Raw genomic sequence first — 110,931 nt, 5'->3', positions numbered from 1 at the left:
TACCCACACCGAAGCAGCGGCGGTGCCGGAAAACTACTTCACCGTCTGGCATAATGTCTTTGAGCGCGGCGGCCTGAAGAGCGGCGAGACGCTGCTCGTCCATGGTGGCTCGTCCGGGATCGGCACTACGGCGATCCAACTCGCCTCGGCCTTCGGCGCCTATGTCATCACCACCGCCGGCAACCAGGAGAAGTGCGACGCCTGTCTGAAACTCGGCGCCGACCGGGCGATCAACTACGGCGAGGAGGATTTCGTCGCGGCGGTCAAGGACGCGACCGGCGGCAAGGGTGCCAACGTTATCCTCGACATGGTCGGCGGCGACTATGTGGCGCGAAACTACGAGGCCGCGGCGGTGGAAGGCCGCATCGTCCAGATCGCCACGCAGGGCGGGGCGGTGGCAAGCACCGACTTCTCGAAGATGATGGTCAAGCGGCTCACCCACACCGGCTCGACGCTGCGGCCACGCACCGTCGAATTCAAGGCGGCGATCGCCGCAGCGCTGGAGGCGCAGGTGTGGCCGCTGCTCGGCACCCGCAAAGTAGCACCCGTCATGGACATGATCTTCCCGCTCAAGGAGGCGTGGCGGGCGCATGAGCGGATGGAGGATGGCGACCACATCGGCAAGATCGTGCTCGATGTCGGCTGACGGTCGGCAAACACGCTGAAGAAATCCTTAATTGTGCAATGCAACAAACGCATTGCGGCCATGCAAAAGCGTCTGTCCAACTTTTCATCAACGATGCCTATTTGAGCGGCATCGAAACGATGGAGGACTACCATGAACCCGATCCGTGCTTTCCGTAACTGGCGCATGTACAATGAAACCGTGCGCGAACTGAACCGCCTGAACGCCCGTCAGCTCAACGACCTCGGCATCAACCGTGGTGACATCGAGAGGATCGCCCGCAAGGCGCTTTGATCTCAAGTGTGATCTCGCCTGAAAGCATCAAGCTGCTTTTCGCGACGTGGTGCTTCGGTCCGAGATCATGCTTTAGAAGCCAGAGCCGCAGCAGACGGATTTCCCGTCGCCGGTTCCGAGCCCGCTGGACCCTGTCCGGCGGGTTTTGTCGTTTTGAGGTCCGTGCAGCAGCAGCTGCGATGATCGATCGGTGCCACGAAGGCGCCGCCGGCAAGATGCTGCAAAAAGCTCCACGCCCCCAGCGGCGCAACACTCCCACAAACTTCTGCATTCTCCGGTCCTGTAGCCATGCTGCCCGCTTCATCCCCAGCCTCCGTTTGCTGGTGATCAAACCGGACAACTCATCTGCTACCTAATCCGGACAACTCATCTGCTTACGACAGTACCTTCCAAAACCGTTGCGAAACGGCAACGGAGTGGTTATATACGCAGCGAATTTCCCATTTTGGTGGCTCTAAAACCACCGCCCGCGCGGGAACGCGGGCGAACGAGAAGGATATCTCATAATGGCCAACACGCTGCTGATGCCCAAGGCGACCGCCGTCTGGCTGGTCGACAACACCGCGCTGTCCTTCGAGCAGATCGCGCAGTTCTGCGGGCTGCATCCGCTCGAGGTCAAGGCGATCGCCGATGGCGAGTCGGCGCAAGGCATCAAGGGCATGGACCCGATAATGACCGGCCAGCTGACCCGCGACGAGATCGCACGCGCCGAGAAGGACCCGAACCATCGGCTGAAGTTGTCGGACCCCAAAGTGCGGGTGCCGGAATCCAAGCGCAAGGGTCCGCGCTACACGCCGCTGTCGAAGCGCCAGGACCGGCCCAACGCCATCCTCTGGCTGGTGCGCAACCATCCCGAGCTGAAGGACGCGCAGATCGCGCGCCTTGTCGGCACCACCAAGTCGACGATCGATCAGATCCGCGACAGAAAGCACTGGAACTCGGCCAATCTGCAGCCGATGGATCCCGTGACGCTGGGTCTCGCCTCGCAGATCGACCTCGACATGGAAGTCAATCGCGCCTCGCGTGGCCGCGAACAGGCACAACCAGCTGGCGACACCCTGCTGCCGGCGGCATTGACCGAGCGGCTGGTGCCGGCGCCTGAGAAGCCGAAGGACGAGGATGCGGAGCTCGACGCCAACGCCGTCTTCGCCAAGCTTTCGGCGTTGAAGTCGAAGGACGAGGATACGGACGACGAGAAATAGGTGAGGCGCCCCTCCTTCTCCCCTTGTGGGAGAAGGTGGATCGGCGCGCAGCGCCAAGACGGAAGAGGGGTGTTGGAAGAAATGAGGGGTCGGCGTTCCCTGGAACACCCCTCATCCGGCCGGCTTCGCCGCCACCTTCTCCCACAAGGGAGAAGGAAAGGAACGCCGCACCTAGCTTCGTGCGGCCCGGTCCGGCGCCATGCCGTAGTCCTCGCTGCGCTCCACCGCACGGTAGAAATCGGCGAGCTGCTTGCCGCGCTCCGGCTTGAAAACGCGGCCGGCGATGACCACCGAAGCGATGCGGTCGATGCGGAAAGCGCGAAAATCGTCGCGCATCTCGCACCAGGCGACCAGCGTCCACACCTTGCCCCAGAACCACAGGCCCAATGGCCGGATGTCGCGCGCGGTGCTGCGGCCCGCTTCGTCGGAGTAGTCGATGGTCAGCACCTGGCGTTTTTCCACCGCGCGCTCGATCAGGTCGATTGCTTCGCGGGCGGCGTCGCTCACCACCCACATCGGCGTGTGGATCTCGGTGCGGGCGATGCGGTCCTTTTCGGCATCGGGCAGCACGGCGCCGATCTTGACCAGCGCCTCGTCGGCGGCCCGCGCCATGGCAGCACCGCCAAACGCGCGCACCATGCGGGCGCCGGCGACCAGCGCGACGATCTCGTCACGCGTGAACATCAGCGGCGGAAGGTCGAAACCCTCCCTCATCATGTAGCCGACGCCGGCCTCGCCGTCGATCGGCACACCAGTCGACTGCAGGTCGGCGATGTCGCGGTAGATGGTTCGCTCGGAAACCTCGAGCCACGTGCCCAGCTTCTGGGCGGTGACCAGACGGCCACCGCGCAGATGCTGCACGATCTGGAAGAGCCTGTCGGCGCGGCGCATCGTATGGTCCCTCGATGTTGTTGTTATGCATGTCGTTGTCCCAAAACCGGTCCCCACTTTTGGGCGACATGCATTATGGTTCGAGCCCTTCGCGCTTGCGCTGCGCGGCGACGAATGCCGCGCCGAAGGACAATTTCCCTGTTGTCGGCGTCTTTGCATCCAGCACCCGCCAGAACGGCGCGATGTAGCTCAGCGTCACGCCGCGTTCCAGATCCTCATTGGCGGCCTCGGCGACAGTGCGCAGATGATAGCCGATGGTGACCGGACATGTCACTTCGGCACCGTGCTCGATGGCGAGCGCGGTGCGCAATGCGCGGATGTCCATGTCCACGCCCTCTGGGATGGAGCGGATGAAATCATCGACCTGCCGTGCCGTCGGGACCAGCATCGGCTGGCCCTCGACGACGTCGCCAACAGTGCGCGGCGTCGGCTTGATACCGTTGGTGCCCGGCGTGTTCAGCCTGTCGTTCCAGCTTGTTGCCATGCGGCACCTAGACGAAGAGCCCGAAGCTGTTGCCGTCCGGGTCGAGGCAATAGGCGAATGTGCCGGCCGGAATGGAGATCGCCAGCGAGACGACCTGGCCGCCGTTCTGCCTCACCCGTTCCATGGCGTCCTCGATCGGTGCGGCAACCGACAGATGGATGGTCGGGCCGGTTCCCGGTGCCGCGGGTTTTCCGGGGTAGACGTGCCCGGATGCCATTCGGTCCTGCGCGGCGAACATGGCCAGAGGGTTCGGGCCGCTCTCCTCCAGGATGAGATCGTTCTGGAGCACCGACCCATAAAAGGCGCGCGCCCGATCCATGTCGGTGACGGGGATCTCGAACCATGCCGAGGCTTTTGCAGGGGTGAAGGCCATGTCTGTCTCCTGATAGTATCGCACTATTGCATGCCGCTCCTGACACCGTAGTGTCAGGAGGCTTCAGCATATTCCCCTTCAGCATACTCCTTGGCGAACAGCGTACGCATCTCAGCGAGGTCGCTGCTTCTCTGGGGATAGAGCGTCTTCAAATAGGCAAGAGCGAACGTGCCGGGAGCCGAACCCGGCGCGGACACGATGCGACCGTCTGCGACCGCATAGGGCACGTCCTGATAGTTCTGGGCGCCCGGGTAACCCGGTTCCTTTTCGTTGATCCAGTCACGACCATTGCTGGTGTGTTTTGCCTTGTCGAACAGGCCGGCACGCGCCAGAGCCAGCGTACCGGCGCAGATGCCGCCGACCACGCCGCCACGCGCTGCGACCGCTGTCAGCAGTCCGGAGATATCAGGCGGGGCATCGACCCACTGGTCAGAGCCGATAACTGCGACAGCGTCGAGATCGGTGTTTTCATCTACCCCGGCGGAGCGGTCGGGCGTCAGCATAAATCCGCTGGCCGAAGTCACCGGCTTGCCGTTTGGCGTCAGCGATACCGCGCGTGCGCCGAACCATTCGACTGCCGAAGCCGCAAGTAGGCCGTATTCCCAGTCGGCGAAGCGATCGATGAAAAGGACGCCGATGGTTTTCTGTTCGGACATTTCCTGCTCCGTCTTTTCGGCCCGCCGGACCTATTTATCTGGGGCGCCGTGGCGTCCGCATCCAGCCGCTGCCGCGAACAAACCGCCTCAATGGCCGCGGCCGTGGCGGCCTTCGTAATTATCCGGCCAACCGATGTCCTTGCGGATGCTCTGCGGCAACCCGTTCATGAAACGCCGGGTGCGAATCTCGTTGCGCATCGTCCTGATCTTGCCGACATAGTGCTGCACGCTGCGCAGAATGGTAAAACCGTTCATAGCTGGTCTCCTCTCTTTCGATGGAGACACTATCGCACACCCCTCCTGACAACAGTCTGTCAGGAGGCTTGATGGCCTTGGTGATGCTGCCGGTTGTCTTCCCGATCTCGCCGGTGCGAGGCACGCCGGCCTGTTCATCGCATGTCCCTGTCAGAGTTGAGATCGTTCAGCTTGCAGCGACGGACTGTCGGAATTCGCATCCTTCTGCGATAGGGTTGGCGTTCTGATATTGAAGGAGAAAAATTTTCCAGAGATCAGGGAGACGACCATGGGCCTGCAACTGACGGGAATCCACCATCTGACCGCTATCACGGCGAATGCGCCGGGAAACCTTCGTTTCTACACCGGCACCTTGGGGCTGCGGCTGGTCAAGAAGACGGTCAATCAGGACGACACGTCAGCCTATCACCTTTTCTATGCCGACGCCGCGGCGACGCCTGGCACCGACATCACCTTCTTCGATTGGCCGGTCGGACGCGAACGGCGCGGCACCAACAGTATCGTGCGGACCAGCCTGAGGGTCGCCAGCGCTGAAAGCCTTGCCTGGTGGAAGGAGCGCCTGGCCGGCGAGACCGTCGCGACGGGAGAGATCGGCGATGTTGGCGGCTACCCGTCGCTGGATTTCGAAGACCCAGAAGGCCAGCGCCTGCGTCTCGTCAGCGATGGCGGCAAGGGCGACAGTCATCCCTGGGCTCAAAGCCCGGTCCCGATCGAGCACCAGATACGCGGGCTCGGGCCTATCGTCATCAGTGTTCCCGACATCACCAACACCGAAGCCGTGCTGACCAGGGTGATGAACATGCGCAAGGCGCGGGATTATGCCTCGCCGGATGGTCAGGGTCAGGTTCATGTCTTCGAAATCGGCGAAGGCGGGCCGGCGGCGGAGCTTCATGTCGCGGTGCAGCCGGGCCTTGCGCCGGCATGGCAAGGCGCCGGTGCGGTCCACCACGTCGCCTTCAGGGCGCCGGACCAGGAGACCTTGCACCAATGGACGGCGCGATTGGCCGAGTTTCGTCTGCCGTCGAGCGGCGAGGTCGAACGATATTACTTCCGTTCGCTCTATTTCCGTGAGCCGAACGGCATATTGTTCGAGATCGCCACCGACGGCCCCGGGTTCACGGCCGACGAGCCGCTGGAAACTCTGGGCGAGAGGCTGGCCTTGCCACCGTTCCTCGAACCGAACCGGGCTGCGATCGAGGCCGGTCTCAAGCCGCTGGCATAGCGCTCTCGTGAGCGAGCGAAAGGAGCACTTTGACAGCCGACCGTGATGCTGGTCAAAAGCGGCATGTCGAAACTCCTCGCACTCGTCATCATCGCCATGATGGTCATCCAGCTGATCAAGCCGCTCGGCTGGCCGGGGCTGAAGCGGCGCAGCGATTTTTGGAAGCTGGCGGTATTGGCGATGGCGGCAATTTCGATAACAGCGGCGCTGGGCCATTGGACGTAAGGCTGGCGGCCGCTACGCGAAGCGTGGTTCGTTGGCCAGCACCAAATCGACCAGATGTTCCGCCCAGGCCCGGTAGCCGGCTTCCGAGGCATGAAATCCGTCGGAGGCAAAACCGGCTTCGGCATCGGTGATCGGCAGGCGCGGTGCCGGCACCGCGCCGCGTTCGAGGCAAAGGCGCTCGCCCATCCGGTTCATCTCGGCGGCGCGGATTTCCAGGATCTTTCCGAGCAGCGGCGGCATTGCCGGTGCCCGGGTGAATTCCAGCACCGGCGACCACACCACGCGCGCCTCCGGCCATTTGGCGCGCAACGCGTAGAGCAGGCCGCCAAAATCGCTTTTGAAGCGTGGCACCGAGTGAAAGTTCTTGGTGTCGTTGGTGCCGATGGCGAGCACGATATGCGTCCAAGGGTCGGCCGACAGATTGGGCAGCACGTGGTCGCGGATCTGGCCTGAGGTCGCCGAGTTAAAGCCGGCTGCCCGCCAGCGCACCGCACGGCCAGTGCGTTTCGAGATCAGCTCGGCCAGTTGCGCGGCCAGCCCGTACTCGGAATTGCCGATGCCGACCGAGGCCGCGGAAGAATCGCCAAGCATCAGAAGCGAGAGCGCTGGCGCCTGGCCTGATATCTCGTGCATGACCGGACCTTGCGCCGGCAGCATGCGGGTGGTGCGGCGGCGCACGCCGAAACCCTGCCAGACATAGACCGGAAAGGCGAGCCAGGTGAGGAGGGCAAGAAAGCGCTGCATCGCAAACCGTTAATGGGGCAGGTCCGTTAAAGGGCATAGCGAGCAGCACTTAGCGCATATCGGCCTAAAGGCGAAAGACATTGCGTCGACTGCCCGTCGTCAATGACAACAGGCGTCCTGCATCTCGGGCCTGTGTGCATATTCGTCGTGCAGCCGCACCCAATCCATCAGGCTGTGGTGGGGACCGGTCTCGTTGCGGCCCTTCGGCGTCAGGTCAAGATAGTGATAAGCGCCGATCAGCGGATCACCGCCCCTGGAGCGCGACATGAAGGTCAGGAACATGTCGCCGTTCCCATCCCTGTAGAACACGCTGATGCCGGGAAGGTCCTTCGATTTCAGCGCGCGCTGCTCGAAATTGTAGGTCGTGCCGCCGGATGCGATCTGCTTGTCGGTGAAGGAAACCTGCATGTCGAAGTTGAAGTCCGAGGCGTAGGACGATACCCAGTCGAATTTCCAGCCCATGCGCTGTTTGTAGGGCAGAAATTCGGCCAACGGCGCCCGCGAGATCACGACCAAAGACACATCGTGGTGCTTGAGGTGCTGGTTGGCGCCGTCGATATGGTCGGCAAGGAAGGAACAGCCTTCGCAACGATAATCGGCGCCCGGCCCGAACATAAAGTGGTAGACGATCAGCTGGCTTGCGCCGGCGAATAGGTCGGCCAGGTTCTTCGGGCCCTGTTCGGTCTCGAAGACATAGTCCTTCCGCATCTTCAACCAAGGCAATTCCCGCCGTTCGGCAGCGATGCGGTCGCGAAATCGCGTCAGTTCCTTTTCGCGCGCCAGATGCGCCTTGTGCGCCTGGAACCAGTCTTCCTGTGAAACGATCTTGTTGTTTGGCATCAGCCTGCTCCTCTTTGAGCCCAAAGGACGTTTGGGCTCAACGCAGGCCGACAGGGCCGTCGCGTTTTTTGGAGCATTTTGGAGCAGATCGAACCCAGGCCATATGGCCCGGGTTTGGACGAAGGTAGAAAAAACCAGTCAGGCGGCCTGTTCCAGCTCCGGCTGCCATTTTCCAAGCGCGGCCAGATGGTTCATGTGGGCGCGGTGGGCGAAGGCGGCCTGGGCAGCGGCGACGTTGGCCGCCTTGCCGCTCCACGCCTTCTGTGGCGCCGCCTGCAAGGCGCGGCCGTAGGAGAAGGTCAATTTCCATGGATGCGGGCCGATGGCATTGATGGCATTGAGGTTGGCGGTCGCCTCCTCGTCCGATTGCCCGCCGGAGAGAAAGGCGATGCCCCCAATCGCGGCCGGCACCGTTTCGCGGAACAGTTTTATGGTCCTTGCGGCGACTTCCTCGGGCCTGCTGGTCTTGCCCGACTTCTTGCCGGCCAGGACCATGTTCGGCTTCAGGATAGTGCCTTCGAGGACGACGCGGGCCGCGTAGAGCTCGGTGTAGAGTTTTGTCAGCGTTGCCTTGCTGATCTCGTAGCAGGTGCCGATATCATGGGCGCCGTCCATCAGCACCTCCGGCTCGACGATCGGCACGATGCCGGCCTCCTGGCAAAGCGCCGCATAGCGGGCGAGCGCATGCGCGTTCGAGCCGATCGACGTGGCGGAAGGCACGCCCTTGACGACATCGATGTCGATCACCGCACGCCATTTGGCGAAACGGGCGCCGAGTTTGTAATAGTCGGCGAGCCGCTCGCGCAGGCCGTCGAGGCCCTCGGTGATCGTGTCGCCAGGGAACCCGGCGAGAGGCTTGGCGCCGGCATCGACCTTGATGCCTGGAATGGCGCCGGTCGCCTTGATGATGTCGACCAGCGGTGTGCCGTCGGCGGCCTTCTGGCGGATGGTCTCGTCATAGAGGATGACGCCGGAGATGTATCTGGTCATCGCCTCCTTGGCGCGGAACATCATCTCGCGATAGTCGCGGCGGCTGTCGGCGGTCGATTCGACGCCGATCACGTCGAAGCGCTTCTTGATGGTGCCGGAGCTCTCGTCGGCGGCCAAAAGACCTTTGCCGTCGGCCACCATCGCGGCGGCAATCTCCTCAAGACGTTCGCTCATTGTGCATCCTCCTGAAACGGTTGTTCCAACAGCGTGAAATATCCGGGCTAGCAGACCACTAGAGCAAGGCAGGTTCAAGTCGAACCATTCCAAGCGGAAAACTCGAATCGATTGAAACGCGCAAACGCTGTCGTTCGCCTCAGAGACTGTTTCGAAATTCGCTCTGGCGAGTCATATGGTGGTGGTTTCGAGAACCGGAGCGCAGCGGACATTTGGTCCGTGAGCACCGGGAGCGCAGAAAACGCCATCAGATGGCCGCCAGAGTAGAGTTTCCAAACAGGCTCTCAGCGCTTCAGCACATCGACACCGGGCAGCGGCTTGCCCTCCATCCATTCCAGGAAGGCGCCGCCGGCGGTCGAGACATAGGTGAAGTCGTCGGCGACGCCGGCATGGTTGAGTGCCGCCACCGTGTCGCCGCCGCCGGCGACCGAGATCAATTTGCCGGCGCTGGTGCGGGCCGCGGCGTGCCGGGCTACCGCCACCGTCGCCCGATCGAACGGCTCGATCTCGAAGGCGCCAAGCGGACCGTTCCAGACCAGTGTCGCGGCGCGGTCGATCCAGTCGGCAACGGTCTTCACCGTCTTTTCGCCGACATCGAGGATCATGGCGTCAGCCGGCACCTCTGATATGGCTACCGGTTCGCTCGCTGCGCCCGCCTTGAATTCCCTGGCGACGACACCGTCGACCGGCAGGATGACGGCGCAGCCGGCTTCGGCCGCCTCGATCATGATCTGCTTGGCGGTGTTGGCGAGGTCGTGCTCGCACAGCGATTTTCCGACATCGGTGCCGCGCGCCGCGAGGAATGTGTTGGCCATGCCGCCGCCGATGACCAGCGCGTCGACCTTCTTCACCAAATTCATCAGCAGGTCGATCTTGCTCGACACCTTGGCGCCCCCGACGATGGCAACGACAGGGCGGGCGGGATTGCCGAGGCCCTTTTCCAGCGCGTCGAGTTCGGCCTGCATGGTACGGCCGGCGAAGGCCGGCAGCAGGTGCGCAAGACCTTCCGTCGACGAATGGGCACGGTGGGCGGCGGAAAAGGCGTCGTTGACGAAGATGTCGCCATTGGCGGCGAGCTTTTCGGTGAAGGCCGCGTCGTTCTTCTCCTCGCCCTTGTAGAAGCGGGTGTTTTCGAGCAGCAGCACGTCGCCGTTGTTCGTGGCGGCGACGGCGCTCTCCGCTGCGTCGCCGATGCAATCCGGCGCGAAGCCGACAGGGCGGCCAAGCACCTCCGCGGCCGCCTTAGCGATCGGCTCAAGCGAGAATTCGGGCGAGGGTCCATCCTTGGGCCGGCCAAAATGGGCCAGCAGGATGACCTTGGCGCCCTTGCCGGAAAGCTCGGCGATGGTCGGCGCGATGCGCTCGATGCGGGTAGCGTCGGTGACCTTGCCGTCGGCGACGGGAACGTTGAGGTCGACGCGCACCAGCAAGCGCTTGCCGTCGATGTTGCCAATGTCGTCCAGTGTCTTGAAGCCGGCCATGCTGTTCCCTTTCGCAAAAAACGCCGGGACCTTAACCCGCACCAACGACGATGCAAGACCTGCAATGGTGCTACCCGGAAAATATGACCACGGCCTGTGTCGGGGGCAGTCAGCCCCCGTCGGTTGCCTTTTCCACCACCGGCTGTGGAGCGGGTTCCGCGTCCGCCGGCGTCTCGGAGCTCTGCTTTTTGATCCGCTTGCGCCAATTGCGCACAAAGGCAACGATCCGGTCGGCGATCTCGCCGGCACTCAGGAACACCGGCACCCGTGCCACCGGCGCGGTCGGCTCGAGGGAAAGACCGAGGCCAGTGATCTTGCCTTTGTCGTCGACGTCGCGGACGATCAGCTCGATCGGGCCAATCAGCACGCGGTCGGCATATTCGGCATGGCCGCCGAGCCGCTCCGTCACCAGGTCGCCGACGGTCAGCTTGCGTTCCTCCTCGGTCAGGCCCGGCGCGTATGCGGCTTCCAGTTCCGCGGCGGAGCGCGCTGGATCGACGGCGAAGGCGCCGAAGAAGTCCGCATCCTCGGGATCGACCACGGCGCGGCTGGCGAACAGCTTGTCGAGCAGGGCCGGATAGCGATCCGGCACGAAGATGTAGACATGGTCGCCGGCGGCGAGCCTGCCCATGTCCTGGAAGCGCATCGAGCGCCCGTCGCGCAGCACCAGCGACGGCCTCGCCCAGCGCGGAATGCGCTCACCGCGCGCCACCGGGCTGCCAGGTGCTACGCGGTAGGCGAGAAGCTCGTGATGGGCCGAGCCGGGCAATTCGAGTTCGACCTTGTCCAATGGCCCCAAGCGGGCCGGCACGATCAGGCCGAGGCGGCGCGCCAGCGGTCCGACAGTCCATCCCTGGATGATCAGCGACACCAATACGACGATGAAGGCGGTGTTGAAGATGAGGCGGCCATTCTCAAGGCCGCCAAGCAGCGGCGTGATGGCGAGCAGGATTGACACGGCGCCACGCAGGCCTACCCATGAGACGAAGGCGACTTCCGGGCGCGGCAGACGGAACGGCATCAGGCAAAGCCAGACGGCGATCGGCCGCGCCACGAATATCAGGAACAGTCCCAGCAGCACCGCCGGCAGCAGGATCGCCGGAAATTGCGAGGGCGTCGCGAACAGGCCGAGGACCAGGAACATGATGATCTGTGCCAGCCACGACATGCCGTCCTGGAAGCGCTTGAGGATGGTGACGGCGCGAATGTCGGAATTGCCGGCAATGAGGCCGGCAATATAGACCGCCAGAAAACCGGAGCCGCCAATGGCGCCGGCGGCGGCGAACACCATCAGCGACAGCGTCAGCACGAAGATCGGCAGCAGCCCGTGGTCGAGATTGAGCCGGTCGACAAGGCGCACGATGGCGAGGCCGCCGAAAATGCCGACGATGGCGCCAAGCCCCATATTGAGAAGGAAGCCGAGGACGAGATCCGTAACCAGCACCCTGGCCTCGGGACTGGCGTTGGCGGCGATGATCTCGACCAGGCTGATGGTCAGGAAGATGGCGATTGGATCATTGGTGCCGGATTCCACCTCGAGCGTCGAACGCACGCGTTCACGCAAATTGATCTCGCCGGCGCGCAACAGGAAGAACACCGCTGCCGCGTCGGTCGAGGCGACGGCAGCCCCGAGCAGGAAGGATTCCAGCCAGCTGAGATCGAGCAGATAGTGGGCGACGACGCCGAACAGGCCAGTGGTCAATAGGACGCCGATGGTCGCCAGCGACAGTGCCGGTCCGGCCGCCTGCCGCAAGGCGTTCAGCGGCGTGCCGAAACCGGAATCGAACAGGATGACCGCCAGCGCCAGTGAGCCGGCAAAATAAGCCAGTCGCGCATTGTCGAACTGGATGCCGAGGCCGTCGGTTCCCGTGGCCAGGCCAATGCAGAGAAACAGCAGCAAGAGAGGGGCGCCGAAGCGGAAGGCGATCAGGCTCGAAAACGCGGCGGCAACGACGAGTGCGGCGCCGACCAGCGTCACGAGATAGATCGCATGCTCCATCCGCCAATTGCCCCTCGAATTCGTGTTCCTCTCGCTTTACGGGAGAGTGAGGCGAAGACATGACCGGTGCAAGGCGTGAGGGTGGTTTTTTGCCCTATGCCGCTGATTATTGAGTGTTTTGGCGCTCAAGGCGCGGTCTTGCCAAACAAACCGTTAGAGCGTCGTTTGCGCATCCAAAAGGGTGCTAGGCGCTGTCATGAAAACGCCCGGACAGAGCCGGGCGTTTTCCAAGTCGCGAGAAGACGGTTCTGCGATCAGGCGATGGTCTTGCCGAAGGCGACGGCGGTGTCGGCCATGCGGTTGGAAAAACCCCATTCATTGTCGTACCAGGACAGCACCGAAACGAAGTTGCCGTCCATGACCTTGGTCTGGTCGAGCGCCATGATCGAGGAATGCGGATCGTGGTTGAAGTCGATCGACACGTTTGGATGATTGGTAACGGCGAGAATGCCCTTCAGCTTGCCGTTGGAGGCGGCGATCACCGCTTCGTTTATTTCCTGCACCGTGGTCGCACGCTTGGCAATGAATTTGAAATCGACGACCGAGACGTTTGGGGTCGGCACGCGGATGGAGATGCCGTCGAGCTTGCCCTTGAGGTCGGGCAGCACCAGGCCGATCGCCTTGGCCGCGCCGGTCGAGGTCGGGATCTGCGACAGGGCCGCGGCGCGGGCGCGGTAGAGATCCTTATGCATGGTGTCCAGCGTCGGCTGGTCGCCGGTGTAGGAGTGGATCGTCGTCATCATGCCCTTCTCGATGCCGACCGCCTCATGCAGCACGGCTGCCAGCGGCGCCAGGCAGTTGGTGGTGCAGGAGGCGTTCGAGATGACGATGTGGTCCTTGGTCAGCTTGTCATGGTTGATGCCATAGACGACGGTGAGATCGGCGCCCTCTGCAGGCGCCGAGACGAGGACCCGCTTGGCGCCAGCGGTCAAATGCGCCGCTGCTTTGTCGCGGGCGGTGAAGATGCCGGTGCATTCGAGCGCGATGTCGATGCCGAGATCCTTCCACGGCAACTGCGTCGGGTCCTTGATCGCGGTGACCTTGAATTTTTCGGTGCCGACGGTGATCTGGTCACCGTCAACCGTCACTTCATGCGGGAAGCGGCCATGCACGCTGTCGAAGCGCAGCAGATGCGCGTTGGTCTCGACCGGGCCGAGGTCGTTGACAGCGACGACGTCGATGTCCTTGCGGCCGGATTCGTGGATGGCGCGCAGGATGTTGCGGCCGATGCGGCCGAATCCGTTGATGGCAACTCTGACGGTCATTTTTCTCTCCCTGGGAGTTGGAGGCCGAAGATCAAGTCCGCAGCTTCATAACGGCGGGCTGGCAAAGAATCCAGCCGTCGATGGGTTGGATTTAAGTCCACTAGGTCGAGGCCGCCGGCGAAACCGCTATGTGCGGTTTCGCCGGATATCAGCACATTTTATTCGCCGTGCAGGCGGGCTTCCGCCGCCTTCACCGTCGCTTCGGCGGTGATGCCGAAATGCGGATAGAGCTGTTCGATCGTGCCAGAGGCGCCGAAGCCGGTCATGCCGATGAAGATGCCGTCGGTGCCGATGAAATGATCCCAGCCCTGGCGGATGCCGGCTTCGATGGCGATCTTGATCGGCGCGTTGCCGATCGTCTTCTTGCGATAGTCGGCGCTCTGCTTGTCGAACAATTCGAAGCAGGGGACAGACACGACGCGGGTCGGATGGCCGTGCTTTTCCAGTGCCTCGCGCGCCGCCAGCGCGATTTCGACCTCGGAGCCCGAAGCGAAGATCGTCACTGCCGCATCGCCATTAGCGCCGGCCAGCTCATAGGCGCCTTGGCGGCTGAGGTTTTCCGCAACGAAGTCGTTGCGCACGGTCGGCAGGTTCTGCCGGGTCAGCGCCAGTGTCGAAGGCGTCTTTTCCTGCTCGATGGCCAGTTGCCAGCATTCGGCGGTCTCGACCGCGTCGGCCGGACGGAAGACATTGTGGTTCGGGATGGCGCGCAGTGCGGCCAGATGCTCCACCGGCTGATGGGTCGGTCCGTCTTCGCCGAGACCGATGGAATCGTGGGTCATGACGAAGATCGAGCGGATGCCCATCAGCGAGGCAAGCCGCATCGCCGGACGGGCGTAGTCGGAAAAGCACATGAACGTGCCGCCATAGGCGATGATGCCGCCATGCAGCGTCAGTCCGTTGAGCGCGGCAGCCATGCCGTGCTCGCGGACGCCGTAGTGAACGTAGCGCTGGCCGTAATCGTCTGATGTGATGTTCTTGGTCTGACTGGTCTTGGTGTTGTTGGAGCCGGTCAGGTCGGCCGAGCCGCCGATCGTTTCCGGCACCGCGCCGTTGATGATTTCGAGCGCCATTTCGGACGATTTGCGTGTGGCGACCTTCGGCTTGTCCGTGCTGAGCTTCTTCTTGTAGTCGGTGATGACGGCGTCGAAATTCGCCGGCAGCGTGCCACTGATGCGACGCTCGAATTCGCTGCGCAATTGTGCATCGGCCTTGGCAAGGCGGCCTTCCCAGTCGGTGCGTGCCTCGACACCCGTCTTGCCGGCGTTGCGCCAGGCGTCGAGGATGTCGGCAGGAACTTCGAAGGGCGGATAGTCCCAGCCGAAGAACTTCCTGGCGCCGGCGATTTCCTCGGCGCCGAGCGGCGAGCCGTGTGCCTTGTTGGTGCCGGCCTTGGTCGGCGCGCCGAAGCCGATCGTCGTCTTGCAGGCGATCATCGTCGGCTTGTCGGAATGGCGCGCCGCCTCAATGGCATAGGCGATCGCTTCCGGATCCTGGCCGTCGATGTGGCTGGCGTTCCAGCCGGACGCCTGGAAGCGGGCCACCTGATCGGTGTTGTCGGCCAACGAAACCGGGCCGTCGATGGAGATGTTGTTGTTGTCCCAAAAGACGATCAGCTTGTTCAGCTTGAGATGTCCGGCAAGTGCGATGGCTTCCTGGGAAACACCCTCCATCAGGCACCCGTCGCCGGCCAGCACATAGGTGTAGTGGTCGACCAGGTCGTTGCCGAAGGCGGCATTCATGATGCGCTCGCCGAGTGCGAAGCCGACCGAATTGGCAAGCCCCTGGCCGAGCGGGCCGGTTGTCGTCTCGATGCCGGCGGCATGGCCGTATTCGGGATGGCCTGCCGTCCTCGATCCCAGCTGGCGGAAATGCTTGATCTGGTCGAGGGTGATGTCCTCGTAGCCAGTCAGATAGAGCAGCGAATAAAGCAGCATCGAGCCATGGCCGGCTGACAGGATGAAACGGTCGCGATCGGGCCAGTGCGGGTTCTTCGGATCGTATTTCAGGAAACGCGTGAACAGCACCGTGGCAATGTCGGCGCAGCCCATGGGCAGGCCGGGGTGGCCCGACTGGGCCTTCTCGACGGCGTCCATGGAAAGAAAACGGATCGCATTGGCCATCCGGTCATGTTGTTCACGCGAGGTCATGCTTCCTCCAGTGTGGCGTTCGGGGCTTGGAAGAGCCCTGGAAAGGGGTGCGCGACACATAGCAGGCGCGGCTTTTTAGTCAACAAACCGGCGCGCTTTTGCCGATCCTGTTAGTCAATAAACCGGCGCGCTTTTGCCGATCTGTTGATGGCGTCAGAAGGGCTTGGAGGCCCTAAATTAGCGTTAGCAGGGGACAGTCGCGAGAGCTTTATTGACGTTGGCTTCACACGGCGGGTAATGTTTCAGACATAACGCGTTCTGAACGTGGATGATTCGGTGATGGGCAGGGCGCAGGACGAAAGCCATGACCGGGGAAACGACACTCAAGGAAGTCATCGCCAGGCTGGGTAAGGCCATCGAGGGGCTGGAAAGTGCCGTCGCGGCCAAGCTCGAGCACGAGCGCGACTATACGGAAGCCGAGGCGGAGGTGCAGCGCATGAACGCCGACCGCTCGCGGCTGGCGCAGGAACTCGACAATTCCGAAGCGCGCGCCGAACGGCTGGAAGACGCCAACAAGGAAGTGTCGCGTCGGCTGGTGACCGCCATGGAAACCATCCGCGCCGTGTTGGATAGATAGGGGCTGGCCCAATGGCACAAGTCACGGTTTCCATCGACGGCAAGCAGTATCGCATGGCTTGCGACGAGGGCCAGGAAGAGCATCTGATCGACCTTGCCGAGCGCTTCGACCGCTATGTCTCGCATCTTAAGGATTCTTTCGGCGAGATCGGCGATCAGCGGCTGACCGTGATGGCCGGTATCATGGTCATGGACGAGCTTTCGGAACTGCAAAAACGCGTCAAGGGCATGGAAAGCGAAGTGCTGACGCTGCGCAAGACGCGTGACGACGCGCTGACCAAGGCCGACAAGAACGATACCGTGCTCACCCATGCACTTGGCGCGCTCGCCCAGCGCATGGAAGATCTGGCGACGACGCTGGCGGTGAACAAGGCTTAGACTTCCACTGCCATCGCGCCCAAACGACCATTGCGCCGCCATCAAATGCTCCATGTTGCGACAACAGGCGAAAAAGTTTTCGCCGCCGGCCTTGATACCGGCGCAACAGGCGTTTGAAGGATGACGCCGGAGTGGTAGAAAGGCAGAAGCAGCGCCGGCGGTGCCGGCTGCAATCTGCAATCAGGGTAGGGACACGTCATGGGCCTTCGTATCAACGACACCGCGCCGGATTTCACGGCCGAAACCACGCAAGGGACGATCAACTTCCACGAATGGATCGGTGATGGCTGGGCAGTGCTTTTCAGTCATCCGAAGAATTTCACCCCGGTCTGCACGACAGAACTCGGCACGATGGCCGGGCTGGAAGGCGAGTTCAAGAAGCGCAACGTCAAGATCATCGGCATTTCCGTCGATCCGGTCGAAAGCCACGGCAGATGGCAGGACGACATCAAGACGGCGACCGGCTATTCGGTGAACTATCCGCTGATCGGCGACAAGGATCTCAAGGTCGCCAAGCTTTACGACATGCTGCCGGCGGGTGCCGGCGAAACGTCGGAAGGGCGCACGCCCGCCGACAACGCGACGGTGCGTTCAGTTTATGTCATCGGCCCCGACAAGAAGATCAAGCTGGTTCTCACCTATCCGATGACGACCGGCCGCAACTTCGATGAGATCCTGCGTGCGATCGATTCCATGCAACTGACCGCCAAGCACCAGGTGGCGACGCCGGCGAACTGGAAGCAGGGTGAAGACGTCATTATCACCGCCGCCGTTTCCAATGAGGACGCGATCAAGCGTTTCGGCGCCTACGAGACGATCCTGCCGTATCTTCGGAAGACCAAGCAGCCCTCCGCTTGAGCGGCTAGTGCGGCACGGAAGGATTTTCGGCCTTTTTGCCTCGGCGAAGCATGCGGTGCTTGACGGCGTGGCGCTGGCGAATGACCATGCTCTTCTTTTACCCCGGCAGGGAAAACCATTCCTGCCGGGTGGGAGTTGAGGGAGCCGAGATTGGACGCGACATCGGCCAAGCTGCAAGTGGCAGGTTTTTACGACAAGCCGAGCGGGTCCATCCAGTATGTCGTCGCCGACCCGCAGACGCGACGATGCGCAATCATCGATCCGGTCCTCGATTTCGACGAGAAGTCCGGCGCCACTGCGACGAAAAATGCCGACGCCCTGCTCGACTTCATTAGAGATCAACGGCTGGTCGTCGAATGGATCCTCGACACGCATCCGCACGCCGACCATTTCTCGGCGGCGCACTATCTCAGGGAGAAGACAGGAGCGCCTACGGCAATCGGCGACAAGATTATCGACGTCCAGAAATTGTGGAAAGCGATCTACAACTGGCCGGATTTTCCTGCCGACGGGTCGCAATGGGATAAGCTATTCGCGGCCGGCGAGGTGTTTTCGGTTGGCGCCATTCCGGCCAAGGTGTTCTTTTCGCCGGGCCACACGCTGGCTTCGATCACCTATGTGATCGGCGACGCCGCTTTCATCCACGATACGCTGTTCATGCCGGACAGCGGCACGGCGAGAGCGGACTTTCCCGGCGGCAGTGCCGCGCAACTCTGGCGCTCGATCCAGGATATCCTCGCGCTGCCGGACGAGACACGCCTGTTCGTCGGTCATGACTACCAGACGGGAGGACGCGAACCCTTGTGGGAGAGCACGGTCGCGGAGCAGAAATCCAAAAACACCCATGTTGCCGCCTGCAAGACAGAGGCCGATTACGTGGCGTTGCGCGAGGCGCGCGACAGGACGCTGCCGATGCCGAGGCTGATCCTGCACGCGCTGCAGGTCAACATGAATGGCGGGCGCTTGCCGGAACCGGAATCCAACGGCCGCCGGTATTTGAAATTTCCGCTCGATTGCCTTTGATGAGATGGCGCCAGCTAGTCTACCTCCGGGGTTTTGTTCGGCGGGCCAAATGTTCATAGGTGATTTGCCAAGGGTCGCTCTCGGAAGGCTTTTCCTCGCCGATCCAATGGAAGCTGTTGGCAGTGATCTCAGTGAAACGCCATCGAGTTTTCAGACCGCGTGAGTCATTGCCGAGCTGGACAATGTCCTTACCCTCGGCCCGCCCGATCTGGCGTGAGTGATCGCGGTTGAGCGGGTCGTTCCATATGATGTGCCAGCCATCGATTCCAGGATCGAAGATGCGCAAAGTCGTGCCATACATTGTGGACGGCGCAGGGCGCTTGGGCCTGATCCAAACGTCCTGAATCGCGCGGCCTTCGAGCACCCAGCCAAAATGGCATTCTCCATTCCATTTCTGGATCGTGCCGTCGTCGCGATAGTGGACCGTGTCCATTTCCCAGCTTCCAATTAGCCATCCATACAGGTCCATGTCTTTCGCTCGGTCGGCTGGGGGACCTTCGGATCCGAGAGCAGTGAGAAACGGAGAAATGGTCATCGTCATACTGCCTTTGGTTCCAAATAGACGAGCTCAACTGGCCCAGCGCAGCCCCGACGGCCCATTGTCGCCCGCCCGCCGCAAGCGCCGCCTTGTGGAGTTTCGCGACAGAAGCGTGTCGGCGCCGGAACATTGCCGCCACAATTTGCAGCGTTGCGGTTTCCAGGGCTTGGGGAAAATTGCTATAGTGCCACTATGAGCCGGCCAGGCTGATCACATCGATGATTGAGCGGCTTAGGGCGACGGTTTGGGCGTTCGCGAAGGCGCGGCGGAACCGGCAATCCTAGCTAGAATATTGTACCGATGGACAGTTCTCCCGGCGTCGGAGGACCCATAAAAAAAGGCGGCGCCAATTTCCTGACGCCGCCGTTATTTGTTTCCGTCGGAAGCTTTATGCCGCCGGCTGCGCCTCGATGGTGCGCAGCGCCTGCATCTGGCGCTTGGCTGCGGCCTTGACCGCGTCCTGCACCTTCTCGAAAGCGCGCACCTCGATCTGGCGCACGCGCTCGCGGCTGATGTCGAACTCGGCCGACAGCTCTTCCAGCGTCAGCGGCTCCTCGGCCAGGCGCCGCGCCTCGAAGATGCGCCGCTCGCGCTCGTTGAGCACGGCAAGAGCGCCGGACAGCATGCCGCGCCGGTTTTCCAGCTCGTCCTGCTCGATCAGCGCCTCTTCCTGGCTTTCGTGGTCGTCGACCAGCCAGTCCTGCCATTCACCTGATTCACCTTCGCTCGCCCGGATCGGTGCGTTGAGCGAGGCGTCGCCCGACAGGCGGCGGTTCATCGACACCACCTCCGCTTCGGACACGTTGAGGCGGGTGGCGATCTCGGTGATCTGGTCGGGCTTCAAGTCGCCGTCGTCGAGCGCCTGGATCTTGCCCTTCACCTTGCGCAGGTTGAAGAACAGGCGCTTCTGGTTGGCGGTCGTGCCCATCTTGACCAGGCTCCACGAGCGCAGGATGTATTCCTGGATCGAGGCCTTGATCCACCACATGGCGTAGGTGGCGAGCCGGAAGCCGCGCTCCGGTTCGAATTTCTTGACGGCCTGCATCAGACCGACATTGCCTTCCGAGATCACCTCGCCGATCGGCAGGCCGTAGCCGCGATAGCCCATGGCGATCTTGGCGACGAGCCGAAGGTGGCTGGTGACGAGCTTGTGTGCAGCCGTGGTGTCCTCATGCTCAGCATAACGCTTGGCGAGCATGTACTCTTCCTGCGGCTGAAGCATCGGAAAGCGACGGATTTCTTCCAGGTAGCGGCTGAGGCCGCCTTCGCCGGAAACGATACTGGGTAGTGACTGGGCCATGACAGCGCCCCTCTCTCTTGGAGTGGTGCCCCCGAAACGCGGCGGGCATATATCGCGAACGCCAAAAGGCTCGTTCGCGACAGCGGATGTATATAGGAACAAAACCAGAAAGGACAGCATTGGTTCAACACGAAACAGTGTGTCACGCCAAAGTGAACAACGCGGGTCAGGTTTTTGCCGATCTGGTTTTGAATGGATGAAGCCGGTTCAGAGTCTGCGGAAGCCGTCCACAAGTTCCTCCATGTCCCTCGGTACAGGCGCCTCGAACCTCATCGTTAAATGGCTGGTCGGATGCCGAAATTCAAGGAGGCGGGCATGCAAAGCCTGTCGCGGAAAGGCCTTCACCCGGCCCGTCAGCGGCTCGGGCAGCCGGTTCGCCTTGCTGCGAAAGGCCTGGCCGTATTCGGGATCGCCGAGGACTGGATGGCCGATATGGGCCATGTGGACACGGATTTGATGGGTGCGGCCGGTCTCGAGCCGGCACTCGACCAGGCTTGCCGTGGCAAATTGCTTTTGCTGCTCGCCAAAGCGCTCGATCACGGTGAAATGGGTGACGGCATGGCGGGCATCGTCGCGGCCCTCCGGCACCACGGCACGGCGCACACGGTCGGCGGCGCGGCCGAGCGGCTCGTCGACCGTGCCTGTCGGCCTCATCGGTATGCCCCAGACCAGCGCCAGATAGGCGCGTTTGAGATCGCCGGTCAGGCCGTGGTCGGCAAAGGCCTCCGACAATGATTTGTGAGCGCGGTCGGTCTTGGCGACGACCATGACGCCGCTGGTCTCCTTGTCCAGGCGGTGGACGATGCCGGGCCGCCGCACGCCGCCGATGCCGGAAAGACTGTCGCCGCAATGGTGGATCAGCGCGTTGACCAGCGTGCCGGTCCAGTTGCCGGCACCGGGATGGACGACCAGCCCCGGGGGCTTGTTGATGACGATCAATTCGTTGTCTTCATAGAGGACGTCGAGCGGGATGTTCTCGCCTTGCGGCTCCGCCGGCTCCGGCTCCGGCATGTCGACCGACACGCGGTCACCGGCCGCCATCTTGCGCTTCGTCTCGTTGACCGGCTGGCCGCCGATCTTGACCGCGCCCTGCCTGATCAGCATCTGCACCCGGCTGCGCGACATGTCCGGGCCGAGCTTGCCGGCCAGCCATTGGTCGAGCCGCTGGCCGGCCGCATCGGGACCCGCTTCCAGCACGGTCGCTCCCCCGTTTGCCGATCCCCCAACTGGCGATCCATTCCCTATCAATCCATCCTCTATCAATATGGGGGCCTCTTCGTTATGAGCGCTCATCGAAAATCGTTCCGGAATGTTTTGCCATGGCTGCTGCCGACGAAGACGAGGAAAAGCCGCTCGACCCCGAAGTTGAAAAGGTGCGCAAGAAGCTCGTCCGCTTCGTCGCCATCAATCTCGGCCTGCTGTTCCTTGCCCTTATGGTGGTGATCGCGGCCCTTGTCTACAAAACGCGCACCGCGCCGCCAGCCAGCTCGCCGCCCAATAGTCCATCACTTGCCGGCGACATCCAGGTGCCATCAGGCGAGCCGCTGACCGGCGACATCGTGCTGCCGGTCGGCGCCAAGGTCATCAGCCAGTCGCTTTCCGGCAACCGCGTCGCCATCGATGCGGAGCTTGCCGACGGCAGCCGCGCCATTTTTGTCTACGATATCACTGAGCGCCGCATCATTGGTCGCTTTTCGATCCGCAACAAATGACTGATTTCGCCGAACATCGCCGCGTCGCCACCGTCGCGCTCGTGGTCAGAAACTATGACGAGGCGATCGCCTGGTATGTCGACAGGCTGGGCTTTTTGCTCACCGAAGACGTCGATCTTGGCGGCGGCAAGCGCTGGGTCACGGTGGCGCCGGCAGACGGACAGGGCGCGCGGCTGCTGCTGGCGGAAGCGTCGGATCAGGCGCAAGCAAGCTGCATCGGCAACCAGACCGGCGGCCGCGTCTTTTTGTTTCTTGAAACCGACGATTTTGTCCGCGACCACACGGCGATGCTCGAAAAGGGAATCGAATTCCGCGAGGCACCTCGCCACGAGGCCTACGGAACAGTGGCGGTTTTCGCCGATCTCCATGGAAATCTCTGGGACCTGATCGAGCCAAAACGGTAAGCTTGCAACGGATATTTTTCCGTCACCATCGACCTTCCGAAGCCCAGTTGCTTTTTCCCAGCCGTCAGCCTATATCGCCGGTTCTTGAACGCGCCCATCGTCTAGCGGTCAGGACACCGCCCTCTCACGGCGGGAACAGGGGTTCGATTCCCCTTGGGCGTACCACTTAACTACCTGAAATCGCTTTATCTTTTTCCGAATGGTCACGAACCGTTCCGATGGAACAAATATCCGACCAAATATCAATCGGGAACTCACTCGCCACTATCGCACCATCTATCCGGGTGTCCTCGACTATTTATCGTCGATTCCGTCACGACGTTTGGCGCGGCGAATGATCCCCTCGACCCAATACTCAAAATCTCGAACGCTGTCGGCCGACAAATTCTCCGGCCAATGCAGCACGACCTCGCCTTCATCGAGAGATGCCTTGTCCTCGCGCATGCCTTCCTGGGGCGGACGGTGCTTGTTTTTGCTTGGCGGTGGCGGCGGGAAGAGTGAATCGATGAAGCCCGATTCCCTCTTCGTTACGGCTTCTGCCAGAGCCGCCTTCGAAAGCGGTATCCATCCTTCGCTGCCCGCATCCTACACTGCGCACAATGTGGATATAACGAATGGCGAAGGCACCGGTGCGAGGCTGCGGAAGTCGGCGCCGGCGCCTCGCCTGACCGACGGCGGAGCCGGCATCATCGAAAACAACTAGATGTAGGGAGCGTCGCAGCAGTGGCCTACACCCTCAAGCACGCCCGACCGCCAAGGCATCGCGAAACGGATGTGGAGGAACGCCACATGCAACAACCGAACAACCCGCCGCACATCGTGCCGATGCGGAATCGTGCCATGAGCGTGGCCCTACTGATGCCGCGCGAGCCTGTCCATGGGTGCGTTTGCTTCGGCCAACCTAGCCAGCGCTTGCTCGACTTTTTGAGCCGAGGCGTCAGTGCGCTTGATGTGCCGGATCACCTGCTGCCTCAGCCGCGTGAGCTTTGCGGCGCGATAAACGTCGCCGTATCTCGCAGTTTCAAGGTGGAGGGTCGCGAGTCTCATGGCTACCAGCCCAAAGTGACTATCTGGGACAGCTCCGCGATGTCGCCATAGATCATCGAACCTTTGACGAGAAAACACTTGTCACCTAGCACTTCGAAGAGTGAGTTTGACGCGGTGCAAACCGGCAGGCTCTTCGAATTGGCGTACGTCCCGAGCGTCGCGGTTTCGACCTTGCGGTCCGCGGCTTCGGCATAGCCGACGCTGATCGCGAGGATAGCAATAGCAAGGTGGCTCGGGGGAAAGTAAGGTCGCGACATGCATCAAAATAGCACCGGCCCTTGATGGGCTTCGTCCATCGATTGGATGAAGCGGTCACCTATATTAGCAATCTCTTGACTAAGGCCCTGCCCACCCCAGACTCATGGAATGGCGCGGGGAATTGGGATTGGAGATCAGGTGGCGATCACGGCCACCGTCCGGAGGCGGGTCACTGAGGACCGCGTAAGCGTGTCCATCCCGAGCTATGGCTTCCCCCATTCGATCATCGATCATACCAAGGTGAAGAAGGGGCAGCAGACCGAGCTCGCCGGAGAGATCACGCGCATAGACGAGGAAGGCGGCAGGGTGACCATCGACATGGGACCGCTGGTGACGGTAGACATTGACAAGGTCAGGCTGGTCGAGAAGTACAGGCCGCCGAAGCGCAAAAAGTCGCTGCGTGACATGGTGGATTAAAGTTATCGTACCTCACCCTTCTTCATATGCGTTCTGAATTCTGCTTTCGGAACTGCTTGCTGTGGCGGCGCGTTAATATTCTGGAACGGGAGAGAGGACATGTCTGTGCAAAAAGAAGACTATCGAACAAACAGAGCGGACTACGCGATTGCCGCGAAGCATGGCCGCGCGACCGCTGAGGGCGATCGCGATGAGCTGCCGGCGAGAAAAAAGAAATCCCTGTTGGCAAGGGATCGGCGATCTGAAAAGTTGACTGAAAATCCGTCGGAAAGCGCGCCAGAACCGAAAGCCAGGACGCGCGGTTAGAGCTTTGAAAGCGCCGCCGACCGCATTCACTTCCCTACTCGTCATGACGAACAGTGTTCGTTCGAATGATGTTATTCCGTTGCCTTGAGCGCAAGTTTTTAGTCAGCCAGCACAGCGCCTCCTCTTAAGCTCGCTGGTGGTCAGGCCCGCGATGAAACGGCCAATCAAATACGACCTTAAGCGCCACGTGCGCTACGATCCGGACCTGCTCCCCCGCACGGGGCACAGGTACAAGCCAGCCAAACCGGCCCACGATGCCGTATGGCCCAATGTCATCTCGGCAATTGCTATTGCCGGTTTCTTCCTCGCGTTCATCTGGAGCTGACGATGCTACCTTTTGTGCAGGCAGATGGTCTCTCAGGCAGGCCGTTGCTCAGCCATTTGTGCAAGAAGTTCTGACCGCGGGTGCTCATTCCGTCACAAGCCGGCGGAGCGCATTAACTTCCTTCGTCCCAGAAATCCTGCAGCGAGGCGTGCCGAAGATCTTCCTCGCCCCTGAGGTGCTTCACCCGCGCTTTGATCCCCGGCTTAACCCACTGTGTTGCCGGCCGCTTCATGCCCTTCGGCGGCGGCCCGGCATGCTCCTGGACTCGCTTCCATAGCCGCTCGCGGATCGCTCGGCTTGAATTGATGAAAGCCGACCCGACATATTTGCGCGTGCCGATCTCCCCATGAGGGCGAATGCTGGCTTGCCAGCCTCACGCTCGACGCCCAGCAGTTCATATTCGTCGACGGTGTAGCACCTCACCTTCAGCCAGTTGATCGACCGCCCGCTGCGATACCTGCTGCCACAGCGCTTCGAGACCATCGCCTCCAGACCGGCTTGATCAACCAAATGGAAGATTGCTTTGGCTTCCCTCGGAAGAGACTGACTGAATTGGATGCGACTTCCCGCCGAAATCAAACCAGCAAGCAGCTCGCGCCGATGCTCCAGGGGCGTGTCGCGCAGGTCGTGGCCGTTAAGGTGAACTGGCTTGGTCTCAGTAGACGCCCCTCTCACGGCGGGAACAGGGGTTCGATTCCCCTTGGGCGTACCAAGGATTTCAAAACATTTGCGTCACGGATATCGCCGTCGGTCGTGGCCGGAGTCGCCGCTTCTGGCGCGGCACCCCCAATTGAATTAGCATCGCGTCATGTAACCAGGGGCTAAAGGTCCAGGACGGTGCGCAGAACGCCGCCGGGACGAATCTGTCGTGCAGCGAATAGATCAACGCTCGCCTCGGGGACGAGAAGATCGTAGAGAGGGCCAAATGCAGAAACTGCAATCGCAGGGTGTCCATCACATCACGCTGGTCGGTGCCGGGCGTCAGACCTCCATCGACTTCTGGGAAGGCGTGCTTGGCATGCCTTTCATCTTCGAGCAGCCCAATCTCGACAAAGCCAGCGAAAGCCATCTCTATTTCGATCCGGGTGACGGCCGGCTGATCACCATCTTCACCGACGAGAGCCGCACGCCGGTCAAGCGGCGCACGCCGACCGATACGGGCTGCGTCCATCACATCGCCTTTGCGGTGTCGCGGGTCACTTTCCTGCAGGCGGTCGCCCGGCTCGACGAGCGCGGCATCAAGCACAGCGGCGTCAAGGATCGCGGTTTTATGGATTCGATCTATTTCGAGGATCCGCTCGGCCTGCTGATCGAGCTCGCCTCCTACCGTTTCGAGCCGCCGGCGGGCTTCACCCATGCCGACGTGCTGATGCAGGCGCACAAGATCCGCGTCGCGCGCGGCGACTACGCAATAGCCGAAGTGCATCTTGCCGACGCGATCCAGGCGTTCGTCGAGCGCTCCCGCGCGACCTTGTCGGAGAACCGCGCGCCGAAAAATCCATACTGACGACAGGCCAAACAAGGGAGGACACAATGGCAAAGACGACAACGAGGAGTGCGAAGAAGCCGGCCGCCAAGGCCACTACGAAACCAGCTGCCAAGGCCGCGACAAAGCCTGCAGCCAAGGCGGCGAAAGCTTCCGCCGAGCCGGCAGCGAAAGCCGCCGCAAAGCCTTCAGGCAAGGCATCCGCGAAGTCAGCGCGGAAAGCCGTAGCGAAATCAGCGAAAAAACCCGCGCTGACGCTCAGCATGCTGAAGCCGAGCGTCAACAATATGAGCGTGCGGGTGTTCGCACGCGCGGCCGGGCTCGATCATTCCGAGACCGACGTATGGGGCCACACACGCTCGCCTGAATACATGGCGCGAAACCCGGCCCATCTGACGCCGATGATCGAGGACAAGGGCTTGCCGAGAGGCGTCCTGTGGGAAAGCTGCGCCATCATGCAGTATCTCGCCAACAAGCATGGGCTGGAGAAATTATATCCCAAGGCGCCGGCCAAGCGGGCAATGATCGACAGCGCCATGTTCTACCTGATCGGCACGCTCTACCCCTATGTGGCGCGCGCCACCTATCCTGCGCTGAACTTCCCGCAATATGCCGGCGAGATTGGTCACAGCGACGCCCACCCCGACAGAAAGTCGGAAGCCCAGAAGGCCGCGGCGACCGCAATTGCCGAGCCGCTGGAGGTCTTTCACAGCTTCTTCAGGAACGGCAAGCCATTTATCGGCGGCAACAACCCGTCGATCGCCGACATCCGCCTGGCGGCGACGCTCGAATTCCTGGCCGTCATCGACTACGCGCTGCCCCAATGGACAAAAGACTACATGGCGGCGATCGAGAAGAAGCTCGGCAAAGCCTATGCCGAGCCGGCCGCCGACGTGCGCGGCTACATCGCCTATGTGAAGTCGCAGGCCGGGGCGTGAGGCGCCTTGGCTGACCGCGTTGACCGCATCGGGCTTGCCCCTCAATGCAGCAGGGATGCTGTCATAGGCCGAGACACCGACCGGTCGCCGGATAGGCCAGAGGCATCGGCATGGCAGTTGCAAATCGGGTCGCCGGCGCGCTTGTTGCTCAGGGACCGAATATCACAAGCTCGGTGAACGTCAGATCTCCAAGCGAGGGTGGTCTGGGGCCCTTGAAGTACTTAAGTCCACTGTTGGGGCGGTACCACCCGAACAGACCTGCAATCGGCTCCTTGGCGTCGACGACGCAGAGCAGGATGCCGCTTCGCAAGAGAAAGCGCCCGATGGCACCGGCGCACCGGCTCAAATCCGCGAGAGAGCGGCAATACACGATCTGATAGGATGGGATAAGACTGCGCAATATGCGGCGCGGCATCAATACGAAAGGAAACGCTGCTCCGTCGCAAATGCAAATCAATGAAAGGCAGCCCAGTGCCGCGTGTTCCGAGAGTATGTATCTCTCACTGTCGGACAGCATCGCCATTTCCGCAAGATCGGGACGAGCTTCAAGCACGCGACATGACCGCTGCGCCGAACTAAAAGCCGGCAAGAAGGCAAACTGTCCGGTGGAGAAGGGGCGAAAGCCGAGCGCCCAGTTGGCTTTTAACGTTGCGGGCGCCGGCGAAATATTCGTGTAGGTCACGTCCCTTCGCCTGAGAATGGTCGTAACCAATTTGGCGCCATAGGGACGGCATTCCGCGTCGACGGACCAACTTGAAAGGTTGCAGCGGACTTCGTCGCCTTCCTGCCCGCGATAAAGGGTATAGAGGGTCAATACAACGCCGACGATCCGATCAGCCTTCTCCAAAGCCAGGCCGTATTGTGGGAAGTCGGCGACGGCAGGCCGCTGCGACAAACGGGTCAGGGCCTGTATCCAGTAACTGCGGTCACGCTTCGGAAAGCCCCGGCACAGGCAGTCGACCACTCCTTCCCAATCAGCTTCGCGAATTGGTCGACAGACAACGTCGGGAGGGAGGGCGCCGAGTACGGCCATAAATCGACTTCCAGAATACGATAGTTACTTAGATATATCTCGCGCACCAACATGTTGGTGCACAACGATTAATAGTCCGTGCTGCTTTTTAAGACGACTTTCCACACTCATCATGACGCAAATCAGATTGGCTATGCGCGTCGTCGAGCAGCTCCCCTTCTGTTAAGGACTCGTTAACCAAATCCCTATCTACTGATCGGCAATTCACCTCCAACTCGTGACCACGGATGTACTGGCGCGGTCGAGGTGGAAGGAAAGGTCGGCCATGTGCCGGCCTTTTTGTTTCAAGGGCGATTGTTCCCGGAACCGTGGCCTGACTAGGCGATTGGCCATCAGCCTTCCAACATCGGGGTGGCGCAGCAATAGCCGTTTAACGTCGAAGGCCGGTTAAAGGTTCAACGTGGCTGGCGGTAAGGCCGATCGGGCAGCCCGGCCAACTCATGCTCTCGGCAATCACGTGTGCGTCTGACCGAATCGCTGTGTCAGGCGCGCAGCAACGTTTGAGGACGGATATTTTGGCTACCGTCCTTTTCAATGCCGGCCGGCTATTCGCAGACCATGCGGACCCGTTTTCCGGGTTGGCTGACGTTCCTGCAGGTGAGCGGTTTTGCCGGCTGGGATGACGGCGTTGGCGGAACTTTGGAAATCCTGGTGATTTGCCTTCTCCGCGCCACGGGGGCGCTGATTCTGCGGACCGCCGCTCTTTCAGGCGTTTCGGGCGCCACAGGAAAGACATCGCTCTGCAGCAACTGCGGCTGTTCGGCTTGCGCCTGCTGCTGCGGCCTGTCCCAGAACCGCCGGACATCGAGCGGCCTTGGAATGACGACGGTGCCGTCGTAGCTACGCGAGCAGCCGCTCCCCAACAGCAGCATCGGGCATAGGAAAAAAGGCAGGATCCGTCCCAACATCGGCAATACCTTGCGGGATTTGTAACGCGGCTTCGGTTCTACCGACAACCGTCGGAATACACTGCGGGCAAGGCTAGCGTATGACCCGGAGAATCGGAATCGATTTCTCTGGGATCATGCGCAAAATCAAAGTGTGGCAGCCTCCCTGGCGCGACTGGAGGCGGGCATGGACCAACCTGCCCAAGCCCACTAGCCCCAGAAGGACCTTGCTCAAAAAAGTCGGCGCACGCAGAAATCCAGCGCAACGCGGGATAGGCCTGTCAGGCTGTAGGGTTCAGCCGATTCGGCGACGCATTGCGTCAAGACTATGGTGCGATCGCACCATACCAAAGCGTGCGTCCGGTTGGGACAATAAGCGCATTCGAGTTCCGCTCCTCCAGTTACGGGCGGGAGCAGCGACCGCCGGCAAGAAGCAGGGTCAGATTTACCCCAACGGACCTGTTTCGGCGATGGCGCGGCCATGACCTCCTTGGCCGCATGCAACGCGCTCCCGCCCGGATTTTCTTTTTGGCGCCATTGTCTCGCCTGTCGAGGACAAATGCCGGCTGCAAATCGTGCAAGCTGCTGATTCCAGCGACAAACCACGGCTGTGCCGGCGAGACCCGCGTCCCTTCCTTTTCGACATGGCTGTGCGGCGGTTACCGGGCTGACATCAAACTGTCATGTGACTGTAATAATCGGGGGCTATTGGCCTCAGCGGGCGCCGAAGGAATGGCGCCGAGAGACCATTTTCCGAACAGGAGCAGGCCACATGAAAAAATTCCTCCTTACGACGTCGGCCGCGGCGCTTGCGCTCGCCGCGTCGGCTGGTTATGCCGCCGCGCGCGACCAGATTCAAATCGTCGGTTCGTCCACAGTGTTCCCCTTCACGACGGCTGTCGCTGAAAAGCTGGGCCAGAGCGGAAAGATCAAGACCCCGGTCGTCGAGTCGACTGGCACCGGCGGCGGCATGAAGCTGTTTTGCCAGGGCGTCGGCGAAAATACCGCTGACTTCACCAACGCCTCGCGCGCCATCAAGGACAGCGAGCTTAAGACCTGCAAGGCAAACGGCGTGACGCCGGTCGAGATCAAGGTCGGCTTCGACGGCATCGTACTGGCCAACTCGAAGGCAGGGACTGTCGTTGATCTGACCAAGGAACAGATTTTCAAGGCACTCGCCAAGAACGTCGCTGTTGATGGCAAGATCGTCGCCAACCCCTACAAGAACTGGTCGGATGTCGATGCGTCGCTTCCCGCGACGAAGATCGAGGTGCTTGGCCCGCCGCCGACATCTGGCACGCGCGATGCGTTCGTTGAACTCGTCATGGATGCGGCCTGCCAGGAAGAAGTGAAGGCGGCTAATGAAAAGGGCTGCGGCGAAATCCGCGAAGACGGCGCCTTTGTCGAAGCCGGCGAAAACGACAATCTGATTGTCCAGAAGCTGGAAGCCAACCCGAATGCCTTCGGCGTCTTTGGCTTCTCGTTCCTTGACCAGAACGCTGACAAGCTGCAGGGCCACAAGGTCGACGGCGTCGAGCCGACCTTCGAGAACATCGCATCCGGCGATTACGGCGTTTCCCGCTCGCTCTATGTCTATGCCAAGAAAGAGCATGTTGGCGTCATCCCCGGCATGCAGGAGTTCATCGCCGAGTACACCTCGGAGGCTGCATGGGGTCCTGATGGTTATCTGGCCGACAAGGGCCTGATCCCGCTGCCGGACGCCGAGCGCGCCACATGGGCCGAAAACGCCAAGGCCCTGAAGGGCATGGGCTCCTGATGTTTCGGGGTCCGGGCGTATATTCGCTCTGACCCTCATGCTCTAAAGCCCAAAGCGCGGGACCAAGGTCCCGTGCTTTGAGCCGGTGAATGACCGGCGGTCGAGGGGACGTCCTGAATCATGGTCGGTTATCTCGTTGTTCTTCTGCTGGTTCTGGCAGCTGCGGCCTATTTGATCGGCCGGAGACGCGCCATTGCCAGTGTCAATGGCGACGTCGCGCGATTGCATTCGCTGCCTGGCCAACATGGCATGTTTCTGGCGCTTTTTGCTGCCGGTCCCGCGCTGCTTGCGATCTTGTTGTGGTCGCTGGTCACGCCGGGAATTGAATCGTCGATCATTGCCGACCGCTTCTCCACCGAATTGTCGGGAATGGGCATTCCGCAGGTCGAAGCTTTCATCCGCGACGCTCGCGCGATGGCCTTTGGCGGGCTTGTAGGCTTCGCCGATCCCACGAAAGAGGCGGCTGCCGCCGTCTACAAATCGATCCATACGACCAGCTCCTGGATCATCTGGGCCGTCGCGCTCGTGCTTTCCGCGTCCGGATTTTACTGGGCCAATTCGCGCATCGCACCGGCCTACCGGGCGCGCCACGTGGTCGAGCGCGTTCTTCGCGCATTCTTGATCGCCTGTTCGGTGGTCGCGATCCTGACGACGGTCGGCATCGTTCTCTCGCTCATCTTCGAATCCCTGCGGTTCTTCCAACAGGTGCCGTTCTACAAGTTCCTGTTCGGCACGCATTGGTCGCCGCAGAGCGCCTTCACCGGCGCCGGAGCGGAAGCCGGGGCGGTCAACGAGGACATTTTTGGCATGGTGCCGCTCTTTGCCGGCACGTTGCTCATCACCTTCATCGCCATGCTGGTGGCTGCGCCGATCGGGCTGATGGCTGCGATCTACCTTTCGGATTACGCCTCCAAAAGCGTCCGCGCGGTGGCAAAGCCGGTTCTGGAAATCCTCGCCGGCATTCCGACCGTCGTCTACGGCTTCTTCGCCGCGCTGACGGTTGCGCCCTACTTCCGCGGTATCGGCGAAAGCCTGGGCCTCAACGTCGCGTCCGAATCTGCGCTCGCCGCAGGCGTGGTCATGGGTATCATGATCATTCCCTTCGTTTCCTCGCTTTCCGATGATGTGATCAACGCCGTTCCGCAATCCCTGAGAGACGGTTCCGCCGGCCTCGGCGCGACCAAGTCGGAAACCATCCGCAAGGTGGTCCTTCCTGCTGCCCTTCCGGGCATCGTTTCGGCGATGCTGCTTGCCGTCAGCCGCGCAATCGGCGAAACAATGATCGTGGTCATGGCGGCGGGGCTGGCGGCAAACCTCACGGCCAACCCGCTCGAAGCGGTCACCACCGTGACCGTGCAGATCGTGACGCTGCTGGTGGGCGATCAGGAGTTCGACAGCGCCAAGACGCTTGCAGCCTTCGCACTCGGCCTGGTGCTGTTCTGCATCACGCTTACCCTCAACATCGTCGCTTTGCGCGTCGTCCAGAAATACCGAGAGCAATATGACTGATGCGATCTCGTCATTCGGCGCCGTCGGACGGCCGGTCAGCATTCATACCGACGATGCCGCGAAGGCGCGGCTGAAAGGTCGTTACCGCACCGAAACATGGTTCAAATGGCTCGGCGCCGCAGCCGTCGCGTTGGCCGGCTTATTCCTTGTGCTGCTCCTGTCGACGATCGTCACGCAGGCGATCCCGGCGTTGCGGCAGAATTATCTGACGCTGCCGATCGATCTCTCGGCGGCCAAGGTCGACCCCGCGAAACTCGATGCCGTCAACTACGATGCCATCGCTCAGCAAGCGCTTAGGGCGAGATTTCCGGATATTACGAGCCGTCAGGACAAGCGACTGCTGCGCGGGCTGATTTCCACCGGCACAGGCGTCTTCCTGCGCAAGGATATTGCGGCTGATCCGGGGATGCTCGGAGGAACGGTGGACTATGCCGTTCCACTTGACGATTTTGCCGACCTTTATCTCAAAGGTTTGCTTGCCGACGTCGGTTCGGACGAAGCGATTTCGACAAGCGTCACGCCTTCGGAAACCAGCGGCGACATCGATCTGACCTTCGGCGACGATGCCATGCTGGCGCTGGCGCGCGGCCATGGTGCGACCGAGGGCGAAAACGGCACGCTCACGCTGACGAGCGGCGCGTCGTCGCTGCTGGTCGCGTTCAATGGCGGCACGGTCAAACTCACCGCGCTGTCGCCTGGCGCCAACGGAACGGCGGTCGCAAAGGGCACGGTGATCGAGGCGCTGGACAGCACGGCGCCCGCCGCGAGCGGCCAGGCATTCCTGCGCGTCATCGATACGCCGGAAGCATCGCGAAAGATTTCCGACAAGGAGATCGTCTGGCTCGACACGCTGAAGAGCGCCGGCCAGATCGAAAGCCGGTTCAACTCGATCTTCTTCTTCACCGGCGCAAGCCGCGAGCCGGAACTGGCCGGTGTCTGGGGCGCGGTCGTCGGATCGTTCCTGACCATGATCGTTACGCTCGCCATCGCCTTTCCGATCGGCGTTTCGGCGGCGATCTATCTTGAGGAATTTGCGCCCAAGAACCGGCTGACGACGATCATCGAAGTGAATATCAACAATCTGGCGGCTGTGCCTTCGATCGTCTTCGGCCTGCTTGGACTTGCCGTATTCCTGAATTTCTTCGGCATGCCGCGCTCGGCCCCGGTGGTCGGCGGCATGGTGTTGGCGCTGATGACCCTGCCGATCATCATCATCGCCTCGCGCGCTTCGCTGCGCGCCGTGCCGCCGTCGATCCGCGAGGCGGCGCTCGGCATCGGAGCGTCCAAGGTCCAGACCGTATTCCATCACGTTCTTCCGCTGGCGATGCCGGGTATCATGACCGGCACCATCCTCGGAATGGCGCATGCGCTGGGCGAAACCGCGCCGTTGCTGATGATCGGCATGGTCGCCTTCATCGTCGACATTCCCGGCGGCTTTACCGATCCCGCGACGATCCTGCCGGTGCAGATATTCATGTGGGCCGATTTCCCGGAAGCTGGATTCCAGCAGAAGACTTCGGCGGCGATTTTGATTCTGCTGCTGTTTTTGGTCATCATGAACGCCATTGCGGTGATACTGCGTAGGCGCTTCGAGCGGCGCTGGTAAGGGGGTAGAGGATATGAACATCATGACGGAAGCCGGCGTCGAACAGAAACTGAGCAGCGGAACCAACGCCCCTTCGATCAAGATGAAGGGCGAAAAGGTCTCCGTTCATTACGGCGAGAAGCGGGCTCTGTTCGACGTGGATCTCGATGTCCGCGAGAACCAGGTGACAGCGTTGATCGGCCCATCGGGCTGTGGCAAGTCGACCTTCCTGCGTTGCCTGAACCGAATGAACGACACCATCGATATCGCGCGGGTGAGCGGCAAGATCACGCTCGACGGTGAGGATGTCTACGACCCGAAAATCGATGTCGTCGAGCTGCGAGCTCGCGTCGGCATGGTATTCCAGAAGCCGAACCCGTTTCCGAAGTCGATCTATGAAAACGTCGCCTACGGTCCGCGCATTCACGGCCTGGCCAGGAGCAAGGCCGAGTTGGACGGCATCGTCGAATCGAGCCTGAAGAAGGCCGGCCTGTTCAACGAGGTCAAGGATCGCCTGCTCGAGTCGGGCACCGGCCTCTCCGGCGGACAGCAGCAGCGCCTGTGCATCGCGCGCGCCATCGCCGTGTCGCCGGAAGTAATCCTGATGGACGAGCCCTGTTCGGCGTTGGATCCGATCGCCACCGCCCGCGTCGAGGAACTGATCGACGAACTGCGCCAGAACTACACGATCGTCATCGTCACCCATTCGATGCAGCAGGCCGCGCGCGTGTCGCAACGCACGGCGATGTTCCATCTCGGCTATCTGGTCGAGGAGGGCGCGACCGACAAGATGTTCACCAATCCCGACGACAAGCGCACCCAGGACTACATCACCGGCCGGTTCGGCTGAGCGGTCCGGCGGCGAATTTCGAACACGAGGACAGTATCATGGGTGAACACACCGTCGCATCTTTCGACGAGGAACTGGAGCACATCGACAGGCTGATCCGCGACATGGACGAGCTCGCCGCCGCGATGGTCGCAGCCTCGATCCGCGCGTTGCTTGCGTCAGACAATGCGATGGCGCAGCGCGTCGTCTCGGACGACGCCATCATGGATGCGCGGCAGCGCGAACTCGACGATAGTGCGATCACGCTGATCGCCAAGCGGCAGCCGATGGCGCAAGATCTGCGCGCCGTGGTTGGCGCAATCCGCATGGCCGGTGATCTCGAGCGCATCGGCGATTTGGCCAAGAACATAGCCAAGCGGGTCAGCGCAGTCGGGCAGAGCGCCACGCCGCGTAATCTGTCGCACGGTATCGACGCGATGGCGGATCTCGTTCTTGTGCAGCTCCGCGGCGTGGTCGAGCACTATGTGGCGCGCAATGCCGGCGCGTTGAAAGAACTGCGCGCCGACGACCAGAAGATCGACGTGAAATACACGGCGGTTTTTCGCGAACTCCTGACCTACATGATGGAGGATCCGCGCAACATCACCGCCTGCACGCATCTTCTGTTCTGCGCCAAGAATCTCGAGCGTATCGGCGATCATGTCACCAACATCGCCGAAAACGCCTACTATGTCGTGACCGGGCAGCAATTGCCGGCGGATCGCCCGAAGCTCGACGAAACGACCATGTCGGCGTCGGCGACATGACAGGAGTGACCGGCCGATGATCGCGCCGCGCATCATGGTGGTGGAGGACGAAGAGCCGCTGGGCGTCCTCCTTCGCTACAATCTGGAATCCGAAGGTTATCAGGTTGAGGTGGTGACGCGCGGCGACGAGGCCGAAATCCGGCTGCAGGAAAACGTGCCCGATCTGCTGGTGCTCGACTGGATGGTGCCGGCGGTTTCCGGCATCGAGCTTTGCCGGCGCCTTCGGGTGCGTCCCGAAACCGAGCGACTGCCGATCATCATGCTGACCGCGCGCGGCGAGGAGAGCGACCGGGTGCGCGGCCTTTCCACGGGAGCCGACGACTATCTGGTCAAGCCGTTCTCGACACCGGAATTCATGGCCAGGGTCAAGGCGCTGCTGCGCCGCGCCAAGCCCGAAGTGCTGTCCAGCGTGCTGAAGGTCGGCGACATCGTGCTCGATCGCGAGTCGCACAGGGTCTATCGCAAGAAGAGCGAGATCCGGCTCGGGCCAACCGAGTTCCGGCTGCTCGAATTCATGATGCGGCACCCGGGTCGGGTCTTCTCGCGCAGCCAGTTGCTCGACAATGTCTGGGGCGAGACGATCTACATTGACGAGCGCACGGTGGACGTCCATGTCGGACGGTTGCGCAAGGCGGTCAACAATGGTCGCATGCCCGATGTCATCCGCACCATCCGCGGCGCGGGCTATGCGATCAGGGAAGACTAGCTGATATTCAGGTGATGCCGGCCTGCGACCGGCGGCTTCCTGCGCTTACCTACAGCGCCGCGCGCCCCTGTTGGGCGCGCAAAGGACGCTGTAGAGCTTTGATTTTGCGCATGACCCTTCCGAAATCGATCTCGATTTCGGGGTCATGCGCGGGCTCACGTACCCAAAAGTACGCTCCGCTCCGGTTCTCGGAACCCACTGTTCTCGACTCGGCCTGACCTGAATCTCAACACATCCCCAAGTCGCGATCCGGCGATCCCTGCCTTCGAATTCAAGCCACGTTCTTTCCGACCGAGCCGGCTCGCGCCTGGATGCCCGGCGCGAAAATCTCCTGGTCGACGAAACTCAGCGCCCGCATGGCACAGCCTTCGCGGATCAGCGGCAGTTCGTTCGGCTCGGTGTCGAAGGAAATCGAACCCGAATGCTGGCCGCCGGCGGTCTGGGCGATGGCCTCGCGCAGGGCCGGCTCGATCAGGTCGAAGGCGGCAGCGCTGGCGCCGACCATGGCGACCGGCGCCGGATCGATCAGCGCGAATAGGCTGCCGAGCCCGAAGCCGAGTGCTTCGCCAGCCTTGCGGTAGGCTTCGCGCTCCGGTCCGTCCGTCTGGCGCGCCCGGGCCGCCAGTGCCCGCATCGCGGCGTCGCTGACATCGGCGACCGGCTCGGCGTTCTCGCTCAATTGCCTTGCGTTGCGCCAGATGGCGTAGTTGCCGGCATAGGCCTCGACGCAGCCACGCCGCCCGCAGCGGCAAAGCGCGCCGCCCGGCCGATGGATCATGTGGCCGAATTCACCGCCTGAGGAATGGGTGCCGGTGAACAGTTCGCTCTTCAGCACCAGCCCCATACCGATGCCATGCGAGAGCAGGATGGCGATGAAATCATCGCGGTAGCGATCCGGGTCGCGCCAACGCAGCGCCACGGCCATCATGTTGCAGTCGTTCTCCATGATGGCCGGGATGCCGAACTCGCGTTCCAGAATGTCGGCGAAGGCGATATTCGTCTGCGGCGTGATCGGCGACCACAACATGGCGCGCGCATGGGAATCGGTGATGCCCTGGATCGCCAGCGCGATGCGGGCGACGCTTTGGACATCGAGGTCGGGGTCTTCGAGCCGCCGCCGGACGATGGCGACACATTCGCCGATCAGCTCGTCGCGCGACATGGTCAGCGTGTCCAGCCGGCGTTGTTCCTCGGCGACCACCTGTCCGGCATAGTCGATGACGGCGACCGACAGGAAATTCAGCGACAACACGACCGCCAAGACCGCAGCGGCTTCCGGATTGAGGCTGAGGCCGACCTGCGGTCGGCCGCGTTTCATCGAAACGGTCTCGCTCGCCTTGATCTCGGTCAGGATGCCTTCCTGGATCAGGTCGGAAGAGATCGCCGATATGGTCGAATGGCTGAGGGCGGTGGTTGCGGCGATCTCGGTCCGCGACGGCTGGCCGGCCCGGCGCACGGCCGAAATCACCATGGCCCGGTTGCGCCGGCGCAAATCGTCATGACGGATTCCAACCGACATTCTTTGCTTCCTCCCTATTGCCGCGGCCGCTCATGGATCGGAAGCCGTCGGTAATGTCCGACAAATACTCGCAGAGGCAGCGGGCCCTGTCATTATTTATTCCGAGACTCGAAATAAGTCGGCAGGGACATCAAGATCGACCAGGTTTGATGTTGACAGCGCTTCGGCGTCGGACCAGTATTTTTTCGAGGCTCGAAAAAATAGAGCCTTTGTGCCGGCCTTCGGGCCAGTCTGGTCGTGCCGTACGCGGCGCAGGGAGGAATATCATGAAGAGATTCACAGCCGCCATTCTGGCGGGGGTCGCCATGTCGCTGACGCTCGCGTCGGTCGCACAGGCGAAGGACAAGGTCATTGGCGTTTCGTGGTCGAATTTCCAGGAAGAGCGCTGGAAGACCGACGAAGCCGCCATGAAGACGGCGATCGAGGCGGCCGGCGACAAGTATATTTCCGCCGATGCACAGTCCAATCCCGGCAAGCAGCTGACCGACGTCGAGAGCCTGATCTCGCAAGGCGCCAACGCGCTGATCATCCTTGCGCAGGATGCCTCGGCCATCGGGCCGGCGGTGCAGAAGGCGCTGGACGAAGGCATTCCCGTCGTCGGCTATGACCGGCTGATCGAGAACAAGGACGTCTTCTATCTGACCTTCGACAACCAGGAAGTCGGCCGCATGCAGGCCCGCGAAGTGTTCAAGGTGGCGCCGGAAGGCAATTACGTCTTCATCAAGGGCTCGGGCGCCGATCCGAATGCCGATTTCCTGTTCGCCGGCTCCATGGAAGTGCTCAAGGACGCCATCGACAGCGGCAAGATCAAGAATGTCGGCGAGGCCTATACGGACGGCTGGCTTCCCGCCAACGCCCAGAAGAATATGGAACAGTTCCTGACCGCCAACGACAACAAGGTCGATGCGGTGGTTGCCGCCAATGACGGCACCGCCGGTGGCGTCGTCGCGGCGCTGACGGCGCAAGGCTTGGCCGGATCCGTCCCGGTGTCGGGCCAGGACGGCGACCATGCCGCGCTGAACCGCATCGCGCTCGGCACGCAGACCGTATCGGTGTGGAAAGACGCGCGCGAGCTCGGCAAGAACGCTGCCGAGATCGCCTCGCAGCTTGCCGACGGCAAGCAGATGACCGACATTTCGGGCGTCAAGGACTTCACCACGCCGGGCGGCAATGTCGTCAAGTCGCTGTTCCTGACGCCGATTGCCATCACCAAGGACAATCTCAACGTCGTCATCGACGCGGGCTGGATCAAGAAGGAAGAGGTCTGCGCCGGCGTGGCGGCGGGCACTGTCCCGGTCTGCAACTGATCCGGCCTTCGCAAGAAGCCTGAAACGCCGCGGCTTCACGCCGCGGCGTTTTTTCAAAAAGAATTGTTTTTCCGCTTCTCGCGGGTAACTTCTAAGCTGCTTCCGGCATCCGCGGCAGACGGCAATCCGGTGCGAGGACATCATGACCGACACGACTTCCAACAGGCCGGCCGCCGATACAGCTGCCGATCGGGCGCGTGAATCCGAGCTCAGCCCCGTCGGCCGCTTCCTCAAGGCAACCGAGCTCGACATACGCATGCTCGGCATGGTCGGCGCGCTGCTGATCATCTGGGTTGGAATCCACATCCTGTCGGGTGGGCTTTTCCTCACGCCGCGCAATCTCTGGAACCTGTCGGTGCAGACCTCCTCGGTCGCGATCATGGCGACCGGCATGGTGCTGGTCATTGTGATGCGCAACATCGATCTTTCGGTCGGCTCCGTCGAAGGCGTGATCGGCATGGTGATGGGCGTCGCGCAGGCCGAATTCCTGATCAGCGTCATGGGGTTCCAGCTTGGAAATCCCTGGATATGGATTATCGCACTGGCTGCCGGCGTGGTGCTCGGCCTGATAATCGGCGCGCTCCAGGGCTTCATCATCGCCTATCTCGAGGTTCCGGCCTTCATCGTGACGCTGGGCGGCCTGCTGATCTGGCGCGGCATGGCGTGGCTGATGACGAGCGGGCGCACCGTCGCGCCGCTCGACGCCACATTCCAGCTCATGGGTGGCGGGCCGCGTGGCTCGATCGGGGCAACCGCAAGCTGGATCGTCGGCATTCTCGCCTGTGTGGCCGTCGCTTTCATGCTGCTCAACGGCCGGACGCAGCGCAAGCGGTTCAAGTTCCCGCTGCGGCCGGTCTGGGCGGAGACCTTGCTTGGCGTTGTCGCCTGCGCCGCCATCCTCGGCGCCGTCTGGATCACCAATTCCTATCCCTGGCCGATCGGCATCGTTCGCCAGTACGCCCAGCGGACCGGCATCACCGTTCCGGAAGGCGGGCTGTTCATCGCCCATGGCATCGCCATACCGGTGCTGATCGCGGTCACTGTCGGCATCGTCATGACCTTCATCACCAGGCGCACCCGTTTCGGCCGCTATGTCTTTGCCATCGGCGGCAATCCGGAAGCGGCGGAACTCGCCGGCATCAACACGCGCTGGGTGACCATGAAGGTGTTCATGATCATGGGCGTGCTGGCCGCGATCAGCGCGGCGATTGCGTCGGCCCGTCTCAATGCGTCGACCAATGCGCTAGGTACGCTGGACGAGTTGCTGGTCATCGCGGCCGCGGTCATCGGCGGTACGTCGCTGGCCGGCGGCTCCGGCACGGTGCTCGGCGCCATGCTGGGCGCGCTTCTGATGCAGTCGTTGCAGTCCGGCATGGTGTTGCTGGGCATCGATTCACCGCTTCAGAGCGTCGTCGTCGGCGCCGTCCTGGTCGTCGCCGTCTGGCTCGATACCGTCTACCGCAAGCGGGTCTGAGCATGATCCCGAGCCGAAGGTCCGCGTCAGTGAAAAGTGGATATCCGTTTTCGGTTCAACACCATGCTCCAGCAAAAACCATAGGGAGGAACGATCATGGCTGACACAACTGCTCCCACGCCGCTGATCGATATGCGCAATATTTCGATTGCCTTTGGCGGCATTCGCGCCGTCGACGATGCGTCGATCGACCTTTTCCCGGGCGAGGTCGTGGCGCTGCTTGGCCACAACGGCGCCGGCAAATCGACGCTGATCAAGATCCTGTCCGGCGCCTACAAGCGCGATTCTGGCCAGATCTTCGTCAATGGCGAGGAGGCTTCGATCTCCAATCCGCGCGACGCCAAGAAATACGGCATCGAGACGATCTACCAGACGCTGGCGCTCGCCGACAATGTCGACGCCGCCGCCAACCTCTTCCTTGGCCGCGAGCTGATGACGGGCTGGGGGACGCTCGACGATGGCGCCATGGAAGCCGAGGCGCGCAAGGTGATGGGCAGGCTCAATCCCCGTTTCCAACGCTTCAAGGAGCCGGTGGTCAAGCTTTCGGGCGGCCAGCGGCAGTCGGTGGCAATCGCGCGCGCCATCCTGTTCAACGCCCGAATCCTGATCATGGATGAGCCGACGGCGGCGCTGGGCCCGCAGGAAACGGCGCAGGTCGGCGAATTGGTCATGCAACTCAAGGCCGACGGTATCGGCATCTTCCTGATCAGCCACGACATCCACGATGTGTTCGAGCTTGCCGACCGCGTCTGCGTGATGAAGAATGGTCGGGTCGTCGGCACGGCGCGCACCAGCGACGTGACCCAGGACGAGGTGCTCGGCATGATCATCCTGGGCAAGTGCCCGCCCGGTGCCATTCCGGGGCCAGGTGCGCTGAAGATCGCCGCGTGAAGCTTCAATAAGCCGGCTAAGTACCTGTCATGTGATGTACCAGCGGTCATCATGGTTTGGCCGCGCCATTGTGTTGACGCGGGGACTTGCCCATAAGATGGGGAACCATGGGCCGTAGCAGCAATTTGAAGAAGTTCTTTCCGATCGTCGCTTTCATCGCCGTCGCGCTGATCAGCCTGACGATGGCGGGATTCGCCTATTTCGCCACGCAGGAAGCGGCGCGCATCAAGTTCGAGGCAACGGCGGACGATGCGCTCAACCGGATCGACAGCCGCATCGACCTGCATCTGTCGCTGCTGCGATCGACCCATGCACTGTTCGAGGCGCGCAATGGCGGCATTTCGCGGGGCGAATTCAGGGCGTTCTTCGAAGCGCTTGGTATCCACGACAATTTTACCGGCCTGCGCGGTATCGGCTTTCTCCGGCTGGTGAGAGCCGGCGACGAGGCAGCGGTCGAGCGTGCCATCCGGCACGACTATGGCGCCAGCCATGCGATCTATCCGGCTACGACAACGCTGCCATGGCGTACGCCCATCATGCTGTTCGAGCCGCTGGATCCTTCCAATCAATCCGGCATCGGCTACGACATGTTCACCGAACCGGTGCGGCGCGAGGCGATCGAACGGGCGATGGCCGACAACCAGCAGCACGCGAGCGGGCGCGTGCAGCTAGGCCAGGGAACAGGTGCTGCGCAGACCTTCACCGGCTTCCTCGTCTTCGTGCGGCTCAACGTCGAAACCGCCCAGGACGGCATCGATGCGTCCAGATCCTCGACAACAGGTTTTCTTTATGCGGCCTTCCGCTCCCGAGATCTGTTCCAGACCGCGCTCAGCCGGACGCCGCTGCTGCCGGTGAACATCGAAATCTATGACGGCAAGGTGGATGCCGACCATCTTTTGTTCCGGTCGGAAACGCCGCCGACGTCGACCTTCGGTGACAGGCTGGTGGTTTCTCGCGAGATCACCATCGCCGGACGTCCATGGACCGTCCTGTTCAGGCCGACAAGCGCCTTCTCGCAACCCTCCTCGCGCGCCATTCCGGTGATGCTCGGCCTGTTCGGACTGCTGCTCGCGGGAACCATCGCGCTGGTGGCACGCTATCAGGAGCGGGCCTATGACGCGGTCTCGCTGCTTCATGAGACGACGGAAAAGAGCCTGCTCGAAAAAGATCTGATGCTGCAGGAGATGAAGCACCGCATCAAGAACTCGATCACGCGGGTGCTGGCGATCGCGCGCCAGACGGCGTCGCACGCCACCGACGTCCACGAGTTCTCGTCCTCTTTTTCGGCCCGGTTGCAAGCGATGGCGGCTTCCCAGGACATGCTGACGCGCTCGCGCTGGCAGAAGGCCGATCTGGGCGATCTCTTGCGCATCGAGCTTGGCCAGGTGTTCGGCAAGGAGCTTCCCGAGGGGATATTGTCGGGGCCGGAGGTACTGCTCGACGAGACGACGACGCAAGCGCTCGGCCTGACCTTTCACGAACTGGCGACGAACGCGCTGAAATATGGCGAAGCCGGCAATCCGGCCAATACTCGAAAGGGCGACTGGTCGCTCAAGGTCGACTGGTCGGTCGAAGGCCGCTGGCGCGACCGGACGCTGGTTCTCAACTGGCGCGAAGTCGGCCAGAAGAAACTCGAACCACCTGTCAAAACCGGTTTTGGCACCAAGCTGATCGATCTGAACGTCACGCGCGAATTGCGCGGTACGATCAATCGCGATTTTCATGATGGCGGGTTGCGCGTGGAAATCAGGGTTCCACTGTCGGACTGAAACGCTGTCGCAAACGACCGTTTTCGAAGGCGCAAGTAAACAGAGACCGGCTCGTCCGGTCTCCGCGTCTATTGCCTCATGCGTTTGAAACGGATCAGCAGCGAGCCGTAAACAGACGGCCACGGTTGTCGCGGTACTGGCAATAGCCATTGCGCAGGTTGCGCACCAGCAGGCCGGAACCGGCACCGATGGCTGCGCCGACGAGCGCACCCTTGCCGCCGTCAATCAGGCCGCCGGCCAGAGCGCCGACACCGGCGCCGACGCCGACGTCCCGCTCGGTGGTGCTGCAACCGCTGACCGCAATCACGGCAACCATGGCAATAATCATCTTCCGCATAGAGTCACTCCTCGCTTTTGTCCTCACTTGTAGCTCCACCCCTCATTTATCATGCGAAAAAGCGTTTTGCCTGCTCGATTTCATTGTTGGCTAAGAGAATCTTGTTCGGGGCGCGCGCCGTTCGAGGCAACCTCAAAGTTGGAAATCTCCACGGAAGCGTCGAGCGTGCCGCCCGGACGCACATTCCAGACGATCCGGTCGTAATCATCCTCAAGTGCCGGATCGACGGAAAGGCATTTGGCAAGTATGCGCGGAGCCTGACCCTGCACATCACCCAAGACGAAAGAACGCTCGGCATTGCATTCCTGAGCGGTTTCGAAAACGCTCACCGACAAAGGCAGTTCGCGACACTCGGTCATCGTGTTCGAACAGCCGATAACCAGCAGCACTGCAGCGATATGTTCCATGGCGACGGTCCTCTCGCCATAAGAACGGGCCACATCCGCCAAAGTTCCGGCGATGCGGGCTGGCGGCTGATTGGAACAGGTCGACATGAGGCAAGCACAGCGCCGGCCACTTGCGTCCGACGCTCTAGACCAACTGGAACGCGGCGGCCAGGACGACCACTGCAGCCAGCCTGATTGCGGCGAGGCCGGGGGTCGGGAGGGAAGCACGAGGCGACGGCATCGCGGGTGCTTCGATATCTTGAAACCCGCCCATCGAAACGCGTGCGGCGTGTTCTAGCCTATTGATGTCGGCAACCGTCAAAGCCATTCCTCCCGTGCGCCGCAACTGCGATCGAAAACGTCATGCGGAGTGGTGCCCTGGAGAACAACATCGGACGTTATGGTGAACAGATGGTTAAGGTCGGCGGGGCCTAACTCTCTTGGGCTCGGCTGTTGTCCGGTCAATCCGTCTCGAAATTGCCACGAGGAACGACAAGACGGTATTCGAGGCGGTCCCCGGTGATTTCAAGTGTCGCCTTACCGTTCAACGACGCAGGCACGACGCGCTCGAGCGCTACACTGCCAAAACGCTTCTCATTAGGATGATTGTCATTGGCTCCGATGGCTTCGGCCCATGTCAGCGACAGGGCGGTCTCGCCAGCGGAAGCGGCCGTCAGATCGGCCGTCACCTCGACGAATCCGTCGGCTCGCGACAGAGCGCCGTAGCTGACCGAATTGACGGCAAGCTCGTGCATGGCCAAGCCGATATGCAGGGCGGCATTGGGGTTAAGGTACGGATTTGCACCCTGAAAACGCAGGCTGCGCACGGGGTCGGCTCCATAGCGGCCGACCTGGCCGGACACCAGTTCGCGCAGTGCCGCTCCCCGCCAGTTGGACGAGGTCACAAGGTCCTGCGATGAGGCAAGAGACTGCAGACGGCCGCGAAAGCGTGTCAGGAAATCGGTGAGCGTGTCCGAATAACGGCTGGTCTGGGTGGCGATGCTCTGGATAATTGCCAAAAGGTTCTTTGAGCGGTGGCTGACCTCTCGCAGCAGCGTCTTCAGGGTTTGCTCGCGACGTTTCTGCTCGGTTGTTTCGACCATGGTGGTGACAACGCCCTGCACCGCGCCGCCGTCGTCGCGATCCGCGTCTACCCATATTTGGAACCAGCGAACGCCATCGTCGGCGGGAATGCTGAGCTCAAGATGTTCCGGATTGCCGGATGCGACGACGTTGCGTTTGGCCGCACCGATACGCTCCGCCTGCGCCGGCGGCAGGAGGCCGTTATTGTCGGCCGTATCGGAAGCCCATGGCGGACGCATGTTGCGGGCCCAGACGGTTCTCATCTCGCGATCCTGATAGAGAACCGAAATGCCGGCATTGTGCAGCGCATGGAGAAGGGCCCGGCCAAGCTGCATTCCACTCTCACCGGATTGCAGAGCGATGATCTCATTGCTCCGTCCGCTGTCTTTCATGTCTCCGGCTCTGGATTGCATCGGTCGCTTCACCCACCCAATGCAGGCTGAACGGCTGACGGAAAAATGGGTTCCCAAAAGAGGTCCGCCGAACGACGTCCCGCTAAGGACACCGCTCGGCGGTAGCTGGAAACCGCTTGAGGGGTGCGGCTCCCAGTGTTCGATCGCAGTTCACGACGCGCGTTTGAACAAGCCCGCAATAAGCGAGATGATCAGGAAAGCGAGAAAGATGAAAAATAGTATCTGCGCTATACCAGCCGAGGTGCCGGCGATGCCGCCGAAACCAAGAGCGCCTGCAATGATCGCGACGACTAGAAATACGAGCGCCCAGTAAAGCATGATCCATCTCCTTCAAATGGTACGGCAAAAACGTCTTTCTCTGCCGTTTGTTCCACCATTTCCCGAAAAAGACGATCCCTGCAAATCTTTCCGGCCCGAATTGAATCGACATTGCTCAGGGGAAGTTCGAGGCGCAAGTGACGTTTGCCAGCCGCAAGAGGTCAGCATCATTCGATCAGTGGAAAACGGGCGATCTGTCGAACGGGCGGCGAGGGCCGGGCCTGCCCGGTCCTATGCAGCGGCTTTCGCGTGCCGGTCGAAGAACAGCGCCTGGCTGATTAGGGCCTTGACCATGTCCGGATTGAACGGCTTGGTGACGAGGAAGGCCGGCTCCGGCCGCTCGCCGGTTAGGAGGCGCTCGGGAAAGGCGGTGATAAAGATCACCGGCACCGGTGTAGACGACAGGATCTCGTTCACCGCGTCGATGCCCGAACTGCCGTCGGCAAGCTGGATGTCGGCGAGCACCATCTTCGGCCGCGTCTTTGTGAACATTGCCACCGCTTCGGCGTGGGTACGCGCGGTACCGACAACGCGATGGCCCAGACTTTCGACCATTTGCTCGATGTCCATGGCAATCAGCGGCTCGTCCTCGATGATCAGGACATCGGTTTGCACCTGGCGGGAAATCTCGTTGCTGGCCTCGGCAAGAAGGTCGGAAAACTCCTGATCGTCGACGTCGAGAATCTCTGCCGCCTCGTCTTCGCTGAAACCTTCGACGGCGACCAGCAGGAAGGCCTGCCGGGGACGGGGTGAGATGGCGTTCAAATTGGCGGCGGCGCGCTGTTCCCACGCCGACTGCGGGTGTTCTTGCGGAACGCGGATGGCGACCGAGGTGAACAGCCTGGCGAAGACCTTGTAGAGCGCGATGCGGTCGCTTGACGCGTTCGGAAAGATGTCAACGTCGGCGATGATGGCTTCGAGCATCGCGGCGACCAGCGCGTCGCCACTCTCCTGCGATCCGGAAACGGCCCGCGAGAAGCGGCGCAGGAACGGCAGGTGCGGAGCGATGGTTGCGGATAGGCTCATGATGGACGTCTCCCTCTGACGTAATTGCATAGATTGTGGGCCAAGCTGATTACAAGCCCCGAAATAGCCCTGAAAACATAAACGCCGGCTTTACGAAAAAGTTCCGATGCTTTTGGAACTAATGTAAGAGGACGGCGTTTGAGGTCGGGACGGGCAACCAGACAAGGGGACCGCCGGCTTTGCATCGTGTATTGAAGGGCGGCAGGGTGCTGGGAACAAAGGGCGAAATGAGGACATGAGGAAAGATAACACGGCTGGTGCTGCCAACAGGCGCCGGGCTGCTTCCGGCGACCCGCTCGGGCCAAACTCGGAAATCGGCCGCAAACTCAAACAATATTACGACGAGCTGGTCTCCGACAACGTGCCGGATCGCTTCGCCCAATTGCTCAGCCAGTTGGAGCAGGCGCAACCTGCACGGAAAAAGGACTGAGGCATGGCCGCCGTCTCCCAGAGCTTCAAGACGGATCTGCTCGGCTCGATTCCGAGCCTGCGGGCCTTTGCCGTGTCATTGACGCAAAACGCCGACAAGGCCGACGATCTGGTGCAGGAAACGCTGGTGAAGGCATGGGACAAGCATGAAAGCTTCGAGCCAGGCACCAATCTCAAGGCATGGCTGTTCACCATCCTGCGCAACGAATTCTATTCGCAGATGCGCAAGCGCGGCCGCGAGGTGCAGGACAGCGACGGCATCATGACGGCCAGGCTAGCCGTCCATCCGGCTCAGCACGGCCAGCTCGACCTCAAGGATTTTCGTAGCGCGCTCGAGCAATTGCCCGAGGACCAGCGCGAAGCCATCATCCTCATCGGTGCTTCGGGTTTTTCCTACGAGGAGGCCGCCGAGATCTGCGGCTGCGCGGTCGGAACGATCAAGAGCCGCGTCAGCCGCGCCCGCACGCGGCTGCAGGAAATCCTAAAGATTTCCGGCGATGACGAGTTTGGCCCGGATGCGATATCGGCTCAGGTGACGGGGTCGAACGCCGCCTGAATACGGACCATCAAACAAGAGTTCCGCGCCCGCACGCCGCCGCCACCGCCTGCACGAGATCGTCTCCCGAATAGGGCTTGGTGACCAATCTAACATCCGGAAAGGACACCTTGATTTCGTCCATGTCGGAATAGCCCGAGGCGAAGACGAAAGGCACGCCCGATTCGCGCAGCCGCGAAGCGAAATCGAGTGTCGAAGTGCCGCCCAGCATGAGGTCGACGATGGCTGCGTCGAATTGCGAGGCAACGCTCTTCCTATCGATCTCACCGAGATCGCGGGCGATGACCACATCGTCGGCGCCATGGTCGCGGCAAAGCTGCTCGACATCCATGGCGATCAGGAATTCATCCTCCAGAACAAGAATCCGCAATCCATCCAGCAATGGGGGCACGTGGCAATGTCTCCGTGGCGCGCAGGGAACAGGAAGCGCAAGGGATAGAGGAGTGATGTTCCCTATTTGGGTTCCTGTCATTTAATGTTATTTGGCATCCTGTCATTTAAAAAAGACATGCCCGTCGCCGATGGCGTAACCTCGACGCCTGCAGGGCGTTTGCTATCGCCCTCCGGAAAGGGCCCGCTTTCGAAGAGGGATTGAAATGTCTGGCCAGAACGGCCGTTCTTTGTCCACCCGCCGGTATTCATGTGAGAACTGCCCACTGCGGCCGTTGCCGGCGTTCCGGGCATTCGAGAAGCAGGAACTTGTTTTCGTCGACGCACACAAGAAGGGCGAACTGGCCTTCGACAAGGGGGCTACCGTTCTGGTGGAGGGAAGCCACAGCGCCCATCTCTATACGGTGCTGTCGGGTTGGGGTTTCCGCTACAAATTGCTGTCGGATGGCCGCCGCCAGATTCTGAACTATTCCATGCCAGGCGATCTCATCGGTTTGCAGGGCAGCCTGATGGGCGAAATGGAGCATTCCGTCGAAGCGCTGTCGCCGATGCTGCTCTGCGTCTTCGAGCGGGAATCCCTTCCCGAACTTTACCGCAACCATCCGGACCTCGCCTACGACATCACCTGGATCGCCTCGCGAGAGGAGCGCATGCTGGACGAGAGCCTGCTCAGTATCGGCAGACGCACCGCGCTCGAGCGTGCAGCCTATGTCATCGCATTCATCTCCAGCCGCGCCAGAGCGATCGGGCTGAACGGCAGGACGCCCGTGCAGATTCCGATCACGCAGCAGCACCTCGCCGATACGCTCGGCCTGTCGCTGGTCCACACCAACAAGACGATCCGCAAGCTGATGGACCGCAACCTTATCTTCTGGCGCGACGGCGGCTGCGAGGTGGTCGACACCGAAAGGCTCAAGGAACTCGCCCGCTGGGAAGGGTTGAGCGAAGATCGCCGACCGCTGATCTGAGCGGCTACCGGAGACGTGTCGGGCTGGACTCGCCTGCGGAAACACCCTTTCATGGAGTTGTTCCGATTTCGGAACCTTGGGGTTGGGTCGAACGTTTCGACCCGAGCAAACGCAAGGAGTTAAGCAATGGCGACTGCCGCAGGAAAGTCCCCGAACGAAAGCCAGCCGAATTCGGACCTTGAAGCCGACATCAGGCAGCTGAAAGTCGACATTCAGAAACTCACCGAACAGCTGGCCGAGACCGGCCAACATGGGTACGGGGCTGCTCGTCGCGTTGCTACGGAGGGAGTCGAGCAATTGCGCGCCCAAGGCGAAGCAGCGTTTGAAAATATGCGCAGCAACGCCAAGGATCTCGAAGCGCAAGTGGTGGCGAGCGTGCGCGAAAAGCCGGTGACGTCGCTGGCAATCGCGGCAGGCGTCGGCTTTCTGTTCGCGCTTCTCGCGCGCCGCTAAGCCTCAGCCCAGATGGGAATGCTGGCATCGCTGATCACGGGCCTCGCCTCGGGTGAAGCCCTTGTAGTCATGCGCCGCGCGCGCACGGCTGCAATCGTCTATGCGCTCGCAGCGCTTGCAGCACTTTGTGGCGTCGGGTTCCTCGTCGGAGCGGCCTATGTCTGGGTGGCGGGTCGCTTAGGGCCGATGGCAGCCTGCCTTGGTTTCGGCGTCGGCTTCCTGGTGATCGCAGGGCTTCTCCTGCTCTTCCATCAGCTGTCGGCCGGCGCGCGCGCCCGACGCCGGGCGCGGAGGCGCCAAGCCGATATGAAGGCGGTCGGCATCACGGCCGCGCTCGCCGTGCTGCCGGCGCTACTTAAGGGGAAAGGCGGCCTGGGCACCCTACTCGGCCCAGCGATTGCACTCGCCGCCTACGCCATCTACCGCGAGAACGTGAAGCCCGATGCCGACGATCCGGATGCCGGCGAAGCGAAATAGTTCGAAGCGATTCTTCTTGTTGTTTGACCACATCTTATCCGAAAACCGGGCTCCACTTTTCGCTGACGCGGACCTTCGGTTCGGGATCATGGTCGAGCCGTCACTTGGGCAGATCCTCCAGCGGCATCGATATTTCGGCGAACACGCCTTCCGGCCGGAATTCGTGGGTCACTTCGCTGGAGATGACCTTGGCCAGGCTGCGGCGGATCAGGATCGAGCCGAAGCCGTGGCGTTCGGGCGAGGCAACTTCTGGCCCGCCGCTTTCGCGCCAGGTCAGCACCAGGCGCCGTGCGCCTTTCCGGCCCTGTGCCCGCCAGTCGAGATCGACCTTGCCCGAAGCCGCCGATAGCGCTCCGTGTTGCAGCGCGTTGCTGGCCAGTTCATGCAAGATCAGGCCGAGCCCGACCGCCTGGTCGGGCGAAAGCAGCAGATCGGCGCCTGAGATCGTCATGCGCGGCTGTTCGGCGGTGTCGAACGGCTTCACCTCGATCTGCACGAGTTCGCGAATGCCGATACCGCGCCACTCGCGGTCGGACAGCAGGCTGTGGGCGGCGCCCAGCGCCTGAAGCCTGGCGCTGAAGGCTTCGAGGAACTCGCTCGGCTGGCGGGCATGGCGAACGGTCTGCGTCGCCAGCGCCTGCACTGTCGCCAGCGTGTTCTTGACGCGATGGTTCAGCTCGCGCAGCAAGAGCCGTTGCCGCTCGTCGCCCAGCTTGCGTTCGGTGATGTCGTAATTGACGCCGAAGATCAGCGTAGGCTTGCCGTCGCCGTCGCGCTCGATGACACGGCCGCGCGTCGCGAGCCAGCGCGGCGGAGTGAAGCCTTTGACGCGATATTCGCCAAAATAGTCGTCGCCGCCGGTCAGCGCGTCACGAAAGCGCGTCTCGGTTTGGTAGACATCACGCGGGTCGATGGCGGCAAGGATATCGCGCGCCCTCAGCCGGTTCGAGCTCGGCAGGCCGAACAGCTCGGATAACCGGACATCGCATTCGATCACATCTGTGTGGATATCCCATGCCCAGCTTGCGAGCGAGGCGGCATCGAGCGCTATGCCGCGCCGCTTTTCCTCGCGCGCCAGCGCTGCAGCGATGCTGGCGCCGTTGCGGGTGGCGTCCTTCAATGCGAACAGGCTGGCAGCGAGACTGGCGAGCGCCGTCAATTGTTCGAGCTGGGCGGCAGACGGGGACGCGCGCGGCTTCCGGTCGAGCACGCAGAGCGTGCCGATCCGGGCGCCTGCCACTACAATCGCCGCAGCCGCATAGAAACGGACATGGTGCTCGCCAGTGACCAGCGGGCTGGCGTTGAAACGTGGATCCGTGGTCGCATCGGTCACCACCATCGGCTCGTCGCCGGCGGCAATGGCATGGGCGCAGAAAGATGCATCGGTCGCGGCCTCGGCCTCATCTAGACCGACACCGGACTTGAACCATTGCCGCTCGACATCGACCAGCGTCACCAGCGCGATGGGCGCTTGCATGACCGCGGCGGCAAGACCGCTGATATGGTCGAAGTCAGGATCGGCCGCCGTGTCCATTGCATCGAGACCGTGCAGTACTGCAAGCCGATCCTGCGCCCTTACCACGTTAATGACATCGACCGGCAGATTCGGCGTTTTCTCTACCCCGCTATCCACAAGGCCCCCAAGAGCATCGGCTTGCAGCCATTCGCGCCAGGCCCAGTTGCCTGGCTCTGAAACCGGAACCTTCGCCTTGAGGAACCGTTACCCAACCACATTTTGCCAGCCGCGCCCGCCAGCGCCAATCGACATGGAGGCCGATCATGCCCAGGATCGTTCCTGAAGACAAAGCCCGCCAGGGACGCTGGGGATGGCACACTTTCCGTATCTTGATCGCCGCGCTGCTTTTGGCGTTTATCGCCTGGGGCATCGCGGAGATTTACGGCAACATGATAGACAAGACGTCGACAACCGAACAGGGCGAGATTCCCAAAGGCTGAAGCCTTCTGATCGACTGTGCCGGGCTGCATCAAGCTGCCTCCGCTTGGACGGCGCGCGCCGGGACGAGAACCTTTAGCGCGCCAGGATGAATTTCGACCGTGGTTTCGCGATCAAGCCCGACCAGTTCGCCGTCTATGACGGCGCGAAGTTTCTTTGCGGAGTGGACTTTCAAAATGACCCGGTCGGCTTGGTGGATTTCGACGCGCTCACTGTCGCGCCATTTACCGCGCGCCACGTCGAAGAGGAACCTGACCAGTTCACCACGCCGCCGCGCCACCGTGACATAGATGCCGAGGACGCCGCCGGCGGGATTGTCGGCATAGGGCAGATGACCCTCACCGAACAGATTGTTGGTGATGCCGATGCCGGTGGTGCGCGTAACGATCTCGGCTTCGCCGATGGTCAGCGTCACCTTCATTGCCGACGGGTTGTTGATCGCCGCCCAGGCAGCCTTCACCGAGGCCCGCATCTTTCCTAACCGCGAGCCAAACTCCATGGTCTGGCGAAGCTGAACCATCCTGGCATGCATGCCGATCGAGAACTGATGCACGAATGGCTTTCCGTTGGCGGTTGCCATATCGACTGCGATCACCTCGCCGTCGGCAAAAGATTTCACGGCCGCGTCAAGGGTTTGTGGAATGCCGAGCCCACGGGCGAACAGGTTCATCGTGCCAGCCGGTAAAATGGCAAGTGCTTTCTTCCTGCCCATCAACCGAGCCGCCGCAGCCGAAATAGTGCCGTCGCCGCCACCGGCCAGCACAATGTCGGCGCTGTGCTTCGAAGCGATGCGGTCCAGCGTCGCGACGATATCCTTGCCGGCAACGATGTCGATATCGATGGTATGACCTGCTGCCTCCAACGTCTGGCGCATCCGGTCCGTGAAGGCGGAAAGATCAATCGTGCGCAAAGTGCCGCCCTCCTGGTTCAGCACCGCCGCAAATCGCATCCCCCCGCTCCGTTTTTTCTTGGCAGCCATTGGATAATCATCGGCCAGAACACACCCAGCCATAGGCTGGAACGGGGCGGCTGAAAAAAAGTTCCGCAGCTCTGACGAATATACAGGAGCGAATCTCCACCCGCCGAACGCATGGTTGGGCGCGATTCGGGTGGTTTTTGCACGACACTCGCAATGGTGTCGGAACAACCGCGCGGTCACGACGTTGTGAATGTGTGACGCCGCGACCGATCTCCCATGCTCGCGGCCCCAACGAGATATACGCGAGGAGTATTACGATGATCCGCACCCTTTTGACCACCACCGCGCTCGCAGCGCTGATTGCGACCGGTGCATATGCGCAGACGGCCACAACCCCGGCCCCAACGCAAGACCCGGCAGTCCAGGATACCGCCCCGGCGACCCCTGTTGCCCGCGCCGAGGGTAGCCTAGTGACGAATATCATTGGGGAATCGGTCTATAATGGCACAGGCGACGATGCCGAGAATATCGGTGAGGTCAGTGATGTCGTCTTCGATGAAAACGGTCAGGCGAAATCCGTCGTCATCGGCGTCGGCGGCTTTCTTGGTGTTGGCGCCAAGAACGTGGCTTTCGACTACAACAAGCTGGAATGGGCCGAACGGAATGGCGACCGCTGGCTGATTGCCCAAACCACAAAGGATGAGTTGACGGCTCAGCCGGACTTCGACCGTGACGCTTACGATCCGGCTCCTGCGGCCAATGACACCACGGCTACGGCTCCTGCCGCCCCTTCCGGCTCGACGGATACCACCGCACAGAATGCTCCGGCTGCTCCCGCCGATAGCACCGCAGCTCCCGCCGAACCTGGGAAGCGTGCCGACGGTAATCTTGCCACCAATATCATCGGCGAAACCGTCTACAACGGCACCGGCGACGATGCTCAAAATATCGGCGACGTAAACGACATCGTCTTGGCCAAGGATGGCAAGGCCGAGTCGCTGATCATTGGCGTCGGCGGCTTCCTTGAGGTTGGCGAAAAGAATGTCGCCTTCGAGTTCGATAAGGCCAAGTGGGCGGAAAGGGACGGCGATCGCTGGCTGGTGGCCGAGACCACGAAGGAAGACTTGGAGGCGTTGCCGGAGTTCAACCGCGAACCCTATGATCCCGCCCCGGCGACAACCGCATCGAATGACGCTGCGGCGCCGGCGCCAGTGACAACCACCCCTGCTGTCGATGCGGCCCCAGCCCCGGCGGAGAAGACTGCGGAAGCCCCGGCGGCAACCCCTGACACCGCTGCTCCGGCTCCAATGGACAAGACAGCCGAGGCTCCGGCTCCAGCCCCGGCCGACAAGATGGCGCAGGCCCCGGCAACAACGCCTGACCCCGCTGCTCCAGCACCGGCGGACAAGACAGCCGAGGCTCCGGCTGCAGCAACGCCTGACGCAACCCCTGACCAGACGCAGACCGCGGCGATCGACAAATCGGCGCTGACCGAAATGCCGATCAACGAAATCCGGTCCGAAGATTTGGTTGGAACCACCGTCTACGGCGCCAATGATGTCAACGTCGGTGAGATTGGCGACGTCGTGCTGACGGGCGACAAGAAGGTCGACGCCGTCATCATAGATGTCGGCGGTTTCCTCGGCGTTGGCGAGAAGGAAGTGGCAATCGGCATGGACAATCTTAAGTTCATGACCGACAAGGATGGCAACCGCTATCTCTACACGAACTTCACCAAGGAGCAGCTCGAGGCGCAGGTCGCCTATGACAAGGGCACCTATACGCAAAAACGCGACGAACAGCGTATGATCATGCGCTAAGCCCTATTGATTGATCCCGAAAGGCCCGCGCCGGCGACGGCGCGGGCCTTTTTTATGACTGGAAAGTTGGCAGGCCTGCGACGTGGCCGGCAACGCCATGGTCGGTCAGTTCGGCAAGCGCCAGCGACTGATCGAGATGTTCGGCCCGCCAGGCAAGCAGCCTTTCGGCAAGCTCCAGCCGGACCGGCAGATAGGCCGGATCGGCCGCGACATTGGTTAGTTCGTCTCGATCCTGCTCCAGGTCGAACAGCAGCGGCGGCAGGCCGCCGCCGAAATGTACATATTTGAATTGTTTCGTGCGGATGACGGCCAAATTGCACTGGCGCGGACCGATGCCGAAATGGCGCTCGGCATCACCTTCGGCAATCGAGCGGAAATCGAATTCCCAATGCGCGGCCTCGCGCCAGTCCCCCGGCTCTCCGGCGTCCAGGAACGGCCTCAGCGATCGTCCGTCGAGATGCGGCGGGGTTTCCTCGCCAAGCAGGGCAAGCAATGTCGGCGCTATGTCCACCGCCTCAGTGAAGTGGTCGACGCTGGCGCCGGCCGCATTGCGGCGACGCGGGTCGCGGATGATCAGCGGAATATGATAACTGCCGTCGAAGAAGCCGCCCTTGCCCAGCATGTAATGGTCGCCCATCATCTCGGCATGATCGGAGGTCAGCACGACGATGGTGTCATCCCATGCACCCGCCGCCTTGACCGCCTGCCAGATGCGGCCAAGCTGTGCGTCAACCTCCGCGATCATGCCGTAATAGAGCGCGCGGATGCGGCCAAAATTGTCGTCGCCCCAGTCGCGCACCTTGCCCTCGGCGCCGGGGCGAAAATTCGAACGCTCCTGCAGGTCAAGGTTATAGGCAAGGTAGGGGTGGCTCCGCGCCTCGGCCTGCCAGCTCGCGGCGCGGCGGAAGGCCGGGCCCTCGGCGGGATCGTACATCCTGTTGTAAGGCTCCGGCACGATGAAGGGCGGATGCGGGCTGAGGAAGGAAAGATGCGCGAACCACGGTGTATCGCGCTCCTGTTCGTCAAGCCAGCGGGCGAATTCGCCGGTCAGGAAAGCGGTTGGGGTTTCGTCCTTCGCGTAGACGGGCGGTGCGCTTGTCACCGCGCCGTCGGTCCTGGCTCCAATCTCGTCCGCTGGGCGATGGATGTCGGGAAAACCGGCGCTGCTATCGATGCCGCGCGCCTTGAGCCACGACAGCCACGGTTTCTGGTGCTCCGGCAGGAGTTGGCGCACGGTGAAGCCCGGCAGCACGCCTTCGTAGCTTTTCAGCCGCGGGTCGCCCGGCGCCAGCGTGCGCGGATCGGGCGATACGTCGGTGTAGCCGAACAGCGTCGGATCATAGCCAAAACTGCGTGCCGAGAGCGCGATGTTGCCGTGGCGGGCGTCGAGCGGCGTGCCGTTGCGGCAGACGCGGTTGTTCATCTGGTAGAGGCCGGTGTAGAGGCAGGCGCGCGCCGGCGAGCAGGGCGCCGCCCCGCCATAATGCTGTCGAAACAGCACACCCTCGGCGGCAAGCGCGTCGGCATTCGGCGTCCGCACCACCTTGTGGCCTGCCGCCGACAGGCAGTCGCCCCGCCACTGGTCGCAGGTGATCAGGAGAACATTCGGGCGTCTGTCTTTTCTGACCAATGCTGTATCCTTCATCGAAAGCGTGCCGCTCATGGAGCCGAATTTTTGTGGCGACGCAAGCCTCAGGTGTTCGCCAAATGGTGAACAAAGGCCGCCATATTGTTCACTCATAGAGCACAGTCCATTCTGTGTTTGCGGCCTTTGCCGCCGGCTGGCGGGTTCTCATATTGGCGTGGACCGCGGCATGGGCCGCGCACGAGAAGGAAAGGAGCAGGAAAAATGCTCGACCAGATCAAAGGCCTGCATCACGTCACCTCGATGGCCAGGGACGCGCGCCAGAACAATGAGTTCTTCACCAAAAAGCTCGGCCTGCGCCGGGTCAAGAAAACCGTCAATTTCGACGCGCCGGATGTCTACCATCTCTACTATGCCGACGAGCTCGGCACGCCCGGTTCGGTGATGACCTATTTTCCGTTCCCCAACATCGGCAAGAGCCGCCACGGCGTTGGCGAAGTAGGCACCACGGTCTATTCGGTGCCCCAGGGCACGCTCGCCTATTGGGAAGAGCGTTTTGCCGATGAGGGCGTCACGGGGCTGTCGCACGAAGAGAGCTTCGGCGAGAAGCGCCTTGGCTTCGCCGGTCCCGATGATGACGGGTTTGCGCTGGTCGAGAACAAGGCCGACACCCGTACGCCGTGGGCTAAGGGCGATGTTCCCTCCGACAAGGCGATCCGCGGCTTTCACTCGGTGTCGCTCAGGCTGAAGGATGGCGGCGCCACAGAAGAGCTGCTAAAATTCATGGGCTATGAGGAAGTCGACACGTCCGGCACTGTAAAAAGGCTGGCGCTGAAGAACGGCAACGGCGCCAATATCATCGATATCGAATCGCTGCCGGGCGCCGCTTTTGCCGATCTCGGCGCCGGCTCCGTCCACCACGTCGCCTTCGCTGTCGAAAACCGCGCCAAGCAGCTCGAAGTGCGCAAGGCGCTGATGGACACCGGTTACCAGGTGACGCCGGTGATCGACCGCGATTATTTCTGGGCGGTCTATTTCCGCACGCCGGGCGGCGTGCTGTTCGAAGTCGCCACCAACGAGCCGGGCTTCGCCCGCGACGAGGACACCGCCCATCTCGGCGAGGCGCTGAAGCTGCCGTCGCAGCACCAGCATCTGAGGCCCTATGTTGAGCAACATTTGCAAAAGCTGGAAGACTGAGGACACGGCCATGAGCAAGGACGCTTACATCTACAAAGCACTGCCCGGTTCGCCCGATGGATCGCTGTTCTTCGTCTTCCACGGCACGGGGGCCGACGAGAGTCAGCTTCTGTCGCTCGGGCGCGATCTCGCGCCGCAGGCGACTATCGTCTCGCCGCGCGGCGATGTCTCGGAACACGGTGCCGCGCGCTTTTTCCGTCGCACCGGCGAGGGCGTCTACGACATGGACGATCTGGCGCGGGCGACGGACAAGATGGTTGGCTTCGTCAAGGCGCATGTCGAGTCAACAAGCCCCTCGTCGGTGCTTGGCCTCGGCTATTCCAACGGCGCCAACATCCTGGCCTCGGTGCTGTTCGCGGCGCCGTCTCTGTTCGATGCGGCGGTGCTGATGCATCCCCTGATCCCGTTCGAGCCGGAGGTGAAGGGCAGCCTTGCCGGCCGCCGCATCCTGGTCACCGCAGGCAGGCGCGATCCGATCTGTCCGCCCAACCTGACGTCGCGGCTGGAGGCCTATTTGCGCGCCGATGGCGCCGATGTCACAGTGGAGTGGCACGACGGCGGCCATGAGGTGCAGTCGAACGAGATCGAAGCGGCGCGGCAATTCCTGTCCGCTACGCCGATAGAGGGAGCGTAGCAATGCTTGACCAATTGCCGGAGATCGAACTGGAGGATCGCGGTTCCAAGGGCCGTTATCTCTTGCGCGGGCCTGATGGCACCGAGGCGGAGATGACCTTCACCAAGATCGGCGAGCACCAGATCATCATCGACCACACCGAGGTGCCGGATGCGTTTCGTGGCCAGGGCGCCGGGCTTCGCCTCGTTACCCGAGCTGTCGAGGACGCGCGCGCGGCGGGCAAGAAGATCATCCCGCTTTGTCCGTTCGCCAACGCCCAGTTCCATCGTCACAAGGAATGGGCCGACGTGCTGAAGCAATAGCGCTGGGTCCTACCCACAGGCCTCGGCACGCGATGACGGTTGAGGACGGGCAGCCACAAGAGCATGCATCGCTGTGGCATTTGCGCAGATCGCCTGTCTTGCCTAGTGGGTTGTCTTGCCTAGTGGGTATTGCCTTGCCTAAGTAGGTATATTGCCCGACCAATCGAACTGATGATCCCTTTATGACCGAAACCGACCTCGTTCCCGTCTTCGACGGCCACAACGATACGCTGCTCAGGCTCTATCAGTCGAAGGACGCGGATGTCGAGAAGCTGTTCATCGAGGGAACGCAGGGCGGCCACATTGACCTGCCGCGCGCGAAGAAGGGTGGCTTTGCCGGCGGCATGTTCGCGATCTTCCCGCCGCCGGCTGAGAAATCCAGGCGCAGCGCGGTGCCGCCGGCACCCAGCGACAACGAGCCGTTGCCGCCAGAACTCTCCCGGTCCGACGCACTCGATTCCACCATCGCCATGGCCTCGATCCTGTTCAGGCTGGAACGAGCGTGGGCGCTTACCGTCTGCCGCAGCGCCGGCGACGTGCGAAATGCGATGGCGCAAGGGTCGATCGCGGCGGTGTTCCACATCGAAGGCGTCGAGGCGATCGACCCCGAACTGACGATGCTCGACGTTCTGCATGCGGCCGGCTTGCGCTCGCTCGGCATCGTCTGGAGCCGCCCGAACGCTTTTGGCCACGGCGTGCCGTTCCGTTTCCCGTCGACGCCCGACACCGGACCTGGCCTGACCGATGCCGGCAAGACACTGGTCAAGGCCTGCAACCAGCTCGGCATCATGGTCGATCTTTCGCACCTCAACGAAAAAGGGTTTCGCGACGTCGCCGAGATCAGTGACGCACCGCTGGTCGCGACGCACTCGAACGTGCATGCGATCTGCGGCCATTCCCGTAACCTCACCGACTGGCAGCTCGGCGCGATCCGCGAGACGGGCGGTATGGTCGGGCTGAATTTCGCCACCGGGTTCTTGCGTGAAGACGGCAGGATGAATGCCGATACCAGTCTCGACATTATGGTGCGCCATGTCGATTCGCTGCTGCAGGCGCTGGGCGAAGACGGTGTCGGCCTCGGGTCCGATTTTGACGGCGCCATGATCCCGGCTGTGATCGGCGACGTCACCGGCCTGCCGAAGCTGCTCGATGCGTTTGCTGCGCGCGGCTTCGGTCGCGCGCTGATCGAAAAGATCGCCTATCGCAACTGGATCAACGTGCTTGAAAAGACCATCGGGTAGGCCTGTGATATTCAGGTGAGGCCGGCCTGCAACGATGGCTTCCTGCGCTTCCGGTGCTCACGTACTTAAGTACGCTCCGCTCTGGTTCTCGGAAACCATCGTTTTCGACTCGGCCTGACCTGAATCTCAACAGGCCTAGGTGGAATTGCTAGCCGCCCATGCGCTTCAGCCAATCCTGGCCGACGCCACGGTCGCGGATGATCCGCAGCGGATCCGTCGAATCCAGCCTGGCGCAGATGCGGTAAACTTCCAGCGTCTCGGCATTTATCTCGCCGCGCCTGTAGAAGAACATGGCGGCTGCGTAGCGGGTGCGGCCTGACCATTTTTCGCCGAGCGGCGTGTTGACCAGTTCCCACTGCTCGCGGACTTCTGCATCGACGTCGTGCTTGTCTGCCTCATCCATCATGATCAGAAATCCGCCGGCGGATTGGCGGTGCGGCGGTCGAGCTTGATGAAGGGTCGCTGCACCACCTTGGCCCGCTTCATCAGCTTCTGGTACTGCAATTCGCGCATGGCGTAGATCTCGACCCAGAGGTCGTCGACGATGGTATCGCCGAACGGCCGCGCCAGCGAGGCGATGGCGATATTGCGCTTGGCCATCGGCGACCACATGGCGGCGCTGACCAGCCCGACCTCCTGACTTTTCCTGTAGTAGACGACGGCATGCTCGGCCGGAATGTTGCCCTCGATCTCCAGCCCGACCAGCACATGGCGAAGACGCTTCCTCGCCCGCGCGTCGACGATGGCGCGGCGGCCATTGAAGTGACCCTTTTCCAAGTCGATCATGAAGCCGAGGCCGATCTCGTCCGGCATGCGTAAGCGGTCGGCGCGGATGGCATGCTCGGACGTTGTGAAATCCGCATTGGCGACGATCAGCCCGGCTTCGAGCCGGGCGCGGTTGAGCGCCGTATAGCCGATGGCGCGGATGCCGCGCAGTTCGCTGGCCAGCATCAGCCGATCCCAGAGGCTGAGCGCCTTATCGGCCGGTGCGAACAGTTCGTAGCCGAGATCGCCGGTGAAACCGGTGCGCGAAATAGTGACCGTGTCACCATCATGCGGGAACTCGGCAAGGTCGAAGACCCTGAGTCTTTCGACGCCGGCAAAACCGGCATCGCGCAGCACGGCGAAGGCGGTCGGTCCCTGCAGCGCCAGGCAGGCGACGGCTTCGGTCTCTTCTTCGACAGCCACGTCGAACCCAATCGCGCTGTTGAGGAGCCACGGCAGATGCCGCTCTTGCGAGCACAGCCGGAACCGTGCCGGCGACAGGCGGAACAGCGTGCCGTCGTCGAGGACGAAACCCTCGTCATCGCACCAGGCGGTGTAGTGGACGCGGCCGGGTTTCAGCTTGCTCACGTCGCGCAACGTGATTCGGTTGAGGAAGGGCTCGGCGTCCGGCCCGGCGATGCGATATTTCGTCATCGGCGAGATGTCGAACAGCGCGGCCTGGCTGCGGATCGCGAAATATTCGAGCTCCTCGTCCCACAGCGAATGTGGAGCGCGGTAGCCGGCCCAATTGTACCAGTCATTGGTCCTGGCCAGCGCATCGATGCGCGGCTGAAACGGCGTGCCGAGCCGCAAGGTGCGGAAATGGGATTGTGCTGTGGTACGGGAGGTCGATGGGTCGATGCTCGATTGATGGTTCATGACGGCGTTCCTTCGCGCCCCCCTCTGTCCTGCCGGACATCTCCCCCACAAGGGGGGAGATTGGCTGGCACCGGGAATTTCGCCAATCGCCAACGTTGCAAAAGGAGAGCCGGCCGTGCGGCCAGCCGATCTCCCCCCAAGTGGGGGAGATGTCCGGCAGGACAGAGGGGGGCGCCGCAGAGTTCGGCCTTAGCCGATTGGATGTTCATATCCTACCCTTTCATCGCGATGATGCGTTTGGCGGCATTCAAGCCGGGCGCGCCGGACACGCCGCCGCCCGGATGCGAGCCGGCGCCGGCGAGGAACAACCCGTCGATCGGCGTGTCGTAGCCCGACCAGCCGGAGACGGGGCGCGACATCAGCATTTGGTCGGCCTGCAGTTCGCCGTGATGCCAGTGACCGCCCGGCATCCGGTAGCGCGCCTCGATGTCGGCCGGCGTCAGCAGCTCGGCATGGCGAACTGTCTTGCCGATTCCCGGCGCATAGACTTCCAATTGAGCCATGATCGCCTTGAGGAATTTCGCCCTGCCGGCGCTCCAGCCCTGTTTCAGCGCATAGGGTGCATATTGCACCACCGCAGACAGCACGCAGGCGCCATCCGGCGCCAGCGACGGGTCGGCAAGGCTGGGCAGCGTGATCTCCATCACCGGTTCGGGCGAGAACTCGCCGTACTTCGCTGGGTTGAAGGCGCGCTCGACATGGTCGGGCGAGGGCGCGATCACCAGACGGCCCTTGTGGCCGGCGGCATCGGCGCCGGCGAATTGCGGCGGCCGGTCGAGCGCCAGATTGAGCTTCGCCGCATCGCCCTTCGTGCGGATATTCCTGACCTTCCGAACAAAGCCGGTGTCGATCTCGCGCGATCCGACAAGTTCGAGGAGAGTGATTGCCGGGTTGATAGCGGAGACGATCGTCTTGGCACGAAGCATCTCGCCGCTGTCGAGCACAACGCCGGCGGCGCAGCCATTCTCGACGATGATCCTTGCCACCGGAGTCGCCCTGCGGATGGTCACCCCTGCCTTTTCCGCCGCTACGCTGATGGCTGAAATGACCGCGCCCATGCCGCCTTTCGGCAGTACCTGCGCGCCGGCAGTGCCGCCTGCCTCGCCTGCCAGCCGATAATATAGACCGAGCAGCGAGGTCGGCGAGCGCGGGCCGAGATGGCTGCCGAGCGTGGCATCGAAGGCGAGCAGGCCCTTCAGCCGATCGTCGGCAAGCTGCTCGTCGAGCAGGTCGGCAACGTTCATCAACAGCACGCGCAGGAAGTCGCGCATGTCCTCCTTGCCGAGCTTCTTCAACGCCAGGGCGGTCTGGCCGAGCGATACCGTCTCAAGCAGCGACATGCCGCTGAGCTCGGGCGGGCGGCGCGCAAGGAACGGCTTCAGGATGCCGGCATAGCGCAGCAGTTGCGTGCGCAGTTCCTTCCAGGCGGTCTGCTCGGTGGAGCCGGCGCCGGTCAGCACCTCGCCATAGGCGCCATGCAGGACAAGCGGTGGGCTGTCCTTCGACAGTGCCACCGACGGCACGAAATCGCCGCGCGCAATGTCCAGCCCGTGCCTTTCCAGCTCCAGCGTCTTCACCACATCGGGATGCAAGCGGTTCAGCAGATGGGCCATCGACGAGACGCGAAAGCCCGGTGCGAACTCCTCGGTGCGGGCCGCACCGCCGACATCCGCGGCAGCTTCCAGGACCAGCACCTTGCGGCCGCTCTTGGCCAGGACAGCGGCCGAGACAAGGCCGTTGTGGCCACCGCCAATAACGATTGCGTCAAATGACGTCATGGGCCAGGCTCATATGCTTAGTCGGCTTGGCAAGATCGCGCAGGATTTCGGCCGCCGCATTGCGGCCAGGCGCGCCCATGACGCCGCCGCCGGGATGGGTCGAAGAGCCGCACATATAGAGCCCAGCGACCGGCGAGCGGTATTGCGCGTAGCCCGGCACCGGCCGGTTGAACAGAAGTTGATCGAAGGTCAGTTCGCCCTGGAAGATATTGCCTTCGGTGAGGCCGACCTCAGCCTCGATCTCGCGCGGCGTGCGCACCTCCATATGGACGATGCGGTCGCGAAAACCCGGCGAATAGTCCGATATCTGGGCGATCACGCTTTCGGCGAAACCATCGCTGTCGGCGTCGGTCCAGTCGCGGCCGTTCACCTTCGGTGGCGCATACTGCACGAAGCAGCTCATGAAATGCTTGCCTGATGGAGCCATGGTCGGATCGAGCGTCGTCGGGATCACCATGTCGAGGAACGGGTCGGCCGACCAGCGCCCGGCCTTCCAGTCGTCATAGGCGCGTTCCATGCGTTCCATCGAATCGGTGAAATGCATGTCGCCGCGATAGACCGGCGAATCCTTCGGCAGCGCCGGGAATTCTGGCAGTGAATCCAGCGCGATATTGACCTTGCCCGACGAGCCGCGGATCTTAAAATTCCTGACCCGGCGCAGGAAGAGGTCCGGCAGTTCCTTTTCCTCGACCAGTTTGAGGAAGGTGCGTTTCACGTCGGCATTGGAGACGACGAGTTTGCCGGGGATTTCTTCGCCGCCGGCCAGCACCACACCCCTGGCCTTGCCGCGCTGGACCAAAACACGATCGACTTCGGCGCCGGTGCGGATGGTGCCGCCGGACGACTGGAAAGAGGCGGCGAGTGCCTTGGTGACCGCGCCCATGCCGCCTCGCGCATAGCCCCAGGCGCCGACCGAGCCGTCGACCTCGCCCATATAGTGGTGCAGCAGCACGTAGGCGGTGCCCGGCGACATCGGGCCGAGCGCAGTGCCGATAATGCCGGACAGCGCGAAATTCGCCTTGATGACGTCGGTCTCGAAATACTCGTCGAGGAAGTCCGAGATCGACATGGTCCAGAAGCGCAGCGTCAGCGCCATTTCCTCAGGCGTAAGTCCGGCGAACTTTTTGCCCAGATAGAGAAGCTCACCGAGATCGCGTGGCCGAAAACTGGTCGGATCGGGCGCGGTGCGCATCAGCAGCGGCTGGATGAAGCGACATTGCCGCGTCACGTCGCGGGCGTAACGGTCATAGGCTTCGGCGTCGCGTCTGGAAAAACGGGCGAATTCGCGCCGGTGAGCATCGTGGTCGCGGTAGTTGGCGAGATAGTCGCCATCCCTGGTGAATACCGCGCCGCCCTCATAGGAGATCACCTGCAGGCCGAAGCGCGGCAGTTCAAGGTCGCGCATGATCTCGGGACGGAACAGGGAGCAGACATAGGAGCAATTGGAATAGAGGAAGCCGGGCGTCAATTCCCTGCTGGTGGCGGCGCCGCCGACCCAGCCGTTCTTCTCGACGACCAGCACGTCGAGCCCGGCGCGCTGCAGGTAGCAGGCGTTGACCAGGCCATTGTGCCCGCCGCCGATGACGATCGCATCCCAGGATTTCATTCCGGTCCAATCTTCTTTTTGCCCGACATTTTGCGTGATCCGTCCCTGAATGCGCGGAATTTCGCACGACAGCCACCATTCTGTCTAGCCATATTGAATGAATGTTCAACAAATGATGTTGCGTTTTCCCATTTATGCGGTAGGCTTTGCCGGCAATCGAGAATGGGCATTCGGCAGTTGGAACTGAGGTCTGATGATCGAAACGGCGGACGCCGAGCCGGAATATGACGATACCGCCATCCGCTTCCTCGAGGCGCTGTGGGGCGACGGCTACCTGTCCCCGGGCGGGCCGGACGAGGTCGACCGGGTGGTCGAAGGACTTGCGCTCGAGGGCAAGACGATCCTCGACATAGGCTGCGGCTCGGGTGGCGTCACGCTGCATCTGCTCGAGCGCCATGGCGCTGCCCACGTTACAGGCCTCGATGTGGAGCGGCCGGTGATCGAGAAGGCAAGGCAAAGGGCGGCCGCACGCGGGCTCCCCGATCGCGCCAATTTCGTTCAGACGCCGCCCCGGCCGCTGCCCTTCACTGATGCTTCCTTCGACGTGATCTTCTCCAAGGATGCGTTGCTGCATGTGTCCGACAAGGATGCCGTGTTTGCCGAGATCTTCCGTGTGCTGAAGCCCGGCGGTGTCTTCGCCGCCTCGAACTGGATGATCTCGCATGACGGCGAGCCGTCGCCCGAGATGAAGGCCTATGTCGCCGCGGAAGGCACCATGGCGTCGCCGGCCCGCTATGCCGAGGCGATGCGCCGGGCAGGCTTTGCCGACGTCAAGGTGCGTGACCGCAATGCCTGGTATCGCGAGGTCGCACGGGAGGAACTGAAACGTCTCAAGGGCCCGCTCTACCCGGCGGTTGCGGCTGCGGTCGGTGCCGCCTATGTCGACAAGAACATTCGAACCTGGGAAGCCATGCAGAAGGTTCTTGACAGCGGCGAGCACCGTCCCACTCATCTTCGCGGTCGAAAGCCGGTTGGATAGCCGGCGATGCTGGAGACCATCACGCCCATGAAGACAGCCGAGCCCAGGGAGGCCCTCCTTGAATCAGCGCGGAAAACCGAAACTGAAAAGCGCGGTCGCAAGGCGTCGAAGGAAGTCAGGCAGCTGCAGCTGATCGAGGCGACAATCGATTCGCTGGCCAAGCGCGGCTATTCAGAGACGACGATGGCCGATGTCGCCGATGGCGCCGGCCTGTCGCGCGGGATCGTCAACTTCCACTTCGAGAGCAAGGAGAAGCTGCTCGTCGCCACGCTGCAATACATGGCCGACGAATATGCCGCGCACTGGCGCGCAGCCCTCACCAAGGCTGGCGACGATCCTGCCCGCCAGTTGCGGGCTCTGGTTGCGGCCGATTTCGATCGCTCGATCTGTAACAAGCGCAAGCTGGCCGCCTGGTGCGCCTTCTGGGGTGAGGCCAAGTCGCGTCCGACCTATCAGGCGTTGTGCGGCGCGCGCGATGCGGCTTACCAGAAGATATTCATCGGCCTTTGCGCGACACTTAAGGAGAGTGGCGGCTATGCCTTCGAGCCGCAGGTCATGGCGCTGGCGCTCAGTGCCATGCTGGAGGGGCTGTGGCTGCGGCTGATGATGGGCACCGAGGACGTCACCCGCGAAACCGCGCTGCAGGCGGCGAACGAATTCCTGTCGGCGGCATTTCCAAAACATTATCCGTGGCCAGCAGCCGGCGGCGTCAAGACGGCATGAAAATCAAAAAAAGAGGATGGAAAAGCAATGAAGCACATCACCCGACGTCTGACGCTGACATTGGCACTGGCCGGGACGCTGGCAGCCTCGGTCGCAGCGCTTGCGATTGCCGCGGACAAGGACCTGATCGTGTTCGACTGGTCCGGCTACGAGGATCCCGGTTTCCACCAGAAATATGTCGAGAAGAATGGCGATTCGCCGACTTTCACCTTCTTCGGCGACGAGGACGAGGCGTTTGAAAAAGCCCGTTCCGGCTTCAAGGCCGATCTCGGCCATCCCTGTTCGCAGAGCGTGGTGAAATGGCGCGAGGCGGGGCTGCTGCAGCCGCTCGACACCTCGAAGATATCAGGCTGGAAAGACCTCAATCCCGGCATCATGGCGATGAAGGATCTCGCCACCACAGCCGACGGCAAGGCCTGGTTCATGCCTTGGGACTGGGGCAACACGCAGCTCACCTACAATTCCGACAAAGTCGACGAGAAGGATGTCCAATCGCTGAAGACCTTGGCCGACCCCAAGTTCAAGGGCAGGGTTTCGATCGGCGACAATGTCGACGATGCCTATGCGCTGGCCTCGCTGGCGATCGGGCTCAAGGACTGGACCAAGATGACGGACGACCAGTTGAAGCAGGCGTCCGACTTCCTGCGCGAGGTCCACAAGAACGTTCGCTCCTACTGGACCGACTCCACCGACATCGTTCAGCTGTTGAGTGGTGGCGAGGTCGACCTTGCCTGGGCGTGGAACGACGCGGCGGTGCAGTCGGTCGCCGCCGGCGTGCCGATCAAGGCTAAGAAGGACACCGACGAGGGGATCTCGACCTGGGTCTGCGGCTATGTGCTGTTCAAGGATGCGCCGGGGAATACCGACAAGGCCTATGACTATCTGAATGCCGTCAACGATCCGGCAGTTGCCAACATCCTGGTCAAGGACTGGGGCTATGGCCAAGCCAATGCCAAGGGCATGGCCGGTGTCGATCAGGCCGTACTGAAGGAAAAGGGCTACGACGACGTGCAGAAATTCATCGACAAGACGCTGTTCCAGGCGCCGGTTCCCTCGGATCTCAAGCTCAAGATGATCGCCGAGTTCGAGAAGATCAAAGCCGGCTATTGAAGAGCGGGATCGAAACAACCGACGTCGTCATCGTCGGCGCCGGCTTCACCGGCCTGTCGGCCGCGCATGAGCTAAAGAAAGCCGGCATCGATTTCCTGCTGCTCGAAGCGCAAGATCGCGTCGGCGGGCGCGTGGAGGCCAAGCGGAACGGGCTCGGCGAGCGGATCGACAGCGGCGGCCAATTCCTGTGCGAGGACATGCCGGAACTGATGGCGCTATTGCAGGCGCACGGCAAGACCATGGTCGAGACTTATGTAAAGGGGGAATTCATCACGCAGCCGCGGATGAGCGCTCAGCAAGCCGACCGAGCTTACCTGGGTTCGATGGCGATCCGCGAACGCTTGAACGCGATCGCGCCGGACGAGCCTGATATTGCCGGATTGACCGTCGCGATATGGCTCGATCGCCAGCATGATCCCGACCAGGCCAAGGCGGCTTTCCGTTCGATGATCGAGGGCTTGTGGTGTCAGGCGCTCGAAAAGCTGCCGTTGTGGCACCTGATCGACAATGATCGCCGCATCACCAACGAGGTTTCGGAGCTGCAATATTTCGCGCGCGAAACCATGCAGTCGCTGGCGGACGATCTGGCCGGCGAACTCGGCGATCGTGTGCGGCTGAACACGCCGGTCGGGACCATCGAGCAGCGGCCGGAAGGGGTTCGTCTGGTTTCGGCGAGGGGTGCGGTCGAAGCACGGGCGGCCCTTGTCGCCGTGCCGCCGACGATGGCCTCGAAGCTGGATTTTGCACCGCCGCTACCGTCTGGCCTGAGAAGGGCGCTCGGCGTCTGGCAAAGCGGCGCGGTGATCAAAGTGCTGGTGCGCTATCCCCGTGCCTTCTGGCGTACAAGGGGCTTGAGCGGCGTGGTGATGTGGCGCGACCTGCCGGGGCTGTTTGCCTGCGACGCCAGCAAGGACAACGACCATGCCGCGCTGGTCGTCTTCGTCGGCGGGCCGTTGGCCCTGCGCTGGCGTGAGCTCGGCGACCCGGCATTGCGCGCAGAGGTGACGGCGAGGCTGGGGGCCGCGCTCGGCACGGAGGCTACCGACATGCTCGATCTCAGCTATCGCGACTGGACGCATGAGCGCTGGAGCGGCGGCGGCTACAGCGACCTCATTGTCGACGCGATGGCGACCGACGCCGAACGCATCATCCTGGCCGGCGCGCCGCCACTGCATTTCGCCGCGTCCGAACTGTCGCCGTCATTCCCGGGCTATATCGAAGGCGCTGTTGTGGCGGGGCGCATTGCTGCACGAAAGATCATCTCGGGAATTCAATCCGCCATCGCCACTAGCGCCTCGGGGTCGTAGGCGAGGCGGATCGAGGTACCGACCGGGATGTCGTCGGCGCCGAAATCATTGGTTTCGATCACCGAAAGCGGTTTTTCCAATCCCGGTATCTCGACGATCAAATGGGTGATCTCGCCAAAATAATGGCGCTCGACCACCTTGCCGGCCACCTCGAATTTCGCCGTCGCATTGTCCCACAACACGCGCAGTCGCTCCGGACGGATACCGAGCGTGGCAGCGCCGCCATTGCGAACGAAAGCCTTCGGCTTTTCGGTCTTGACGCGGCCGAAGCCCAGCGTGTCGACGACCAGCGAAGCGCCGCTGTCTTCGACGATCTCGGCCTTGACAAAATTCATGCCGCCGAGGAAGTCGGCAACCTGACGGTTGACCGGCCGCTGGTAGATCTCCTTGGGCGAGGCGACCTGCGCGATCCTGCCGCCGAACATCACGGCGATGCGGTCCGACATCGCCAGCGCCTCATACTGGTCGTGCGTAACCAGGACGAAGGTGATGCCGACCGCCTGCTGCAGGCGGCGCAGCTCGACCTGCATCTGCTCGCGCAGCTTCTTGTCCAGCGCCGACAGCGGCTCGTCGAGCAGCAGCACCTTGGGCCGCATCACCAGCGCACGGGCCAGTGCCACCCGCTGCCGCTGGCCGCCGGACAGCTCGGTGGCGAGGCGCCTGCCGAGGCCGGTCAGCGACACCTGGGCCAGCGCCTCTTCGACGCGGCGCTTTTCTTCCGACCGTTCGAGCCTCAACCGCTTCAGCCCATAGGCGACGTTCTGCTCGACATTGAGATGCGGAAAAATCGCATAGCTCTGGAATACCATGTTGGTTGGCCGGCGATTGGCCGGGATACCCTCCATCGACTGGCCGTCGACCGAGATCAAACCGCTGGTCGGGTTGTCGAAGCCGGCGATCATGCGCAACAACGTGGTCTTGCCGCAGCCCGACGGGCCGAGCAGCGAGAAGAATTCGCCCTCCTTGATGGTCAGCGAGGCGTCGTCCAGCGCCTTGAATGAGCCATAGCTGCGGGTGACGTTGCGGATTTCGATCATTGGTCGTTCGGTTTGGTGGGGTCGTTCGGCTTGAGGCGGCTTAGACATGGAGGCCTCCCTCGTTCTGAGTGCGTCTTGCCGCGCGGCGACGCAGGATTTCAGCGATGGTCATCAGCAGGAACGAGGCAGCCAGCAAGAGCGTGCCCAGCGCCAGCACGCCAGGCAGCTTCGAGGCGAAGCGCAATTGGCCCCAGATATAGATCGGCAGCGTCGCCTCGGTGCCGGTCAGGAAGAATGCGATGATGAACTCGTCGAGCGAGATGGTGAAGCAGACGAGCAGGCTGGAAATGATGGCCGGCGCCACCATCGGCAGCGTCACCCGTCTAAAGGTGCCGAAGGCGCTCTCGCCGAGGTCGGCGGAGGCTTCCTCCAGGCTGCGATCGAAGCCTTCGAAGCCGGCGGTCAGCACGGTCATCGAATAGGGAACGCAGATCAGGACATGGCCGAGCACGATGGTGAACAGCGACAGACTCAAACCCAGTTGCAGTATCACCAGGAGCATGGAGATGGCGACGATGATTTCGGGCAGCACCAGCGGCGCCATGATCATGCCGTTGATGGCGCGGCGGCCGGGATAGCGGTAGCGGGTGATCGAGCGGGCGGCGAGAATGCCGAGCACGGTGGACAGGATGGAAGCCGACAAGCCGACGACCAGGCTGTTCCAGGCGGCGTCAAGCAGCGCCGGGGTGCGCGGCAGGTCCTCGTACCATTTGAGGGTGAAGCCGGAGAGCGGGAATTTCGGCGTCGCGGCGCTGTTGACCGAGAAGATCGGCAGGAAGATGACCGGCAAATAGAGGAAAACGACATAGAGGAAGGCATAGGCCGACAGCCAGCCGCTGGCCAGGAAGCGTCGCATCGCCGTCATCGCGCCAGCCTCATCTTGCTAGTCTCTGGGCGGCGCGGATCATGACCACGGTGGCGCCGGCCATCAGTGTCACGATCAGCATCGTGGTGACCGAAAGCGCGGCCCCCAGCGGCCAGTTGGAGGCCTTGCCGAATTGCGCCTGGATGGCGTTGGCGATCATGACGCCGTCCTTGCCGCCGACAAGCTTCGGCGTGACATAATCGCCGACGGTCGGGATCATGACGATCAGCGCCGCCGAGATGATGCCGGGCGCCGACAGCGGCAGCGTCACGCGCAGAAAGGAACGAATAGGCCCATCACCCAGATCTTTGGCCGCCTCGACGAGCGTGCGGTCGATTTTTTCCAGCGAGACGAAGATCGGCAGGATGGCGAAGGCCGCCCAGGCGTGGGTCAGCGTGATGATGACGGCGCTCGAATTGTAAAGCAACGCGGTCGACGGCTCGTCGATGATGCCAAGGCCCAGCAAGCCGGAATTGAGCACGCCGTTGTAGCCGAGGATGACCTTCCACGACATCACGCGCAGCAGGTAGCTGGTCCAGAACGGGATGGTGATGAGGAATAGCCACAGGCTTTTATGGCGGCCGCCGTGGAACGAAATGAAGTAGGCGATCGGATAGGCGAGGACAACCGTGAAGAAGCTCACCATCAGCGAGATGTAGAGCGAGCGCCAGAGCAGGTCGCGATAGATCGGCTCGGTCAGCGCAACGCGGTAGTTTTCCAGCGTGAAGGTGCGATCGATGGTCAGGTAGTTCTGCGTCCAGAAGGAGTGCGCGACAACCACCAGGATCGGCAGGACCAAAAGCACGAGCGCGTAGAGAAAGGTCGGACTGATCAGGGCAAGACCCTGGACGGGTTCGGACTGCAGAAGGGCGTTTCGCTTGGCCCGCGTCATGCCAAATATAGGCGATCCTTCCGCAGCCGCCGTCATTGCAGGCCCTCGGGCCGGGCCCCGGGCGTGATCTCGGTTGCTGGCGCGGATTGTCCTGCCATGCGGCGTCCCATTGCTAGCGCACCGGCCGTTTGTTCCCAATCTTATGCTCAGGGCGCAATCGCTGATCGCGCTCCGAGCTTGCCGGCTTTCTTTCATCATGCGCGCATCCGCGGATTGAAATCAAGCGCTATTTCTGTAATATTGATTGAACGGACATTCAAAATGTGCCGAAGAAAGCCGGGTTTTCCGGTGGTTGGCGCCGAGCTTCCTGTCCGATGAAATTTGCGACGAAACGATGCGAGGCGACGATGGCGGCTGCAAGAGATTTGAGAGCGACTGAAACGGCTGGGCTTGGCGATGCCGTCGAGCTGGCCAAGCGCCATCTCGTCCAGCCCTGGCCGTTCGCCGGTTCGGTCGGCGCGGAGGCGCGCGCCCTGATCGGTGAGGGCGACGGCATCTACATCACCGACGGCACCGGCAAAAAGCTGATCGACGGGCCGGCCGGCATGTGGTGCATCAATATCGGCCACCGCCGCGAGGAATTGGCACGGGTGATGTACGATCAGGCGATGGCGCTGTCCTACAACACGCCGTGGTACACGATGAACGCGCCGTCGGCGGAACTCGCCATGCGCATCGCCGGCCATGCGCCGGGTGATCTCAGCCATGTCTTCTTCACCACTGGCGGCTCCTCGGCCGTCGAGACGGCGCTGCGCTTCATGCAGTTCTACAACAATGTCCGTGGCCGCCCGGAAAAGAAGCTGATCCTGAGCCGGGGCGGCGCCTATCATGGCTCGACCTATCTCTCTGCCTCGCTCAACGGGCGCCCGCGCGATCGCGACTGGATGGACGGCGCCGACGATCTGGTCATCAAGCTGTCGTCGCCCGATCCGTTCCGTCGTCCGCGCGGCACGAGCATTTCAGCCTTCACAGATGTCCTGGTCGACGAATTCCGCGATACCGTCGCCCGTGTCGGCGCAGACAGGATCGGCGCGTTCGTCGGCGAGCCGGTGCAGGCGTCGGGTGGCGTCGTCGTGCCTCCGGACGGCTACCTCAGGCGCATCCGCGAGATCTGCCGCGACAACGATATCCTCTATGTTTCCGACGAAGTGGTGACCGCCTTCGGCCGGCTTGGCCATGTCTTTGCTTCCGGCGATATGTTCGGCATCGACCCGGACATGATCACCTTTGCCAAAGGCGTCACGTCCGGCTATTTTCCGCTTGGCGGCGTCATCATCTCGGAACGGCTGCTCGAGGAACTGCGCCGCTCAAACCATCCGGATGCTATGTTCGGGCATGGATTGACTTACACCAGCCATCCGGTCGGCTGCGCCGTGGCGCTGAAGAACCTCGATATCCTGGAGGAAAGCGTGCTGGCCCACACGCGCGAAGTCGCGCCCTATTTCCAGGCGCAACTGAAGACGCTTGAGGAACTGCCGCTGGTCGGCGAGGTGCGCGGCCTGGGGCTGATGGGCTGCGTCGAGTGCGTCGCCGATCGCGAAAGCAACGATCCGCTGCGGCTCGACAAGGATGTCGGCAAGCGCATCGACGCGCATTGCCATGAGCTTGGCCTGCTGGTCCGGCCGCTGATCAACATGTGCGTGATGTCGCCGCCGCTGATCATCACGCGGGAGCAAATCGACGATATGGTGTCGATCCTGCGCGAAGGCATTTCGCGCACGATGGTTGATTTGCGGCGGGAAGGCGTTTGGCAGGGGTGACGGCCGATCTCCCTCCGCGGGGGAGATCGCAGCTTCGGCGCCTCGCCTTTACACTTGCGACCGCAGCGCGTCATTGAGCGCCCACATATCCTTTTCCTCCGGCGCCGTTTCCAGCCCCAGCACGGGGATTTGCTTGCGCAGATGGTCGTGGTGGGTGCGCACGCCATATTCGAGGTCGGAAAGATAAAAGCCGCCGAAGGCTTCCGACAGCATGGATTCATTCGACCACACGGAAAGCTGCACGTCCTCGTTCATCGTGTCGCGATCGATGCGGTAGGCGAGATAGCGTGCCGCTGCCTGCTCCCTGGTCTCGTCGGGGTAGCGGTAGATGGCGCCGCGCAGCAGCGTCTCGCCGGTCGACAGCGGAAACTCTTGATAGAACTGCACGGATTCCGGCATGATCGACAGCGCGCTGTTCGGGAAGATGCCGTAATAGATCCAGGCCTTGCGCAGGTGTTCCGGCAGATGCGTCGCCTCGGGCGCGATCTTGATGTATTGCTCGACGCTCCAGCGCCGTCCGGCATGCGGATTGTAGGTGGCGAAGGAACGCGACACGCCGTTGATGAACGGCTCGTCGAAATAGGTCGCGCCGTAAAGGTCCTGCAATGCGGGATGCGCCATGGCCACGTGGTAGCCTTCATTGTCGACATCGCGCACCGACTTCCAGTTGACCGGGCTCTTCTGGGTCCAGATGCCCCAGGACGGCACCATCTCGGCGACACCATAGTGGGCGACCTCGGCCTCGATCGGCTTCAGGAGCTCGGCCACCGACGGTTGCGGGCCACCCGTGCGGAAACGGATGAAGATGAGACCCATCCAGATCTCGAGGTCGAGCGGCATCAGGCCGAATTCAGCCTTGTCGAGATCGGGAAAGGAGCGCGGACGGGCAGCGCCCCGCAGCGTGCCGTCGAGATTATAGACCCAGCCATGGAAAGGGCAGACCAGAGCGTTCTTGCAGGTGCCCTGGCTGTCGGCGACGACGCGGCTGCCGCGATGGCGGCACATGTTGTTGAAGGCGCGCACGACGCCATCCTTGCCGCGCACGATCAGCGCGCGCTCGCCGACCACGTCCATGGTCAGATAGTCGCCGGCGTTCGGCAGGTCGGAGACGTGACCGGCGATCTGCCAGTGGTTGCGGAAGACGTATTCTTTCTCAAGTTCGAGCAGGGCGTCGGAATGGTAACTCCAACCCGGCAGACCCCGCCGGTCCCAATTGTTGGGGATCGCCACGTCACGGAGGTGCGGGTTCATGGAAGGCTCTTCTTTTGTTGAATGCTCATTCAATAAAATCATATTTTTCATTTAAATGCAATGGCTTGTAGAAATACGACGAATTTTTGACGCAAAATCCTCCGGCGTTTTGGTCGAAATTCAAACGCTCGAAGCTTGAGAAATCCCGAAAATTCCGGGTCTTAGCCAGGGTTCCCATCGACACCGCATTCTCGGCTTGAGCCAAGAAAGGCTGTCTGGAAAACAGGACTCCCCAAGATGGAAAATTGCCACCCAGGCTCACCTGTTTCGGAGGCCTGCCGGAGTCCGCCGATGCGCGTTGCGGTTCTCTTTCCCTCGCCGGAGGCAGCAAGGCTGAAGCGTGCCTTCTTGCCGCTTTTGGGGCCGGGTTCTCCCCGAATGCTGAAACATCCGTTTCTTGCCCGTTACATTGCCGCATACGCATCATCGTTGGCTCGTTACAACGTGCGGCTAGGTTCGTTTCAACAGAAAAAGAAAATCAATGAAGGGAATGGCGATGCATACGCAAATCCAGACCGCCTACAATGACCGCCCGCAGGCGCCGGAGCGTAACGATCGGCGGCCGAAGCTGGCGCTGCGTCGGCGCGCCAACGACCATCCGATGGCACTGTTCGTGGTGCTGGGCGCCGCCGCATTCGTCGGCATGACCTTCGCGCCGACGGTTGGTCCAGCCTTTGCTTCACTGAACCCCCCGGCAAACATCGTCGACGGCGCGCCGACCACGACAAAGACGGCGCGCCTGCCGATGCCGGAGATCGATTTTGTCTGCAAGGGGCAGGCCTGGGGCGCCGAAAGTGCGGACTGCCTGCGCGTCATCGCCGAGCAATCCGGCATTCACAAGGCTCGCGCGGTCCGCGTGATCGCCAATACCGCGCCGCTGACCGATACCCCGAACGTTTTTTGATGCCCCCGAGCGACCCTCCAGAGCACCAGGCAGGCTCCCACTAAGAACGGCTCTAGCCCAGTGCGGCCTGCTCGGCAATGGCCGACAGCACGCCGCGCACGTCCAGCGTGCTGAACGGCTTTTCCAGGATCTGCGGACGCTGCGGCGCGGGCAGCGCCTCGATTTCGGCTTTCGCTCCGATCAGGTCGCCGGTGACCAGAACGAAGCGCCGCGCCAGATCAGGCTTTTCGGCGAGCAGTTCGCGATAGATTGATATGCCGCTGGTGCCGGGCATGCGCAGATCGGAAAAGACTATGTCAGGCGGCATATGGCCGGACAAAGTCGCGGCGGCTGATGCCCAGGCCGGCACGATCCGCGACTTGATGCCCATCAATTCCAGAATGTCGGACAGCGACGCAGCGACATCCGGCTCGTCGTCGATGATCAGCGCATGGCGCAATCCGCTCGAGCGCGACGGGCTTTCGCCGGCGGCAGTCGCGCCGGCGGAGATCGCCGGCAACTGGACGACGAAACGGGCGCCCCTCGGCAGAACTTCCTCGAACCAGACATTGCCACTGTGCCGTTCGATGATCGATTTCGAGATCGACAGGCCGATGCCGGTGCCGACGCCGACCGGCTTGGTGGTGAAATAGGATTCGAAGATGCGGGAGCGTATCGCTTCCGGCACGCCCAGCCCGTTGTCCTCGACCGAGAAACAGGGATTGCCGCGATCGCTGCGAAACGTGCGAACCTTGATCAGCCGGTCGCCGCCGATGCCGGCCAAAGCGTGCTGGCTGTTGATGAGGAAGTTGGCGGCCACTTGCGTCACATGGTCGGCGTCGGCCATGGCCAGCAACGGGCCGCTGGCGAAATCGGTATCGATAATGATGCCGGTCGACCTGGCGCCGTAGGCAGTCACTTCGAGTGCCGCGCGGACCACCTGGTTGAGATCCGTCTCGGCCTGCGCCGCCGGATGCAGGCGCACCATCGAGAGGAAGCTCTTGACGATGCGGCCGCAGCGCTCTGCGGCGGCGCGCACCTTCTCGGCCCGCACCTTGGTCTGTGGGTCTGACGCGAACTCGTGCAGCAGCGTCGATTGGGCGACGACCACGGCAAGCGGGTTGTTGAGCTCGTGTGACACGCCGGCAAGCAGCGAACCCATCGCCGCCATCTTCTCGTTCTGGTGCAGCTTTTCGCGCTGGCGGCCGATCTCCTCCTCGGCGCGCAATTTGTCGCGCAGGTCGCGGATCGAGCCGAAGATCAGGCGACGGTCGGCCACCCGCATCTCGGTCGCCGTCAATTCGATCGGAAAGACCTCGCCGGCCGCATTCTGGGTGACGGTCTCGATCCGCTGGCCGACCATCGGCGCGCCGCGGCCCGACATGTATTCGGCGCCCGACACATAGCCCTTGCGATAATATTCCGGAACGACGGTGTCGAGCAGGTCCTTGCCGAGGATATCGCTGCGCTGATAGCCGAACATCTTTTCGGCGGCGGGATTGAACTCGATGATCGAACCGGTCTCGTCGATGACGATGATGGCGTCGAGCGAAGCCTGCAGCATGGTACGGCGGATGACTTCGCTGGCATGGGCATCGGAAAGCGATCGTTCGATGGCGCCGCCGATGGCCAGCGCCACGATGTGCAGCGTCGCCTCTTCCTCGTCGGTCCATTCACGCTCATTGACGCAGTCGTTGACCGCCAGCGTGCCCCACAGGTGGCCATGCGCAAAGACCGACACCGACAGGAACGACTTGATGTGCTGCTTTTCGAAGTCGGTTCTCAGAAAGCCTTCGAGATCGCGCGTGTGTCCGGCGAAGATCTTGCCTTGCCGTTCGTCCTCCGCCAACCGTTCCAGCAGCGGGTCCGAATTGACGACCGACTGCATGATCACCGTCGGCGACGCCAGCTCGCCGCCAAATCGGGGGTCGATCCAGTAGGCCGCGACCGACTGGGCAAAGCCCTGGCCGGGCAGCTCGCGCAGCCGAAACAGGATGCCGCGCTGGCAATCCATGGCCCCGCAGAGCGTTTCAAGGATACTGTCCATCTCGCGCTGCCAATCGCCGGCTTCGCGAAGCCGGCGAACGATATGGACAGCGGCCATCGCCGCGCCCTGCCTGACGCCGTGCATATCGCTGCGTGCTGCTTCAGCCGTCATGATCAGCCGTCATTTCACAGTCGTGCCACCGAGAGTGGTTACCAGTGGTCGCGCCGCTCAGTTACCTTCGCCGGTCGGCAGCGAAAAGATATAGCCTTCGCCGCGGACTGTGCGCAGGAATTTCGGATTGGCCGGGTCCGCCTCGATCTTCTTTCTCAGCCGCATGATGCGGATATCGACCGCGCGAGACGATTCAGGATCTTCCGCGAAGCCGATCGCCTCGGAGATCGCCGCACGCGTCAGCAAACGGTTGGCCCGCGTCAGGAAGACCTCCAGCACGTCAAACTCACTCTTGGCCATGTCGATGACCGTCCCGTTGGTGCCGGTGACGAACCGGCCGTCGAGATCGGCATGGAAAGGGCCGAAGCTCATGAACCGGCGGTTGGCAGTTGTTTCGGCCTTGGCGCCCTGTGGTTCGGCCGGCTGCGGCACGCGGCGCAGCACGCTGCGGACCCTCGCCAGCACCTCGCGCAATTCGTAAGGCTTGACGATGTAGTCATCGGCGCCGAGTTCCAACCCGACGATGCGGTCGAGCGCGGTGCCGGCGGCCGTGGCATAGATGATGCCGATCGGCATTTTCGAGCGCAGCCAGCGGCCGAGCGACAGGCCGTCCTCGCCGGGCATGGCGATGTCGAGGATGGCCAAATGGAACGACTGCGTCTCCAGCAAGGTTCGCGCGGCGCTGGCACTCTCGGCCGTGGCGACATCGTAGCCGCTGGCGCCGAGATACTCGGCAACCGCGTCCCTCAGATCCGGCTCGTCCTCGACGATGACAATTCGTGCCCGCACTATGCTCTCGCTCCCGCTTTCAGCGGAAAGTAGATTGGGTATAAACATCATGTCCAGCACTCATCTTGGGTTGCCGGTTGCAGGGTGGAAAAAAATGGCTGCACGATCCGTCATCGCGCTTGTTTCCGTCGCCGAAGTGGTCGCGACCGATCTCGCCGACCATCTCGAACGGCGTGGTCATGACGTGCGCGCGGTGCGGCAGCCGTGGGAGGCCGAATCCCTGCTTTCCGGAAAGGGCATCGATGTCGTCGTCGTCGGCGACAGCCTCAGCCAGGCGGAAGGGCGTGATCTGCTCAGGCGCCATGGCGGCGAGGGCGGGCCGGATTTCATCCTGATCTGCCGCCCGGCCGATCTCGTCGACAAGGTGCTGGCGCTCGAACTCGGCGCCGCCGACGTCGTCGAGAGCCCGCTTAATGTCAGGGAACTCGCCGCCCGTATCGGCGGCTTGCTGGCACGGCGCGGCAGGAACGCCGGGGAATTGGTCGTGCTGGAGAACGCGACGGTCGACCTCCGGTCGGCCATGGTCATGCATCGCTCCGGAACGGAAGAACAATTGTCGCCGGGTCAGGTGGCGCTGCTCAGATTGTTCCTGGCCAGTCCGCGCAAGGTCTTGACGCGCGACGACATCATTGCCGCCGCGCCAGCCGAAAATGCCGATGCCTTCGATCGTTCGATCGATTCGCGCATCGTGCGGCTGCGCCGCAAGCTCGACACCGAAACCATCACCACCATAAGGGGTTCGGGCTACCGGTTCGATCCGCCGACGCAGTTCGCCGACTGAGGCTGGGGCCCTCACCGTGTTGCCCCAAGGCCCAGGCGCTCAGCGGACCACGAGAAGCGACGGACCTGACGGCATTTCGCTGGCCGCGGCGAATTCGCTCGCATGGGCACGATCCCTAAGGAGCACGGTGGCGAGGCCGGCAAAGCCGAGCAGGCCCTGTGCGTAGAGCAGTGCGGAAAGCACCGAAGCTGCAAATTTCGTGTTCATCGTTTTCGTCCCGCAAATTTGGTTTTAGGTTCGCTTCAGGGAAACCCCCGAAGTGCCCGCGCCGCCAGCGGAGCCCCCCGTCGCGGCGCGGGCCTTCGGTCCTCTCGGCTGCAAGTTGCCGGAGGGGCCGCGCATCTTCTTCAGCCCAAAACCGACCCGCCAGAGGGCCTTGAGCCGGTTAATGCGCAGGCTGGATACAATCCAGACAGTGGCGAAAAACAGTGTGGCATGCAGCGTCGAAACTTCGCCTGAAGTCATCTCTGCAAGCTTTGGCATCGGGTTGCCGGCGAAGGTGCCGACACCGCCAATGATCGCTGCGGCTATGCTTATCCTGAAAAGCCAGGACATCGCGTTCGTTTGCATGTTCATCTTCACTTGTGCCGGCTGTTTTCGTTGGGTCAACTCTGCGGGTGGCCTGTATCCAGATCATGCCGCTAGATGCCGCGCTTTGTTGCAGATCGGTTTCGAGGCAAGTCAAATTTCTTTCACATCAGGCAAGATCGCACTTTCGTTTGGAGATGGCGGTACCTTTCCGCAGGTCTAGGTTCGGCAACCGGGGTCGTTATCCCCAGGGCTCTGCCCATGGTCTGTCCTTGGGATCCCTCGGAGGGGACTTCCGGCCGTTAACCAGAGGAAACAGATTCGAAACAGAAACGTCTGTCGCGCGAAATCAATTCGAAACGTGACCCAACGATAAGCCGGTCATCGAATTGGAAGCCGGCCATGTCCGGCAGACGGGGGACATCATGTACACTGCCATTTCTGCCAAGCTCATCAACATCGCTGCCGCCGCTCTCGCGGGTGCGGTTCTTCTGTTCGGCGCCGGTAATGGCGGCGCCCATGCCGCCAATCGGGCCGCCAATCAGATCGTGGCGCGGATTTCGCTTTCGCAGCAGACGATGCAAGTCCTGGTCGACGGGCGGCCGACCTTCGCGTGGAAGGTCTCGACCGGCGGCAGGGGGCATGTCACCCCGACCGGCTCGTTCAAGCCGACCCGCATGCATCAAATGTGGTATTCCAGGAAATATGACAACGCGCCGATGCCGCATTCGGTCTTCTTCAAGGGTGGTTACGCTGTGCATGCGACCAATTTCGTCAAGCGCCTCGGCCAGCCGGCCTCGCATGGCTGCGTGCGGCTGCATCCGGACAACGCCGCCGATTTTTACCAGCTTGTCGAGATTTTCGGTCCGGCTAACACCCGGATCGTCATCGTCAAATAGATAACCAAAGATGATCCGCCTGCCGGGTATAAATACATTCCGGGTCGGATATCACTGCCCAAGAAAAAAGCCGGAAATTTCCGGCCCTTTTTTTGTCAATCAATCAACCGGCACCGGCATCAGCTTCGGGTCTGGCTTCTCGGCGTGATGCGGCAGGTCCTTGCTGGCTATGAAGGTGTAGAACATCGGCACCACGAACAGGGTGAACATGGTCCCCACCAGGATGCCGGTAAAGATCACCAGGCCCATCGAATAGCGCGCCGCCGCACCCGCGCCGCTGGAGATGATCAGCGGCACCACGCCGAGCGCCATTGCAGCCGTCGTCATCAGGATCGGCCTTAGCCGCACCCTGGCCGAGGCGACGATCGCATCGCGCCGCCGCATCCCGTGCAGCTCGCGCTGCTGGTTGGCGAATTCGACCAGAAGAATGCCGTGCTTGGTGATCAGGCCGATCAGCGTGATCAGCCCGACCTGGGTGTAAATGTTGAGCGTTCCCAGCCCCAGATTGAGCGGCACGATTGCGCCGAAGATCGACAGCGGCACCGACATCATGATGATCAACGGATCGCGGAAGCTTTCGAACTGCGCCGCCAGCACCAGATAGATGACCAGAACGGCTGCCGCGAAGGCGATGATGATCGTGTAGCCCTGTTCCTTCTCCTGCCGCGACTGGCCGGTATAGTCGATGAAGAACGTATCGGGCAGGCTTTCCCTGGCGATATCCTCAATGGTCTTCAGCCCGTCGCCGGTGGTGACAGTGGGCAGTGGCAGAGCGGAAATCGTGGCGGAGTTCAATTGGTTGAACTGCTCGATCACGGCCGGCGAGGCATTGGTCGAGATCTTCACCACCGCCGAGAGCGGCACCATCTCGCCCGAGGCGCTGCGCACGAAATACTCGGCCAGCTTTTCAGGGTTGTCGCGGAAGTTCTGCGGCACCTGCGGGATGATGTCGTAGCTGTTGGATTCGCGGTCGAATTGCGCCACTTCGGCGCCACCGACCAGGAGGGTCAGCGTCCGGCCGATGTCGGCGATCGGCAGGTTGAGCGCCGCGGCGCGGTCGCGGTCGATCGTCACCGTCACTTGCGGCGCGTCGAAGGACATCGAATTCTGCACGGCGAGGAAGCGACCGGAGGCCTGCGCCTTGTTCTTGATGTCCTCGGCCGCCTCATAAACCTGGGAGGCCTCGCCGGTCGAGCGCACCACCATCGTGATCGGCAGGCCGCCGCCGGAGCCGGGCAGCGTCGGCGGTGCGAAGACGAAAGCTTCGACGCCCGCAACCTTGCTGAGGCGACCCGTGATGTCTTCCTGGAGTTCCTTCGAGCTGCGCGTGCGGTCGGCCCAGTCCTTGAATGCGAAGCCGACGAAGGCGTTGTTCGTCGGGCCTTGGAACGCGACGGCGGAGAACCGCGCCCTGGTTTCGGGGATATTATTCACCAGCCCGAGAATCTGGTTCACATAGGTCTCGGTGTAGTCCGACGTCGCGTAGCGCGGCGCGTTCACTATAGACAGCAAGAAGCCCTGGTCTTCTTCCGGCGCCAGTTCGCTGGCGGTTTTGGTAAACATGAAGCCGGTGGTGGCGACCAGTGCGATGACGATCATCAGCGTCACCGGGCGATATTTCAACGAGCCGCTGACCAGCCGCTCATAAATGTTTTCGACGCGCCCGAACGTGCTGTCGACAATACGCTGGAAGCGGCTATGCGAGCCGGCCCTCAGGATGCGTGCCGACATCATCGGCGTGACGGTGAGGGCAACGACACCCGAAAGCACCACCGAGCCGGCAAGCGTCACCGCGAATTCCCGAAACAGTGCGCCGGTCAGGCCGCCGGTGAAGGCCAGCGGCGCGAACACGGCGGCTAGGGTTATCGTCATCGCGACGACAGCGGACGAGATCTCCCGCATGCCGTTGAAGGCCGCCTGCATCGGCGACAAACCGTCTTCCTCCATATGGCGGTGAATGTTTTCCACCACCACGATGGCATCGTCAACGACGAGGCCGATCGCCAGCACCATGGCCAGCAACGACAAAAGGTTGATCGAATAGCCCAGCGAAAACAGCAGGAAACAGACGCCGATCAGCGACAGCGGAATGGTCACGATCGGCATCAGCACCGAGCGGAACGAGCCGAGGAAGAGCAGGATGACGACGATGACGATGACGACCGCCTCGCCGATGGTCTTGAACACCTCCTCGATCGACGCGCTGATCTGCTCGGTCGAATCGTAGACGATCTCGATCGTCATGCCTTGCGGCAGCGTCTCCTGGATTGTCGGCACGATTTTGTGGATCGCCTCCGCCGTCGTCAGTGGATTGGCGGCCGGCGTCGGGAAAATGGCGAGAAAGATGCCGGGCTTGCCGTTGAAAGTGACCCTGGTGTCGGTGTTCGCCGCGGCAAGCTCGACGCGCGCCACGTCGCGCAATCTCACCACATTGCCGTCTGTCGAACGAAGCGGAAGAGCGGCGAAAGCCTCCGGCGTCTGCAGCGTCGAGCGGACGGTGATCGAGGAGGCGACGTATTCGTTTTCGGTATTGCCGGGCGCGGAGAGGAAATTCGATGCGTTGATGGCGGTCAGCACTTCCGACGCCGTCACGCCGCGCGCTGCCAGTTTGATCGGGTCGATCCAGACGCGCATCGAGTATTCGGCGGCCCCGAAGATCTGCACGTCGGCGACACCCTCGACCGTCGACATGCGCGGCCGCACGACGCGCTCGATGTACTCGGTGAGCTGTTCCGGCGTCATGTTCGGATTCTGCATCGAGATGTACATCATCGCGAACTGCTCGCCGGTGCCCTTGACGATCACCGGGTCTTCGGACTCGTCCGGCAGGTCGCCGCGCACGCCTTGTACCTTCGACAAGACTTCGTTCAGCGCGACATCGGGGTTGGAGCCGAGTTTCATCTGCACCGTCACGGTGCTGGAGGACGGCCGGCTCGCCGACGTGACATAGTCGATGTTTTCGGTCGAAGCGACGGCACGGGCGATCGGCGCGGAAATGAACCCCTGGATCAGGTCGGCGCTGGCGCCGGGATAGGCCGTAGTGATCGTGATGGCCGTTTCTTCAACCTCCGGATACTGCCGGATCGACAGGTTGAAGATGCCCTGGAAACCCAGAAGCAGGATCATCAAGGCGAGCACGGTGGAAAGGACCGGACGGCGGATGAAGATATCGGAAAAACTCATTGCTGGGCGGCCTGCTGGTTCGCCGGCTTGGTCGGGTCGATCGTGTTGTCGACGGCTACGGACATGCCGTTGGAGAGCCGGTTCTGGCCGGCGGTAACGACTTCGTCGCCGGGCGCAATACCTTCCAGTATCTCAACCAGGCCGGCATTGCGGCGGCCTGGCTTGACGAACACCTGGGCAAGCACGAGCTGCGGCTTCTGCTCTTGCGCCGTCGGCTCGGCCGGCGCAGCAGCCGATTGTTCCTCGGTTTTTGCCGCGGGCGCTTCAGCCGCGGGCTTCGCAGTATCCGTGGCGGGCTTTTCTTCCGGCTTCGCCGCAGCAGGAGGGGCGGCACCGTTGGCCGCGGCAGGCTTCGCCGGACGCACCACGAAGACGAAGTTGCCGTAGAGGCTGGAGGTCAGCGCGGTCTGCGGCACCGTCAGCACGTTGTTTTCCTCGGGCAATTCGACGCGCACCTGCACGAACTGGCCAGGGGTCAGCTTGCCCTCGGGATTGGCGACCTCGGCCCTGACCGTCACCAGCCGGCTGGCCGGGTCGATCTTCGGGTCAATACCGCGAATAGTGCCGGTGAACGGCAACTCGCCGTCACCAATGCCCAGCCGCACCGTCTGGCCGATCTTGAGCAGCGGAAGCTGCTGTTCGGGAACCGTGAAATCGGCCCGCATGGTCTCCAGGTCCTGCAATGTCGCTACGGAAGTGCCGGGTGAGAGGTACTGGCCGAGATCGATCCTTGGGATACCAACGGTGCCGCCGAAGGGCGCGGTCAGCAGCTTCTGTTCGAGCACCGCCTGCAGTCTGTTGACCTGCGAAGTGGAAGCCGATGCAGCGGCCCGCGCCGAGTCGAGCGTCGATTCCGAGCCGACACCGCGTTTCTGCAATTCAAGGGCGCGCGTCAACGCCGTCTGGTCGAGCGCTGCTTGCGCCTTCGTCGCATCGAGATCGGCGCGCTCGGCGGCATCGTCGAGCCGAAGGAGAACCGCGTTGGCTTCGACCTTTTGATTGGCGTGAAACAGGATATCCTTGACGATCCCGGCGGTTTCGACGGTCAGGTCGACGCCGCGGACCGCACTGACAGTGCCGATCGCCTCGACGCCCGGCGTCCACTCCGTCGGCTTGACGATCATCGTCGACACGGTCGCGGCCGGCGGTTTCATCGTGGCGAAGAATTGCTGCATTGCATTGTCGCGGAACAAGTTGAAGCCGACGATGCCGCCGCACACCAGCACGAGCAGAATGAAGGCAATGATGAAACGCTTGATCACGAACAGTCCCCTTGGCCATGGCCCGGCATAACAGTCGGATGACCGAAACACATACCTGTGACTGGTCCCGATTTCAAATGACGGCGATCTTACTGTACCGTCTGGACGGTCTTGTCAATTCTGCGTAAGCTAATGTATGGGGAACGACCGATGAAGGCCCGCAGAACAAATTCGCGCGACAGGATACTCGCTGCCGCCGCCGATGTGGCACGCGAGACAGGGCCTGGCAGCCTGTCGCTGGACGCCGTCGCCAGCCGAGCCGGCGTGTCGAAAGGCGGCTTGCTGTACAATTTCCCGACCAAGGCGAAACTGCTGCAGGCGCTGGTGGAGGATTACCTGCGCGCCTTCGAGCAGGCGCTGGAGTCCGCCCGCACGGCCGGCGTCAGCGGCGAAAGCCCGCTTGCGACTTACATCAAGCTTTCAGCCGAACATGCCGAGGAATCGAAACCGCCGGCTTCCTGGATATTTTCGGCGATCGCCGAGGATCCCGATTTCCTGACACCGATAAAATCGTTCAGGCGGCAGGTCTTCGAGCGGCTCAAGGGAGAGACGCCGGACCTGAAGGCGCTGCTGATCTGCTACCTCGCCATCGAAGGACTTCGCAGCATGAACCTGTTCGATTCGGATGTTCTTTCGGTCGACGAACGCCGGTTGCTGGTATCGTCCTTGCTGGAGATCGCGGGATAGATTGCTGCGCAGGCCGGGCGAAGCCACCTTGGTGAGATCCTCCCCGCTCGCCGGCACGAGAGGCGCCTTGCTGTTGTAGACGATGCCGGTGGTGACCAGCTTGGTCGAGAAACAGGTTGAGCTGGTTGGCCAGAGTCAGGGAACTTTTGTTCGGCTGGCGATTTTGGATGTATGGTGGGAACCCGAACGGCAGAAGGGTGTTGCAGATGACGACAAAACGCTTTGCGATCCGCGCTATCGCTTTCGCAATGGGCTGCAGCATGTCCGTTGCGGCCTTCGCTGGAAGTCGCGACCAACGGGCTGACCCTGAACGCTACGTTCCCGCCGAAGGCGACATCATCGACATCCTGTTCGGCGGCCCGCGCTACTATGACCAGCAGTTGTTCACGACTGCCGCCGGAGCCTGCTCCTACCACAGGGTCGGACCCGACGCGAATGCGTTGAACAAGATCAACGATCACCACTGCGGGAAGTAGGCAGGCTGCGGCGATCGCCAGCTCAGTCGGGCGATGCAGCGGCGCAGAATGAAAACTGTAGCGATCCTTCGCGCCCCCCTCTGTCCCGCCGGCATCTCAAGGCTTTTGCACCGAAGCGCATTCGGCCGCTGGTCAGTTAGATACGCCTGGTTCGCCTTCCCACAGGATCAGGCTGGCCGCGCCGATCAGTCCTGCGCGGTCGCCAAGCTGCGCCGGCACGATCGGCACATCCCGGTAGGCCGGCATCGCCCGCTGCTCGACGGTTGCCCTGATGGTTGGAGCCAACAGGTCGAAGCCATTGGCGAGGCCGCCGCCCATGACGATCAGGTCCGGCGAATAGAGGTGAAGCAGGTTGGTGAAGCCGATGCCGAGCCACCTGGCTTCCGCCTCGATCAATTCGAGCGCGCCGATATCGCCGGCACGTGCGGCCTCGACGACGTGCCTGGCTGAAACGTCGCCGTCAGCCGAAAGGCGCCTGAGAAGGGAGCCGTCGCCCGGCGCTGTCAACGCCGTAGCACGCCGCCCGAGCGCGGTTCCGGAGGCGACCGCCTCGAAACAGCCGACAGCGCCGCAGAAGCAGCGGTCGCCCTCGCCGGTGATGGTCATGTGGCCGATCTCGGCGGCAAGCCCGCGCCGGCCGTGATAGATGTGGCCGTCCGCAACGACCCCGCCGCCGATGCCGGTCGATACGGTGACGAACACCAGGGATCCGGTGCCCTGGCCGGCGCCGAAACGCCATTCGCCAAGGGCGGCCGCATTGGCGTCATTATCCAGCCGCACCGGCAGGCCGAAATGCTTGCCGAGAATGTCGATCAACGGCACATCGTGCCAGCCGGCCAGCGTCGGCGGTGCGATCACGATCCCGGCCTTGGGATCGAGCGGACCCGGCGCGCCGATGCCGATGCCGACGACGTCCGCCTGTGGGCGCTGTGTCAGAAGAGCCCCGGCCAGTGCAATGATCTGACCGATCACCGCATTCGATCCCGCAATCGCCATCGTTGGAGCCGAAACCTGCGCGACAACGCGGCCGCCACTCTCGACCAGCGCGCCACGCAGCTCCGTGCCGCCGAGATCGAAGGCAAGCGCGAGCTTTGTCATCACGCGGCGATCTTCAGCCCGTGCAGCCAGGCCATGCGCTGCGCAAGGTCGGGGTCGCCGAAAGCCAGTGAGCCCAGCACCACCGTGTCGGCGGCGGCGGCGCGCAGGCGCGGCACCGTGTCGTGGCGGATGCCGCCATCGGCAGCCAGGATAATGTCGGCTTCGCGGCCTGCCTTTTTCATCAGCGCGCGCGCTTCGGTCAGGCGGTCGCAGGCCTGTTCGGACAGGCTCTGGCCCTTGACGCCGATGGAGGTGCCGAGCAGCGTCACGAAAGCCACTTGCGACAGGAAGGGGGTGACCGCCGCGACTTGCGTTTCCAGCCTGAGCACGACGCCGGCTTCGGCGCCGAGCGCATGTGCCAGCCGCACGGCGCGCAGCCCGGCCTCGCCGTTTTCGGCGTGCACGCTGATCAGGTCGGCGCCGGCCTCGATGAACTGGCGTGTCTGTTCCTCGACGATCTCCGGCTCGACCATCAGGTGGACATGGATCGGCCTCGCCGTCAGCCCGGCGATCCGCGCCACCAGATCCGGGAAGAACAAGAACCCGGGGGTGAAGCGGGCGTCCGCGACATCGATGTGGTGCAGGTCGACATGAGGTTCTATGCGCTTCAGGTCGCGCTCCATATTAGCAAGGTCCGCCGACCACAGGGAAAACTCGCCGAGCAGCCGGTTGCGCGGCAGGGCGGCGATCGCGGCAGGGCCGGATAGGGATTTGGTCGTCATGAGGGAATAAGGCTCCGGAAATTGGCGTGGGCGTGAAGAGAGGCCGTGATCTCGGCCTGCAGCTCGGCGAAATGCCTGGCGCTATCGAGCGCCTTGGGATGGATTTCGGCAAAGGTCGCGCCGGGAATGGTTGCGGCGAGCGTATGGGCGGCCGAGAGCGGATGCACCGCATCCATGGCGTTGCCGATGATGAGCGTGGGAATGCCAAGCGCAGCGGCGTCACTCGCCGAGACGCCCGGTCCGTCGGCGGCAATATCGGCGAGGACCTGCGCGAATGGCGCGGCGTCCGGCCGGTCGAAATAGCCGAACAGCGAGGCAAGGTTGTCGGGTGCTTCACGCTGCAGGCGCGCGGCGGTTTCCGATTGCACGAAAATCGTCCTGGCCTCGTCGGGGCCGGGGTCGAGGATCAGGCCGGCAACCTCGGCAATCGGCCGCAGGTTCACCGGCGCGCTGTCGAAAATCCAGGCCGGCCGCACAAGCAGCAGGCCCGCGACGCGGTCTGGATCACGGCAGGCCAGGCGCAATGCGATCGCCGCGCCCATAGAAATGCCGCCGGCGATGAAACGGTCGAGGCCGGCCTGATCGGCGGCGGCCAGCACATCGTCGGCGAACATGCTCAGGGAAAACGGGCGGCGGCCGCCGAGCCCTGAGGCACCGTGCCCGCGGCATTCCAGTGTGAGGCGCCGTATGCCGGCGTCGGTTGGGAAAGCCTGGGCAACCTGCGCCTCGCTACCACCCAACCCATGCTGGAACACGACCGCCAACCCGTCGCCCGCGTCGGAAACCCGCAGCGCAGCGTCGTCGCGAAGCAAGGTGGTCGGGCGGGCCATCAGGCCAACCCCGTCAGGAAACGGGCAACCCCGGGCGCTTCTTCGGCCGAAAGTCCGTGCGTCACCAGCGCCCCGTCAAAGCCTGACGCCTTCAGTCGGGCGACAAAATCCGGGAAATTGACGACACCTTGCCCGGCGGTGGCGAAGCGGCCGTCGGCGAAACGGTCCTTGGCATGGGCCATTGCGATATGGCCCGCCGTGGTTTTGACCGCAGCGGCCACGATGACGCGTGCTTCCGCAGGGCTCGCCTGCTCGAACAGGTTCGCCGGATCGAGCACGATACGCAACCGTCTCGAGCCCATCTCGGCGATGAGGCGCATCGCGTCCGACGCCGAGGTGACGATGTTGGCCTGTTCGGGCTCGATGCCGAGATCGACGCCGTGACGCGCCGCGAGTTGCAGCGCCTTTTCCATCTCGCTCGCCATGTCGTCCCATGCCGAGGGGTCGGTATTGTCGGGATGATACGCCCACTGGTCGTCCGGGTTGCGCGTTCCCGTGCACAGGGTGACCAGCGGAACGGAAAGGTCTGCCGCGGCCTTGATGACTACGTCAAGCCGGCGCAGGCCGTCGTCGCGCACAGTCCTGTCCGGATGGGCCATGTTGTAGGTGCCGGAGAGCGCCGCCAGAACGACACCGCAAGCATTCGACGCCGCAGCGATAGCGTTGATGGCGTCGTCAGGGACCGCATCCGGCATCGACGGCAGGCCGGCGCAGGTTAGGTTGAACTGGGTGACGGCAAATCCCGCGTCGCGGACCGCCGCCAGCACGCCGGCCGGCTCGCTCCCCGGGAAAGTCTTGGCGAACACCCCGATCTGCATCAGACCGCTCCCGCGACGGAAGCGATCTCGACGCGCTCATCCCTTTCGACCGAGCGGGCGATCGCCACCATGGCGCGGATCGAGGCAAGGCCGTCCTCTACGTTGGCGCCGCGCATCGGTTTGCCGTCAAGCACCGTCTCAGCGAGACCTTCGAGCTGGCGCCTGAAGAAATGCCCGTCGGCGCCGAGCGGCTTTCGCGACGTCGCATCCTTCTCGTGAAAAATGTCGACCTCGCTCGCCCGGAAATACCAGGGGTTGAAGGTCTTCGCGATCACCGAGCCGTTTTCGCCATAGAGCTGGAAGCCTTCGTGCCAGTCCATGCGGACAGCCACGGTGAGGTCGAGATGGCCAAGCGCGCCGTTGGCGAATTCGGTTTCGACGAACCAGCAATAGGCGCCGAAACGTTCGTTGAGGCGGGCGCGTACGGCGACGATCTCGCCGCACAGGAAGCGCGCAGTGTCGACGAGGTGCGAGCCGTGCGCCAGCATGAAATACTGCCTGAGATCGGCCTTCGGATTGCCGCCCGGCTTGCGCGCCAGCTTGCTGGTGACGGGCAGCGGCTGGACCGCGTCGGTGTTGGTGTAGCGGTGAGTGGAATCGCAGTACCAGGCTTTTAGCGCCAGGATCTCGCCGATCTCGTCGCGGATGAAATCGCGCGCCGCTTCCAGCGCCGGGTCGAAGCGCTTCATGTGGCCAACCTGCAGCACCTTGCCGGAGCGCCTGACTGCTTCCGCAAGCTTTTCGCCTTCCTCGACCGAGACGCCGATCGGCTTTTCGCACAGCACATGCTTGCCGGCTTGAAGCGCCTTGACCGACATCGGAACGTGGTAGGCGTCCGAAGTGGCGACGATTACTGCCTCCAGTTGCGGGTCGGCCAGCATCTCATCGTAGTCGGCATACATCTTCTCAGGTTCATAGGTCGCGCCCATGCGCGCCAGAAGGTCGGGGGCGGCATCGCAGATCGCATAGAGATCAGCATTCCTAGCCTTTACGCAGGATTCGAGATGGGCGAATTGGGCGATCGGCCCGCAGCCGAGCACGCCGACACGAAGGCGACGGTCTTGCTTCCGGATCATGGTCTCTTCCTCACACGCCGTAGCCGCGCATGGTCTGGCGGTTGGTCTTGACCGCGGCGGCCGGATCGGCGGCGGCGGTCTCGGATTCCTCTTCCAGCACCAGCCAGCCGTTGAAACGAGGTGCGGCGCTGGCGATATCGATCACGGCTTGGGTGTCGCAGACGCCCTTGCCGAGCATAGCCCAGATGCCGCTGGCGTCGACGTCTTTCAAATGTACGTAGCGGATGCGATCGCGGTAGGCGGTGAGCGTATCGATCATATCTTGATGGCCGCGCAATATGTGACCGGTGTCGGGCACCCAGCCGATGAGCGACGGATCGATCAGCGCGAAAATCCGGTCGTAGTCGGAACGGTCGAACAGCAAGGTGTTGTGGTGGGAACTGGGATGGACGGCGATTTCGACGCCAGCCTTGCGCCCGAATTCGCCGGCCTTGTTGTAGAACTCCGCAGCGATGGCAAATTTGTCGTCGCGCGGGCCGTCGGAGACGACGGTGGCCGAGCCCATGGAGACCAGCGCGCCGGGAAATGCGGCGGCGAAATCGATCCAGCGCCGTGCGGTCTCCAGGTCGGTGCCGATCTCGTCTTGCAGGGTGAAGCCGCTCTTCGAGCCGAATGCGAAAGAGACGAGAGTCAGTCCGGCCGACTTCAATGCCGTCGCGAATTCCGCCGGCCTGTCGGCATAGTGGCCGATCATCGTGTCGGTGATCTCGATGCCGGCATAGCCGCCATCGGCGATCGCCTTGAGCAGGTCGTCCGGACCGCCGGCAAAACGGTCTCCGAGCATTTCCCAGGTAAAGGTCTGGCAGCCGACTTTCAGGTCTTTCACGATCGTCCTTTCATTCCTTGATGCCGCCTGCGTCAGCCTTCGATGATGTGCCGCGGAAGAACAGCACCAGCCACGATCAAGGAGACCGGCTCCTTCTTGATGTCAGTCATTTTCTCCTCCTGGCAGCCTCCCAGCCAGCATTTCCGCATGTTCCATAAAAATTTTACGCGCGTCAACATTCAAAATGCTGTAAGCCTGCTTTCGAATGTGATCCGTTGCTAGTGCAATGGGTCAACCAGAGCGTTGCGACGTCGGGAGGTGGAATAGAAAATGCTGGAAAGATCAGCCGCTAAGCTCGGCATCGGCGTTGTCGGGTGTGGCAACATCTCGATGAGCTATTTGCGCAATGCGGCTCTGTTCGGTGAGGTAAAACTGCGCGCCTGTGCCGACATATCGCCTGACATGGCGGCCCTGCGCGCCAGCGAATACGGCATCCGGGCTCTCAGCGTCGACGCGCTCCTGGCCGATCCCGAAATCGACCTTGTCCTCAACCTGACCGTCCCGGCGGCGCATTTCGACATTTCGTTTTCGGCGCTTTCGGCGGGCAAGCACGTCTTCACCGAAAAGCCGCTGGCGACCTCGGCCAGCGATGGCCGCCGCCTTGTCGCCGAGGCGGCGGAGCGCGGGCTGCTGCTGGGTTCGGCTCCGGATACTTTCCTCGGCGCCGCCGGACGGCGGGCACGCCGCCTCATGGATGAGGGCGCAATCGGCCGCGCGGTGACCGGCACCGCCTTCATGATGGGGCGCGGCATGGAGCACTGGCATCCCAATCCGCAATTCTACTATCAGCCGGGCGGCGGACCGGTCTTCGACATGGGGCCCTATTACCTGACGATGCTTGTTAATTTGATCGGGCCGGTGGCCCGCGTGATGGCGATGGCGACGCGAGGCCAGGATGAGCGGCTGATTACTGCCGAAGGCCCCTATCGGAACACCAGCTTCACGGTCGGCACACCGACCAACATCCTGTCGCTGCTGGAGTTCCATTCCGGTGCCACTGTCACCTTCGGTGCCTCCTGGGATGTCTTCAGGCACTCTAACCATCCGATCGAGCTGCATGGGACCGAAGGCTCGCTCAGGTTGCCCGATCCGGACACGTTCGGCGGCACCGTCTCGCTGTCGGAACGTGGGGCCGACTGGGCCGACTTTCCCAGCGAGAGCGAACTCTATGGCGCGCGCAATTGGCCCTTCGCCGCGCCCGACCGCGCCAATTATCGCATGCTCGGCGTCGCCGATCTTTCGCACGCTCTGACAACCGGCAGAAGGCCGCGGGCGTCCGGCGACCTGGCGCTGCATGTGCTGGAAATCATGGAGGCGATCCTCGCTTCGGGAGAGAGCCGTGAGTCCGTCGCCGTCAACACAAAGGTTGATCAGCCGCCGCTTCTTGGGGAAGACGAAGCGGCCAGCCTGCTTGCCTGATATCGGAGGGGACCTAATATGACGACATCGCTTTCGCCCTTGCTCGATCCGGAGGCCCGGCATGTGCTCGACCTCGACCGGCAGGCGGCTGCCCCGCCATTCGAAGCCGGCACGCCCGAAGAAGCGCGCCGCGCCTATGAGCAAGGCTTTCCTGCACTCCAGGGCGAGCGCGAGCCGGTTGGCTCACTGACCGAGCGCACCATCGCCGGGCCAGGCGGCCCGCTGACGCTCAAGATCTATCGCGGACAGGGCGCGGTCGAGGCCGCTGCTCCTGCGCTGCTCTATCTGCATGGCGGCGGCTGGGTGATCGGAAGCCTCGACTCCCATGACGAGATTTGCCGGTGGTTTGCCAACATGGCGGCCTGCGTCGTCGTCTCTCCCGATTACCGGCTGGCGCCGGAACACAAATTCCCGGCGGCCATCGAAGATGGCCGCGCCGCACTTTCCTTCATGCAGGACGGCGCGGGCGATCTCGGCATCGATGCAGGAAGGATCGCTGTCGCCGGCGACAGCGCCGGCGGCAATCTCGCCACCGTGCTTTGCCTGCTTGCGCGCGGCGACAAGAACCCGCCGACCGCGCAACTGCTGTTCTATCCGAACACGGACGCCTCGCAGGCGGCGGACAGCTATCGCCGCTTCGCCGACGGCTATGGCCTGACAACCGCGACCATGGCCTGGTTCCGCGACCGCTATATCAGGGATGCCAAGGATATCGACGACTGGCGCGTGTCGCCACTCAAGGCCGAGAGCCTTGCCGGCGCAGCGCCGGCTTTTGTCGCCATCGCCGGTCATGACATCCTCACCGACGAAGGCGAGGCTTATGCCAAGCGTCTGGAAATTGACGGCGCGCCGGTCGTCCTGCGGCGCTGGCCCGGCCAGATACACGGCTTCGTCTCGATGGGCCGCCACAGCCCGGCGGCGCGGCAGGCAGTTGGCGCAGCGGTTGCCGCATGGCGCGGCTTCGATCCTATCTTTGAAACGCTCAGGCCGACTGACGCATGACCAGCGTCGCGTCGAGACTGACTTTGGAGGCAACTGCCGCGTCGTCCTCGTCCAGCAGGGCCAGCAGCGTCTCGACGCTGCGTCCCGCCATGGAAGCGAAGTCCTGCGCCATGGTGGTGAGGGCAGGGCAGGTGTAGCGGCTCAGCGGATGGTCGTCATGGGCTGCGACCCGCAGGTCGCAATCGCTCTTGCGGCCGACCTTGCGACCTTGCGAGTAGGCGGCGGCCATCACACCGAAGGCGAGACGGTCGTTGGCGCACAGAATGGTCTTGCCCGGCAGGCCACCATTGCCGAGCATCTTTTCCATCTGCTCGTAGCCGATCCGCTCGAAATCCCAGGTGTAGTCATCGGTATTGCCGATGACCACCGGCTCATGGCCGAGCCGCTGCATGGCGCCGACATAGCTGTTCAGGCGTTCGCGCGAATTGTGGTTGACGTGCGGGATGTCGAAATAGACCGGGGCATCGCCGGAACGGCAGAGATAATCGACGATGGTCGAGACGCTCTGGCTGTTGTTGTTGCCGACGAACGGCGTGTCGCCCTCCAGATAAGTGTCGAAATAGACGATCGGTATGGTCTGCGTCAGCTTTTCCAGCGTGCGGTGGTCCGAACGCAACCCGAGCGGCGCAATCAGAGCGCCGGAAACTTTTAGCGAAAGAATGGTTCGCGTCGCTTCCACTTCGAGCTCGCGCGAGCCATGCGAGGAGATCACGATCGGCCAGTAGCCCTCGTCGCGCAGCCTGAGTTCGATGCGGCTGACCATCTCGGAATAGAAGGGATCGGCAACCGTTGGCACCACGATGCCAATGCTGCGGGTTCGCTTGCGGTTCAGGTTGCGCGCAAAGAGATTGGGCTGGTAGTCGGACGCGCGCAGCGCAACCTCGATCCGCTGCCGTGTCGCCGGCTTGACGCTGGTCGGATCATCGAAATATTTCGACAGTGTCGGCCTGGAGACGCCGCAAGAGCGCGCAAAATCCTCCATAGTCTTGTGCGTTATCGACATCAAAGCCCCCGCGCTGCTACGAGCGCTGCCCGGTCTCTACATACGGTGCGCCAGCGCGCAACCGCAAGGCGAAACTTTACAGACAATTTCGATAGTTTCCATGCGTCAATTTATTAATTGACGCGAAAAAGCACAAGCCGTATTCACCTCCGTGGGCGTATTCGAAATTCGTATCCCCGGAAAATGCTCGCGAGGTTCATCCGAAGCGAGGCCGGGCGAAAACGCACGGAGGGATTCCGCGAGATGAAAAAGCTGGTCAGTGCCGGCGAGATACTCGTCGAGATCATGGCCGAGCGGATCGGCCAGAGCTTTCTCGAGCCTGGTCCGCTGCTTGGACCCTACCCGTCCGGCGCGCCCGCCATCTTCATCGGCCAGGCGGCGGCGCTCGGCCAGCCGGCTGGCCTTGTCGGGGCCGTCGGCGACGATGATTTCGGCAGGCTCAACATCGAGCGGCTGCGGGCGCTGGGCGCCGACGTGTCGGCGATCGCGGTTCACAAGGGCCATGCGACGGGCACGGCCTTCGTCACCTACCGGGCTGACGCCAGCCGGCATTTCGTCTTCAACATCCGCAACAGCGCCGCCGGCCTGATTGAGACCGACACGGCGGCGACAAAGCTGCTCGCCGATGCCGATCACGTCCATATCATGGGCTCGTCGCTGTTTTCCGACCGCGCCGTCGCGGTGGCGCTATCGGCGATCGAGACTGTCAAGGCCGGGGGTGGAACCGTGTCCTTCGATCCGAACATCCGCCGCGAGATCATGCATGCGTCCGGCATGCGCGCAGCACTCGACCAAGTGCTGGCGCGAGCCGACATCTTCCTGCCGAGCGGCGAGGAGCTCTTCCTGTTTTCGTCGGCGAAGGACGAGAAGGGCGCGGTCGACGAATTGCTGGCCCGTGGCGTGTCCTGCATCGTCCTTAAGAAAGGTGCCGCCGGCGCCGTTTATCATGATCGCCACGGTGCGGTCGCCTCGTCAGGCTTTGCCGTCGACGAGATCGATCCGACCGGCGCGGGTGATTGTTTCGGTGCTGCCTTCGTCTCGTTCTGGCTGCGCGGCGCGGCTCCTGCCGAAGCCCTGCGGATCGCCAATGCCTGCGGTGCGCTCGCCGTCACCCGCAAGGGGCCGATGGAAGGCATTTTCCCACTTGAAGCGGTCGAGGCCTTCATCGCCACAGGGAAGAACACGCAGTGAGTGCCGCGACGCACAGGTTTGCAAACATTGCGGCCAGGCGCGCCGCAGGTGAGAGAAGCGGCATCGCCTCGGTCTGCTCGGCGCATCCGCTGGTCATCGAGGCTGCCCTGCGCCAAGGCACGGCGCGGCACGCGGACGTGCTGATCGAGGCCACCTGCAACCAGGTCAACCACGAGGGCGGCTACACCGGGATGACGCCCGCCGGCTTCCGCAGCTTTGTCGAGGCGCATGCGCAGAAAGCAGGTTTCCCAATTGATCGCCTGATCCTCGGCGGCGATCATCTCGGGCCGAATCCGTGGAAGCACATGGCCGCGGCCGCCGCGATGAAGAAGGCGGCGGCGATGATCGATGCCTATGCGAGCGCCGGCTTCACCAAGATGCATCTGGATACGAGCATGGCCTGCGCCGACGACCCTACGGTGCTTGCCGACGAGATCATCGCCGCACGCGCGGCCGAACTTGCTGAAATCGCCGAGGCGGCGGTCGAGCGGGCAGGCGGCGAAAAACCCGTCTACGTCATCGGCACCGAAGTTCCGGTGCCGGGCGGGGCGCTGGAGGCGCTCGACCACCTGCATGTGACGGCGCCCGGAGATGCCTTGCGCACCGTAGAAATCCACGCGCGAGCGTTTTCCCAAGCCGGTCTCGAAGCCGCTTTCGCCCGTGCGATCGGCGTCGTGGTCCAGCCCGGCGTCGAATTCGGCAACACCGGGATCGTGCCCTATGCGCCGGCCAAGGCGACCGAACTGGTGGCCGTGCTCGACCGCATGCCGCAGTTTGTTTTTGAGGCGCATTCGACCGACTACCAGCCGGCCGAATCGCTTGACGCTCTCGTTCGCGACGGCTTCGCCATCCTCAAGGTCGGACCCTGGCTTACTTTCGCGCTTCGCGAAGCGCTGTATGGGCTCAGTCATATCGCCGATATCCTCGCGCCGGACCCTTCGCGCGAAAGCCTGCCTGCCGCGATGGAACGCATCATGCTGGCGTCGCCGGACAATTGGCAGAAATACTATCCGGGCACGCCGGAAGAGCAGCGCGTGCAACGGCACTTCTCGTTCAGCGACCGCATCCGCTATTACTGGCCGACGCCGGCGGCGCAACGCGCGACGCAGACGCTGCTGGACGTGCTGGGCGACAAGGATATTCCCCGGCCTCTGATCAGCCAGTATCTGGGGCAGCTCGACGCCGAGGTTGCGGCAGGCCGGGTCAAGCCCCTCGCGCACGGCCTTCTGATCGGCAGCATCACCCGTGTCCTCGATATCTACGCGGACGCGACGGGACAGTAGGGATCGCGCTGCCGGAAAGACGGCATCCGCCTAAATCCGCCTCATATACATCCGATGTCGACGTCGTTTCGAAAAGGGCGCCGCAGCAATTTACAACTAACATGTTAGTGTGCTAATGCTGCGCGCACATTGATATCTGGAGAGAATAGCAGTGGCCTCGCGCTTTGGTCTTTCGGTTGCCCTCACCACGCCTTTCAAGCCGTCCGGGCAAATCGCCATCTCTCCGATGATCACGCAGGCCCGGGCTTGCCTTGGCGCCGGCTGCAGCAGCGCAACGCTCTTCGGCACCACCGGGGAAGGCGCCTCGGTGGGCACAGGAGAGCGGCGGATCGTTACCGAGGCCATGCTGGCCGCCGGCATTCCGGCACATCAGCTCGTCGCCAGCGTGCTGGTCGATGCGGCCGAAGACGCCGCCGAACAGGCGCGGCATGCCTTGCAATGCGGCGTCCGCAACATCCTGCTGGCTCCGCCGAGCTACTTCAAGAATGTCGGCGAGGACGGGCTGTTCGGATGGTTTTCCGCCGTCTTCGCTGCGCTCGGCCCGCTGGCCCGCGGCGTTCTCCTCTACAACATCCCTTCTGTCACCATGGTGCCGCTTCCGCTTGCCCTGATCGGTCGGCTGCGTGCGGCTTTCCCCGGAGTGGTCGCCGGCGTCAAGGATTCGGGTGGCGACTGGAGCTACAGCGAGGCGCTGCTGAGAGCCCATGGTGACCTGGTGATCCTGATCGGCGACGAGCGGCACCTGGCCAGAAGTGTGCGCCAGGGCGGGCAGGGCGCCATTTCCGGTATGGCCAATTTTGTCACCGGCGAAATCCGCGCCATGGCCGAGGACGGGCGCGACGATGCCCGCGTCGAGAGCTTCGTGCTCGAATTGCTCAAATATCCAGTTATCCCTGCGGTGAAGGTCATGGTGGCGCGCAAGACCGCCGACGAGCGCTGGCTGACCGTCCGTCCGCCGCTGGAGCCGATCACCTCGCAGGGGCGGCAACAGCTTGCTGCCGCCTATGACAGGCTGTTTGCGACAGAGCCGGCCTGACCGGCAAGGGAAGCGCGCTGAAATGGACGACAGCAGCGAACCGGCCACCCTCAGGGAAAAAGCTTATGCCAGCTTCACGCGGCATTTGCTGGCCCGCGATCTCAGGCCGGGACAATTCGTGTCGCAGCGCGAGCTGGTTGCCTTTACCGGGCTGCCGCTTGGCGCCATCCGCGAGATCGTGCCGCGTCTCGAAGCCGAGGGGCTTTTGACGACGATCCCGCAGCGCGGCATGCAGATCGCCCATATCGACATCAACCTGATCCGCGAAGCCTTCCAGTTTCGCCTGTTCATGGAGCGTGAGGCGGTGGCGCTGTTCACCGTCAACGCCTCCGACGCCGTGCTCGCCGGCCTGCGGCGCGAACATGAGGACATGCTGGCTCAAGCCTTGTCGCAGACGCCGACGCCGGAAATGGAAGCCAAGGCCCAGAACATCGATTGGGCCATGCACGACACCTTCATCGATGCGCTGGGCAACGAGATCATCGCCAAGGCGTATCTAGTCAATTCGGTAAAGATCAGGCTGATCCACCAGGAGCGTTTCCGCATCGATGGGCGCGTCGTGCCGGTGATGCAGGAGCACCTGACGGTGATCGAAGCGCTCGAGAGCCGCGATCCGCAAAAGGCGGTCGAGGCGATCAGCCGGCATATCGACAATGCGCGCCGGTTGGCGCTCCAGATCTGAGGACGTATGGTTCGCGGCTGCCGCGACGCTATCCACAACGACAGCAACCCAAGGGAGGAAGAAATGTCGTCCAATCCGTTCAAGCCAACAAGAAGGCAAGTCCTTGCAGGAACCACGGCGCTGGCAGCCGCGGGCCTGGCGGGCCTTCGCCCGAGTTTTTCCGCCAGCGTCGACTGGAAGCGTTTTGCCGGCACCACGCTCGACGTCAATCTGGTTAAAAGCCCGCGCAGCGACACCATCCTGAAATATATCGCCGAATTCGAGGAGCTGACCGGCATCAAGGTCAATGCCGAGGCGACGCCGGAACAACAACAGCGGCAGAAGACGGTAATCGAGCTCAGCTCCGGCAAGCCGAGCTTCGATGTTGTGCATCTGAGCTATCACGTGCAGAAGCGCCAGTTCGAAAAGGGTGGCTGGCTGGCCGACATCGCCGGCTATCTCGCTGACCCGACGCTGACCGATCCCGGCCTAGTCGAAAGCGATTTCGCCGAGGCCGGCATGCTTTTCGCCAAGGATAACCAGGGCGTGCTGCGTTCGCTGCCCTTCTCGGTGGACTACTGGATCGTCTACTGGAACAAGGAGCTGTTCGAGGCCAAGGGCCTCAACTATCCCGAGACTTTCGACCAGCTGGTGGCCGCCGCCGAAGCGCTGACCGATCCATCGGCCGGCACGTTCGGTTTCGTCGCCCGCGGCCTCAAGAATGCCAACACGCCGGTGTGGACGTCGCTGATGCTCGGCTACGGCATGACGCCGCTCGACGACAAGGGAAAGCTGCGCACCGAAACGCCCGAGGCGATCGAGGCCGCTGCCCTCTACCAGAGGCTGATGACCAAGTCCGCCCCTCCGGGCGTCACCGGCTTCAATTGGGCTGAAGCGCAGTCCGCCTTCCTGCAAGGCAAGATCGGCATGTGGTTCGATGGCGTGGGTTTTGCCCCGCCGATGGAAAATCCCGAAAAGTCGCGCGTGGTCGGCAAGGTCGGCTACGGCGTCATGCCCAAGGGTCCCAAGGCGCATGCCTCCGGGACGTTCGGCGACGGCCTCGGCGTCACCGCCTCCAGCGAAAAGAAGGAAGCCGCCTATCTGTTCTGTCAGTGGGCGGTATCCCCGGCGATGGGCGCACGCCTGCTCCAGGCAGGCGCCGGCGTGCCGTTCCGCAAGTCGGTGCTGGAAGATCCCAAGGTGCGCGAAGGCGTCACCATGCCGGCAAGCTGGCTCGATGCGGTGGTTCAGTCCGGCAACATCAGCAAGCTGGCGTTGCCGGTGATCATCCCGGTCACCGAGTTCCGCGACATCTACGGCGTGGCGCTGACAAACATGATTGCCGGCGCTGATCCTGCCGAAGAGCTGAAGAAGGCCACCGCGCAGTTCCAGCCGGTTCTCGACAGGAGCGAGCAGGGCTGATGTCCGCCATCGCCCCTGAACGCACCGGGGTAGCGACGCAAGCCATCGAAGGGAGCCAGACGATTCGGCTGGCTCCCAACTACTGGCCTTTCGTCGTTCCGGCTCTCGTCGTCGTTGGCGCCGTGATCGTCTTTCCCTGGGCCTTCACGCTCTGGATGAGCGTCAACCGCTGGACGCTCGGCCAGTCGCGGAGCTTTGCCGGGATGGAAAACTATCTCCGTCTGGCCAGCGACCCGCGATTCTGGGAATCCCTTGTTCATACGTTGACCTACACCTCCCTCTCGGTGGCAGCGCCGATGTTCTTGGGCACTGTCGCCGCCCTGATCTTCGATGCCAGGTTTCCGCTGCGCGGCCTGCTGCGCGGCGTCTTCGTCATGCCGATGATGGCAACGCCAGTTGCCGTGGCGCTGGTCTGGACCATGATGTTCCATCCCCAACTCGGCGTGCTCAACTACCTTCTATCGCTGGTCGGCATCCCGGCGCAGGAATGGATATTCAACGCCAACACGGTCATCCCTTCGCTGGTCGCGGTCGAGACCTGGCAGTGGACGCCGCTGGTGATGCTGATCGTGCTGGGCGGGCTGGCCTCGGTACCGCGCGAGCCGTTCGAGAGCGCCGAGATCGACGGTGCCAATGCCTGGCAGCAATTCCGCTACCTCACCCTGCCGATGATCGCGCCGTTCCTGATGATTGCGTTGATCATCCGCACCATCGACGCGCTGAAGAGCTTCGACATCATCTATGCGATGACCCAGGGCGGACCGGGCACGGCGTCCGAAACCATCAATATCTATCTCTACAACACCGCCTTCTCCTACTACGACATCGGCTATGGCTCGGCCATGGCCGTGGTGTTCTTCATCGTCATCGTGGCGCTGTCATTCATTCTCCTGATGCTGCGCCAGCGCTCGCAGTGGAACGATGCGGAGGGCAAATAGATGAGCTCACGTCTGCTCAACCAGATCGGCCTGTTTTTCGCGGCTCTGGTCATCGTCTCGCCGGCGATCCTGTTCTTCCTCTGGATGATCTCGCTGTCGCTGAAATTCGAGATCGACAACGGCGCCTATCCGCCGATCCTGATCCCCGAACGTTTCGCCTGGTCGAACTATGTGAAGGTGTTCGAGGAGAACAATTTCCTGCTCTATCTCTGGAATTCGGTTCTGGTGACCGGCACGGCGACACTGCTGGCGCTGCTGATCGGCGTACCGGCCGGCTATGGCATAGCGCGGCTCAAGGCCGAAAAATCGGCGGTCGTCATCATGATCGCCCGTATGACGCCGGGGCTGTCCTATCTCATCCCGCTGTTTCTGCTGTTCCAATGGATCGGCATCCTCGGCACGCTCTGGCCGCAGATCATCATCCACCTGGTGGTGACGGTGCCGATCGTAGTCTGGGTGATGATCGGCTATTTCGAGACCACGCCGATGGAACTGGAAGAGGCGGCCAACATCGACGGCGCCAGCTCCTGGCAGGTGTTCCGGCTGGTCGCCCTGCCCATCGCCAAGCCGGGCATCGTTGTCGCCTTCATCCTGTCCGTTATCTTTTCGTGGAACAATTTCGTCTTCGGCGTGGTGCTCGCCAGCCGTGAGACGCGCACGCTGCCGGTCGCCGTCTACAACATGCTTTCCTACGAGCAGGTGAGCTGGGGGCCGCTCGCCGCGGCGGCGCTGGTGGTGACACTGCCGGTGCTGGTGCTGACCATGTTCGCGCAAAAGCAGATTGTCGCGGGGCTGACCGCCGGAGCGGTCAAGGGCGGCTGAAGCCGCAATCTAGCTGGACATCACTCTTTTCTCCCGGAGAAATCCAATGGCATCGGTAACAATCAACAACGTGCAGAAGGCTTTCGGAGCCACCAAGATCATCCACGACGTCAGCGTCGATATCGCCGACGGCGAGTTCGTCATCCTGGTCGGCCCGTCGGGATGCGGAAAGTCGACGCTGCTGCGTATGATCGCCGGACTTGAAACGATCTCGGGCGGGAAGATCGCCATCGGCGAGCGTATGGTCAACAATCTGCGGGCGCGGGACCGGAACATCGCCATGGTGTTCCAGAACTACGCGCTCTATCCGCATATGACGGTTGCCGGCAATATGGGCTTTGCCCTGAAGATCAAGAAAGCCGATCCGGCCGATACCGCCGGCCGCGTCAGGAATGCCGCCAGCATCCTCGGCCTGGAAAAGCTGCTTGAGCGCTATCCGCGTCAGCTCTCCGGCGGCCAGCGCCAGCGCGTCGCCATGGGCCGCGCCATCGTGCGCGACCCGCAGGTCTTCCTGTTCGACGAGCCGCTCTCCAATCTCGATGCCAAGCTGCGCGTCCAGATGCGCGGCGAGATCAAGGCGCTGCACCAGCGGCTGGGCACCACCACCATCTACGTCACGCATGACCAGATCGAAGCGATGACCATGGCCGACAAGATCGTCGTGCTGCATGACGGCCTTGTCGAGCAGATCGGCGCGCCGCTGGACCTCTACGACCAGCCGGCCAATCTCTTCGTTGCCGGCTTTATCGGCTCGCCTGCCATGAACTTCATTGCCGGCCGCATCGAGGAAGGCGCGTTCCGCGGCGCCGGCGGGCTGATCCTGCCGCTGCCGGAAGGCGCCCGCCCGGCTGATGCTGCAGGACGCGAACTTGTCTACGGCATCCGCCCCGAACATATCCGCGCAACCGCCCAGGGCATGCCAGGAACGGTGACGCTTCTGGAAGCCACGGGTTCGGAAATCTTCGCCAAGGTCGACTGCGCCGGCGAGGAAATTTCCTGCCTGTTCCGCGAGCGGCTACCGCTCAAGCAAGGCGCGCAGGTGCGGATCGAGATCGATCGCGCATGCGCCCACCTGTTCGACGCGAAAACCGGCCGGCGCCTGTGATTGGCGTGGCCTGCGTGGCGGGTTCGCTCACGGCTGAGGTTCACCAAGACTTTGAAACTATGGTGATCCCGACAACGTCGTTGAGGAACTGGGTCGGTAGAGCCTCAAGACAGCTACCGCTCTTACAGCATGCCAGCGGGGCATCACAGTTCAATGACCTGCAAGTCCGAAGCCGCTAACCCCTCGTCTACCTCCTGCACGCAACGGCGCTGCGGCACTTTGAGCTGCCGCATGACCCGGCCTCATGGCCCCTGGCAAAAATACTCCGATTTTCGGTGACGCCAACCTTCGGATCGTGGGTCATGCGCTAGAGCGAGATACCATCTCTGCGGTCGATCGGGCCAACGCTCTCGAGTCCCGGATCAGCTTCTGCGGCTTCTGCGCCGTAGACCCTCCAGAGCATGTAGACAAAATACCCGACTTGCAAAACTACCGGGCTAATGATCGCCCAGCCGATTGAACCCGTTGCCCAATACGTCGAGATCGACACAAGGCACGACGTAGTGAGTATCCCCACCAGGACCTGCAGAACGTTCATCTGTTTTTTCAAAGCGTCCCGGAACTGACAACAGCCGAGAGGCTCCCCCAACCCAATACTCGATACTCAATACCCCGAACCAACATCCCATCATTTTAGGGATGGCGCAAGTACCATGTCGGGTAGCGGCTGCGACATGCAACCGTCCGTTTAAAGTCGTTTATTCCGGCGGTCTGTCGGCTGCCAACGAAGGGTGTAAAAGCTGGTGGCGACTCTCGCGGATGGCTCCGCCGGGGGCGATCGGTGTATCCTCATCGGCGTTCGCCTTGCCCTGTCCTGCAGGCGGTTCACACCAACCTCGCAGGCAGAGCGAGTTGCTGCCCTGCAAGCGGGGACGCCGATTGGCCAAGCCAGTACGGCAGATATCTGGTTAGAGGGAGATCCATAGACCAAAAATTCCGATTGGCGTCCTAGCGTCGGTGATCGTTAACTGGGCAGACGAGACAGTTCGAAGTCGGTTCCATTTCTGGACAGCAGCTGCTCGGCGGACCGGAACATCTCGTCAAACGCGCGTTCATTTTCGAAGACGACCCCTCCGACGCTTATGCTCAGGACATCCTCCGCCCCTTTTGGCGCGAAATAGACTTGCGCAACGCGCGCCCGTATACGCTCACCGACCTCCTTGGCGTCTTCTTCAGTGGCACCAGGTAGAAATACCCCAAAGATGGATGTCCCTATGCGGCCGATCAGATCCTTCTCGCGTACTGATGACCTTATGGTCGAGGCTATGAGCCGCAAGGCCTCGTCGCCCCATTCAATACCAAATCGTAGGTTGATGGATCGAAGGTGTTCGGGATGGATGACCAGGAAGGCGCCCGAACGAGAGCCATGCTCAAATGGCTTCTTTACTCTCCGTTCGATGATCGAAGTAAAAACCGTTCCGTTCAAGCAGCCCGTCAGGCCGTCGTAGGTCGCTGACTTGTTTAGCTCTTGCCGGTAGCGGCGGATCTCAACCCGGCCCCAGCCGATCAACAGGAAAAGCGGGAGCCCAATGGCGAGGGGGACGAGCGTTGCCGTGACGACGCCGCGTCCGAACGGCGTGAGCCCATCGGCGAACAGGAGCAGATAGTTGAGGGCTAGCGAAAAGCCCAAACTCCCGGCGGTCCCCAGAAGCGTCAGCCACGCGGTACTCTTCCACGCCTGGGCAGAGCTGTTCGCCATCGATTTTGTCACTACCCGATCTCCTGTCAGATAGGCTGGCATAAGGCCGGCAAGTTACAAATTCGGTCTCAAAAGCCAATACAATTTGATAGATCGGATTGACGAGCTCTGGCTGACCCACAGATGAAGCTGGAGTTGCCCGCGAGAAAGATGGAAGACAACAGTTAACGAACTAAGTGTCGGCGCAGGCTGAACAACCAGCAGCGCAGGCAGCCGCCTGTATCAGCATGCTGCTCTAGAGCCTGTTCCGCCCCGATAAAATCGGGATGGGGCTCTGTCTTTATGTTTGAGCATGATCTTTTCCGAAAACCGGATTCCACTTTTCGGGATCATGCTCCAGCTTCGGCAAGTAGGGTTCCCTTAGGGCTCAAACGGCGAGCTGCCTATCGAGGCGGACCGAATATACCCATCTCCGTGTCCATCGCTGTCACCTCCGCCTTGCGGTAGATGCCGCTCGGCAATGAAAGGGCCCAGCCATTGGAGACCAGCCAGGCGCCGACATCCTGCCTGCCGAGCCTGCATGGGGCGGCGATAGCGAAACGATCCCCTTCCGGTGGCACGAAACAATTCAGTGCGCGTCCGCGCAACCAGGAGTTGAAGGCTGCGCGCGCGCGTTGGCCGCAAGGCCAGATGACGTCATGAAAGGAACAGGTCTTGTCCATGTCAATGCTCTGGACCCCGCTGATGACCACCGTCCGTCCCATCGATTCGAAGATCGCGGACGAATTCGCAATCGGAGCGTAGAGCAGGACCTCCCGCCAGTCTTGCGGCATCGGCGTTTTCGGGGGCACGGCGAGACCGAGTTCGCTGAGTGACGGACGGGGCTCAATCCGTTCGATTTCCGAAGAATCAAGTTGTGGCGGAGCGATGAGGTCCTGAGCAATCTTGCGTGCCGGCTCTCGCCGTTGAGCGTCGAGAACGGTTGCGCCCGGTCGGGTCAGCTGCTTGCCGCGGATATCATGAGACGGCGCAGGAACAGGCCGGTCGACCGAAAGCAATGCCCCGCCCTGAATGATCAGGAGGAGCCCGGCCAGAAGCTCCAGGCTTGCGAGCGCGACAGCCAAGCGGATGCGGCTCGGCCTGCCCATCAGGTCGAAAAAGTCCTACGGGTCCGCGCCGGGTCAAAAACCCGACGTGGATCTGGCAACCAATTTGAGCGCACTCTTTTCAATTCGATAGAACGGCATCGATCGCTGGCTGGATCCGTCGGCGCGAAACCGGAATAGACCTGTGGATCCGCGAAACCCGCTCGGATTTTCGAGTACCTGTTTGCTGAAGCCATCGGGTCCAACCGCGCTGGCGATCCCAGCAGTCAGCGCAACCATATCATAGGCGTAGGCGACATTGACGTCGGGCTGATAGTTATAGGCAGTCTTGAAGCGGTCGGCGATTGGTCCGGTTTCGCGCGGATCGAGCGTGGCGATATAGGCCCCTTCAAACAGCGGTTCGATGGGGCGTTCCAGCCACCGGTTTGTTCCCACCACTGCGACTGTTGTTCCCGGGATACCCTTCGATTTCAGGGCGGCAAGGATTTGCAGCGGGCTGTCGTCTCCGCTGGCGACAATGACGGCGTCCGGAGCATCCACGAGTGAGCTCATGTCGGTGACCGCTTTGGTGCCGCCGTCGCCTGCCGTGTACGGGATAGTGACCGCCAGCGTTGCGCCATAGATGCTTAGGCTGTTCGCGACCCGCTTTTCAACGGCACTGCCGTTCGAGCCAGCTGCGACAAGCAACACGAACTTCTTGCTGCCTTTCGCCGCGATGCCTGCGGCGCCCGCGGCCGCGCTGTCTGCCTCGCTGAGGCGCACGGCATAAACGCCTGGACCGCCTGCGAAATTGTTGGCAAGTGCAAACACTGGCGGCCGTTTCGGTCCCGATAATTTGGCAATATGCTGTGCCGCCGGTAGTTCGGTCGGACCGATGACGACTTTCGCCCCCGTCGTGATCGCCTTTATCGACAATTCGCTGGCGTGTGCACTGTCGCCCCGCGTGTCCTCGACCGTCAGTGTGAGCAATCCTTTGCCAAGATCCGCCATTGCGAGTTTTGCGGCATCGAGCATCTTCCTGCCGGTTTCCCCCGTGGCTCCAGGGGCGGACAAGGGCAGCAGCATCGTGATCTTCGTCGAACCACTGCCGATCGATTGGGTCGCCTGGGCTCGGCCCGCAACTGCGGCGTCATTCTGCACTCCGGGTGCGGCCATTGCAGCCGGATCGAGCGCTTCGGAAACGCTGCCTTTCGACTGGCAACCTGACAATGCCACGGCGAGCGCAAAGGCGATTGCCCTCGTCCGCAGGCAGAAGACCTGTCGGCCAGCTTCCATGATTTCCCACCCTATGTGCCGCCGGGTCCCTTCCCGGTCTGATCTTCAAGTCATGTCACGGCTGAGTTACGCCGTCTTGTAGTTCTTTAGCCTGCAAAAGCCGGGCTCTGAGCGTCCTGATCACGGCGTGTGCGAGCTGCGGCTCCAGGTCTTAGATCGACGATTGGCAGGTCGCAAATGCCTTCAGCTTTTCTCTCGTCCATTCCTGGGTGGCATCGCAGCGGGTCGGCCGTAACCGCTCGGGCAAAGCATTTTGTACTCTAGTGGATTGTTCCGACGCACCCGCGCCGGCTTGCATGGCAAGCAGGTCAAAACCGATCAAGGCAATCGTTCCGGCGATCGCCCGCAGTGTTCGGGCGGCCATCATTGTCAGCCAGCCGGCGCGTCGCCGCCATTTTGGTTAGTTCATGTACTCGACCATGCGGTCGTGGAAACACTCGCATTTATTTAGGTAGTCTTCGTCGCGATAATTTGTCTTCAAATAGCCGTAAGCCTTGCCGCAGGCGACCTTGGCCTCGGAGGCCCAGACGAAGACAGGCCGTGACGAATGGATCCATTCCGAGCTGTTGGCGACGGCGACAGACTCGTCCATCAGTTGCACTACCTGGTTCTTGAGATCGACGATGTTGTCGGTCTGGACCAAGTTGGACGTGCCGACGACGCGACAATAATCGACCGACGGAGCTTCGATGATGTCGGCGGCATACCCCGTCGATCCAACAGCCAGGAACAGTGTTGCACCGGCAACCAGAAGTCTAGCAGACTTTTTCATGATGAATTCCCCTCTACCATTCGAATGTATAGCATAGCATCTAGCCCGTGCACTATTCCCCTAAACCGCATTGGCCGTGGTCGTATGCTGGGTTATCCCGTCGTCATAAAGCAGCGTGATCGTGCTGGACACCGGCACGTTCGTTAGCGTGGCCACGTCCACGAAATTGGTGCCGTTGGCGGTACCGTCAGCATCGACGCTTAGCGTGCCGCTCCCCGCATCGTAGTTCACGAACTCGCCGATATTGGCTCCCCCCGGGGCTGTATCGAACAACGACGTCAAGTCGATCACGTCGCCCTGGCCGCCGGCGCCGCTGTAGTCGGAGATCAGATCCTTGATGTCCAGCTGGTCGAGTTTGAACGTATCAGCGCCGTTTCCTCCAGTCATTGTGTCTTGGCCGAAACCTCCAACGAGGAGATCGTTGCCGTCGCCACCGCTGATAAGATCGCTGCCACCACCGCCGCTGAGGAAATCATTGCCTCCCCTGCCTATGATGACGTCATTGCCGCCATTGCCATTGAGGTGGTCGATACCGGATGTGCCATAGATCTGGTCGGCCAAGGTGGCATCGCCATTCACCGTTATTCCAGGATCGCCAGGATCATGGGAGAAGAATTCGAATCTGACTGCGCGGGCCTGGTAGTTGCCGCCATCGTTGTCGAAATAGGAAAGTGTCCATGTGTCGCCGGCGACCGGTGGATTTGCGATCAGATAGTCCGCGAGCGTCGTCGTCGTTGCGACCCCGGCGCCGTCGAGAAGGAAGATATGGTCATAGTCGACGGTCGCCTTCATCAGGCCGGTGGCCGGGTCGTAGGTCCAACTCTGCTCGAATGTTCCGGCAGTCAAATCGTCTTCAACAACTGCAAAACGGTTCGCTCCAATCCTGATCTCGACTTGAACTTCCTGCTCGCGATGCGATCCCGCACTGCCATCTCCGAACACGCCTGGATTGCGTTCCCCCAGCGGGATCGGAGTTACGAAGGGCGACTCCTGGAAGTCGGTGTAGACTACTACCGTCGAGCCATGGGGATCGGCCGTTATGGCGCTTACCGTGGCTTGGGACAGGCTCAGGTTCTGGGTCTGGTCATTTCCGGACGTGAGCGGGCTGTTACCATTACCCACCTGTGCGGTATCGCTGGGCAAGCTGGTCGGCGGGACTTCGTGGATGCCAACAGTCTGAGTGACGTGGGCGGTGCCGTCGAAGACGTCCAGCGATAGATTGACGTTGACGGTGTCGGTTACCGTTGCGGTCGGCCTGTAGACCAGGTCGTCCAGCAGGTTGATGCCGCCGGCCGGATCGTAGAGCACAGTGCCGGCCGTCAGGGCGACGTAGGTGACGCCATCGAAATAGAACGTGCCTGTGGGGATCGTCCCCGTCGCGGTGACGATGAGGTTATCGCCATCCGCGTCGGTCGGGATAGTCACCAGCAAGGGATATCCGTTGGGATAGCTCGGCGTGCTCAAAGTTTGCTGTGCCGGATCGCTCGACATCCAGTTCTGGGTGTTTGCGGCAACCGGCGCATTGTTGACGTCCGACAGGGTGATGGTCAGCGTTGTCGTCGACAGGTCGCCGTCGCCGTCCATGATGGTGTAGACGAAGGTGTCGGTGGCGCCGCCGGCCGGCACGGCGTTGGCAAAGCCGTCATAGCTGTAGGTGCCGTTGGCGTTCAGCGTCAGCGTGCCGTAGGTGCCGGCAATGCCGGCGCCGCCGAGCCCGCCGCTCACCGGGCTGGCGGTGTTGCTGCCGGCAGCCACGCCGACAACGCCGCCACCGGCGGCCGCACCGTCGGCGCCGAACACGTCATCGGTGGCGTCGCTCAGCACGTTGCCGGTGGCGATGGCGCCCTCGGCCACGCTGTTGGTGTCGGCGTTCGCCGTCGGCACGTCGTCGACGACGTCGATGGTGATGGTGCTGGTGATCGTGTTGCCGGAGGCGTCGGTCGCCTGGTAGGTGAAGCTCTCGACGTTGTCGACCGTGTTGGTGCCGTTGTTGGCATCGGCGCCGTCGACCGGTGCGGTCAGCGTGTAGCTGTAGGTGCCGTCGGCATTGAGGGTCAGCGTGCCGTGCGAGCCGGTCGCGCTGCCGACCAGCGCATAGGTGTAGGGGCCGCTGCCGCCGGAGACGTTGTCGGCGACCGTGCCGGTCACCGTCTCGGCCGGGCTCGGCGGATTGCTGCCGATCGCCAGCGCCGCTTCGTTGACCGTGGCGTCGTCATTGGCGGCCGCCAGGCCGCTGTCCGACAGGGTGATGGTCAGCGTTGTCGTCGACAGGTCGCCGTCGCCGTCCATGATGGTGTAGACGAAGGTGTCGG

The 110,931-nt window shown here is 62.3% G+C and carries 114 protein-coding genes and 1 tRNA gene (1 of these 115 running past the window's edge); 59 read left to right on the top strand and 56 right to left on the bottom strand.

The features are described 5' to 3' along the window. The 3 genes from AC0L25_RS06070 to AC0L25_RS06060 all read left to right on the top strand — a co-directional run. Positions 1–646, top strand: the 3' portion of a protein-coding gene (locus AC0L25_RS06070) for an NAD(P)H-quinone oxidoreductase (RefSeq protein ID WP_473594646.1). Its footprint begins 368 nt before the window's first position; only the last 646 of its 1,014 coding nucleotides appear in the window; its start codon lies off the left edge, out of view; the stop codon is at positions 644–646. Between the two features lie 132 nt (positions 647–778). Beyond that, a complete protein-coding gene (locus tag AC0L25_RS06065; protein WP_065011316.1) occupies positions 779–919 on the top strand; it encodes a DUF1127 domain-containing protein in 141 nt (46 codons plus the stop codon). Positions 920–1,425: 506 nt separating this feature from the next. Then, on the top strand, positions 1,426–2,121 hold the full coding sequence (locus AC0L25_RS06060; RefSeq protein ID WP_352952089.1) for a DUF1013 domain-containing protein: 696 nt from the start codon (positions 1,426–1,428) through the stop codon (positions 2,119–2,121). Positions 2,122–2,292: 171 nt separating this feature from the next. Here the strand turns inward: AC0L25_RS06060 and AC0L25_RS06055 are convergent, their stop codons facing one another. From AC0L25_RS06055 to AC0L25_RS06035, 5 genes are all read right to left on the bottom strand, one after another. After that, the gene (locus tag AC0L25_RS06055) at positions 2,293–3,012 is read right to left on the bottom strand and encodes a helix-turn-helix transcriptional regulator (protein ID WP_473594645.1); all 720 of its coding nucleotides are present in this window, start codon (positions 3,010–3,012) and stop codon (positions 2,293–2,295) included. A gap of 73 nt (positions 3,013–3,085) precedes the next feature. Beyond that, the gene (locus AC0L25_RS06050) at positions 3,086–3,496 is read right to left on the bottom strand and encodes a hypothetical protein (RefSeq protein ID WP_473594644.1); all 411 of its coding nucleotides are present in this window, start codon (positions 3,494–3,496) and stop codon (positions 3,086–3,088) included. Positions 3,497–3,503: 7 nt separating this feature from the next. After that, entirely contained in the window at positions 3,504–3,869 is a 366-nt protein-coding gene (locus AC0L25_RS06045; RefSeq protein ID WP_473594643.1) for a VOC family protein, read from the bottom strand. 53 nt (positions 3,870–3,922) lie between these two features. Beyond that, positions 3,923–4,525, bottom strand: coding sequence for a DJ-1/PfpI family protein (locus tag AC0L25_RS06040; RefSeq protein WP_473594642.1), 603 nt, complete (start codon positions 4,523–4,525; stop codon positions 3,923–3,925). An 87-nt stretch (positions 4,526–4,612) separates the two neighbouring features. Further along, positions 4,613–4,780 (bottom strand): hypothetical protein, encoded by a 168-nt coding sequence (locus tag AC0L25_RS06035; protein ID WP_082982284.1) that lies wholly within the window; start codon positions 4,778–4,780, stop codon positions 4,613–4,615. A gap of 268 nt (positions 4,781–5,048) precedes the next feature. Here AC0L25_RS06035 and AC0L25_RS06030 point away from each other — a divergent pair, with 268 nt between their 5' ends. Beyond that, positions 5,049–6,002 carry a ring-cleaving dioxygenase gene (locus tag AC0L25_RS06030; protein WP_473594641.1) on the top strand — a complete coding sequence of 318 codons (954 nt, stop codon included), beginning with the start codon at positions 5,049–5,051 and terminating at the stop codon, positions 6,000–6,002. Positions 6,003–6,047: 45 nt separating this feature from the next. Continuing rightward, positions 6,048–6,227 (top strand): hypothetical protein, encoded by a 180-nt coding sequence (locus AC0L25_RS06025; RefSeq protein WP_473594682.1) that lies wholly within the window; start codon positions 6,048–6,050, stop codon positions 6,225–6,227. A gap of 12 nt (positions 6,228–6,239) precedes the next feature. Here the strand turns inward: AC0L25_RS06025 and AC0L25_RS06020 are convergent, their stop codons facing one another. The 7 genes from AC0L25_RS06020 to tkt form a co-directional block, all read right to left on the bottom strand. Continuing rightward, the gene (locus AC0L25_RS06020; RefSeq protein ID WP_473594640.1) at positions 6,240–6,971 is read right to left on the bottom strand and encodes an SGNH/GDSL hydrolase family protein; all 732 of its coding nucleotides are present in this window, start codon (positions 6,969–6,971) and stop codon (positions 6,240–6,242) included. A gap of 99 nt (positions 6,972–7,070) precedes the next feature. Further along, positions 7,071–7,811 (bottom strand): DUF899 domain-containing protein, encoded by a 741-nt coding sequence (locus AC0L25_RS06015; protein WP_473594639.1) that lies wholly within the window; start codon positions 7,809–7,811, stop codon positions 7,071–7,073. Positions 7,812–7,949: 138 nt separating this feature from the next. Continuing rightward, positions 7,950–8,975: a class I fructose-bisphosphate aldolase gene (locus AC0L25_RS06010; protein WP_473594638.1), complete on the bottom strand. Its 1,026-nt coding sequence runs from the start codon at positions 8,973–8,975 to the stop codon at positions 7,950–7,952. A gap of 284 nt (positions 8,976–9,259) precedes the next feature. Further along, positions 9,260–10,456, bottom strand: a complete 1,197-nt coding sequence (locus tag AC0L25_RS06005) for a phosphoglycerate kinase (protein ID WP_473594637.1) — start codon at positions 10,454–10,456, stop codon at positions 9,260–9,262. A 109-nt stretch (positions 10,457–10,565) separates the two neighbouring features. Beyond that, a complete protein-coding gene (locus tag AC0L25_RS06000; protein ID WP_473594636.1) occupies positions 10,566–12,455 on the bottom strand; it encodes a potassium/proton antiporter in 1,890 nt (629 codons plus the stop codon). Between the two features lie 254 nt (positions 12,456–12,709). Further along, positions 12,710–13,720 carry a type I glyceraldehyde-3-phosphate dehydrogenase gene (gap, locus tag AC0L25_RS05995; RefSeq protein ID WP_473594635.1) on the bottom strand — a complete coding sequence of 337 codons (1,011 nt, stop codon included), beginning with the start codon at positions 13,718–13,720 and terminating at the stop codon, positions 12,710–12,712. A 158-nt stretch (positions 13,721–13,878) separates the two neighbouring features. After that, positions 13,879–15,870: a transketolase gene (gene tkt, locus AC0L25_RS05990; protein ID WP_473594634.1), complete on the bottom strand. Its 1,992-nt coding sequence runs from the start codon at positions 15,868–15,870 to the stop codon at positions 13,879–13,881. A 304-nt stretch (positions 15,871–16,174) separates the two neighbouring features. Here tkt and AC0L25_RS05985 point away from each other — a divergent pair, with 304 nt between their 5' ends. The 4 genes from AC0L25_RS05985 (at position 16,175) to AC0L25_RS05970 (ending at position 18,705) form a co-directional block, all read left to right on the top strand. Continuing rightward, complete coding sequence (locus AC0L25_RS05985; protein WP_473594633.1) at positions 16,175–16,447, top strand: DUF4164 domain-containing protein; 273 nt, start codon at positions 16,175–16,177, stop codon at positions 16,445–16,447. Between the two features lie 11 nt (positions 16,448–16,458). After that, positions 16,459–16,824 carry a cell division protein ZapA gene (locus tag AC0L25_RS05980; RefSeq protein WP_258121695.1) on the top strand — a complete coding sequence of 122 codons (366 nt, stop codon included), beginning with the start codon at positions 16,459–16,461 and terminating at the stop codon, positions 16,822–16,824. A gap of 198 nt (positions 16,825–17,022) precedes the next feature. After that, positions 17,023–17,682 carry a peroxiredoxin gene (locus AC0L25_RS05975; protein WP_473594632.1) on the top strand — a complete coding sequence of 220 codons (660 nt, stop codon included), beginning with the start codon at positions 17,023–17,025 and terminating at the stop codon, positions 17,680–17,682. 150 nt (positions 17,683–17,832) lie between these two features. Next, positions 17,833–18,705: an MBL fold metallo-hydrolase gene (locus AC0L25_RS05970; RefSeq protein ID WP_473594631.1), complete on the top strand. Its 873-nt coding sequence runs from the start codon at positions 17,833–17,835 to the stop codon at positions 18,703–18,705. A 19-nt stretch (positions 18,706–18,724) separates the two neighbouring features. On the opposite strand, the gene AC0L25_RS05965 is transcribed toward AC0L25_RS05970, so the two are convergent. The 3 genes from AC0L25_RS05965 to AC0L25_RS05955 form a co-directional block, all read right to left on the bottom strand. Further along, entirely contained in the window at positions 18,725–19,138 is a 414-nt protein-coding gene (locus tag AC0L25_RS05965; protein ID WP_473594630.1) for a hypothetical protein, read from the bottom strand. Positions 19,139–19,631: 493 nt separating this feature from the next. Beyond that, complete coding sequence (rpoH, locus tag AC0L25_RS05960; RefSeq protein WP_029348727.1) at positions 19,632–20,543, bottom strand: RNA polymerase sigma factor RpoH; 912 nt, start codon at positions 20,541–20,543, stop codon at positions 19,632–19,634. A gap of 207 nt (positions 20,544–20,750) precedes the next feature. Continuing rightward, positions 20,751–21,836: an RluA family pseudouridine synthase gene (locus AC0L25_RS05955; protein ID WP_473594629.1), complete on the bottom strand. Its 1,086-nt coding sequence runs from the start codon at positions 21,834–21,836 to the stop codon at positions 20,751–20,753. A gap of 26 nt (positions 21,837–21,862) precedes the next feature. On the opposite strand from AC0L25_RS05955, the gene AC0L25_RS05950 reads away from it, so the two are divergent. The 3 genes from AC0L25_RS05950 to AC0L25_RS05940 all read left to right on the top strand — a co-directional run bounded on the left by AC0L25_RS05950 (position 21,863) and on the right by AC0L25_RS05940 (position 22,824). After that, positions 21,863–22,255, top strand: coding sequence for a fimbrial protein (locus tag AC0L25_RS05950; protein ID WP_473594628.1), 393 nt, complete (start codon positions 21,863–21,865; stop codon positions 22,253–22,255). Then, complete coding sequence (locus AC0L25_RS05945; RefSeq protein WP_473594627.1) at positions 22,252–22,659, top strand: VOC family protein; 408 nt, start codon at positions 22,252–22,254, stop codon at positions 22,657–22,659. Before AC0L25_RS05950 ends, AC0L25_RS05945 begins: the two co-directional genes overlap by 4 nt. Before the next feature lie 90 nt (positions 22,660–22,749). Further along, positions 22,750–22,824, top strand: a tRNA-Glu gene (locus tag AC0L25_RS05940). A 129-nt stretch (positions 22,825–22,953) separates the two neighbouring features. On the opposite strand, the gene AC0L25_RS05935 is transcribed toward AC0L25_RS05940, so the two are convergent. Next, on the bottom strand, positions 22,954–23,103 hold the full coding sequence (locus tag AC0L25_RS05935) for a hypothetical protein (RefSeq protein ID WP_473594626.1): 150 nt from the start codon (positions 23,101–23,103) through the stop codon (positions 22,954–22,956). A gap of 61 nt (positions 23,104–23,164) precedes the next feature. Here AC0L25_RS05935 and AC0L25_RS05930 point away from each other — a divergent pair, with 61 nt between their 5' ends. The 4 genes from AC0L25_RS05930 to AC0L25_RS05915 all read left to right on the top strand — a co-directional run bounded on the left by AC0L25_RS05930 (position 23,165) and on the right by AC0L25_RS05915 (position 24,687). Further along, positions 23,165–23,362: a hypothetical protein gene (locus AC0L25_RS05930; RefSeq protein ID WP_473594625.1), complete on the top strand. Its 198-nt coding sequence runs from the start codon at positions 23,165–23,167 to the stop codon at positions 23,360–23,362. 20 nt (positions 23,363–23,382) lie between these two features. After that, the gene (locus tag AC0L25_RS05925) at positions 23,383–23,757 is read left to right on the top strand and encodes a hypothetical protein (RefSeq protein WP_473594624.1); all 375 of its coding nucleotides are present in this window, start codon (positions 23,383–23,385) and stop codon (positions 23,755–23,757) included. 315 nt (positions 23,758–24,072) lie between these two features. Then, a complete protein-coding gene (locus AC0L25_RS05920; RefSeq protein ID WP_473594623.1) occupies positions 24,073–24,381 on the top strand; it encodes a hypothetical protein in 309 nt (102 codons plus the stop codon). A gap of 99 nt (positions 24,382–24,480) precedes the next feature. Further along, positions 24,481–24,687 (top strand): hypothetical protein, encoded by a 207-nt coding sequence (locus tag AC0L25_RS05915; protein WP_352953342.1) that lies wholly within the window; start codon positions 24,481–24,483, stop codon positions 24,685–24,687. A 553-nt stretch (positions 24,688–25,240) separates the two neighbouring features. On the opposite strand, the gene AC0L25_RS05910 is transcribed toward AC0L25_RS05915, so the two are convergent. Continuing rightward, on the bottom strand, positions 25,241–25,687 hold the full coding sequence (locus AC0L25_RS05910) for an ATP-dependent DNA ligase (protein WP_473594622.1): 447 nt from the start codon (positions 25,685–25,687) through the stop codon (positions 25,241–25,243). Between the two features lie 250 nt (positions 25,688–25,937). Between AC0L25_RS05910 and AC0L25_RS05905 the strand changes: the two genes are divergently transcribed. Beyond that, entirely contained in the window at positions 25,938–26,519 is a 582-nt protein-coding gene (locus AC0L25_RS05905; protein WP_473594621.1) for a VOC family protein, read from the top strand. 26 nt (positions 26,520–26,545) lie between these two features. Then, positions 26,546–27,436: a glutathione S-transferase family protein gene (locus AC0L25_RS05900; RefSeq protein WP_473594620.1), complete on the top strand. Its 891-nt coding sequence runs from the start codon at positions 26,546–26,548 to the stop codon at positions 27,434–27,436. A gap of 148 nt (positions 27,437–27,584) precedes the next feature. Here the strand turns inward: AC0L25_RS05900 and AC0L25_RS05895 are convergent, their stop codons facing one another. After that, complete coding sequence (locus AC0L25_RS05895) at positions 27,585–28,469, bottom strand: hypothetical protein (RefSeq protein WP_473594619.1); 885 nt, start codon at positions 28,467–28,469, stop codon at positions 27,585–27,587. A gap of 1,659 nt (positions 28,470–30,128) precedes the next feature. Here AC0L25_RS05895 and AC0L25_RS05890 point away from each other — a divergent pair. The 6 genes from AC0L25_RS05890 (at position 30,129) to phoB (ending at position 36,529) form a co-directional block, all read left to right on the top strand. Next, on the top strand, positions 30,129–31,133 hold the full coding sequence (locus AC0L25_RS05890; RefSeq protein WP_473594618.1) for a PstS family phosphate ABC transporter substrate-binding protein: 1,005 nt from the start codon (positions 30,129–30,131) through the stop codon (positions 31,131–31,133). A gap of 120 nt (positions 31,134–31,253) precedes the next feature. Then, positions 31,254–32,642 carry a phosphate ABC transporter permease subunit PstC gene (gene pstC / locus AC0L25_RS05885; RefSeq protein WP_473594617.1) on the top strand — a complete coding sequence of 463 codons (1,389 nt, stop codon included), beginning with the start codon at positions 31,254–31,256 and terminating at the stop codon, positions 32,640–32,642. Further along, positions 32,635–34,248 (top strand): phosphate ABC transporter permease PstA, encoded by a 1,614-nt coding sequence (gene pstA, locus AC0L25_RS05880; protein WP_473594616.1) that lies wholly within the window; start codon positions 32,635–32,637, stop codon positions 34,246–34,248. The genes pstC and pstA overlap by 8 nt, the downstream gene beginning before the upstream one ends. A gap of 13 nt (positions 34,249–34,261) precedes the next feature. Then, the gene (pstB, locus tag AC0L25_RS05875; RefSeq protein ID WP_352953351.1) at positions 34,262–35,077 is read left to right on the top strand and encodes a phosphate ABC transporter ATP-binding protein PstB; all 816 of its coding nucleotides are present in this window, start codon (positions 34,262–34,264) and stop codon (positions 35,075–35,077) included. Positions 35,078–35,115: 38 nt separating this feature from the next. Next, complete coding sequence (phoU, locus tag AC0L25_RS05870; protein WP_473594615.1) at positions 35,116–35,823, top strand: phosphate signaling complex protein PhoU; 708 nt, start codon at positions 35,116–35,118, stop codon at positions 35,821–35,823. Between the two features lie 16 nt (positions 35,824–35,839). Beyond that, entirely contained in the window at positions 35,840–36,529 is a 690-nt protein-coding gene (gene phoB / locus AC0L25_RS05865) for a phosphate regulon transcriptional regulator PhoB (protein ID WP_023822590.1), read from the top strand. Positions 36,530–36,800: 271 nt separating this feature from the next. Here phoB and AC0L25_RS05860 read toward each other — a convergent pair whose 3' ends face one another. Then, on the bottom strand, positions 36,801–38,048 hold the full coding sequence (locus tag AC0L25_RS05860) for an ROK family protein (protein WP_473594614.1): 1,248 nt from the start codon (positions 38,046–38,048) through the stop codon (positions 36,801–36,803). 266 nt (positions 38,049–38,314) lie between these two features. Here AC0L25_RS05860 and xylF point away from each other — a divergent pair, with 266 nt between their 5' ends. From xylF to AC0L25_RS05840, 4 genes are all read left to right on the top strand, one after another. Then, on the top strand, positions 38,315–39,355 hold the full coding sequence (gene xylF, locus AC0L25_RS05855; RefSeq protein ID WP_473594613.1) for a D-xylose ABC transporter substrate-binding protein: 1,041 nt from the start codon (positions 38,315–38,317) through the stop codon (positions 39,353–39,355). Between the two features lie 142 nt (positions 39,356–39,497). Then, complete coding sequence (locus AC0L25_RS05850; protein ID WP_473594612.1) at positions 39,498–40,829, top strand: sugar ABC transporter permease; 1,332 nt, start codon at positions 39,498–39,500, stop codon at positions 40,827–40,829. Positions 40,830–40,925: 96 nt separating this feature from the next. Next, complete coding sequence (locus tag AC0L25_RS05845) at positions 40,926–41,720, top strand: ATP-binding cassette domain-containing protein (RefSeq protein WP_065007457.1); 795 nt, start codon at positions 40,926–40,928, stop codon at positions 41,718–41,720. A gap of 125 nt (positions 41,721–41,845) precedes the next feature. Then, a complete protein-coding gene (locus AC0L25_RS05840) occupies positions 41,846–43,489 on the top strand; it encodes a CHASE domain-containing protein (protein WP_473594680.1) in 1,644 nt (547 codons plus the stop codon). A 94-nt stretch (positions 43,490–43,583) separates the two neighbouring features. Here the strand turns inward: AC0L25_RS05840 and AC0L25_RS05835 are convergent, their stop codons facing one another. The 5 genes from AC0L25_RS05835 to AC0L25_RS05815 form a co-directional block, all read right to left on the bottom strand. After that, positions 43,584–43,826, bottom strand: coding sequence for a YMGG-like glycine zipper-containing protein (locus AC0L25_RS05835; RefSeq protein ID WP_029348712.1), 243 nt, complete (start codon positions 43,824–43,826; stop codon positions 43,584–43,586). Between the two features lie 80 nt (positions 43,827–43,906). Next, positions 43,907–44,233 (bottom strand): hypothetical protein, encoded by a 327-nt coding sequence (locus tag AC0L25_RS05830; RefSeq protein WP_473594610.1) that lies wholly within the window; start codon positions 44,231–44,233, stop codon positions 43,907–43,909. A gap of 440 nt (positions 44,234–44,673) precedes the next feature. Further along, positions 44,674–45,708, bottom strand: coding sequence for a sensor histidine kinase (locus tag AC0L25_RS05825; protein WP_473594609.1), 1,035 nt, complete (start codon positions 45,706–45,708; stop codon positions 44,674–44,676). A 150-nt stretch (positions 45,709–45,858) separates the two neighbouring features. Then, positions 45,859–46,026 (bottom strand): DUF1328 domain-containing protein, encoded by a 168-nt coding sequence (locus AC0L25_RS05820; RefSeq protein ID WP_023797107.1) that lies wholly within the window; start codon positions 46,024–46,026, stop codon positions 45,859–45,861. A gap of 231 nt (positions 46,027–46,257) precedes the next feature. Further along, positions 46,258–47,052: a response regulator gene (locus AC0L25_RS05815; RefSeq protein WP_352953361.1), complete on the bottom strand. Its 795-nt coding sequence runs from the start codon at positions 47,050–47,052 to the stop codon at positions 46,258–46,260. A 235-nt stretch (positions 47,053–47,287) separates the two neighbouring features. Between AC0L25_RS05815 and AC0L25_RS05810 the strand changes: the two genes are divergently transcribed. Both AC0L25_RS05810 and AC0L25_RS05805 read left to right on the top strand, forming a co-directional pair. Further along, positions 47,288–47,482: a NepR family anti-sigma factor gene (locus AC0L25_RS05810; RefSeq protein ID WP_352953362.1), complete on the top strand. Its 195-nt coding sequence runs from the start codon at positions 47,288–47,290 to the stop codon at positions 47,480–47,482. 3 nt (positions 47,483–47,485) lie between these two features. After that, positions 47,486–48,037, top strand: a complete 552-nt coding sequence (locus AC0L25_RS05805) for an RNA polymerase sigma factor (RefSeq protein ID WP_029348707.1) — start codon at positions 47,486–47,488, stop codon at positions 48,035–48,037. A gap of 10 nt (positions 48,038–48,047) precedes the next feature. Here AC0L25_RS05805 and AC0L25_RS05800 read toward each other — a convergent pair whose 3' ends face one another. Beyond that, positions 48,048–48,368, bottom strand: coding sequence for a response regulator (locus tag AC0L25_RS05800; protein ID WP_473594679.1), 321 nt, complete (start codon positions 48,366–48,368; stop codon positions 48,048–48,050). 265 nt (positions 48,369–48,633) lie between these two features. Between AC0L25_RS05800 and AC0L25_RS05795 the strand changes: the two genes are divergently transcribed. The 3 genes from AC0L25_RS05795 (at position 48,634) to AC0L25_RS05785 (ending at position 50,325) form a co-directional block, all read left to right on the top strand. Continuing rightward, positions 48,634–49,395, top strand: coding sequence for a Crp/Fnr family transcriptional regulator (locus tag AC0L25_RS05795; protein ID WP_473594608.1), 762 nt, complete (start codon positions 48,634–48,636; stop codon positions 49,393–49,395). Between the two features lie 126 nt (positions 49,396–49,521). After that, the gene (locus AC0L25_RS05790) at positions 49,522–49,848 is read left to right on the top strand and encodes an ElaB/YgaM/YqjD family protein (protein ID WP_473594607.1); all 327 of its coding nucleotides are present in this window, start codon (positions 49,522–49,524) and stop codon (positions 49,846–49,848) included. A gap of 12 nt (positions 49,849–49,860) precedes the next feature. After that, positions 49,861–50,325, top strand: a complete 465-nt coding sequence (locus AC0L25_RS05785; RefSeq protein ID WP_473594606.1) for a hypothetical protein — start codon at positions 49,861–49,863, stop codon at positions 50,323–50,325. Between the two features lie 100 nt (positions 50,326–50,425). Here the strand turns inward: AC0L25_RS05785 and AC0L25_RS05780 are convergent, their stop codons facing one another. Continuing rightward, positions 50,426–51,958, bottom strand: coding sequence for a sensor histidine kinase (locus tag AC0L25_RS05780; protein WP_473594605.1), 1,533 nt, complete (start codon positions 51,956–51,958; stop codon positions 50,426–50,428). 146 nt (positions 51,959–52,104) lie between these two features. Between AC0L25_RS05780 and AC0L25_RS05775 the strand changes: the two genes are divergently transcribed. Further along, the gene (locus tag AC0L25_RS05775; RefSeq protein ID WP_473594604.1) at positions 52,105–52,281 is read left to right on the top strand and encodes a hypothetical protein; all 177 of its coding nucleotides are present in this window, start codon (positions 52,105–52,107) and stop codon (positions 52,279–52,281) included. Positions 52,282–52,310: 29 nt separating this feature from the next. On the opposite strand, the gene AC0L25_RS05770 is transcribed toward AC0L25_RS05775, so the two are convergent. Further along, positions 52,311–53,228 carry a diacylglycerol/lipid kinase family protein gene (locus AC0L25_RS05770; protein WP_473594603.1) on the bottom strand — a complete coding sequence of 306 codons (918 nt, stop codon included), beginning with the start codon at positions 53,226–53,228 and terminating at the stop codon, positions 52,311–52,313. 287 nt (positions 53,229–53,515) lie between these two features. Between AC0L25_RS05770 and AC0L25_RS05765 the strand changes: the two genes are divergently transcribed. Next, positions 53,516–55,018 carry a PRC-barrel domain-containing protein gene (locus tag AC0L25_RS05765; protein ID WP_473594602.1) on the top strand — a complete coding sequence of 501 codons (1,503 nt, stop codon included), beginning with the start codon at positions 53,516–53,518 and terminating at the stop codon, positions 55,016–55,018. 52 nt (positions 55,019–55,070) lie between these two features. Here the strand turns inward: AC0L25_RS05765 and AC0L25_RS05760 are convergent, their stop codons facing one another. Next, positions 55,071–56,648, bottom strand: a complete 1,578-nt coding sequence (locus AC0L25_RS05760) for an alkaline phosphatase family protein (protein ID WP_473594601.1) — start codon at positions 56,646–56,648, stop codon at positions 55,071–55,073. Between the two features lie 219 nt (positions 56,649–56,867). On the opposite strand from AC0L25_RS05760, the gene AC0L25_RS05755 reads away from it, so the two are divergent. The 4 genes from AC0L25_RS05755 to AC0L25_RS05740 all read left to right on the top strand — a co-directional run bounded on the left by AC0L25_RS05755 (position 56,868) and on the right by AC0L25_RS05740 (position 59,977). Then, positions 56,868–57,800 (top strand): VOC family protein, encoded by a 933-nt coding sequence (locus tag AC0L25_RS05755; protein ID WP_473594600.1) that lies wholly within the window; start codon positions 56,868–56,870, stop codon positions 57,798–57,800. A 10-nt stretch (positions 57,801–57,810) separates the two neighbouring features. Next, the gene (locus AC0L25_RS05750; protein ID WP_473594599.1) at positions 57,811–58,434 is read left to right on the top strand and encodes an alpha/beta hydrolase; all 624 of its coding nucleotides are present in this window, start codon (positions 57,811–57,813) and stop codon (positions 58,432–58,434) included. A 2-nt stretch (positions 58,435–58,436) separates the two neighbouring features. Further along, a complete protein-coding gene (locus AC0L25_RS05745) occupies positions 58,437–58,736 on the top strand; it encodes a GNAT family N-acetyltransferase (protein WP_473594598.1) in 300 nt (99 codons plus the stop codon). A 182-nt stretch (positions 58,737–58,918) separates the two neighbouring features. After that, positions 58,919–59,977, top strand: coding sequence for a dipeptidase (locus tag AC0L25_RS05740; protein WP_473594597.1), 1,059 nt, complete (start codon positions 58,919–58,921; stop codon positions 59,975–59,977). 148 nt (positions 59,978–60,125) lie between these two features. Here AC0L25_RS05740 and AC0L25_RS05735 read toward each other — a convergent pair whose 3' ends face one another. From AC0L25_RS05735 to AC0L25_RS05720, 4 genes are all read right to left on the bottom strand, one after another. After that, complete coding sequence (locus AC0L25_RS05735; RefSeq protein WP_473594596.1) at positions 60,126–60,383, bottom strand: hypothetical protein; 258 nt, start codon at positions 60,381–60,383, stop codon at positions 60,126–60,128. Between the two features lie 2 nt (positions 60,384–60,385). After that, a complete protein-coding gene (locus tag AC0L25_RS05730) occupies positions 60,386–61,621 on the bottom strand; it encodes an aminomethyl transferase family protein (RefSeq protein WP_473594595.1) in 1,236 nt (411 codons plus the stop codon). Between the two features lie 212 nt (positions 61,622–61,833). Next, complete coding sequence (locus AC0L25_RS05725; protein ID WP_473594594.1) at positions 61,834–63,399, bottom strand: phytoene desaturase family protein; 1,566 nt, start codon at positions 63,397–63,399, stop codon at positions 61,834–61,836. Then, on the bottom strand, positions 63,386–65,005 hold the full coding sequence (locus tag AC0L25_RS05720; protein ID WP_473594593.1) for a phytoene desaturase family protein: 1,620 nt from the start codon (positions 65,003–65,005) through the stop codon (positions 63,386–63,388). Before AC0L25_RS05720 ends, AC0L25_RS05725 begins: the two co-directional genes overlap by 14 nt. Positions 65,006–65,198: 193 nt before the next feature. Between AC0L25_RS05720 and AC0L25_RS05715 the strand changes: the two genes are divergently transcribed. From AC0L25_RS05715 to AC0L25_RS05700, 4 genes are read left to right on the top strand one after another with little or no spacing between them, the layout of a single operon-like run. Further along, positions 65,199–65,984, top strand: coding sequence for a class I SAM-dependent methyltransferase (locus AC0L25_RS05715; RefSeq protein ID WP_473594592.1), 786 nt, complete (start codon positions 65,199–65,201; stop codon positions 65,982–65,984). Positions 65,985–65,990: 6 nt separating this feature from the next. Next, positions 65,991–66,707 (top strand): transcriptional regulator BetI, encoded by a 717-nt coding sequence (gene betI, locus AC0L25_RS05710; RefSeq protein WP_473594591.1) that lies wholly within the window; start codon positions 65,991–65,993, stop codon positions 66,705–66,707. A 27-nt stretch (positions 66,708–66,734) separates the two neighbouring features. Next, the gene (locus AC0L25_RS05705; RefSeq protein WP_473594590.1) at positions 66,735–67,817 is read left to right on the top strand and encodes an ABC transporter substrate-binding protein; all 1,083 of its coding nucleotides are present in this window, start codon (positions 66,735–66,737) and stop codon (positions 67,815–67,817) included. Continuing rightward, positions 67,814–69,124 carry a flavin monoamine oxidase family protein gene (locus AC0L25_RS05700; RefSeq protein ID WP_473594589.1) on the top strand — a complete coding sequence of 437 codons (1,311 nt, stop codon included), beginning with the start codon at positions 67,814–67,816 and terminating at the stop codon, positions 69,122–69,124. The genes AC0L25_RS05705 and AC0L25_RS05700 overlap by 4 nt, the downstream gene beginning before the upstream one ends. Here AC0L25_RS05700 and AC0L25_RS05695 read toward each other — a convergent pair. The 3 genes from AC0L25_RS05695 to AC0L25_RS05685 are packed head-to-tail and all read right to left on the bottom strand — an operon-like array spanning position 69,088 to position 71,954. After that, positions 69,088–70,161 carry an ABC transporter ATP-binding protein gene (locus AC0L25_RS05695; RefSeq protein ID WP_473594678.1) on the bottom strand — a complete coding sequence of 358 codons (1,074 nt, stop codon included), beginning with the start codon at positions 70,159–70,161 and terminating at the stop codon, positions 69,088–69,090. The two genes, AC0L25_RS05700 and AC0L25_RS05695, sit on opposite strands and share 37 nt — an antisense overlap. 40 nt (positions 70,162–70,201) lie before the next feature. After that, the gene (locus AC0L25_RS05690) at positions 70,202–71,026 is read right to left on the bottom strand and encodes an ABC transporter permease (protein ID WP_473594588.1); all 825 of its coding nucleotides are present in this window, start codon (positions 71,024–71,026) and stop codon (positions 70,202–70,204) included. 10 nt (positions 71,027–71,036) lie between these two features. Next, positions 71,037–71,954, bottom strand: a complete 918-nt coding sequence (locus AC0L25_RS05685) for an ABC transporter permease (protein WP_473594587.1) — start codon at positions 71,952–71,954, stop codon at positions 71,037–71,039. A 311-nt stretch (positions 71,955–72,265) separates the two neighbouring features. Here AC0L25_RS05685 and AC0L25_RS05680 point away from each other — a divergent pair, with 311 nt between their 5' ends. Further along, on the top strand, positions 72,266–73,678 hold the full coding sequence (locus AC0L25_RS05680) for an aminotransferase (protein ID WP_473594586.1): 1,413 nt from the start codon (positions 72,266–72,268) through the stop codon (positions 73,676–73,678). Between the two features lie 48 nt (positions 73,679–73,726). Here the strand turns inward: AC0L25_RS05680 and AC0L25_RS05675 are convergent, their stop codons facing one another. Together AC0L25_RS05675 and AC0L25_RS05670 are read right to left on the bottom strand one after the other, a co-directional pair. Further along, a complete protein-coding gene (locus tag AC0L25_RS05675) occupies positions 73,727–74,929 on the bottom strand; it encodes an aromatic ring-hydroxylating oxygenase subunit alpha (RefSeq protein ID WP_473594585.1) in 1,203 nt (400 codons plus the stop codon). 25 nt (positions 74,930–74,954) lie between these two features. Next, complete coding sequence (locus AC0L25_RS05670) at positions 74,955–75,356, bottom strand: hypothetical protein (protein WP_473594584.1); 402 nt, start codon at positions 75,354–75,356, stop codon at positions 74,955–74,957. A 69-nt stretch (positions 75,357–75,425) separates the two neighbouring features. On the opposite strand from AC0L25_RS05670, the gene AC0L25_RS05665 reads away from it, so the two are divergent. Beyond that, positions 75,426–75,833 (top strand): hypothetical protein, encoded by a 408-nt coding sequence (locus AC0L25_RS05665; protein ID WP_473594583.1) that lies wholly within the window; start codon positions 75,426–75,428, stop codon positions 75,831–75,833. A 52-nt stretch (positions 75,834–75,885) separates the two neighbouring features. On the opposite strand, the gene AC0L25_RS05660 is transcribed toward AC0L25_RS05665, so the two are convergent. Then, positions 75,886–77,970 (bottom strand): GAF domain-containing sensor histidine kinase, encoded by a 2,085-nt coding sequence (locus AC0L25_RS05660; RefSeq protein ID WP_473594582.1) that lies wholly within the window; start codon positions 77,968–77,970, stop codon positions 75,886–75,888. Positions 77,971–78,027: 57 nt separating this feature from the next. Next, positions 78,028–78,807: a response regulator gene (locus AC0L25_RS05655; protein ID WP_473594677.1), complete on the bottom strand. Its 780-nt coding sequence runs from the start codon at positions 78,805–78,807 to the stop codon at positions 78,028–78,030. Between the two features lie 46 nt (positions 78,808–78,853). Here AC0L25_RS05655 and AC0L25_RS05650 point away from each other — a divergent pair, with 46 nt between their 5' ends. Next, the gene (locus AC0L25_RS05650) at positions 78,854–79,540 is read left to right on the top strand and encodes a winged helix-turn-helix domain-containing protein (RefSeq protein ID WP_473594581.1); all 687 of its coding nucleotides are present in this window, start codon (positions 78,854–78,856) and stop codon (positions 79,538–79,540) included. A 39-nt stretch (positions 79,541–79,579) separates the two neighbouring features. On the opposite strand, the gene AC0L25_RS05645 is transcribed toward AC0L25_RS05650, so the two are convergent. Further along, positions 79,580–79,747: a hypothetical protein gene (locus AC0L25_RS05645; protein WP_473594580.1), complete on the bottom strand. Its 168-nt coding sequence runs from the start codon at positions 79,745–79,747 to the stop codon at positions 79,580–79,582. 24 nt (positions 79,748–79,771) lie between these two features. Further along, positions 79,772–80,116 (bottom strand): hypothetical protein, encoded by a 345-nt coding sequence (locus tag AC0L25_RS05640; protein WP_473594676.1) that lies wholly within the window; start codon positions 80,114–80,116, stop codon positions 79,772–79,774. Positions 80,117–80,493: 377 nt separating this feature from the next. Between AC0L25_RS05640 and AC0L25_RS05635 the strand changes: the two genes are divergently transcribed. Continuing rightward, a complete protein-coding gene (locus AC0L25_RS05635) occupies positions 80,494–80,967 on the top strand; it encodes a L,D-transpeptidase (RefSeq protein WP_473594579.1) in 474 nt (157 codons plus the stop codon). 99 nt (positions 80,968–81,066) lie between these two features. Here AC0L25_RS05635 and AC0L25_RS05630 read toward each other — a convergent pair whose 3' ends face one another. Together AC0L25_RS05630 and AC0L25_RS05625 are read right to left on the bottom strand one after the other, a co-directional pair. Continuing rightward, complete coding sequence (locus AC0L25_RS05630; protein ID WP_473594578.1) at positions 81,067–84,150, bottom strand: efflux RND transporter permease subunit; 3,084 nt, start codon at positions 84,148–84,150, stop codon at positions 81,067–81,069. Continuing rightward, a complete protein-coding gene (locus tag AC0L25_RS05625) occupies positions 84,147–85,412 on the bottom strand; it encodes an efflux RND transporter periplasmic adaptor subunit (protein ID WP_473594577.1) in 1,266 nt (421 codons plus the stop codon). The genes AC0L25_RS05630 and AC0L25_RS05625 overlap by 4 nt, the downstream gene beginning before the upstream one ends. 150 nt (positions 85,413–85,562) lie before the next feature. Here AC0L25_RS05625 and AC0L25_RS05620 point away from each other — a divergent pair, with 150 nt between their 5' ends. Continuing rightward, complete coding sequence (locus AC0L25_RS05620) at positions 85,563–86,099, top strand: TetR/AcrR family transcriptional regulator (RefSeq protein ID WP_473594576.1); 537 nt, start codon at positions 85,563–85,565, stop codon at positions 86,097–86,099. Positions 86,100–86,305: 206 nt separating this feature from the next. After that, positions 86,306–86,575 carry a hypothetical protein gene (locus AC0L25_RS05615; RefSeq protein WP_473594575.1) on the top strand — a complete coding sequence of 90 codons (270 nt, stop codon included), beginning with the start codon at positions 86,306–86,308 and terminating at the stop codon, positions 86,573–86,575. Positions 86,576–86,707: 132 nt separating this feature from the next. On the opposite strand, the gene AC0L25_RS05610 is transcribed toward AC0L25_RS05615, so the two are convergent. Genes AC0L25_RS05610 through AC0L25_RS05585 form a run of 6 tightly spaced genes read right to left on the bottom strand, consistent with a single transcriptional unit; the run spans position 86,708 to position 91,903 of the window. Next, positions 86,708–87,673 carry an ROK family protein gene (locus tag AC0L25_RS05610; protein WP_473594675.1) on the bottom strand — a complete coding sequence of 322 codons (966 nt, stop codon included), beginning with the start codon at positions 87,671–87,673 and terminating at the stop codon, positions 86,708–86,710. Then, positions 87,673–88,395, bottom strand: a complete 723-nt coding sequence (locus tag AC0L25_RS05605) for a ribulose-phosphate 3-epimerase (protein WP_473594574.1) — start codon at positions 88,393–88,395, stop codon at positions 87,673–87,675. Before AC0L25_RS05605 ends, AC0L25_RS05610 begins: the two co-directional genes overlap by 1 nt. After that, on the bottom strand, positions 88,392–89,225 hold the full coding sequence (locus AC0L25_RS05600; RefSeq protein ID WP_473594573.1) for an alpha/beta fold hydrolase: 834 nt from the start codon (positions 89,223–89,225) through the stop codon (positions 88,392–88,394). The genes AC0L25_RS05605 and AC0L25_RS05600 overlap by 4 nt, the downstream gene beginning before the upstream one ends. Continuing rightward, positions 89,225–90,043 (bottom strand): sugar phosphate isomerase/epimerase family protein, encoded by an 819-nt coding sequence (locus AC0L25_RS05595; protein ID WP_473594572.1) that lies wholly within the window; start codon positions 90,041–90,043, stop codon positions 89,225–89,227. The genes AC0L25_RS05600 and AC0L25_RS05595 overlap by 1 nt, the downstream gene beginning before the upstream one ends. Next, positions 90,043–91,119, bottom strand: a complete 1,077-nt coding sequence (locus AC0L25_RS05590; protein WP_473594571.1) for a Gfo/Idh/MocA family protein — start codon at positions 91,117–91,119, stop codon at positions 90,043–90,045. The genes AC0L25_RS05595 and AC0L25_RS05590 overlap by 1 nt, the downstream gene beginning before the upstream one ends. A 10-nt stretch (positions 91,120–91,129) precedes the next feature. Next, positions 91,130–91,903 carry a sugar phosphate isomerase/epimerase family protein gene (locus AC0L25_RS05585; RefSeq protein WP_473594674.1) on the bottom strand — a complete coding sequence of 258 codons (774 nt, stop codon included), beginning with the start codon at positions 91,901–91,903 and terminating at the stop codon, positions 91,130–91,132. A 312-nt stretch (positions 91,904–92,215) separates the two neighbouring features. Between AC0L25_RS05585 and AC0L25_RS05580 the strand changes: the two genes are divergently transcribed. Both AC0L25_RS05580 and AC0L25_RS05575 read left to right on the top strand, forming a co-directional pair. Beyond that, positions 92,216–93,364: a Gfo/Idh/MocA family protein gene (locus AC0L25_RS05580; RefSeq protein ID WP_473594570.1), complete on the top strand. Its 1,149-nt coding sequence runs from the start codon at positions 92,216–92,218 to the stop codon at positions 93,362–93,364. A gap of 18 nt (positions 93,365–93,382) precedes the next feature. Then, positions 93,383–94,366, top strand: a complete 984-nt coding sequence (locus AC0L25_RS05575; RefSeq protein ID WP_473594569.1) for an alpha/beta hydrolase — start codon at positions 93,383–93,385, stop codon at positions 94,364–94,366. On the opposite strand, the gene AC0L25_RS05570 is transcribed toward AC0L25_RS05575, so the two are convergent. Further along, positions 94,347–95,369 (bottom strand): LacI family DNA-binding transcriptional regulator, encoded by a 1,023-nt coding sequence (locus AC0L25_RS05570; protein ID WP_473594568.1) that lies wholly within the window; start codon positions 95,367–95,369, stop codon positions 94,347–94,349. The two genes, AC0L25_RS05575 and AC0L25_RS05570, sit on opposite strands and share 20 nt — an antisense overlap. Before the next feature lie 243 nt (positions 95,370–95,612). Here AC0L25_RS05570 and AC0L25_RS05565 point away from each other — a divergent pair, with 243 nt between their 5' ends. From AC0L25_RS05565 to AC0L25_RS05530, 8 genes are all read left to right on the top strand, one after another. After that, on the top strand, positions 95,613–96,560 hold the full coding sequence (locus AC0L25_RS05565; protein WP_473594567.1) for a sugar kinase: 948 nt from the start codon (positions 95,613–95,615) through the stop codon (positions 96,558–96,560). After that, complete coding sequence (locus AC0L25_RS05560; RefSeq protein ID WP_473594566.1) at positions 96,557–97,843, top strand: D-tagatose-bisphosphate aldolase, class II, non-catalytic subunit; 1,287 nt, start codon at positions 96,557–96,559, stop codon at positions 97,841–97,843. Before AC0L25_RS05565 ends, AC0L25_RS05560 begins: the two co-directional genes overlap by 4 nt. Before the next feature lie 151 nt (positions 97,844–97,994). Further along, on the top strand, positions 97,995–98,879 hold the full coding sequence (locus AC0L25_RS05555) for a dihydrodipicolinate synthase family protein (RefSeq protein WP_473594565.1): 885 nt from the start codon (positions 97,995–97,997) through the stop codon (positions 98,877–98,879). A 22-nt stretch (positions 98,880–98,901) separates the two neighbouring features. Continuing rightward, a complete protein-coding gene (locus tag AC0L25_RS05550; protein WP_473594564.1) occupies positions 98,902–99,561 on the top strand; it encodes a GntR family transcriptional regulator in 660 nt (219 codons plus the stop codon). A gap of 63 nt (positions 99,562–99,624) precedes the next feature. Continuing rightward, entirely contained in the window at positions 99,625–100,962 is a 1,338-nt protein-coding gene (locus AC0L25_RS05545) for an ABC transporter substrate-binding protein (RefSeq protein ID WP_473594563.1), read from the top strand. Further along, a complete protein-coding gene (locus AC0L25_RS05540; RefSeq protein WP_473594562.1) occupies positions 100,962–101,900 on the top strand; it encodes a carbohydrate ABC transporter permease in 939 nt (312 codons plus the stop codon). The genes AC0L25_RS05545 and AC0L25_RS05540 overlap by 1 nt, the downstream gene beginning before the upstream one ends. Continuing rightward, complete coding sequence (locus tag AC0L25_RS05535) at positions 101,901–102,722, top strand: carbohydrate ABC transporter permease (RefSeq protein ID WP_023797160.1); 822 nt, start codon at positions 101,901–101,903, stop codon at positions 102,720–102,722. It begins immediately after the preceding gene. A 46-nt stretch (positions 102,723–102,768) separates the two neighbouring features. Further along, positions 102,769–103,827, top strand: a complete 1,059-nt coding sequence (locus AC0L25_RS05530) for an ABC transporter ATP-binding protein (RefSeq protein ID WP_473594561.1) — start codon at positions 102,769–102,771, stop codon at positions 103,825–103,827. 964 nt (positions 103,828–104,791) lie between these two features. Here the strand turns inward: AC0L25_RS05530 and AC0L25_RS05525 are convergent. From AC0L25_RS05525 to AC0L25_RS05500, 6 genes are all read right to left on the bottom strand, one after another. Next, positions 104,792–105,538, bottom strand: a complete 747-nt coding sequence (locus tag AC0L25_RS05525; RefSeq protein WP_473594560.1) for a GGDEF domain-containing protein — start codon at positions 105,536–105,538, stop codon at positions 104,792–104,794. A gap of 371 nt (positions 105,539–105,909) precedes the next feature. Then, positions 105,910–106,614 carry a thermonuclease family protein gene (locus AC0L25_RS05520; RefSeq protein WP_473594559.1) on the bottom strand — a complete coding sequence of 235 codons (705 nt, stop codon included), beginning with the start codon at positions 106,612–106,614 and terminating at the stop codon, positions 105,910–105,912. A gap of 33 nt (positions 106,615–106,647) precedes the next feature. Beyond that, positions 106,648–107,847, bottom strand: coding sequence for an ABC transporter substrate-binding protein (locus tag AC0L25_RS05515; RefSeq protein WP_473594558.1), 1,200 nt, complete (start codon positions 107,845–107,847; stop codon positions 106,648–106,650). Positions 107,848–107,998: 151 nt separating this feature from the next. Continuing rightward, the gene (locus AC0L25_RS05510; RefSeq protein ID WP_473594557.1) at positions 107,999–108,214 is read right to left on the bottom strand and encodes a hypothetical protein; all 216 of its coding nucleotides are present in this window, start codon (positions 108,212–108,214) and stop codon (positions 107,999–108,001) included. Positions 108,215–108,247: 33 nt separating this feature from the next. Next, positions 108,248–108,619, bottom strand: coding sequence for a hypothetical protein (locus tag AC0L25_RS05505; RefSeq protein WP_473529075.1), 372 nt, complete (start codon positions 108,617–108,619; stop codon positions 108,248–108,250). A gap of 60 nt (positions 108,620–108,679) precedes the next feature. Beyond that, positions 108,680–110,931: Ig-like domain-containing protein (locus tag AC0L25_RS05500; protein WP_473594556.1), on the bottom strand; the 2,252-nt coding region annotated here is incomplete at its 5' end.

Source organism: Mesorhizobium sp. WSM4813, from assembly GCF_055811555.1.
This window is presented reverse-complemented; position numbering and strand designations above follow the sequence as displayed.

Bases quoted from the DNA above. Each gene is read 5' to 3' on its own strand.
- AC0L25_RS06065 (WP_065011316.1), top strand. From the start codon at position 779: ATGAACCCGATCCGTGCTTTCCGTAACTGGCGCATGTACAATGAAACC.
- AC0L25_RS06060 (WP_352952089.1), top strand. From the start codon at position 1,426: ATGGCCAACACGCTGCTGATGCCCAAGGCGACCGCCGTCTGGCTGGTC.
- AC0L25_RS06055 (WP_473594645.1), bottom strand. From the start codon at position 3,012: ATGCGCCGCGCCGACAGGCTCTTCCAGATCGTGCAGCATCTGCGCGGT.
- AC0L25_RS06050 (WP_473594644.1), bottom strand. From the start codon at position 3,496: ATGGCAACAAGCTGGAACGACAGGCTGAACACGCCGGGCACCAACGGT.
- AC0L25_RS06045 (WP_473594643.1), bottom strand. From the start codon at position 3,869: ATGGCCTTCACCCCTGCAAAAGCCTCGGCATGGTTCGAGATCCCCGTC.
- AC0L25_RS06040 (WP_473594642.1), bottom strand. From the start codon at position 4,525: ATGTCCGAACAGAAAACCATCGGCGTCCTTTTCATCGATCGCTTCGCC.
- AC0L25_RS06035 (WP_082982284.1), bottom strand. From the start codon at position 4,780: ATGAACGGTTTTACCATTCTGCGCAGCGTGCAGCACTATGTCGGCAAG.
- AC0L25_RS06030 (WP_473594641.1), top strand. From the start codon at position 5,049: ATGGGCCTGCAACTGACGGGAATCCACCATCTGACCGCTATCACGGCG.
- AC0L25_RS06025 (WP_473594682.1), top strand. From the start codon at position 6,048: ATGCTGGTCAAAAGCGGCATGTCGAAACTCCTCGCACTCGTCATCATC.
- AC0L25_RS06020 (WP_473594640.1), bottom strand. From the start codon at position 6,971: ATGCAGCGCTTTCTTGCCCTCCTCACCTGGCTCGCCTTTCCGGTCTAT.
- AC0L25_RS06015 (WP_473594639.1), bottom strand. From the start codon at position 7,811: ATGCCAAACAACAAGATCGTTTCACAGGAAGACTGGTTCCAGGCGCAC.
- AC0L25_RS06010 (WP_473594638.1), bottom strand. From the start codon at position 8,975: ATGAGCGAACGTCTTGAGGAGATTGCCGCCGCGATGGTGGCCGACGGC.
- AC0L25_RS06005 (WP_473594637.1), bottom strand. From the start codon at position 10,456: ATGGCCGGCTTCAAGACACTGGACGACATTGGCAACATCGACGGCAAG.
- AC0L25_RS06000 (WP_473594636.1), bottom strand. From the start codon at position 12,455: ATGGAGCATGCGATCTATCTCGTGACGCTGGTCGGCGCCGCACTCGTC.
- gap (WP_473594635.1), bottom strand. From the start codon at position 13,720: ATGACCGTCAGAGTTGCCATCAACGGATTCGGCCGCATCGGCCGCAAC.
- tkt (WP_473594634.1), bottom strand. From the start codon at position 15,870: ATGACCTCGCGTGAACAACATGACCGGATGGCCAATGCGATCCGTTTT.
- AC0L25_RS05985 (WP_473594633.1), top strand. From the start codon at position 16,175: ATGACCGGGGAAACGACACTCAAGGAAGTCATCGCCAGGCTGGGTAAG.
- AC0L25_RS05980 (WP_258121695.1), top strand. From the start codon at position 16,459: ATGGCACAAGTCACGGTTTCCATCGACGGCAAGCAGTATCGCATGGCT.
- AC0L25_RS05975 (WP_473594632.1), top strand. From the start codon at position 17,023: ATGGGCCTTCGTATCAACGACACCGCGCCGGATTTCACGGCCGAAACC.
- AC0L25_RS05965 (WP_473594630.1), bottom strand. From the start codon at position 19,138: ATGGACACGGTCCACTATCGCGACGACGGCACGATCCAGAAATGGAAT.
- rpoH (WP_029348727.1), bottom strand. From the start codon at position 20,543: ATGGCCCAGTCACTACCCAGTATCGTTTCCGGCGAAGGCGGCCTCAGC.
- AC0L25_RS05955 (WP_473594629.1), bottom strand. From the start codon at position 21,836: ATGAGCGCTCATAACGAAGAGGCCCCCATATTGATAGAGGATGGATTG.
- AC0L25_RS05950 (WP_473594628.1), top strand. From the start codon at position 21,863: ATGGCTGCTGCCGACGAAGACGAGGAAAAGCCGCTCGACCCCGAAGTT.
- AC0L25_RS05945 (WP_473594627.1), top strand. From the start codon at position 22,252: ATGACTGATTTCGCCGAACATCGCCGCGTCGCCACCGTCGCGCTCGTG.
- AC0L25_RS05935 (WP_473594626.1), bottom strand. From the start codon at position 23,103: ATGCGCGAGGACAAGGCATCTCTCGATGAAGGCGAGGTCGTGCTGCAT.
- AC0L25_RS05930 (WP_473594625.1), top strand. From the start codon at position 23,165: ATGAAGCCCGATTCCCTCTTCGTTACGGCTTCTGCCAGAGCCGCCTTC.
- AC0L25_RS05920 (WP_473594623.1), top strand. From the start codon at position 24,073: ATGGCGCGGGGAATTGGGATTGGAGATCAGGTGGCGATCACGGCCACC.
- AC0L25_RS05915 (WP_352953342.1), top strand. From the start codon at position 24,481: ATGTCTGTGCAAAAAGAAGACTATCGAACAAACAGAGCGGACTACGCG.
- AC0L25_RS05905 (WP_473594621.1), top strand. From the start codon at position 25,938: ATGCAGAAACTGCAATCGCAGGGTGTCCATCACATCACGCTGGTCGGT.
- AC0L25_RS05900 (WP_473594620.1), top strand. From the start codon at position 26,546: ATGGCAAAGACGACAACGAGGAGTGCGAAGAAGCCGGCCGCCAAGGCC.
- AC0L25_RS05895 (WP_473594619.1), bottom strand. From the start codon at position 28,469: ATGGCCGTACTCGGCGCCCTCCCTCCCGACGTTGTCTGTCGACCAATT.
- AC0L25_RS05890 (WP_473594618.1), top strand. From the start codon at position 30,129: ATGAAAAAATTCCTCCTTACGACGTCGGCCGCGGCGCTTGCGCTCGCC.
- pstC (WP_473594617.1), top strand. From the start codon at position 31,254: ATGGTCGGTTATCTCGTTGTTCTTCTGCTGGTTCTGGCAGCTGCGGCC.
- pstA (WP_473594616.1), top strand. From the start codon at position 32,635: ATGACTGATGCGATCTCGTCATTCGGCGCCGTCGGACGGCCGGTCAGC.
- pstB (WP_352953351.1), top strand. From the start codon at position 34,262: ATGAACATCATGACGGAAGCCGGCGTCGAACAGAAACTGAGCAGCGGA.
- phoU (WP_473594615.1), top strand. From the start codon at position 35,116: ATGGGTGAACACACCGTCGCATCTTTCGACGAGGAACTGGAGCACATC.
- phoB (WP_023822590.1), top strand. From the start codon at position 35,840: ATGATCGCGCCGCGCATCATGGTGGTGGAGGACGAAGAGCCGCTGGGC.
- AC0L25_RS05860 (WP_473594614.1), bottom strand. From the start codon at position 38,048: ATGTCGGTTGGAATCCGTCATGACGATTTGCGCCGGCGCAACCGGGCC.
- xylF (WP_473594613.1), top strand. From the start codon at position 38,315: ATGAAGAGATTCACAGCCGCCATTCTGGCGGGGGTCGCCATGTCGCTG.
- AC0L25_RS05850 (WP_473594612.1), top strand. From the start codon at position 39,498: ATGACCGACACGACTTCCAACAGGCCGGCCGCCGATACAGCTGCCGAT.
- AC0L25_RS05845 (WP_065007457.1), top strand. From the start codon at position 40,926: ATGGCTGACACAACTGCTCCCACGCCGCTGATCGATATGCGCAATATT.
- AC0L25_RS05835 (WP_029348712.1), bottom strand. From the start codon at position 43,826: ATGCGGAAGATGATTATTGCCATGGTTGCCGTGATTGCGGTCAGCGGT.
- AC0L25_RS05830 (WP_473594610.1), bottom strand. From the start codon at position 44,233: ATGGAACATATCGCTGCAGTGCTGCTGGTTATCGGCTGTTCGAACACG.
- AC0L25_RS05825 (WP_473594609.1), bottom strand. From the start codon at position 45,708: ATGCAATCCAGAGCCGGAGACATGAAAGACAGCGGACGGAGCAATGAG.
- AC0L25_RS05820 (WP_023797107.1), bottom strand. From the start codon at position 46,026: ATGCTTTACTGGGCGCTCGTATTTCTAGTCGTCGCGATCATTGCAGGC.
- AC0L25_RS05815 (WP_352953361.1), bottom strand. From the start codon at position 47,052: ATGAGCCTATCCGCAACCATCGCTCCGCACCTGCCGTTCCTGCGCCGC.
- AC0L25_RS05810 (WP_352953362.1), top strand. From the start codon at position 47,288: ATGAGGAAAGATAACACGGCTGGTGCTGCCAACAGGCGCCGGGCTGCT.
- AC0L25_RS05805 (WP_029348707.1), top strand. From the start codon at position 47,486: ATGGCCGCCGTCTCCCAGAGCTTCAAGACGGATCTGCTCGGCTCGATT.
- AC0L25_RS05800 (WP_473594679.1), bottom strand. From the start codon at position 48,368: ATGGATGTCGAGCAGCTTTGCCGCGACCATGGCGCCGACGATGTGGTC.
- AC0L25_RS05795 (WP_473594608.1), top strand. From the start codon at position 48,634: ATGTCTGGCCAGAACGGCCGTTCTTTGTCCACCCGCCGGTATTCATGT.
- AC0L25_RS05790 (WP_473594607.1), top strand. From the start codon at position 49,522: ATGGCGACTGCCGCAGGAAAGTCCCCGAACGAAAGCCAGCCGAATTCG.
- AC0L25_RS05785 (WP_473594606.1), top strand. From the start codon at position 49,861: ATGGGAATGCTGGCATCGCTGATCACGGGCCTCGCCTCGGGTGAAGCC.
- AC0L25_RS05775 (WP_473594604.1), top strand. From the start codon at position 52,105: ATGCCCAGGATCGTTCCTGAAGACAAAGCCCGCCAGGGACGCTGGGGA.
- AC0L25_RS05770 (WP_473594603.1), bottom strand. From the start codon at position 53,228: ATGCGATTTGCGGCGGTGCTGAACCAGGAGGGCGGCACTTTGCGCACG.
- AC0L25_RS05765 (WP_473594602.1), top strand. From the start codon at position 53,516: ATGATCCGCACCCTTTTGACCACCACCGCGCTCGCAGCGCTGATTGCG.
- AC0L25_RS05755 (WP_473594600.1), top strand. From the start codon at position 56,868: ATGCTCGACCAGATCAAAGGCCTGCATCACGTCACCTCGATGGCCAGG.
- AC0L25_RS05750 (WP_473594599.1), top strand. From the start codon at position 57,811: ATGAGCAAGGACGCTTACATCTACAAAGCACTGCCCGGTTCGCCCGAT.
- AC0L25_RS05745 (WP_473594598.1), top strand. From the start codon at position 58,437: ATGCTTGACCAATTGCCGGAGATCGAACTGGAGGATCGCGGTTCCAAG.
- AC0L25_RS05740 (WP_473594597.1), top strand. From the start codon at position 58,919: ATGACCGAAACCGACCTCGTTCCCGTCTTCGACGGCCACAACGATACG.
- AC0L25_RS05735 (WP_473594596.1), bottom strand. From the start codon at position 60,383: ATGATGGATGAGGCAGACAAGCACGACGTCGATGCAGAAGTCCGCGAG.
- AC0L25_RS05730 (WP_473594595.1), bottom strand. From the start codon at position 61,621: ATGAACCATCAATCGAGCATCGACCCATCGACCTCCCGTACCACAGCA.
- AC0L25_RS05725 (WP_473594594.1), bottom strand. From the start codon at position 63,399: ATGACGTCATTTGACGCAATCGTTATTGGCGGTGGCCACAACGGCCTT.
- AC0L25_RS05720 (WP_473594593.1), bottom strand. From the start codon at position 65,005: ATGAAATCCTGGGATGCGATCGTCATCGGCGGCGGGCACAATGGCCTG.
- AC0L25_RS05715 (WP_473594592.1), top strand. From the start codon at position 65,199: ATGATCGAAACGGCGGACGCCGAGCCGGAATATGACGATACCGCCATC.
- betI (WP_473594591.1), top strand. From the start codon at position 65,991: ATGCTGGAGACCATCACGCCCATGAAGACAGCCGAGCCCAGGGAGGCC.
- AC0L25_RS05705 (WP_473594590.1), top strand. From the start codon at position 66,735: ATGAAGCACATCACCCGACGTCTGACGCTGACATTGGCACTGGCCGGG.
- AC0L25_RS05695 (WP_473594678.1), bottom strand. From the start codon at position 70,161: ATGATCGAAATCCGCAACGTCACCCGCAGCTATGGCTCATTCAAGGCG.
- AC0L25_RS05690 (WP_473594588.1), bottom strand. From the start codon at position 71,026: ATGACGGCGATGCGACGCTTCCTGGCCAGCGGCTGGCTGTCGGCCTAT.
- AC0L25_RS05685 (WP_473594587.1), bottom strand. From the start codon at position 71,954: ATGACGGCGGCTGCGGAAGGATCGCCTATATTTGGCATGACGCGGGCC.
- AC0L25_RS05680 (WP_473594586.1), top strand. From the start codon at position 72,266: ATGGCGGCTGCAAGAGATTTGAGAGCGACTGAAACGGCTGGGCTTGGC.
- AC0L25_RS05675 (WP_473594585.1), bottom strand. From the start codon at position 74,929: ATGAACCCGCACCTCCGTGACGTGGCGATCCCCAACAATTGGGACCGG.
- AC0L25_RS05670 (WP_473594584.1), bottom strand. From the start codon at position 75,356: ATGATGCGTATGCGGCAATGTAACGGGCAAGAAACGGATGTTTCAGCA.
- AC0L25_RS05665 (WP_473594583.1), top strand. From the start codon at position 75,426: ATGCATACGCAAATCCAGACCGCCTACAATGACCGCCCGCAGGCGCCG.
- AC0L25_RS05660 (WP_473594582.1), bottom strand. From the start codon at position 77,970: ATGACGGCTGAAGCAGCACGCAGCGATATGCACGGCGTCAGGCAGGGC.
- AC0L25_RS05655 (WP_473594677.1), bottom strand. From the start codon at position 78,807: ATGTTTATACCCAATCTACTTTCCGCTGAAAGCGGGAGCGAGAGCATA.
- AC0L25_RS05650 (WP_473594581.1), top strand. From the start codon at position 78,854: ATGGCTGCACGATCCGTCATCGCGCTTGTTTCCGTCGCCGAAGTGGTC.
- AC0L25_RS05645 (WP_473594580.1), bottom strand. From the start codon at position 79,747: ATGAACACGAAATTTGCAGCTTCGGTGCTTTCCGCACTGCTCTACGCA.
- AC0L25_RS05640 (WP_473594676.1), bottom strand. From the start codon at position 80,116: ATGAACATGCAAACGAACGCGATGTCCTGGCTTTTCAGGATAAGCATA.
- AC0L25_RS05635 (WP_473594579.1), top strand. From the start codon at position 80,494: ATGTACACTGCCATTTCTGCCAAGCTCATCAACATCGCTGCCGCCGCT.
- AC0L25_RS05630 (WP_473594578.1), bottom strand. From the start codon at position 84,150: ATGAGTTTTTCCGATATCTTCATCCGCCGTCCGGTCCTTTCCACCGTG.
- AC0L25_RS05620 (WP_473594576.1), top strand. From the start codon at position 85,563: ATGAAGGCCCGCAGAACAAATTCGCGCGACAGGATACTCGCTGCCGCC.
- AC0L25_RS05615 (WP_473594575.1), top strand. From the start codon at position 86,306: ATGACGACAAAACGCTTTGCGATCCGCGCTATCGCTTTCGCAATGGGC.
- AC0L25_RS05610 (WP_473594675.1), bottom strand. From the start codon at position 87,673: ATGACAAAGCTCGCGCTTGCCTTCGATCTCGGCGGCACGGAGCTGCGT.
- AC0L25_RS05605 (WP_473594574.1), bottom strand. From the start codon at position 88,395: ATGACGACCAAATCCCTATCCGGCCCTGCCGCGATCGCCGCCCTGCCG.
- AC0L25_RS05600 (WP_473594573.1), bottom strand. From the start codon at position 89,225: ATGGCCCGCCCGACCACCTTGCTTCGCGACGACGCTGCGCTGCGGGTT.
- AC0L25_RS05595 (WP_473594572.1), bottom strand. From the start codon at position 90,043: ATGCAGATCGGGGTGTTCGCCAAGACTTTCCCGGGGAGCGAGCCGGCC.
- AC0L25_RS05590 (WP_473594571.1), bottom strand. From the start codon at position 91,119: ATGATCCGGAAGCAAGACCGTCGCCTTCGTGTCGGCGTGCTCGGCTGC.
- AC0L25_RS05585 (WP_473594674.1), bottom strand. From the start codon at position 91,903: ATGCTCGGAGACCGTTTTGCCGGCGGTCCGGACGACCTGCTCAAGGCG.
- AC0L25_RS05580 (WP_473594570.1), top strand. From the start codon at position 92,216: ATGCTGGAAAGATCAGCCGCTAAGCTCGGCATCGGCGTTGTCGGGTGT.
- AC0L25_RS05575 (WP_473594569.1), top strand. From the start codon at position 93,383: ATGACGACATCGCTTTCGCCCTTGCTCGATCCGGAGGCCCGGCATGTG.
- AC0L25_RS05570 (WP_473594568.1), bottom strand. From the start codon at position 95,369: ATGTCGATAACGCACAAGACTATGGAGGATTTTGCGCGCTCTTGCGGC.
- AC0L25_RS05565 (WP_473594567.1), top strand. From the start codon at position 95,613: ATGAAAAAGCTGGTCAGTGCCGGCGAGATACTCGTCGAGATCATGGCC.
- AC0L25_RS05550 (WP_473594564.1), top strand. From the start codon at position 98,902: ATGGACGACAGCAGCGAACCGGCCACCCTCAGGGAAAAAGCTTATGCC.
- AC0L25_RS05545 (WP_473594563.1), top strand. From the start codon at position 99,625: ATGTCGTCCAATCCGTTCAAGCCAACAAGAAGGCAAGTCCTTGCAGGA.
- AC0L25_RS05540 (WP_473594562.1), top strand. From the start codon at position 100,962: ATGTCCGCCATCGCCCCTGAACGCACCGGGGTAGCGACGCAAGCCATC.
- AC0L25_RS05535 (WP_023797160.1), top strand. From the start codon at position 101,901: ATGAGCTCACGTCTGCTCAACCAGATCGGCCTGTTTTTCGCGGCTCTG.
- AC0L25_RS05530 (WP_473594561.1), top strand. From the start codon at position 102,769: ATGGCATCGGTAACAATCAACAACGTGCAGAAGGCTTTCGGAGCCACC.
- AC0L25_RS05520 (WP_473594559.1), bottom strand. From the start codon at position 106,614: ATGGGCAGGCCGAGCCGCATCCGCTTGGCTGTCGCGCTCGCAAGCCTG.
- AC0L25_RS05515 (WP_473594558.1), bottom strand. From the start codon at position 107,847: ATGGAAGCTGGCCGACAGGTCTTCTGCCTGCGGACGAGGGCAATCGCC.
- AC0L25_RS05510 (WP_473594557.1), bottom strand. From the start codon at position 108,214: ATGATGGCCGCCCGAACACTGCGGGCGATCGCCGGAACGATTGCCTTG.
- AC0L25_RS05505 (WP_473529075.1), bottom strand. From the start codon at position 108,619: ATGAAAAAGTCTGCTAGACTTCTGGTTGCCGGTGCAACACTGTTCCTG.